The 115,343-nt window shown below is 45.6% G+C and carries 100 protein-coding genes, 6 tRNA genes, 2 rRNA genes and 1 riboswitch; of the genes, 41 read left to right on the top strand and 67 right to left on the bottom strand.

Features of this window, described 5'->3' with window-relative positions:
- Positions 1 to 175 precede the first annotated feature (175 nt).
- The 3 genes from rpmG to radC form a co-directional block, all read right to left on the bottom strand.
- Positions 176 to 343 (bottom strand): 50S ribosomal protein L33, encoded by a 168-nt coding sequence (gene rpmG, locus L4C44_RS16515; protein ID WP_002535344.1) that lies wholly within the window; start codon positions 341 to 343, stop codon positions 176 to 178.
- A 13-nt stretch (positions 344 to 356) separates the two neighbouring features.
- Entirely contained in the window at positions 357 to 593 is a 237-nt protein-coding gene (rpmB, locus tag L4C44_RS16510; protein ID WP_004728407.1) for a 50S ribosomal protein L28, read from the bottom strand.
- A 291-nt stretch (positions 594 to 884) separates the two neighbouring features.
- The gene (gene radC / locus L4C44_RS16505) at positions 885 to 1,559 is read right to left on the bottom strand and encodes a RadC family protein (RefSeq protein ID WP_029236389.1); all 675 of its coding nucleotides are present in this window, start codon (positions 1,557 to 1,559) and stop codon (positions 885 to 887) included.
- A gap of 223 nt (positions 1,560 to 1,782) precedes the next feature.
- On the opposite strand from radC, the gene coaBC reads away from it, so the two are divergent.
- The 3 genes from coaBC (at position 1,783) to lpxL (ending at position 4,758) form a co-directional block, all read left to right on the top strand.
- Positions 1,783 to 3,024 carry a bifunctional phosphopantothenoylcysteine decarboxylase/phosphopantothenate--cysteine ligase CoaBC gene (gene coaBC, locus L4C44_RS16500; RefSeq protein ID WP_428805380.1) on the top strand — a complete coding sequence of 414 codons (1,242 nt, stop codon included), beginning with the start codon at positions 1,783 to 1,785 and terminating at the stop codon, positions 3,022 to 3,024.
- A 139-nt stretch (positions 3,025 to 3,163) separates the two neighbouring features.
- Positions 3,164 to 3,754 carry a nucleoid occlusion factor SlmA gene (slmA, locus tag L4C44_RS16495; protein ID WP_017063086.1) on the top strand — a complete coding sequence of 197 codons (591 nt, stop codon included), beginning with the start codon at positions 3,164 to 3,166 and terminating at the stop codon, positions 3,752 to 3,754.
- 23 nt (positions 3,755 to 3,777) lie between these two features.
- Positions 3,778 to 4,758, top strand: coding sequence for an LpxL/LpxP family Kdo(2)-lipid IV(A) lauroyl/palmitoleoyl acyltransferase (gene lpxL / locus L4C44_RS16490; protein WP_146491992.1), 981 nt, complete (start codon positions 3,778 to 3,780; stop codon positions 4,756 to 4,758).
- 138 nt (positions 4,759 to 4,896) lie between these two features.
- On the opposite strand, the gene pyrE is transcribed toward lpxL, so the two are convergent.
- Both pyrE and rph read right to left on the bottom strand, forming a co-directional pair.
- On the bottom strand, positions 4,897 to 5,538 hold the full coding sequence (gene pyrE, locus L4C44_RS16485) for an orotate phosphoribosyltransferase (protein WP_371714013.1): 642 nt from the start codon (positions 5,536 to 5,538) through the stop codon (positions 4,897 to 4,899).
- Positions 5,539 to 5,769: 231 nt separating this feature from the next.
- Complete coding sequence (gene rph, locus L4C44_RS16480) at positions 5,770 to 6,486, bottom strand: ribonuclease PH (RefSeq protein WP_009847983.1); 717 nt, start codon at positions 6,484 to 6,486, stop codon at positions 5,770 to 5,772.
- Positions 6,487 to 6,700: 214 nt separating this feature from the next.
- Between rph and L4C44_RS16475 the strand changes: the two genes are divergently transcribed.
- Positions 6,701 to 7,567, top strand: a complete 867-nt coding sequence (locus tag L4C44_RS16475) for a YicC/YloC family endoribonuclease (RefSeq protein ID WP_428805379.1) — start codon at positions 6,701 to 6,703, stop codon at positions 7,565 to 7,567.
- 305 nt (positions 7,568 to 7,872) lie between these two features.
- Here L4C44_RS16475 and cspE read toward each other — a convergent pair whose 3' ends face one another.
- The 3 genes from cspE to L4C44_RS16460 all read right to left on the bottom strand — a co-directional run bounded on the left by cspE (position 7,873) and on the right by L4C44_RS16460 (position 10,350).
- Positions 7,873 to 8,085 carry a transcription antiterminator/RNA stability regulator CspE gene (gene cspE, locus L4C44_RS16470; protein ID WP_004735656.1) on the bottom strand — a complete coding sequence of 71 codons (213 nt, stop codon included), beginning with the start codon at positions 8,083 to 8,085 and terminating at the stop codon, positions 7,873 to 7,875.
- Between the two features lie 311 nt (positions 8,086 to 8,396).
- Complete coding sequence (locus L4C44_RS16465) at positions 8,397 to 8,822, bottom strand: phosphate-starvation-inducible protein PsiE (protein ID WP_017062464.1); 426 nt, start codon at positions 8,820 to 8,822, stop codon at positions 8,397 to 8,399.
- A 157-nt stretch (positions 8,823 to 8,979) separates the two neighbouring features.
- Positions 8,980 to 10,350 (bottom strand): NCS2 family permease, encoded by a 1,371-nt coding sequence (locus tag L4C44_RS16460; protein WP_048661315.1) that lies wholly within the window; start codon positions 10,348 to 10,350, stop codon positions 8,980 to 8,982.
- 58 nt (positions 10,351 to 10,408) lie between these two features.
- Positions 10,409 to 10,508: riboswitch (purine riboswitch) on the bottom strand.
- Positions 10,509 to 10,832: 324 nt separating this feature from the next.
- Between L4C44_RS16460 and gmk the strand changes: the two genes are divergently transcribed.
- The 4 genes from gmk to recG all read left to right on the top strand — a co-directional run bounded on the left by gmk (position 10,833) and on the right by recG (position 16,513).
- Positions 10,833 to 11,456 carry a guanylate kinase gene (gene gmk, locus L4C44_RS16455; protein ID WP_048661314.1) on the top strand — a complete coding sequence of 208 codons (624 nt, stop codon included), beginning with the start codon at positions 10,833 to 10,835 and terminating at the stop codon, positions 11,454 to 11,456.
- Between the two features lie 119 nt (positions 11,457 to 11,575).
- Complete coding sequence (rpoZ, locus tag L4C44_RS16450) at positions 11,576 to 11,848, top strand: DNA-directed RNA polymerase subunit omega (RefSeq protein WP_009848003.1); 273 nt, start codon at positions 11,576 to 11,578, stop codon at positions 11,846 to 11,848.
- A 39-nt stretch (positions 11,849 to 11,887) separates the two neighbouring features.
- Entirely contained in the window at positions 11,888 to 14,014 is a 2,127-nt protein-coding gene (spoT, locus tag L4C44_RS16445; protein WP_048607651.1) for a bifunctional GTP diphosphokinase/guanosine-3',5'-bis pyrophosphate 3'-pyrophosphohydrolase, read from the top strand.
- A gap of 420 nt (positions 14,015 to 14,434) precedes the next feature.
- Entirely contained in the window at positions 14,435 to 16,513 is a 2,079-nt protein-coding gene (recG, locus tag L4C44_RS16440; RefSeq protein WP_428805378.1) for an ATP-dependent DNA helicase RecG, read from the top strand.
- Between the two features lie 74 nt (positions 16,514 to 16,587).
- Here the strand turns inward: recG and envZ are convergent, their stop codons facing one another.
- Both envZ and ompR read right to left on the bottom strand, forming a co-directional pair.
- Entirely contained in the window at positions 16,588 to 17,883 is a 1,296-nt protein-coding gene (gene envZ / locus L4C44_RS16435) for a two-component system sensor histidine kinase EnvZ (RefSeq protein WP_048661311.1), read from the bottom strand.
- Positions 17,884 to 18,036: 153 nt separating this feature from the next.
- Entirely contained in the window at positions 18,037 to 18,756 is a 720-nt protein-coding gene (gene ompR, locus L4C44_RS16430; protein ID WP_008218409.1) for an osmolarity response regulator transcription factor OmpR, read from the bottom strand.
- A 178-nt stretch (positions 18,757 to 18,934) separates the two neighbouring features.
- On the opposite strand from ompR, the gene greB reads away from it, so the two are divergent.
- The gene (gene greB / locus L4C44_RS16425) at positions 18,935 to 19,417 is read left to right on the top strand and encodes a transcription elongation factor GreB (RefSeq protein WP_428805377.1); all 483 of its coding nucleotides are present in this window, start codon (positions 18,935 to 18,937) and stop codon (positions 19,415 to 19,417) included.
- Positions 19,418 to 20,080: 663 nt separating this feature from the next.
- Positions 20,081 to 22,411 (top strand): Tex family protein, encoded by a 2,331-nt coding sequence (locus tag L4C44_RS16420; RefSeq protein WP_428805376.1) that lies wholly within the window; start codon positions 20,081 to 20,083, stop codon positions 22,409 to 22,411.
- A 140-nt stretch (positions 22,412 to 22,551) separates the two neighbouring features.
- On the opposite strand, the gene L4C44_RS16415 is transcribed toward L4C44_RS16420, so the two are convergent.
- Entirely contained in the window at positions 22,552 to 23,025 is a 474-nt protein-coding gene (locus L4C44_RS16415; RefSeq protein ID WP_146491984.1) for an ATP-dependent Lon protease, read from the bottom strand.
- Between the two features lie 353 nt (positions 23,026 to 23,378).
- Positions 23,379 to 24,155 (bottom strand): pimeloyl-ACP methyl ester esterase BioH, encoded by a 777-nt coding sequence (gene bioH, locus L4C44_RS16410; protein WP_327785009.1) that lies wholly within the window; start codon positions 24,153 to 24,155, stop codon positions 23,379 to 23,381.
- Between the two features lie 93 nt (positions 24,156 to 24,248).
- Between bioH and L4C44_RS16405 the strand changes: the two genes are divergently transcribed.
- The 4 genes from L4C44_RS16405 to cysQ all read left to right on the top strand — a co-directional run bounded on the left by L4C44_RS16405 (position 24,249) and on the right by cysQ (position 27,386).
- Positions 24,249 to 24,962 carry a ComF family protein gene (locus L4C44_RS16405; protein WP_428805375.1) on the top strand — a complete coding sequence of 238 codons (714 nt, stop codon included), beginning with the start codon at positions 24,249 to 24,251 and terminating at the stop codon, positions 24,960 to 24,962.
- Positions 24,963 to 25,071: 109 nt separating this feature from the next.
- Positions 25,072 to 25,656, top strand: a complete 585-nt coding sequence (gene nfuA / locus L4C44_RS16400) for a Fe-S biogenesis protein NfuA (protein ID WP_146491982.1) — start codon at positions 25,072 to 25,074, stop codon at positions 25,654 to 25,656.
- 314 nt (positions 25,657 to 25,970) lie between these two features.
- Complete coding sequence (gene nudE, locus L4C44_RS16395; RefSeq protein ID WP_428805374.1) at positions 25,971 to 26,522, top strand: ADP compounds hydrolase NudE; 552 nt, start codon at positions 25,971 to 25,973, stop codon at positions 26,520 to 26,522.
- Between the two features lie 36 nt (positions 26,523 to 26,558).
- Positions 26,559 to 27,386, top strand: coding sequence for a 3'(2'),5'-bisphosphate nucleotidase CysQ (gene cysQ, locus L4C44_RS16390; RefSeq protein WP_048612454.1), 828 nt, complete (start codon positions 26,559 to 26,561; stop codon positions 27,384 to 27,386).
- A 103-nt stretch (positions 27,387 to 27,489) separates the two neighbouring features.
- Here cysQ and L4C44_RS16385 read toward each other — a convergent pair whose 3' ends face one another.
- From L4C44_RS16385 to gspC, 12 genes are all read right to left on the bottom strand, one after another.
- On the bottom strand, positions 27,490 to 28,269 hold the full coding sequence (locus tag L4C44_RS16385) for a type II secretion system protein N (protein ID WP_428805373.1): 780 nt from the start codon (positions 28,267 to 28,269) through the stop codon (positions 27,490 to 27,492).
- A gap of 1 nt (position 28,270) precedes the next feature.
- The gene (locus tag L4C44_RS16380; RefSeq protein ID WP_060983218.1) at positions 28,271 to 28,759 is read right to left on the bottom strand and encodes a type II secretion system protein M; all 489 of its coding nucleotides are present in this window, start codon (positions 28,757 to 28,759) and stop codon (positions 28,271 to 28,273) included.
- Positions 28,760 to 28,779: 20 nt separating this feature from the next.
- Complete coding sequence (gene gspL, locus L4C44_RS16375; protein ID WP_061019411.1) at positions 28,780 to 30,009, bottom strand: type II secretion system protein GspL; 1,230 nt, start codon at positions 30,007 to 30,009, stop codon at positions 28,780 to 28,782.
- Positions 29,978 to 31,027: a type II secretion system minor pseudopilin GspK gene (gene gspK / locus L4C44_RS16370; RefSeq protein WP_428805372.1), complete on the bottom strand. Its 1,050-nt coding sequence runs from the start codon at positions 31,025 to 31,027 to the stop codon at positions 29,978 to 29,980. Before gspK ends, gspL begins: the two co-directional genes overlap by 32 nt.
- Positions 31,011 to 31,742 carry a type II secretion system minor pseudopilin GspJ gene (gene gspJ / locus L4C44_RS16365; protein WP_146491978.1) on the bottom strand — a complete coding sequence of 244 codons (732 nt, stop codon included), beginning with the start codon at positions 31,740 to 31,742 and terminating at the stop codon, positions 31,011 to 31,013. Before gspJ ends, gspK begins: the two co-directional genes overlap by 17 nt.
- Positions 31,729 to 32,124, bottom strand: a complete 396-nt coding sequence (gspI, locus tag L4C44_RS16360; protein ID WP_146491977.1) for a type II secretion system minor pseudopilin GspI — start codon at positions 32,122 to 32,124, stop codon at positions 31,729 to 31,731. Before gspI ends, gspJ begins: the two co-directional genes overlap by 14 nt.
- Positions 32,111 to 32,704, bottom strand: a complete 594-nt coding sequence (gspH, locus tag L4C44_RS16355) for a type II secretion system minor pseudopilin GspH (RefSeq protein WP_210447243.1) — start codon at positions 32,702 to 32,704, stop codon at positions 32,111 to 32,113. Before gspH ends, gspI begins: the two co-directional genes overlap by 14 nt.
- Positions 32,705 to 32,786: 82 nt before the next feature.
- Positions 32,787 to 33,230, bottom strand: a complete 444-nt coding sequence (gspG, locus tag L4C44_RS16350; RefSeq protein WP_017062485.1) for a type II secretion system major pseudopilin GspG — start codon at positions 33,228 to 33,230, stop codon at positions 32,787 to 32,789.
- An 88-nt stretch (positions 33,231 to 33,318) separates the two neighbouring features.
- Positions 33,319 to 34,539 carry a type II secretion system inner membrane protein GspF gene (gspF, locus tag L4C44_RS16345; protein WP_050652109.1) on the bottom strand — a complete coding sequence of 407 codons (1,221 nt, stop codon included), beginning with the start codon at positions 34,537 to 34,539 and terminating at the stop codon, positions 33,319 to 33,321.
- Between the two features lies 1 nt (position 34,540).
- Complete coding sequence (gspE, locus tag L4C44_RS16340) at positions 34,541 to 36,043, bottom strand: type II secretion system ATPase GspE (protein ID WP_019826480.1); 1,503 nt, start codon at positions 36,041 to 36,043, stop codon at positions 34,541 to 34,543.
- On the bottom strand, positions 36,043 to 38,067 hold the full coding sequence (gspD, locus tag L4C44_RS16335) for a type II secretion system secretin GspD (protein ID WP_210447244.1): 2,025 nt from the start codon (positions 38,065 to 38,067) through the stop codon (positions 36,043 to 36,045). Before gspD ends, gspE begins: the two co-directional genes overlap by 1 nt.
- 41 nt (positions 38,068 to 38,108) lie before the next feature.
- Positions 38,109 to 39,032 carry a type II secretion system protein GspC gene (gene gspC / locus L4C44_RS16330; RefSeq protein WP_146491975.1) on the bottom strand — a complete coding sequence of 308 codons (924 nt, stop codon included), beginning with the start codon at positions 39,030 to 39,032 and terminating at the stop codon, positions 38,109 to 38,111.
- Between the two features lie 288 nt (positions 39,033 to 39,320).
- Between gspC and hslR the strand changes: the two genes are divergently transcribed.
- The 4 genes from hslR to L4C44_RS16310 all read left to right on the top strand — a co-directional run bounded on the left by hslR (position 39,321) and on the right by L4C44_RS16310 (position 44,707).
- Entirely contained in the window at positions 39,321 to 39,707 is a 387-nt protein-coding gene (gene hslR, locus L4C44_RS16325) for a ribosome-associated heat shock protein Hsp15 (RefSeq protein WP_146491974.1), read from the top strand.
- Between the two features lie 18 nt (positions 39,708 to 39,725).
- Entirely contained in the window at positions 39,726 to 40,619 is an 894-nt protein-coding gene (gene hslO / locus L4C44_RS16320; RefSeq protein WP_146491973.1) for an Hsp33 family molecular chaperone HslO, read from the top strand.
- 337 nt (positions 40,620 to 40,956) lie between these two features.
- Positions 40,957 to 42,582: a phosphoenolpyruvate carboxykinase (ATP) gene (gene pckA, locus L4C44_RS16315; protein ID WP_285953020.1), complete on the top strand. Its 1,626-nt coding sequence runs from the start codon at positions 40,957 to 40,959 to the stop codon at positions 42,580 to 42,582.
- A 154-nt stretch (positions 42,583 to 42,736) separates the two neighbouring features.
- A complete protein-coding gene (locus L4C44_RS16310; protein WP_428805371.1) occupies positions 42,737 to 44,707 on the top strand; it encodes an AsmA family protein in 1,971 nt (656 codons plus the stop codon).
- Positions 44,708 to 44,744: 37 nt separating this feature from the next.
- Here the strand turns inward: L4C44_RS16310 and L4C44_RS16305 are convergent, their stop codons facing one another.
- The 3 genes from L4C44_RS16305 to L4C44_RS16295 are packed head-to-tail and all read right to left on the bottom strand — an operon-like array spanning position 44,745 to position 47,044.
- Entirely contained in the window at positions 44,745 to 45,680 is a 936-nt protein-coding gene (locus tag L4C44_RS16305; RefSeq protein WP_146491970.1) for a bifunctional GNAT family N-acetyltransferase/hotdog fold thioesterase, read from the bottom strand.
- Positions 45,681 to 45,696: 16 nt separating this feature from the next.
- Positions 45,697 to 46,131 (bottom strand): D-aminoacyl-tRNA deacylase, encoded by a 435-nt coding sequence (gene dtd, locus L4C44_RS16300; RefSeq protein WP_004735590.1) that lies wholly within the window; start codon positions 46,129 to 46,131, stop codon positions 45,697 to 45,699.
- Positions 46,103 to 47,044, bottom strand: coding sequence for a virulence factor BrkB family protein (locus tag L4C44_RS16295; RefSeq protein WP_146491969.1), 942 nt, complete (start codon positions 47,042 to 47,044; stop codon positions 46,103 to 46,105). Before L4C44_RS16295 ends, dtd begins: the two co-directional genes overlap by 29 nt.
- A 42-nt stretch (positions 47,045 to 47,086) precedes the next feature.
- On the opposite strand from L4C44_RS16295, the gene L4C44_RS16290 reads away from it, so the two are divergent.
- Positions 47,087 to 47,728 (top strand): DUF2959 domain-containing protein, encoded by a 642-nt coding sequence (locus tag L4C44_RS16290; RefSeq protein WP_123285155.1) that lies wholly within the window; start codon positions 47,087 to 47,089, stop codon positions 47,726 to 47,728.
- A gap of 31 nt (positions 47,729 to 47,759) precedes the next feature.
- Complete coding sequence (locus tag L4C44_RS16285; RefSeq protein ID WP_146491968.1) at positions 47,760 to 48,290, top strand: AAA family ATPase; 531 nt, start codon at positions 47,760 to 47,762, stop codon at positions 48,288 to 48,290.
- Positions 48,291 to 48,470: 180 nt separating this feature from the next.
- Here the strand turns inward: L4C44_RS16285 and typA are convergent, their stop codons facing one another.
- Entirely contained in the window at positions 48,471 to 50,306 is a 1,836-nt protein-coding gene (typA, locus tag L4C44_RS16280) for a translational GTPase TypA (protein WP_017059220.1), read from the bottom strand.
- A gap of 562 nt (positions 50,307 to 50,868) precedes the next feature.
- Between typA and glnA the strand changes: the two genes are divergently transcribed.
- From glnA to gepA, 5 genes are all read left to right on the top strand, one after another.
- Positions 50,869 to 52,278 carry a glutamate--ammonia ligase gene (gene glnA, locus L4C44_RS16275; RefSeq protein ID WP_019826498.1) on the top strand — a complete coding sequence of 470 codons (1,410 nt, stop codon included), beginning with the start codon at positions 50,869 to 50,871 and terminating at the stop codon, positions 52,276 to 52,278.
- 405 nt (positions 52,279 to 52,683) lie between these two features.
- On the top strand, positions 52,684 to 53,253 hold the full coding sequence (locus L4C44_RS16270; protein ID WP_210447248.1) for a DUF4124 domain-containing protein: 570 nt from the start codon (positions 52,684 to 52,686) through the stop codon (positions 53,251 to 53,253).
- 168 nt (positions 53,254 to 53,421) lie between these two features.
- Positions 53,422 to 54,498: a nitrogen regulation protein NR(II) gene (gene glnL, locus L4C44_RS16265; protein WP_048661286.1), complete on the top strand. Its 1,077-nt coding sequence runs from the start codon at positions 53,422 to 53,424 to the stop codon at positions 54,496 to 54,498.
- Between the two features lie 122 nt (positions 54,499 to 54,620).
- A complete protein-coding gene (glnG, locus tag L4C44_RS16260) occupies positions 54,621 to 56,024 on the top strand; it encodes a nitrogen regulation protein NR(I) (RefSeq protein ID WP_048661285.1) in 1,404 nt (467 codons plus the stop codon).
- 107 nt (positions 56,025 to 56,131) lie between these two features.
- Positions 56,132 to 58,702, top strand: coding sequence for a phosphodiesterase GepA (gene gepA / locus L4C44_RS16255; RefSeq protein ID WP_428805370.1), 2,571 nt, complete (start codon positions 56,132 to 56,134; stop codon positions 58,700 to 58,702).
- An 83-nt stretch (positions 58,703 to 58,785) separates the two neighbouring features.
- Here gepA and hemN read toward each other — a convergent pair whose 3' ends face one another.
- From hemN to L4C44_RS16230, 5 genes are all read right to left on the bottom strand, one after another.
- On the bottom strand, positions 58,786 to 60,177 hold the full coding sequence (gene hemN, locus L4C44_RS16250; RefSeq protein WP_428805369.1) for an oxygen-independent coproporphyrinogen III oxidase: 1,392 nt from the start codon (positions 60,175 to 60,177) through the stop codon (positions 58,786 to 58,788).
- Between the two features lie 347 nt (positions 60,178 to 60,524).
- Positions 60,525 to 61,013, bottom strand: a complete 489-nt coding sequence (locus L4C44_RS16245) for a DUF2489 domain-containing protein (RefSeq protein ID WP_428805368.1) — start codon at positions 61,011 to 61,013, stop codon at positions 60,525 to 60,527.
- Positions 61,014 to 61,019: 6 nt separating this feature from the next.
- The gene (gene yihI, locus L4C44_RS16240) at positions 61,020 to 61,577 is read right to left on the bottom strand and encodes a Der GTPase-activating protein YihI (protein ID WP_176680687.1); all 558 of its coding nucleotides are present in this window, start codon (positions 61,575 to 61,577) and stop codon (positions 61,020 to 61,022) included.
- The gene (locus L4C44_RS16235; RefSeq protein ID WP_048612436.1) at positions 61,577 to 62,215 is read right to left on the bottom strand and encodes a class I SAM-dependent methyltransferase; all 639 of its coding nucleotides are present in this window, start codon (positions 62,213 to 62,215) and stop codon (positions 61,577 to 61,579) included. Before L4C44_RS16235 ends, yihI begins: the two co-directional genes overlap by 1 nt.
- A gap of 557 nt (positions 62,216 to 62,772) precedes the next feature.
- A complete protein-coding gene (locus tag L4C44_RS16230) occupies positions 62,773 to 63,390 on the bottom strand; it encodes a c-type cytochrome (protein WP_060983242.1) in 618 nt (205 codons plus the stop codon).
- Between the two features lie 148 nt (positions 63,391 to 63,538).
- Between L4C44_RS16230 and yihA the strand changes: the two genes are divergently transcribed.
- Entirely contained in the window at positions 63,539 to 64,198 is a 660-nt protein-coding gene (gene yihA, locus L4C44_RS16225) for a ribosome biogenesis GTP-binding protein YihA/YsxC (protein ID WP_017631972.1), read from the top strand.
- A 228-nt stretch (positions 64,199 to 64,426) separates the two neighbouring features.
- Positions 64,427 to 65,032, top strand: coding sequence for a GTP-binding protein (locus tag L4C44_RS16220; RefSeq protein ID WP_428805367.1), 606 nt, complete (start codon positions 64,427 to 64,429; stop codon positions 65,030 to 65,032).
- 265 nt (positions 65,033 to 65,297) lie between these two features.
- Here the strand turns inward: L4C44_RS16220 and spfP are convergent, their stop codons facing one another.
- The 4 genes from spfP to hemB form a co-directional block, all read right to left on the bottom strand.
- Complete coding sequence (gene spfP / locus L4C44_RS22805) at positions 65,298 to 65,345, bottom strand: small protein SpfP (RefSeq protein WP_438356636.1); 48 nt, start codon at positions 65,343 to 65,345, stop codon at positions 65,298 to 65,300.
- A gap of 193 nt (positions 65,346 to 65,538) precedes the next feature.
- Complete coding sequence (polA, locus tag L4C44_RS16215) at positions 65,539 to 68,352, bottom strand: DNA polymerase I (protein WP_428805366.1); 2,814 nt, start codon at positions 68,350 to 68,352, stop codon at positions 65,539 to 65,541.
- 679 nt (positions 68,353 to 69,031) lie between these two features.
- Positions 69,032 to 69,466, bottom strand: coding sequence for a GNAT family N-acetyltransferase (locus L4C44_RS16210; RefSeq protein ID WP_210447254.1), 435 nt, complete (start codon positions 69,464 to 69,466; stop codon positions 69,032 to 69,034).
- Positions 69,467 to 69,542: 76 nt separating this feature from the next.
- Positions 69,543 to 70,586: a porphobilinogen synthase gene (gene hemB, locus L4C44_RS16205; protein ID WP_428805365.1), complete on the bottom strand. Its 1,044-nt coding sequence runs from the start codon at positions 70,584 to 70,586 to the stop codon at positions 69,543 to 69,545.
- Positions 70,587 to 70,794: 208 nt separating this feature from the next.
- On the opposite strand from hemB, the gene L4C44_RS16200 reads away from it, so the two are divergent.
- Positions 70,795 to 71,556 (top strand): TatD family hydrolase, encoded by a 762-nt coding sequence (locus tag L4C44_RS16200; protein WP_428805364.1) that lies wholly within the window; start codon positions 70,795 to 70,797, stop codon positions 71,554 to 71,556.
- A 288-nt stretch (positions 71,557 to 71,844) separates the two neighbouring features.
- On the opposite strand, the gene tatC is transcribed toward L4C44_RS16200, so the two are convergent.
- The 7 genes from tatC to rmuC all read right to left on the bottom strand — a co-directional run bounded on the left by tatC (position 71,845) and on the right by rmuC (position 78,181).
- Positions 71,845 to 72,600, bottom strand: a complete 756-nt coding sequence (gene tatC, locus L4C44_RS16195) for a twin-arginine translocase subunit TatC (RefSeq protein WP_017060156.1) — start codon at positions 72,598 to 72,600, stop codon at positions 71,845 to 71,847.
- 148 nt (positions 72,601 to 72,748) lie between these two features.
- Entirely contained in the window at positions 72,749 to 73,156 is a 408-nt protein-coding gene (gene tatB / locus L4C44_RS16190; RefSeq protein ID WP_048612432.1) for a Sec-independent protein translocase protein TatB, read from the bottom strand.
- A 3-nt stretch (positions 73,157 to 73,159) separates the two neighbouring features.
- Positions 73,160 to 73,414, bottom strand: coding sequence for a Sec-independent protein translocase subunit TatA (tatA, locus tag L4C44_RS16185; RefSeq protein ID WP_017060154.1), 255 nt, complete (start codon positions 73,412 to 73,414; stop codon positions 73,160 to 73,162).
- 54 nt (positions 73,415 to 73,468) lie between these two features.
- Positions 73,469 to 75,103, bottom strand: coding sequence for a ubiquinone biosynthesis regulatory protein kinase UbiB (ubiB, locus tag L4C44_RS16180; protein ID WP_052880270.1), 1,635 nt, complete (start codon positions 75,101 to 75,103; stop codon positions 73,469 to 73,471).
- Complete coding sequence (locus L4C44_RS16175; RefSeq protein WP_428805363.1) at positions 75,100 to 75,705, bottom strand: ubiquinone biosynthesis accessory factor UbiJ; 606 nt, start codon at positions 75,703 to 75,705, stop codon at positions 75,100 to 75,102. The genes ubiB and L4C44_RS16175 overlap by 4 nt, the downstream gene beginning before the upstream one ends.
- Before the next feature lie 98 nt (positions 75,706 to 75,803).
- Positions 75,804 to 76,583 carry a bifunctional demethylmenaquinone methyltransferase/2-methoxy-6-polyprenyl-1,4-benzoquinol methylase UbiE gene (ubiE, locus tag L4C44_RS16170; RefSeq protein WP_026012235.1) on the bottom strand — a complete coding sequence of 260 codons (780 nt, stop codon included), beginning with the start codon at positions 76,581 to 76,583 and terminating at the stop codon, positions 75,804 to 75,806.
- A 65-nt stretch (positions 76,584 to 76,648) separates the two neighbouring features.
- On the bottom strand, positions 76,649 to 78,181 hold the full coding sequence (gene rmuC / locus L4C44_RS16165; RefSeq protein WP_146491957.1) for a DNA recombination protein RmuC: 1,533 nt from the start codon (positions 78,179 to 78,181) through the stop codon (positions 76,649 to 76,651).
- A 138-nt stretch (positions 78,182 to 78,319) separates the two neighbouring features.
- Between rmuC and L4C44_RS16160 the strand changes: the two genes are divergently transcribed.
- A complete protein-coding gene (locus L4C44_RS16160; RefSeq protein WP_048607574.1) occupies positions 78,320 to 79,213 on the top strand; it encodes a DMT family transporter in 894 nt (297 codons plus the stop codon).
- 128 nt (positions 79,214 to 79,341) lie between these two features.
- Here L4C44_RS16160 and L4C44_RS16155 read toward each other — a convergent pair whose 3' ends face one another.
- From L4C44_RS16155 to ftnA, 3 genes are all read right to left on the bottom strand, one after another.
- Positions 79,342 to 80,535, bottom strand: coding sequence for a BaiN/RdsA family NAD(P)/FAD-dependent oxidoreductase (locus L4C44_RS16155; RefSeq protein ID WP_372383694.1), 1,194 nt, complete (start codon positions 80,533 to 80,535; stop codon positions 79,342 to 79,344).
- A gap of 250 nt (positions 80,536 to 80,785) precedes the next feature.
- A complete protein-coding gene (uspB, locus tag L4C44_RS16150) occupies positions 80,786 to 81,109 on the bottom strand; it encodes a universal stress protein UspB (protein ID WP_428805362.1) in 324 nt (107 codons plus the stop codon).
- 68 nt (positions 81,110 to 81,177) lie between these two features.
- Complete coding sequence (gene ftnA, locus L4C44_RS16145) at positions 81,178 to 81,705, bottom strand: non-heme ferritin (protein ID WP_017066029.1); 528 nt, start codon at positions 81,703 to 81,705, stop codon at positions 81,178 to 81,180.
- Positions 81,706 to 81,894: 189 nt separating this feature from the next.
- Here ftnA and uspA point away from each other — a divergent pair, with 189 nt between their 5' ends.
- Both uspA and L4C44_RS16135 read left to right on the top strand, forming a co-directional pair.
- A complete protein-coding gene (gene uspA, locus L4C44_RS16140) occupies positions 81,895 to 82,329 on the top strand; it encodes a universal stress protein UspA (protein ID WP_017060149.1) in 435 nt (144 codons plus the stop codon).
- 52 nt (positions 82,330 to 82,381) lie between these two features.
- Positions 82,382 to 83,260, top strand: coding sequence for a carboxylate/amino acid/amine transporter (locus tag L4C44_RS16135; RefSeq protein WP_146491954.1), 879 nt, complete (start codon positions 82,382 to 82,384; stop codon positions 83,258 to 83,260).
- 112 nt (positions 83,261 to 83,372) lie between these two features.
- Here L4C44_RS16135 and L4C44_RS16130 read toward each other — a convergent pair whose 3' ends face one another.
- The 3 genes from L4C44_RS16130 to L4C44_RS16120 all read right to left on the bottom strand — a co-directional run bounded on the left by L4C44_RS16130 (position 83,373) and on the right by L4C44_RS16120 (position 88,119).
- Positions 83,373 to 83,963: a hypothetical protein gene (locus L4C44_RS16130; RefSeq protein ID WP_146491953.1), complete on the bottom strand. Its 591-nt coding sequence runs from the start codon at positions 83,961 to 83,963 to the stop codon at positions 83,373 to 83,375.
- Positions 83,964 to 84,104: 141 nt separating this feature from the next.
- The gene (locus tag L4C44_RS16125) at positions 84,105 to 84,884 is read right to left on the bottom strand and encodes a class I SAM-dependent methyltransferase (RefSeq protein ID WP_146491952.1); all 780 of its coding nucleotides are present in this window, start codon (positions 84,882 to 84,884) and stop codon (positions 84,105 to 84,107) included.
- Between the two features lie 112 nt (positions 84,885 to 84,996).
- Complete coding sequence (locus L4C44_RS16120) at positions 84,997 to 88,119, bottom strand: EAL domain-containing protein (protein WP_428805440.1); 3,123 nt, start codon at positions 88,117 to 88,119, stop codon at positions 84,997 to 84,999.
- Positions 88,120 to 88,244: 125 nt separating this feature from the next.
- On the opposite strand from L4C44_RS16120, the gene asnC reads away from it, so the two are divergent.
- Positions 88,245 to 88,709, top strand: coding sequence for a transcriptional regulator AsnC (asnC, locus tag L4C44_RS16115; protein ID WP_008218581.1), 465 nt, complete (start codon positions 88,245 to 88,247; stop codon positions 88,707 to 88,709).
- A gap of 68 nt (positions 88,710 to 88,777) precedes the next feature.
- Here asnC and prlC read toward each other — a convergent pair whose 3' ends face one another.
- Entirely contained in the window at positions 88,778 to 90,820 is a 2,043-nt protein-coding gene (gene prlC, locus L4C44_RS16110) for an oligopeptidase A (protein ID WP_265972270.1), read from the bottom strand.
- Positions 90,821 to 91,100: 280 nt separating this feature from the next.
- On the opposite strand from prlC, the gene L4C44_RS16105 reads away from it, so the two are divergent.
- From L4C44_RS16105 to L4C44_RS16095, 3 genes are all read left to right on the top strand, one after another.
- Positions 91,101 to 91,940, top strand: a complete 840-nt coding sequence (locus L4C44_RS16105; protein ID WP_428805361.1) for a 23S rRNA (adenine(2030)-N(6))-methyltransferase RlmJ — start codon at positions 91,101 to 91,103, stop codon at positions 91,938 to 91,940.
- Positions 91,941 to 92,127: 187 nt separating this feature from the next.
- A complete protein-coding gene (gorA, locus tag L4C44_RS16100; protein WP_239832433.1) occupies positions 92,128 to 93,483 on the top strand; it encodes a glutathione-disulfide reductase in 1,356 nt (451 codons plus the stop codon).
- A gap of 130 nt (positions 93,484 to 93,613) precedes the next feature.
- Entirely contained in the window at positions 93,614 to 93,865 is a 252-nt protein-coding gene (locus L4C44_RS16095) for a DUF6482 family protein (protein WP_065207383.1), read from the top strand.
- Between the two features lie 76 nt (positions 93,866 to 93,941).
- Here the strand turns inward: L4C44_RS16095 and L4C44_RS16090 are convergent, their stop codons facing one another.
- The 11 genes from L4C44_RS16090 to L4C44_RS16040 all read right to left on the bottom strand — a co-directional run bounded on the left by L4C44_RS16090 (position 93,942) and on the right by L4C44_RS16040 (position 103,701).
- On the bottom strand, positions 93,942 to 95,183 hold the full coding sequence (locus L4C44_RS16090; protein WP_146491950.1) for an NADH:ubiquinone reductase (Na(+)-transporting) subunit B: 1,242 nt from the start codon (positions 95,181 to 95,183) through the stop codon (positions 93,942 to 93,944).
- A gap of 198 nt (positions 95,184 to 95,381) precedes the next feature.
- The gene (locus tag L4C44_RS16085) at positions 95,382 to 96,350 is read right to left on the bottom strand and encodes an SPOR domain-containing protein (RefSeq protein WP_428805360.1); all 969 of its coding nucleotides are present in this window, start codon (positions 96,348 to 96,350) and stop codon (positions 95,382 to 95,384) included.
- A 187-nt stretch (positions 96,351 to 96,537) separates the two neighbouring features.
- A complete protein-coding gene (locus L4C44_RS16080) occupies positions 96,538 to 97,476 on the bottom strand; it encodes an ABC transporter permease (RefSeq protein ID WP_017060135.1) in 939 nt (312 codons plus the stop codon).
- A 2-nt stretch (positions 97,477 to 97,478) separates the two neighbouring features.
- Positions 97,479 to 98,456, bottom strand: coding sequence for an ABC transporter permease (locus tag L4C44_RS16075; RefSeq protein ID WP_210447262.1), 978 nt, complete (start codon positions 98,454 to 98,456; stop codon positions 97,479 to 97,481).
- A 178-nt stretch (positions 98,457 to 98,634) separates the two neighbouring features.
- Entirely contained in the window at positions 98,635 to 100,188 is a 1,554-nt protein-coding gene (locus L4C44_RS16070; RefSeq protein ID WP_065677336.1) for an ABC transporter substrate-binding protein, read from the bottom strand.
- A gap of 94 nt (positions 100,189 to 100,282) precedes the next feature.
- Positions 100,283 to 102,010 (bottom strand): dipeptide ABC transporter ATP-binding protein, encoded by a 1,728-nt coding sequence (locus L4C44_RS16065; RefSeq protein ID WP_019826573.1) that lies wholly within the window; start codon positions 102,008 to 102,010, stop codon positions 100,283 to 100,285.
- Positions 102,011 to 103,093: 1,083 nt separating this feature from the next.
- Positions 103,094 to 103,170 (bottom strand) — tRNA-Pro (locus tag L4C44_RS16060).
- 55 nt (positions 103,171 to 103,225) lie between these two features.
- Positions 103,226 to 103,301: transfer RNA gene (locus L4C44_RS16055), tRNA-His, on the bottom strand.
- Between the two features lie 44 nt (positions 103,302 to 103,345).
- Positions 103,346 to 103,422 (bottom strand) — tRNA-Pro (locus L4C44_RS16050).
- Positions 103,423 to 103,499: 77 nt separating this feature from the next.
- Positions 103,500 to 103,575, bottom strand: a tRNA-His gene (locus L4C44_RS16045).
- 49 nt (positions 103,576 to 103,624) lie between these two features.
- Positions 103,625 to 103,701: transfer RNA gene (locus tag L4C44_RS16040), tRNA-Arg, on the bottom strand.
- A gap of 298 nt (positions 103,702 to 103,999) precedes the next feature.
- Here L4C44_RS16040 and L4C44_RS16035 point away from each other — a divergent pair.
- A complete protein-coding gene (locus tag L4C44_RS16035; RefSeq protein ID WP_017069626.1) occupies positions 104,000 to 104,413 on the top strand; it encodes a c-type cytochrome in 414 nt (137 codons plus the stop codon).
- 81 nt (positions 104,414 to 104,494) lie between these two features.
- On the opposite strand, the gene rep is transcribed toward L4C44_RS16035, so the two are convergent.
- On the bottom strand, positions 104,495 to 106,513 hold the full coding sequence (rep, locus tag L4C44_RS16030) for a DNA helicase Rep (RefSeq protein ID WP_108020191.1): 2,019 nt from the start codon (positions 106,511 to 106,513) through the stop codon (positions 104,495 to 104,497).
- A 180-nt stretch (positions 106,514 to 106,693) separates the two neighbouring features.
- Between rep and L4C44_RS16025 the strand changes: the two genes are divergently transcribed.
- From L4C44_RS16025 to ubiK, 4 genes are all read left to right on the top strand, one after another.
- A complete protein-coding gene (locus L4C44_RS16025) occupies positions 106,694 to 107,275 on the top strand; it encodes a TetR/AcrR family transcriptional regulator (protein ID WP_010433399.1) in 582 nt (193 codons plus the stop codon).
- 18 nt (positions 107,276 to 107,293) lie between these two features.
- Positions 107,294 to 108,400, top strand: coding sequence for an efflux RND transporter periplasmic adaptor subunit (locus L4C44_RS16020; RefSeq protein WP_060983266.1), 1,107 nt, complete (start codon positions 107,294 to 107,296; stop codon positions 108,398 to 108,400).
- 11 nt (positions 108,401 to 108,411) lie between these two features.
- Positions 108,412 to 111,534, top strand: a complete 3,123-nt coding sequence (locus L4C44_RS16015; RefSeq protein WP_428805359.1) for a multidrug efflux RND transporter permease subunit — start codon at positions 108,412 to 108,414, stop codon at positions 111,532 to 111,534.
- Between the two features lie 119 nt (positions 111,535 to 111,653).
- Positions 111,654 to 111,905: a ubiquinone biosynthesis accessory factor UbiK gene (gene ubiK / locus L4C44_RS16010; protein ID WP_004735787.1), complete on the top strand. Its 252-nt coding sequence runs from the start codon at positions 111,654 to 111,656 to the stop codon at positions 111,903 to 111,905.
- Positions 111,906 to 112,179: 274 nt separating this feature from the next.
- Here ubiK and ilvC read toward each other — a convergent pair whose 3' ends face one another.
- The gene (ilvC, locus tag L4C44_RS16005; protein WP_054548023.1) at positions 112,180 to 113,664 is read right to left on the bottom strand and encodes a ketol-acid reductoisomerase; all 1,485 of its coding nucleotides are present in this window, start codon (positions 113,662 to 113,664) and stop codon (positions 112,180 to 112,182) included.
- A gap of 146 nt (positions 113,665 to 113,810) precedes the next feature.
- Here ilvC and ilvY point away from each other — a divergent pair, with 146 nt between their 5' ends.
- The gene (ilvY, locus tag L4C44_RS16000; RefSeq protein ID WP_372383709.1) at positions 113,811 to 114,701 is read left to right on the top strand and encodes an HTH-type transcriptional activator IlvY; all 891 of its coding nucleotides are present in this window, start codon (positions 113,811 to 113,813) and stop codon (positions 114,699 to 114,701) included.
- A 118-nt stretch (positions 114,702 to 114,819) separates the two neighbouring features.
- On the opposite strand, the gene L4C44_RS15995 is transcribed toward ilvY, so the two are convergent.
- From L4C44_RS15995 to L4C44_RS15985, 3 genes are all read right to left on the bottom strand, one after another.
- Positions 114,820 to 114,910, bottom strand: a tRNA-Ser gene (locus tag L4C44_RS15995).
- Between the two features lie 106 nt (positions 114,911 to 115,016).
- Positions 115,017 to 115,132 (bottom strand): 5S ribosomal RNA (gene rrf / locus L4C44_RS15990).
- Positions 115,133 to 115,242: 110 nt separating this feature from the next.
- Positions 115,243 to 115,343, bottom strand: a 23S ribosomal RNA gene (locus L4C44_RS15985); the annotation flags it as partial.

The following is a 115,343-nucleotide window of genomic DNA, read 5'->3' as shown; positions in this document are numbered from 1 at the left end:
TTCAGTATATCGTGAAAGTGGCAATACTTTCTATGTTGTGCGGTTTTCTATCTATAAGGCGCTATATTAAGCAAGAACAATTAAGTTACTCAAATTTTAGATATAAAAAAACCCAGCGATTAAACTGGGTTTTTCAATTCTTTCTTCTACTGAAGAAGAGCAAAAAAAGCATCAATTACTTGATTTTAGCTTCTTTGTACATAACGTGTTGGCGAACTACTGGATCAAACTTTTTGATCTCAAATTTGCCTGGCATGTTACGCTTGTTCTTATCAGTTGTGTAGAAGTGACCAGTACCTGCAGAAGATACTAGACGAATTTTCTCACGAATGCCTTTAGCCATTGCTTAATTCCTCTTAAACGTTTTCGCCACGTGCACGGATATCAACAAGAACAGCATCGATGCCTTTCTTATCAATGATACGCATGCCTTTAGCAGTTAGACGTAGTTTAACAAAACGTTTTTCGCTCTCTACCCAGAAACGATGAGTTTGTAGGTTCGGCAGAAAACGGCGCTTAGTAGCATTGCGTGCGTGTGAACGGTTGTTACCCGTTACTGGACGCTTACCAGTTACTTGGCATACTCGGGACATGAATGTCTTCTCCAATCGTTTCAGCTCGATATCAACCTTGGTGGCCGAACCTCTCTATCAATTAAAATAGAAGGTAAAAACCGTTATGGAAAATCCATACAAGGCTATCAAAGGTCGCGCATTATACTAACTTGACACGCATTGCTCAAGACCCGAACAGATCCTTTTTACGGATTTCGTGATCTTTTTTTGTGCAGCGCAGCTTGCTTGAGTAATCAGAGCTGATTTTAGGTCTAAAAATGTGGGCGGAATAATAGCAGATTTAACGCAACTAACAACCTAAAATGTGATTCAAATCCATCCACGTTCTGCAAAAGAGACAACTTCGCCATCTCCAACCACAAAATGGTCGAGTATTCGTATGTCCACCAGCGCCAGTGCATCGGTTAATCGACGTGTAATCCGCCTATCGGCTTGGCTTGGTTCTGCAACACCCGAAGGATGGTTGTGAGCCAAAATTAATGCCGCCGCATTGTGATGAAGTGACCGTTTAACCACTTCCCTCGGGTAAACCGATGCGGCATCGATGGTTCCTTCAAACATTACCTCGTCCTTTATTACCCTATTTTGGTTATCGAGGAACAATATATAGAAGGCTTCTCGCTGGCGATCGCGCAACATGCTCGAGAGATAAAGCTTAGTATGACTTGGGCTAGTAAGCGCATCTCCACGAGATAAAGTCTCTGCTAGATAACGCTGCGTCATCTCTAACACAGCTTGCAATTGAACATACTTGGCCTGCCCCATCCCTTTATGAGCACAAAACTCTTCCTGCGTTGCTGAAAAGAGATGGCGGAGCGAGCCAAAGTCTTTTATCAACTTGTCTGCGAGTTCCAAGACGTTCATTCCTTGTGTCCCTGTTCGCAGGAATATCGCGAGCAGTTCCGCATCACTCAAGGAATCAGGCCCTCTATTTAACAACTTTTCTCTCGGCATCGATTCGGCAGGTATTTTATCTATTGGCATATAAAGACAATCATTGGTCATGAACACAACCCATCACCTTAATGAGATCGTAATAAGAGATCCTTCGATAGAGGTCAAAGGAAACGAGACACTAACAAAATCGTGTAATTGATAAGTTTGATAACACCAACTTGATGAGCGTCAACTCTGTTCGAGTTCTGCTTCTAGGCACTTATCCTTTGTTCTGATATCGTAAGTCGCAGAGAAATTAAGGAACAGAATCATGCAAACATTGGTTAATCAACTGAGTAACGCTGACCAACAAGGCCTAGCTGGAAAAAAAATCCTACTTGGCATTAGTGGTGGTATCGCTGCGTATAAATGTGCCGAACTGACTCGACGCTTAATTGAACGTGGAGCACAAGTACAAGTCGTGATGACAAATGCAGCCAAGGAGTTCATTACTCCTCTCACCATGCAAGCCGTCTCTGGAAGGCCAGTGTCTGATAGTTTGCTTGATCCTGCTGCTGAGGCTTCCATGGGGCACATTGAGCTCGCAAAATGGGCTGATTTGGTATTACTAGCGCCAGCAACCGCTGATCTGATTGCTCGCATGACAGCTGGCATGGGTAACGACCTACTGACCACTTTGGTTCTAGCAACCGATGCGCCAGTTGCGGTATCTCCGGCAATGAACCAACAGATGTACAGCCACCCTGCCACTCAAGAGAACATCGCAACACTAAAACGTCGTGGTTGTGAGATTTGGGGACCGGCGGCTGGCGAACAAGCGTGTGGTGATGTGGGCATGGGCCGCATGCTAGAGCCTATGCAGCTTGTACACCGCTGTGAAGACTTCTTCCAACCCAAACCACTTGCAGGCCGCTCTGTACTTATTACTGCAGGCCCGACTCGAGAAGCGATCGACCCTGTGCGCTACATTACCAACCACAGCTCAGGAAAAATGGGCTATGCACTGGCCGAAGCAGCAGCTAAACAAGGCGCTGCGGTTACTTTAGTCAGTGGCCCAGTATCACTCGCGACACCGAATAATGTCACTCGCGTTGATGTTGATAGCGCTCAACAGATGCTAGATGCCGTTTCTTCACGCGCTGCTCAGCACGACATTTTCATCGGTTGTGCTGCAGTTGCAGACTATCGTCCTGAGACAGTTGCAGACCAGAAGCTTAAAAAAGTCGACGGTAAAGATGACATGAACATTCAAATGGTTAAGAACCCAGATATCGTCGCTTCTGTCGCTTCAATGACTGAAGGTCGTCCATTTACTGTTGGCTTCGCAGCAGAAACTCAAGATGTTGAGAAATACGCGCGCGGCAAACTAGAAAGAAAGAACCTCGACATGATTTGTGCCAACGACGTCTCAGTCGCAGGCCAAGGCTTCAATAGCAGCAGTAATGAATTGCACCTTTATTGGAAAGACGGTGATAAATCTCTGCCACTGGACAGCAAAGACACACTTGGTTTCCAGATCCTCGATCAGATCCAACAGCTTATTGATGCATAAACGCACAAATTTGCTCTGACAATCTGCTGACACCTCTCGATTCTGTTGACCTAGGGCTCACAAAACTAGGAAACAGAATTGATTGGTGTTTATAATCCTTCTTCACTCAATCCTCATCTTTAGGAAAGGAAGTAAATAGATGGCTGGTGCTCGAAAATCAAACCGTCGTGAAGAAATCCTACAAGCTCTCGCACAAATGTTGGAATCGACCGAAGGTGCTTCTCGTATCACAACGGTAAAGTTGGCCAAGCAAGTGGGTGTTTCTGAGGCTGCGTTATACCGCCACTTCCCAAGCAAAGCTCGCATGTTTGAAGGCCTAATCGAGTTCATTGAAGAAGCGTTGATGTCTCGAATCAACCGCATTCTGGATGAAGAGAAAGACACGCTAGAGCGCATACGCCTAGTGCTACAACTTATCTTAGTTTTCTCAGAACGTAACCCAGGCCTGACTCGAATTTTATCTGGTCATGCTCTAATGTTTGAAAATGAACGCCTGCGTGATCGCATCAACCAACTTTTCGAACGCATTGAGACGCAACTTCGCCAGATCCTGCGTGAAAGAAAGCTTCGTGAAGGGAAATCATTCCCGGTTGATGAGAAAATCTTAGCCGCTCAGCTGCTCGGTCAAGTTGAAGGCAGCTTGAATCGATTTGTTCGCTCAGACTTCAAATATCAACCGACAGAAAACTTCGATGCTTATTGGGCTCTGCTAAGCGCTCAGATTAAGTAGCAATCAAATTTTAAGTGATGGTTATGACGACGAAAACTTCTCCGACAAACAGCACTGCACAACACGTTATTACTAAGCCACCTTTTACTCTGGCGTTACTCCACCCTAAATACTGGGGGGTATGGTTCGGTTTTGGGTTATTGGCGCTTATCGTTAACGTTCTTCCTTACCGTCTCTTACTGCTATTAGGCCGATCGTTAGGCTCTTTGGGCGCTCGTTATGGTAAAAAACGTGTAGCGGTAGCAACACGTAACTTGGAACTCGCCTTCCCAGACAAGCCAGCAGATGAAGTCTCAGCAATGGTCAGCGAGAACTTCAAGAACACTGGTATGGCACTCATCGAAACCGGAATTACTTGGTTCTGGCCAACGTGGCGTTTCAAGCGAATCCTAGTAGATAAAGATACCCAAGCACTGCGTACGCATAAAGCCAACGGTAAAGGTGTTTTGTTGTGCTGTGTGCATGCCTTAAACCTAGAGATCACTGCGCGAGCAATGGCTGTTCTCGGTATTTCTGGCTTAGGGGTTTATCGCCCACACAACAACCCTGCTTATGAATTCATTCAGTACCGCGGTCGTACCCAAAACGGCAACCGCCTAATTCACCGTAAAGATGTGAAGCGCATGATCCGAATCCTGCGTCAGGGTGAGATCCTTTTCTACCTACCGGATCATGATTACGGTCGTAACAAATCTGTGTTTGTGCCTTTCTTCGCGGTAGAAGATGCATGCACCACTACAGGCACCAGCATTCTTGCGTACACCAGCCGATGTGCACTTGTTCCGGGGTCTGGTTTTAGAAATGCCGACGGCAAGTATGAAATCATGGCCGATGAGTCAATCGAAGATAACTACCCGCAGAAAGATGAGAAAGCCGCCGCTGCCTATATGAACCGCTATCTTGAGAAGATTATCTTAAGAGCACCAGAACAGTGGATGTGGTTACACAAGCGCTTCAAAACAATGGAAGATCCAGAAGTGGAACGCGGCATTCGTTACAAATAGAGCGCCTATCTTTAGATAAGAAAATAGTTCGCTTTAATAGAAAAGTAAAAGGCCCGAAAGAGTTATCTCTCTCGGGCCTTTTTGATTTTTCGATTCTAAACTTAGAGCGCTAAACCGTAAGGTTCGACGCTTCAGGGATTAGATTCCGTATTGAGCGCGGTACGCCTTTACTGCGTCTAGATGTGCTGCATCTGTGCCTTTCTCTTCAAGGAAAGTCACAAGGTCAGTCAGGCTAACGATTGAGATAATTGCACAACCGAAGTCACGCTCTACTTCTTGAATCGCAGACAACTCGCCTTTGCCCTTCTCTTGGCGGTCAATCGCAACCAGAACACCCGCTAAATCAGCGCCGTTTGCTTGGATGATTTCCATCGACTCACGAATCGCAGTACCAGCAGTGATCACGTCATCAACTAACATGATGCGACCTTCAAGTTCGCTACCCACTAGGTTGCCACCTTCACCGTGGTTTTTCGCTTCTTTACGGTTGAAACAGTAAGGCGTGTCCACATCGTGGTGATCTGCCAGTGCTACGGCTGTTGTCGTCGCGATTGGGATACCTTTGTATGCAGGGCCAAATAGTACGTCGAACTCAATACCTGAATCAGCCAATGCCGCTGCGTAGAAGCGACCTAAGCGTGCTAGGTCACGACCTGTATTAAACAATCCAGCATTGAAGAAGTAAGGGCTCTTACGGCCAGACTTTAAAGTAAATTCACCAAACTTAAGTACTTCTTTCTCTAGTGCAAATTCAATAAATTCACGTTGATATGCTTTCATGCTCATCCTCTAAATTAATTTACTTTCCAATTCCTAACTTCCGATCACTTCGAAAGCTAACGATGATGTATTTTCTAAATAGATAGCTCTACAACAAGGCAGCAAAGTTTTTCAGCCCTATGAGCATAGGGGACCTATGTGATTAGGGTGAAAAATTGCAGCTAACACAGGTGTAGAGTTATATATGACGAAAATAAAAAAATAGCCCCCAATGTGGGAGCTATTAAATGATTAGTCGGCCAACGCAGCTTTCTGCGCTTCGACGATATCGGCAATACCCTTATTCGCCAAGGCTAAAAGCTGCATCAGCTCTTCGTGGCTGAACGGTTCGCCTTCTGCGGTGCCTTGAATCTCAATCATCTTACCGTCTTCCGTCATTACAACGTTCATATCGGTATCTGCTGCTGAGTCTTCAACGTACTCAAGGTCACACAGTGCTTGTGCACCAACGATGCCCACTGAAACTGCCGCTACGTGGCCTTTCATTGGGTTCTTTTTCAGTTTACCGCTTGCTAGTAAGCTGTTGATAGCATCAGCCATTGCAACGCTTGCACCTGAGATAGAAGCAGTACGTGTACCGCCGTCTGCTTGGATAACATCACAATCGACAGTGATCATGATTTCACCCATTACTTTCAGGTCAACAACAGCACGTAGGCTACGCGCGATCAGACGTTGGATTTCCATCGTACGACCACCTTGCTTACCGCTCGCCGCTTCACGACGGTTACGAGTGTGCGTTGCACGTGGCAGCATGCCGTATTCAGCGGTTACCCAACCCTTACCTTGGCCTTTTAACCAACGCGGCACGTTTTCTTCTACCGTCGCATTACATAGAACTTTAGTGTTGCCGAACTCAACTAATACAGAACCTTCAGCATAAGCTGTGTAGTTACGAGTAATTTTAATTGGACGAATTTGATCTACAGCGCGGTCATTTGGACGCATTGGTATCTACCTTATTAACAGTCTGAAGTGATTTACTATCGAAAGAGTGCATCACCTAAGAAAGGGGTGAGACAGTTTTGATTGGGGCAAGATTATATAGCAGTTTATCATGCAAAGCTATCCATCATGAAAGGCGACAAGCTTCGGGAGCACACCATATCGTGATACTATGCGTGCGCGTTATTTTCAGAATGATAAAAGACAGGAAAATTCGATGATTTATAGTATGACCGCGTACGCACGCAAAGAAGTAAAAGGCGATTGGGGTACAGCAGTATGGGAAATCCGTAGTGTAAACCAGCGTTACCTAGAAACTTACTTCCGTATGCCTGAACAGTTCCGTGGTTTAGAACCAATCTTGCGTGAGCGTTTCCGTAAGCGTCTAGCTCGCGGCAAGGTTGAGTGTAACCTGCGCTTTGAATCAAACCCTGCTGCAAAGGGCGAACTAAGCATTAACGAAGGTTTGGCTCAGCAAGTAATTAATGCTGCTAACCAAGTAATGACCATGACTGGCGAAGACAGCCGTTTGAACCCATTCCAAGTCATGAACTGGCCTGGCGTGATGGAAACGCCAGAGCAAGACATGGATGCCATCAACAAAGATCTACTTGAAGCATTCAACGATGCAATTGCTGAGTTCATTGATGCTCGTGCTCGTGAAGGTGAGAATATGAAGGCGCTAATCGTACAGCGCTTAGATGCGATCACTGAAGAAGTCGTGAAAGTTCGTGCACGCATGCCTGAAATCCTAGAGTGGCAACGTGAGCGTCTTCTTACCAAATTTGAAGATGCGAAAATTGAACTTGAAGGTTCTCGCGTTGAGCAAGAGCTTATCCTACTGGCTCAGAAGTCAGACGTAGCAGAAGAGTTAGACCGCCTAGACTCTCACGTGAAAGAAGCGAATGTAGTACTGAAAAAAGGTGGCGCTTGTGGCCGTAAGCTTGACTTCATGATGCAAGAGTTCAACCGTGAGTCAAACACGCTAGCGTCTAAATCTATCAGTACAGACATCACAGCATCGGGCGTAGAGCTTAAAGTTCTTATCGAACAGATGCGTGAGCAGATTCAGAATATTGAATAACAGTTTGCCAGTAACACGCTGTGAATAAGCTATTAGCTGAATCAGTGTTGATTAGATCAAGATAAGCTCCTAGTTTTAGGGGCTTTTTTTATGGATGCAATAATGCCAATCAGGTTGAGCAGGTTGTTACGCAGGAGATTTGTTTGGAGCAAGAGATAGATACAGCTATAGATAAAACAGAGAAGCGGATGTAACAAAGGATTTTAGAATATTTTGAGGGGGATATTACAGGTGGAACTAGAGGGGAAAGATTTAAGGGAGAAAGTGACGCAAGTTGCTAATGCAACCTGCGCCGACTTAAAATCTTATAGAGCTACAACGTTTGCAGCTTGAAGACCTTTTTGGCCTTGCTCTACTTCGAAAGACACTTGTTGGCCTTCTTTAAGAGTCTTGAAACCTTCAGAAGCGATTGCACGGAAGTGTACGAATACGTCTGCGCCGCCGTTGTCTTGAGTTAGGAAACCGAAGCCTTTCTCTTCGTTAAACCATTTTACTACGCCGTTTGTTTTGTTAGACATGATGTGTCCCTTATATAAAAATAAAAAATTAATCGCCAAAAGTGCGATGCGCTGAAAGCTTGAATTATTTAATGTATCTATGAAGCTAAGGGAAACACTGAGAATAACAATGAAGCAATACTAAGGGTTTTACTTTACAACTGGATGTTTCATTTAATAACCCTGAAAACAGAGCGACGCCATTCTTGGTGATCTTAGCCTGCTTGTAAAGCGTTATTTGGATAAATTGATGTTTTTTTGTTCAACCAACCCAATTAAAAAACCCAACGATATCGCTGGGCTTCATTTATAAAACCTTAACCTTCAAAGTGTTACTCATCTGGCTGCTTGGTTCGAAGGTCTACATACGGCCAATAATGATGCCCAACACGAATCAAGAGTGTTGCAGCAGCTAAGATAAATGCCGCTAAAGATAACCAAACGATCAATACTGCATCGAGCTCTTTCATACCCAAAGTGATGTAACGAGCAATCGCCATCATCGCGATATAGATTGGGTATCGCACTGGGATCTTACCGTTCATCACAAACTGTTGAACCATCGCCAACACTTCTAAATAGATGAACATCAATAGAATGTCGGTCAGTTGTACACGGCGTTCAGCGAAGACATGCATGAACTCTTCGACCATCGCAAACAAGGTCGCGAGCGTGATCGCCACCAGCAATACCGCTTCCATAATGTGGAACACTTTTAAAAACGGCTTACTAAAAGATTTGGGTAAATGAGAAGGCATAGTCACTCTTCAAAAAATAATTAATCCAGTCTCTACAATAGCATGCATCAATATAAGTCGCGTACTCTAGAGAGACAACAGATACAAAAATGGCCCCACATTCACTGCGGAGCCATCAGCTTGCCTTTTACTTAGCGACCTTTAAGGCTAATTAGCCTTAAAGCAGAATCAGGTAAGTTAAGAACACCACACACAGTCCGTAGATCAGCGGGTGTACTTCTTTGCGCTTACCTGCCACAACCATTGTGAATGCGTAGCTGATGAAACCCATCGCCATACCGTTCGCTGGAGAGAAGCTTAGCACTGTAAACATAATGGTGAAGAAGGCTGCAATGCGTGACTCTTTCTTTTCCCAGTTGATCTGACCAAGGCGACCTACCATATAGATACCTACGACTACCATCGCTGGCGCAACCATGGCTGCTGAGAAGATAGAGAAGATTGGGTATAGGAAGAGCGAGATTAGGAACAAACCTGCTACCATCACTGCCGCTAAGCCCGTTTTCGCACCTTGAGAAGACGCAATACCTGACTCAGAGAAAGCCGTAATCGACGTTGTACCCAGAATAGAGCCAATCACAGTACCGCCTGCATCAGCCACTAGAGCCGACTTCGCGTTTGGCACCTTACCGTCTTTATCAATGATTCCTGCATCGCGGCCAACACCAACGATCGTGCTCAAGCCATCGAAGAAATCGACAATCAGGAAGATAAGCACGATGAATAATAGGTCGAACATTTTCTCAGGTGTGAAAGCCGAGAAATCAAAGATAGCACCGAAGCTGCCTGCCATGCTTGGCGGCATAGCTACTAACTGTTCTGGGATTGGCGCGTTTGATGTACCCATAAATACGTCAGCAAGAATAGTTAATGCAATTGCCGACACAAATGAAATGAATGTAGCGAGCTTGATATCACGAACCATACAGCCTAGTGCGATGAAGATACTTACATAAGCGATGATCACTTTTGGATCTGAGATATCACCTAGACCAACCAACACGAATGGGTTAGAAACGATAATGCCTGCATTCTTCAGACCTAAAAAAGCAATAAACAGTCCGAGCGATACGGTAATTGCCAGTTTCAAGTCTTCAGGGATCGACTCAATCATCGACTTACGAATATTGGTCAGTGAGAACGCAAGATAAAGTATGCCCGACAAGAAGATGCCGAATAGTGCTTCATTCCAAAGGACCGCGACTGAACCACTTAATAGCAAGCCTTTAAAGAAGCCGTTCATACTCATGCCCGGCGCAAGCATCACTGGATAGTTGCCCCAAATACCCATGATTAGGGTCGAAATAGCCGCAGCAAGTGCTGTTGCAGTAAACACGGCACCTTTATCCATTCCAGGAATACCACCCAAAATCGCTGGGTTGACCGCCAGAATGTAACTCATCGCCAAGAAAGTAATGAAACCCGCGTACAGCTCAGTGCCAATCGTGGTTTTTCTTTCAGTGATTTTAAACAACGAATCAAGTGAGCCAGAAGAGTTCTGGGCTTTTAGGGTGGAATCGGTACTCACAACAAAACCTATGCAATAAATTAAGAATTTGGTGATTCAAATGCTGTGAGAATAGAGAAGTCTCTACACTAAAAACTGTAGTCACCAAGATAGGCTCGGTAGTAGAAACATTTGATCCATTTCATCAAACATATACAGCATTTAATCGTTTGCGCGGATTGTAAGGATTGAGATTAAAACTTCAACAGATTTTGTCCAGATCACATAAAAAAGTGCAGATGGTGAGTGATTACATTTCTACAAAGATCCTCATGAAGATCATTCGCCAATAAATAACGATCAAGCCAGTTGTTCTCAATCATCTAAATATGCTACTCTTCGCCTCCATTTTTCTGACCTAATTTTCACCAGTTGCTTCTATTAGTTTTACTCGTTATCTCTTTATAGACGTAACCAACGGAACAACAATTAGAGTCAGTGCTATCTTTTATAGTGTAGGTCTATTGCCTTCACTCAATCCAACCAACAGTGGAAATATACAGATGGGCAAAGGTACTCTTTACATCGTATCTGCACCTAGTGGCGCAGGTAAGTCGAGCTTGATCTCAGCAATGCTAGAAACCAATCCAACCTACGCAATGAAGGTATCTGTTTCACACACCACTCGCGGTATGCGCCCTGGTGAAGAGAATGGTGTTCACTACCACTTTGTAGAAAAACATCACTTCGAAGATCTTATTGGTAAAGGTGAGTTCCTAGAGTACGCTGAAGTGTTCGGCAACTACTACGGCACTTCACGCGTTTGGATTGAAGAAAACCTAGACCGCGGTATCGATGTATTCCTAGATATCGACTGGCAAGGCGCTCGTCAGATCCGTGAACAAATGCCTCAAGCGAAGAGTGTATTCATTCTTCCACCATCAAATGGTGAGCTAGAGCGTCGTTTGAATGTTCGCGGTCAAGATAGCGACGAAGTTATTGCGAAACGCATGAGCGAAGCAAAATCAGAGATTTCTCACTATGCAGAATATGATTATGTGATCGTGAATGATGACTTTGATGCAGCCCTAATGGACTTCAGAGCCATCATTCGTGCGGAACGTTTAAAAGAAGATAAGCAAGCAGCGAAATACAGCGGCATGCTTACTGCTTTATTAGCGGAATAATCTAGATCCCCTAGATTTTCCATTGAGATAAGTATACGGTGATCTAGAAAGTCTCTAGTTAAACTTGTATACTTTCTCGTCATCAAAAATTTATTAGTTAATTACTATTTGGAGTCCTCATGGCACGCGTAACTGTTCAAGACGCTGTTGAAAAAGTTGGCAACCGTTTCGACCTAGTTCTTATTGCGGCTCGCCGCGCACGTCAAATGCAAACTGGCGGTAAAGATTCACTAGTGCCTGAAGAAAACGATAAGCCAACGGTTATCGCTCTTCGCGAAATCGAAGAAGGTCTTATCACTAAAGACGTACTAGATGCTCGTGAGCGTCAAGAGCAACAAGAGCAAGAAGCGGCTGAACTTGCAGCAGTAAGCAGCATCGCTCACACTCGTTAAAAGCGTCATTCGAACTAATTAACCTTCCGGGCCTTTAATTTGTATCTATTCGATAGCCTCAAAGACGTTGCCCAAGAATACCTAACAGAGCCTCAAATTGAGGCTCTGCGTCAATCTTATGTGGTAGCGAGAAACGCCCATGAAGGGCAAACCCGTTCAACGGGTGAACCATACATAATCCACCCTGTTGCTGTTTCAAGAATCCTGGCAGAAATGCGTCTGGATATCGAAACCCTGCAAGCAGCCCTACTCCACGATGTAATTGAAGATACTGAAGTTACAAAAGAGGAGCTAGAAGCTCAATTTGGCAATACTGTTGCTGAACTGGTTGATGGTGTATCTAAGCTGGATAAGCTTAAATTTCGTGATCGCAAAGAAGCGCAAGCAGAGAACTTCCGCAAGATGGTTCTCGCCATGGTGCAAGACATCCGCGTTATCTTGATCAAATTAGCTGACCGTACTCACAACATGCGTACACTTGGGGCTCTTCGTCCTGATAAAAAGCGTCGTATTGCTCGTGAAACCCTCGAGATTTATTCTCCGCTAGCTCACCGTCTTGGTATTCATAACATCAAGACCGAACTAGAAGAGCTGGGATTTGAAGCCCTTTATCCTAACCGTTATCGCGTACTTAAAAACGTAGTGAAAGCTGCGCGTGGTAACCGTAAGGAGATGATCCAACGTATCCATAGCGAAATTGAAGGCCGTCTCGAAGAAGTCGGTTTGCCTGCTCGCGTACTTGGTCGTGAAAAGAACCTGTTCTCCATCTATAACAAGATGAAAACTAAAGAGCAGCGCTTCCACACCATTATGGACATCTACGCTTTCCGCGTGGTGGTTGATACCCCAGATACTTGTTATCGCGCACTTGGTCAGGCTCACAGCCTGTACAAGCCTCGCCCTGGCCGCATGAAAGATTACATTGCGGTACCAAAAGCCAACGGCTACCAATCTCTGCATACGTCAATGATCGGCCCTCATGGGGTGCCAGTTGAGGTTCAGATCCGTACTGAAGATATGGATCAAATGGCAGACAAAGGTGTCGCGGCGCACTGGTCTTACAAAGGCAATGGTTCACGCAGCAGTAATGGCACAACCGCACAGGTTAAAGCACAACGTTGGATGCAGAGCTTACTTGAGCTGCAACAAAGCGCGGGTAACTCATTCGAGTTCATTGAAAACGTTAAGTCTGATCTGTTCCCAGATGAAATCTTTGTATTCACGCCGAAAGGTCGCATTGTCGAACTTCCTGCGGGCGCAACAGCGGTCGATTTTGCTTACGCGGTACATACCGATGTCGGCAACATGTGTGTAGGCGCTCGTGTAGACATGAACCCTTACCCACTAAGCAAGTCGCTGAAGAATGGCCAAACGATTGAGATCATCAGTGCTCCGGGCGCGCGTCCGAATGCAGCATGGCTCAACTACGTCGTGACATCGCGAGCTCGCACTAAGATCCGACAGGTTCTGAAAACCATGCGTCGTGAAGAGTCGATTACTTTAGGTCGTCGTCTACTGAATCACGCACTTGGCGAACACTCGATTGGCGATATCGGCCAAGAGAACGTTGAACATGTTTTGTCTGATCTGCGTCTCGATAACATTGAAGACTTACTAGCATCGATTGGTCTTGGTGAGCTGATGAGTATCGTGATTGCTCGTCGCCTACTGGGTGATGCTGACGAACTCACTGAAGTGGAAAACAACAGCGATACACCAAGGAAGAAACTTCCTATCCGTGGTGCTGAAGGTCTACTGCTGACGTTCGCCAACTGTTGTCACCCGATTCCAGATGATCACATCATTGCCCATGTATCTCCAGGTCGTGGCCTTGTGGTTCACCGTGAAACGTGTCCAAACGTTCGTGGTTACCAGAAAGAACCAGACAAATACATGGCGGTTGAATGGTCTGACGATTACGACCAAGAGTTCACAGCTGAGCTTCAGGTTGATCTGCAGAATCACCAAGGTGCACTGGCTGAGCTAACTAATGTTATCTCGAAAACAGGCTCAAACATTCACGGTATTTCAACCGAAGAACGTGATGGACGCTTGTACACAGTGACAATCTTGCTGACGACCAAAGATCGTGTTCACCTTGCGAGCATTATGAAGAAGCTACGTGTGATGCCACACGCGCTGAAAGTAAGACGTCGTAAGAACTGATTCAAAAGCAGATGAGAGATACGAGTCTCGAGATGCGAAGAGCACAAGCTTTTCACTACTCAACTCTCCGTATTTCGAGTCTGCTTTGATTTTTTCTACTACCCTATTCTTCTCATAGCCCGTACTCGCTCTTAATCTCTTCGAATCCCGTTTACTCGTATCACGTATCTGCTCTTATCTCTTCGTATCCCGTTTACCCGCATCCCGAATCTGCTCTTAATCTCTTCGTATCTCGATTACCCGTATCCCGAATCCGCTCTTAATCTTTTCGTACCCCTTTCACTTGCATCTCTTATCTGCCCTTTATCTCTTCTCATCTCGTTTACTCGCATCCCGCATCCCGCATCTAAGCTTTATCCTGTACAAAAATCCAGTAAAATGCTTGAATAGATCATCTCTCTTACGTTTATGAGCCTTGTTATGTCACAGCTTTTATCTGCTATCCCTCTCAACTCTTTATCTGGAGTCGGCGCTAAAGTCGCAGAGAAACTGGAGAAGGTTGGGCTTAATAACGTACAAGACCTGCTATTTCACCTCCCTTTACGCTATGAAGATAGAACACGCATCTATCCAATCGTAAAACTGCACGCTGGCCTTTGGGCTGCGGTGCAAGGCAAGGTGATGCATGTTGATACCATTTTCGGTAAACGTAAGATGCTCGCAGTAAAGATCAGTGATGGGAATGGCACCATTACCCTACGCTTTTTCAACTTCACTGCCGGAATGAAGAATAACTTTTCCGAAGGCAAACAAGTCCACGCCTACGGTGAAATCAAGCGCGGCAATATGGGGCTGGAGATCGTCCACCCTGACTACAAGTTCTTTGCCCCAAGGCAGCAGCCAGATGTTGAAGCTAACCTAACGCCGGTGTACCCAACCACTGAAGGGCTAAGACAAGTCACGCTGCGTAGCCTGACAGACCAAGCGTTAGAGCTTATCGACAAAGCAGCCGTCAATGAGTTGCTACCATCTGGTTTATACGATCACCAAATCACCCTAGCACAAGCGCTGCATACCATTCACAGACCACCTCCGGGCATTGACCTAGAACTGTTTGATGAAGGTAAACACCCTGCGCAACTGCGTCTGATTATGGAAGAGTTACTGGCTCAAAACCTGTCGATGCTGTCAGTTCGCAGCAAAGGGCAACAAGACAAAGCGATGCCATTTCCCCCAGCGAACACCTTGAAAGGTAAGTTATTGGCTCAGCTGCCATTTTCTCCAACCAATGCTCAAGCACGAGTGACTAAAGAGATTGAAGCTGACTTAGAAAAACCACATCCAATGATGCGTTTAGTACAAGGGGATGTAGGTTCAGGTAAAACCTTGGTTGCTGCACTGGCGGCGGTTCGCGCATTAGAACATGGTCAGCAAGTAGCACTGATGGCACCAACCGAGCTATTGGCTGAACAGCACGCGATCAATTTCGCCAATTGGTTTGAAGCTATGGGCATTCAAGTCGGTTGGTTGGCAGGCAAACTCAAAGGTAAAGCTCGTGAGACTGAGCTAGCGCGAATTGCCAGCGGCGAAGCGCAAATGGTGGTCGGTACTCATGCCCTATTCCAAGAACACGTCGAGTTCAAAAACCTTGGCTTAGTGATCATTGATGAGCAACACCGATTTGGTGTCCACCAGCGATTAGAGCTGCGTGAAAAGGGCGCTAAGCAAGGTTATTACCCTCACCAATTGGTGATGACGGCAACGCCAATCCCACGAACGCTCGCAATGACGGCCTATGCCGATCTCGAAACCTCAATTATTGATGAGCTGCCACCGGGGCGAACACCGATTCAAACCGTAGCGATTCCTGATACCAAACGTGATGACATTGTTGAGCGGGTGCGCAATGCGTGTCTCAATGAGGGCAAGCAAGCCTATTGGGTGTGTACGCTAATTGATGAGTCAGAAGTATTGGAAGCTCAAGCCGCTGCTGACACAGCAGAAGAACTACAACGAAAACTGCCTGACGTGAAAATTGGTTTAGTACACGGCCGAATGAAACCTGCCGAGAAGCAGGCAGTAATGCAGGAATTCAAAGAGAACAAACTGCACCTATTGGTTGCGACAACCGTGATTGAAGTAGGTGTGGATGTACCTAATTCGAGCTTAATGATCATCGAGAACCCAGAGCGCCTTGGTCTGGCGCAATTACACCAATTGCGCGGTCGTGTTGGCCGTGGTTCAGTCGCAAGCCACTGTGTGCTCCTGTATCACTCTCCACTATCAAAAACCGCTCAGAAGCGCTTAGGCGTACTGCGTGAAAGTAACGATGGCTTTGTGATTGCTCAGCGAGACTTAGAGATCCGCGGTCCAGGTGAACTGCTTGGCACGAAGCAGACAGGCTTAGCTGACTTCAAGATTGCCGACTTAGTGCGAGACCAACGTTTAATCCCTGAAGTACAGCGTATCGCCCGCCATATTCACGATAGCTTCCCAGACAATGCTAAGGCGATCATCAATCGCTGGTTAGGCGAGCGCGATGTCTATTCTAAGGCGTAATTAGCCATTATATTCCCGCTTAAAACGTAGAAAGGCTTCCTCAAGGAAGCCTTTTTAGTGCGTATAGTCCAAGCCTAAGGTTTCACAGGGAAACTGATCTGCGCTTTTAAGCCACCTTCACTGCGGTTATTGACCACTACCGCACCTTGATGCTGGCTAACAATACGTTTCACAATTGCCAAGCCCAAGCCCGTACCTTCGCTGCCACGAGCCGTGTCACCACGTGTGAAGGGTTCAAACAACTTACCGATCTGGTCTTGTGGAATACCCGGACCATTATCTTCTACCGTTACCCAAGCTAACTTGTTATCTGCCGTCATGCCGGTCGATACCTTGACCCAGCCATTACCATAGCGCAGCGCGTTCACCACCAAGTTACTCACTGCACGCTTCATTGCGATCGGGTTGCCCAACGCAGGTTTCATGGTTTCTGGAATATCGGTTTCAATCTGGACCTCATAGCCACCTTCAGAGCTAGAGACTTCTCGCGCAATATCATCGACAAACACCGCTTGGAATGAGTCTCTGTCAACAGGCTTTAGGTAATCCATGAACTGACTGATGATCTCGTTACACTCTTCGGTATCACTGATGATGCCTTCCGCTAAATAGCTGTCTTCTGGCGACATCATCTCGGTTGCTAAGCGAATACGCGTTAACGGAGTACGCAAATCATGACTGATTCCTGCCATCAACAAAGCGCGGTCTTCTTCCAATTCTTGTATTCCTTTCGACATTTGATTGAAAGCTCGTGTTACTGAGCGAATTTCTTGCGCACCTTGGACCGGCAATGGCGGTGGAATATCGCCGCGCCCGACACCTTGCGCGGCTTTCTCTAGCGCTATCAACGGCCGGTTTTGTAAGCGGATAAACAACCAACCACCTACGACAATCAACAACGCCATGATCAGACTGTTACGAAATAGTGGTGCAAAATCTTCTTCTTGCAACTCAGAAAGAGGAATACGAATCAGAGAGTTGGGCAGCTGCGCAATGTCCATCCACAACACATAGCTCTCTTTACCTAGAATCAACCGTACTTCGGTTTCAGAGCCTAGCTCTTTGGTCATCTCCTCGCTCATCAAGTCAATCGCAACCGCGTGGTAATACTCACCCGCCGCTTCACTGTTTTTCGCGTGAACGGTTACCCCGAGTTGTTCAAGTACACGCTGACGCAATGGCGCATCAATCTCGATATCACTGCCTTGGTCTAATACTAGGTTTAACTCATGCGCCAGAATCTTATTAAACTGCTGCAAACTCGGCATCAATGCATAGTTAAACACTGCGTAGTAAGAAAAGATTTGGCTAGCAACCAATAGCGTTAAGAAAAGCACTATCGACTGAGTAAAGGAGCTACGTATGCGCATAGGGTACCCAAGATGTAGAAAGATAAAGAAGATGTTATGTGACTATAACCCTAAACCATTGTGCTGAATACAAAACGGGCCATCGCATATTAATGAGATGACCCGTAAGATTCACAGAATCGGTAAAGCAGTTATAGAGCTTATAAAGCTGGACTACACAGCTTTGCCATCTGGAACGAACACATAACCCAAGCCCCACACCGTTTGGATGTAACGAGGTTTGCTTGGATCTTCTTCCACTAGACGACGCAGACGCGAAATCTGAACATCGATAGAACGTTCCATCGCTGAATACTCACGGCCACGAGCCATGTTCATCAGCTTATCGCGAGACATTGGCTCACGCGCATTGGTTACTAGTGACTTAAGTACTGCAAATTCGCCAGAAGTAAGCGGCATTGGCTCTTCACCACGGAACATTTCACGTGTACCTAGGTTTAGGCGGAATTCACCAAACTCAACCACAGACTCTTCTGTACTTGGCGCGCCTGGTGCTTCAATTACTTGGCGACGCAGTACCGCTTTAATGCGAGCAAGCAGTTCACGTGGGTTGAATGGTTTTGGTAGGTAATCATCGGCACCTACTTCCAAGCCCACAATGCGATCCACTTCATCACCCTTTGCAGTAAGCATCAGGATTGGTAGCGAGTTGTTTGCGTTTCGTAGACGACGACAAATAGATAGGCCATCTTCGCCCGGCAACATCAAATCCAATACCATCAAGTGAAAATTTTCACGGGTTAACAGGCGGTCCATTTGCTCACTGTTTGCCACGCTACGCACTTGAAAGCCTTGCTCTGACAGATAGCGTTCTAACAGTGCACGTAAACGAGCATCGTCATCGACCACTAAAATTTTGTAGTTTTCTTGCATGTAATGGTTCCACCTATTAAAGCTTAAACCTAAGGCTAAGCATTCTTGGTAAATTGTATATTGGTATAAGACATTAAAAATGTAACATTATTGGAGAAAAAGTCGCCTAAATAATTGTTAACGTATGTTGCCTTTCTATATATTCTATCTTAGATCATCATTTCATTAAGTCAGATTTATGAAAACCAAACTTATCACCCGAGAAGGTTATAACAAACTCAAAGCAGAACATGACCACTTATGGCACGAGAAGCGTCCAGAGATCACCAAAATAGTCACTTGGGCGGCAAGCCTAGGAGATCGTTCAGAAAACGCAGATTACACCTTCAATAAGCGTTTGCTTCGACAGATTGATCGCCGAGTACGTTTCTTAAGAAAGTTCCTACCTGATGTCACGATCGTTGATTACTCTCCACAACAAGAAGGTAAGGTATTTTTCGGTGCTTGGGTCGAAATTGAGAATGATGATGGGGAAATTAAGAAGTTTCGCATTGTTGGGCCTGAAGAGATCTACGGCGATGCTAAAGGCTATATCTCTATCGACTCACCCATGGCTAGAGCTCTGCTCAAGAAAGAAGTGGATGATGAGTTTACGGTAACCACACCGGAAGGTGATAAAGAGTGGTTCATTAACTCGATCAGCTACGCAGACAACGAATAGCCAAACTTAATAACACTTAGCGATGAGCTGAGTGTTCAAGCAAACCCAAACTCCAAATAAAAGAAAACCCCGCTAGGCTTTCGCCTGACGGGGTTAAGTCTCTATCGCAGCAATCCGGCTACTGTTTATCTCTTCGAGATAAGGTGCTCCCTGCATCTTTCCTTGATAGTGGCTAAATCCTTTAACCAATTTCCTTTTTGTTCATCGCCATCCTAGCGGTGTCCATTCTAGCCTGTCATCCTGACTGGCGAATCTCATCCAGAGATTGTTACTTCCTTGCTGACCACTCATCCTAAGTAATCAAATCTTCATCCTGAAGATACCTAGTCCATTAGGCTTTTTCCTGTTCCTGCCAACTCCCTGTCGACAAGTTAAATATTACGGTAATTGAGCGAGTTTCCTAGATAGTCCCAAAAAACATTTCAGGTGAGAAATATACCCGCAAACACTCAACATAATAAAATCAGCAACTTAAGTTAATATTAAGACGATTTCATCGGTTTAAAGTGACTTAGTCTCACATCACTTGTAAGAGATCTCGCACAAAGCGGGTATCACAAACGGAAATTCGACTTCTGACAGGATAATTACACAGTCAAAGCTAGAAAAAGCGTACGCTCACCCCCATGTATTTGTCATGATATTAAATAAGAGATTCATCGGATGAGCCAAGCTATCTGTCGACTGATCGCTGAAGAACTGAATGTCCGTTCTGAGCAAGTCACTGCCGCAGTAAACCTAATTGACGACGGTAATACCGTTCCCTTTATTGCCCGCTACCGTAAAGAAGTTACGGGTGGCTTAGACGATACCCAACTACGTAACCTTGATAGCCGCCTTTCTTACCTACGCGAGCTAGACGATCGTCGCCAAACGATTCTTAAGTCGATTCAAGACCAAGGTAAACTCACGCCAGAACTCGAGCGTGATATCACTCAGGCAGACAGCAAGACTCGCCTAGAAGATTTATACCTACCTTACAAACCAAAGCGCCGCACCAAAGGTCAGATCGCGATTGAAGCAGGCTTAGAGCCACTTGCCGATACGCTATGGAATGAACCACAGCACGATCCGGAAACGGAAGCTGCTAACTTCATTAGCAACGATAAAGGCATTGCCGATACAAAAGCTGCACTCGATGGCGCACGTGCGATCATCATGGAACGCATTGCGGAAGACGCAAACCTGCTTGAAAAGATTCGTCAACACCTAAACCGTAATGCAGAGCTTGGTGCTCGTGTTGTGGCTGGCAAAGAGAACGAAGGTGAGAAATTCAAAGACTACTTCGAGCACAACGAAGCGCTTAGCAAAGTACCGTCTCACCGTGCGCTTGCAATGCTGCGTGGCCGCAATGAAGGCTTCTTAACACTGGCGATGAACGCTGACCCGGATCAAGAAGAAGGTGTACGTGGTTCATACTGCGAGAACATCATCTCTGATCACTACGGTATTACCCTAAGCAGCGCACCTGCGGATGCATGGCGTAAGCAAGTGATCAGCTGGGCATGGCGCATCAAGGTTTCTATGCACATGGAAACCGAATTGATGGGCGCGATGAAAGAGCGTGCTGAGATCGAAGCGATTGAAGTGTTCGCCACCAACCTTAAAGATCTGCTAATGGCAGCACCAGCTGGTCCTCGTGCCACATTAGGCTTAGATCCAGGTTTACGTACCGGTTCAAAAATCGCCGTTGTGGATTCAACTGGTAAGGTTCTAGCGACAGAAACTATTTACCCTCACCCACCACAAAAGCAATACGACAAATCAGCACACGTTGTTGAACAGATGGTTCGTCAGTTCAACGTTGACCTGATTGCGATTGGTAACGGTACGGCTTCACGCGAAACCGATAGCTTTGTGGCTGATGTGATTAAGCGCGGCAACCTAAAAGCGCAAAAAATTATTGTTAGCGAAGCAGGTGCTTCAGTTTATTCAGCGTCTGAGCTAGCGGCGAAAGAGTTCCCGAACATGGACGTATCGATCCGTGGTGCAGTATCTATCGCTCGTCGTCTACAAGATCCATTGGCTGAGCTCGTGAAGATTGATCCTAAATCGATCGGGGTGGGCCAATACCAACATGACGTTAGCCAAACCATGCTTGCTAAACGTCTAGATGCGATTGTCGAAGACTGTGTAAACGCCGTAGGTGTTGATGTGAATACCGCGTCTGCCGCGCTACTTACTCGCGTAGCAGGCCTTTCTAGCACCATAGCTCAAAACATCGTGGATTTCCGTGATGAGAATGGTCGCTTCGAAGCTCGTACTACACTTAAGAAAGTCGCTCGCTTGGGGCCAAAAGCCTTTGAACAGTGTGCTGGTTTCCTACGTATTATGGATGGTAAGAACCCGTTAGATGCATCATCGGTTCACCCAGAAGCTTACCCAGTAGTGAAAACTATCGCTGAGAAAAACCACAAAGACATCAAATCTCTGGTGGGTAACACCGACTTCTTACGTGGTTTACACGCGGTTGATTACACCAATGAAAACTTTGGTGTACCAACGGTCACCGACATCATCAAGGAGCTGGATAAGCCGGGACGCGACCCTCGCCCTGAGTTCAAGACTGCAACCTTCGCAGATGGCGTAAACAGCGTTTCAGACCTAGAACCAGGCATGATTCTAGAAGGCGTGGTGTCGAACGTGGCCAACTTTGGTGCCTTCGTGGATATTGGTGTTCACCAAGATGGCCTAGTGCACATTTCAGCGCTCACCGATCGCTTTGTCTCTGACCCACGTGAAGTGGTTAAAGCGGGCGACATCGTGAAAGTGAAGGTGATGGAAGTGGATGTTCAGCGTAAACGTATTGCACTCAGCATGCGTATGAAGGACGAGCCGGGACAAGACAACCGTGCTCAACGTTCAAGTGCACCTCGCACGCAAAACCGCTCAAATCAAAATTCACAAGGTGGCCAACGCCGTCGTGAAGAGCCACAACAAAATGCCGCAATGGGTGGCGCATTCGCTGCTGCTTTTGCTAAAGCGAAAAAATAATCCGTTAGCGTATCTGAAAAACTGAATCGCCTAAAACAGAAAACCTGCATCCCTTAGGGTATGCAGGTTTTTATTATGTGTTCAAAAAAGACATCGAAGCTTGGTTGTATTCTGCGCGTTCTAATCACAACACGATCGTTTTACAAAACAACTAGCATCTCTGATGGAGCATGAGGCGCAACAGCATGACCATAATGATATTTTATGACCTTACGTCGTTTCTCCATCTGTCCCTCCTGAATCGCCGCATCTAAAACATGCTTTGGCAGGCGAAAACGCATGGTATAGCCCTTTCCTTGGTCAGCACTGTAAGTTCTCAGTGCCAACAAGCTGAACAGCCTATCAAAAGGATCTTGTGACTCTTCTTGGCTAATCGAATTGGCCTCTGACTCGTTCTCCATTTCATAACCAGGATGGTCTGAAGGATCCCAAGCCGACTGCTGCCTTCGCTTATCGTCCGACTTTACCTTTCGCTCTGCATTGGTTTTCGCCAACGCTACTGCGGGAGCAACAGGCTCTCGAACTCTATTATCACGCGCAACTTGCTCTGTTTGCACATTAACGGACGGGGCGATAAGTGGCACACTCACTGCAGTTGCAGGTGACACAATCATCGCGAACTCCTCAAGAATCGCCCATCGTTATTGCTATAACGCTGTTGTACTGTGAGTCAGCACAACAGGCATAGCCCAACTTACCGCAATCAGCTCAGGAGAGAGTTAGGTCTGAGTATCAAGCAACACGTTGGTGTTATACCAATCGTAGTAAATAACTGATCATCCTAGCTTGTTAAAATACTCGATAACGGCGTTAGATTTTTTGATTGTAGAATAACTACTTATCGAAACTACTTGTCAAAAAAAAGCTGCCTTGTTCTCAAGCCTTTTTCCTACGCTATTTTTGAACACTTACTTACTGTGATTGGTATTAGCTTATATATCGACCAAGCCGGATATAAATTTAGCGATTATTTTTGCGCGAAGCTAACCAGTTCACTGCAAAAGGCATCGGCTTCGGTCATAAACGGCGCATGTGAAGACTGAGTAAAGATATATTGCTCGGTATGAGGCAAGGCTGCGCCCAAGTCTTTCGCAACCTTGATTGGCACCAATCCATCTAATCGGCCATACAAGCGCAACATTGGTACTGAAATCTCAGGCAGTTGTTCACGCAGGTCGACATCCGACAGCATCTTTAGTCCTGCTAATAATGAATCAGGGTTCGGTAATGGGCGAGACAGCACCGCTTGCTTGAGCTGTTTTACATCTTGTCTTGCTGAAGGGCTACCCATAGCTTGCAATGCCATAAAGCGTTCGATGGTGGTTTGGAAATCTTCAACCAGTTGTTCGGTGAATGCGCTTAATACGTTTGGCTGAATGCCTCGCCATAACACGGGTTCTTTTGCAGCGGCGAATTTAGGAGAACTGGCAACAGTCACCAATTTGCTTACGTAATCTGAGTGATGCAACGCCATGTGCGTCGCGACCAAACCACCGAGTGACCAACCCACCCAAATCGCTTGCTTAGGCGCTTCGGCCAACAACTGCTGAGCAATCTCTTCAAGATCTTGAGCGTGGCAGTGTGCGCTGTGTCCATATCCTGGTAAATCGACAACATGCACTCGGAAATCAGCTTGTAATACATTAACGGTTTGTTGCCACACCGCACCGTTCATTCCCCAGCCGTGAACCAACACTAAATCAGGCCCTTGCCCAGAAACATGCCAATATAACCCGTCACTCATTCTCAATATTCCCTACTTTTTTCATCGGCGATTATCTGTGCTTTTCAGTATGGTGAGTAAAAGGAACACCTTAACCCAAAAGCATCACGAGCTATGTTATCTGATTGGCTACAAAAACACACACCACGTCTGGTCACACCTCAATGCCACCTGTGCAAGCTAGATAAGTCGCATAGCGATGCTCACCCTCGATGGTGTGATTCTTGTCTTAATCTCTTCGAGTCAGTTCCTCGCTGCCAACGATGTGGTTTAAAAACACTGCTCACAGTAGAGCAGTGCGGACAGTGTTTATCTCAACCTCCACCTTGGCATCGTCTCTATTGCGTTGGGGATTACACCTTTCCAACAGCACGTTACATTCAACAAATGAAGTACGCCGATAAGTTTTGGTTTACACGCGATCTGTCAAAGTTATTGGCTTCACGTATCGAGCACCCTGCTCCGCTGATCACCAGCGTACCGCTGCATTGGCGTCGATATATTCATCGTGGCTTTAATCAAAGTCAGCTGCTTGCTAATTACACAGCTCAAGAACTTGGCGTTAAAGATGAGGTGCTGTTCCGTCGAATTCGCTCAACCGCTTCTCAGCAAGGGCTGACTAAATCCGCACGCTTACTTAATCTAAAGAGCGCTTTTACGCTTCGAAAACAAGACTTTCAAGGAACTGTCCCTTCTCACGTCGCGATAATTGATGATGTTGTAACCACCGGCAGTACTGTGTATCAATTATGCCAATTACTACTTGAAGTGGACGTGAAAAGGATTGATATTTACTGCATCTGCCGCACTCCTGAGCCCTCTGGATAAAAGCTGTGAATCGCCACTTGTACAGCAATCCAACAAAAAAGGGCTGAATTACAAATCTGACAGGAGTAGAATGGCGCTAATAACCTACAAATCTACTCAGGTATTCGTCGTGTCAAATATTACTATTACAGAAACAGCTCAAACTCACTTTGCCAATCTGCTGTCACAGCAGCCTGAAGGTACAAACATTCGTGTGTTCGTGGTAAACCCAGGCACACAAAACGCTGAGTGTGGTGTTTCTTACTGCCCAACAGATGCTATCGAAGCGTCTGACACTAAGCTTTCTTTCGACGCTTTCTCAGCTTACGTTGATGAGCTAAGCCTACCGTTCCTAGATGAAGCTGAAATTGACTTCGTTACTGACAAAATGGGCTCTCAACTAACACTTAAAGCACCAAACGCTAAGATGCGTAAAGTATCAGACGATGCACCACTTCTAGAGCGCGTTGAATACGCAATCCAAACTCAAGTGAACCCACAGCTTGCTGGTCACGGCGGTCACGTTAGCTTGGTAGAAATCACTGAAGACGGTGCTGCTATCGTTGCATTCGGTGGCGGCTGTAACGGTTGTTCTATGGTTGATGTAACGCTAAAAGAAGGCATCGAGAAAGAACTTCTTCAACAATTCGAAGGTGAACTGACTGCGGTTCGTGATGCAACTGAACACGATCGTGGTGAGCACTCTTACTACTAAGCTCTTTTACGACTAAGCACTCATGCAGTCTTAGTCAGTAAAAAGTGAAAGATTCAATAAAAAGGTTGATGTGCAAGCATCAACCTTTTTTGTGTTTAAAACAGCAGAAGTCCTTCCGAATAATATATTTCCCTTTCAATACCAATAATGGCGGATGCGTTACCATTTAGAGTAAGGTATTCAAGTGATCGCAATCGGTTCCTGCTCTAATAATTCTAGGATATGAAAACTCGGATCTAGGAACTCAACGTCATTTCCCCTATATTAGAATGACTTTATAAGAAAGAATTCCAATGAGCTGAGGAGCGAGCGCAATGACAAAAAGGACCAAGCCAGAAATTTTGGCTCAGCAAACTATCGCTCAATCAAAACTATTCTCGATCGAGTCTCTCGATTTACGCTTTTCAAACGGTGAACAGCGCACTTACGAACGTATGAAACCTAGCGGCCGCAACGCAGTAATGATGGTTCCGATTACTGAACAAGGCGATATTCTGTTAGTGCGTGAATACGCAGCAGGCACAGAACGCTATGAACTTGGCTTTCCGAAAGGGCTTATCGATCCAGGAGAGCAGCCAAACGAAGCCGCCGTTCGCGAACTCAAGGAAGAAATTGGCTTCGGTGCCAATAAGCTTACTCCGCTGAAAGAAGTGATCCTTGCGCCCTCTTACTTCTCTAGCAAAATGACGCTATTTATCGCAGAAGACCTCTACCCAGAGAAGCTAGAAGGTGATGAGCCTGAGCCACTAGACGTTGTGCGCTGGCCACTGGCTCAAGCCGAAGAACTGTTAACACATCTCGATTTCTGTGAGGCTCGCAGTATTACCGCCCTACTATTAACCCTTCGTGTCTTAACCAATAATTAGAACATTCAGGATCACTCGAAGAGTAAGAGAATATTTATGCCAATAACAAAAGATTTGTCTCACCTCCTACCCTCTGTCATTGAGATTGCTCGCTCTGCAGGACAACTGATTTTAGAGATCTACGAGAAAAAAGATTACGAAGAGTTCACTAAGAGTGATGACACACCAGTCACCAGTGCCGACCTTGCGGCACACAAGCTGATCTCGAAAAAGCTCAGTGAGCTCACGCCTGACATTCCAGTGCTGTCTGAAGAAGCCGCAGACATCAGCCTAGAGCAACGCTCTCAGTGGGATCGCTACTGGTTAGTTGACCCACTGGACGGTACGCAAGAGTTCATTGCACGAAGTGGTGATTTCGCGACAATTATCGCCCTAATTGAACATAACAAGCCAGTAATGGGCGTAGTATATGCACCCGTTTCCGGTGTGAGCTATTACGCTTACAGTGGCAAAGGGGCTTGGAAGATCCCAGACCTTAATGACAGCGTTAAGATTAAAACGCATCGTCACGAGCTGCCAAACCAGTCAATCGCAATGGCGATCAGCCGTCGCCAAGACATCAATCGCATCACTAGCCGTATGAGCTCAGCATGGAATTATGATTTAGTTCCTCTAGGCTCAGCAGCGCTTAAGGCATGTTTAGTAGCAGAGGGTGCTGTGGATTGTTATCTGCGCCTTGGACCAACCGGAGAGTGGGATACCGCCGCAACGCAGTGCATTGTTGAAGAAGCTGGCGGTCGCATCTTAAGTACTCAACTAGAACCGCTTTCGTACAATGAAAGAGAGACGCTTGAGAACCCGAACTTCATTGTGCTTGGTGATGCTGACTTACCGTGGGCAGAGATCTTACAAGGTAAAGACTAGGCGAGCTTGCTCGCTGTCACTCTCGACGATTCAAACAAAACGGGCACCTCAATGAGGTGCCCGTTTTTTATATCTCGTAATTTAGTCGCCCTTAGCTGTTTAGCTAAAAACGACCTTGATAAGTAAACTGGTACTTACCTTGGCTATCAGGGTTACCCAGCCACTTAAGCTGGCTCTGCATCGCTGGTGGGAATTCCGCACCCGGCTTAAACCATGCCGCCGAGGTGTAGCTTTGATTTGGCGTTACGCTCGCTGAGAACTCACTGTCCACCTGTTCGCTCTTCTGAGTGCCTTTCGCTGCAATGGTGTTGTCTTCACAGGTAATATCCGCAATCACAGGGCCGAGGTCTAATGAACCCACTGGCGAGTCGACAGCTGCACCAGACCAAGCAAGCGTACCTTCGCCAGATTGGCACCAAGGCTGAACATGAACCGCATGTTTGATCGTCAGTTCAACTTGTCCTGCAATAGAAACAGGTACTGGGATAGCCGGTGCATATTTCATCACGTTTCTTGCTGGCATGGATGCGACTAAATTTTCCGCGTAAGCACCGCTCATGCTATATCCAACACGACCTTTACCGGATAAGTTCATATCGCTGTTACGACCAAAACGAACCGCCAGTTCTGCTTTGGCTTGAAATAGCTTAGAAAACTGGAAGTCCCACTGCACTGAACCGTAATTGATGCGCTGCCACACGACATTGTTGGCGCTGCCTTGCCAAACGGTGCCCTCAACGCCTTCGATACTCAAACCACGCACAACCGGTGCTTGCTTGAAAGCAAAAGAAGCCGGCAAGTGCAGCAACAGGCTGACAGAGAAAAAGACGATAAAGATGCCACTGAAGAGCAGGCCATACTTCAAAGATAAACCGCGTTTCACATTAACCTCGTTTAAACTGTAGTCGGTTGACTTCAATAACCCCGGGGTTATCAGAGCGATCAATATCCATAAACTCAACCTCCACACCCTGTTTTTCTTTCAGGTATGTTAGCCAGTCAACGAACTTATTAAAAGGCACAGGTTTTACCCACACTTGCAACATTTCGCCACGTGGTTGCACGCGTATTAGCTCGATATTAAAGCGACGCATAGAAGCGGGTACAGATTGATTCAGAGGCTGGCTCGCACTGATGCCACCACTGCCTCGCAACTCAACCACTTCATTGGCTTTATTGGTTACCCAAGCTAGAAGTTGCTTCTCACTTTGAATACGGCTCTGCGCAAGTTCAGCTCGCTGACTGAGTGGCTGGATTAACCCCCAATAAACAACACCGACCACCAATAGAATTGAGCAACCAATCACTAATCGTTGCTCTCTCTGACTTATTGAAGTCCACCACGCTTGGAGTGGCTCAATCATATTTCTCATCACTGATCTCCTTACGCAGGTTATTGATGGGGTTTAAGAGTAAAGCTGCCAAATACGGCATCACCATTACGGTTTAATGGACCCTGTTCAACGGTAAACTTCTCTTCGAGCTTCACTCTCGCGGTCTCAAAATGTTGGAAGTCAGAACTTTTCGCCTGTAGTCGAACCTCAGAGCGATTGCCATCGTAGCGAATGCTTTCGACTTCAATCGACTTCACCTGCCCTAACGTTTCTGGCAGCAAAGCTAACCAACCGAGTAAGGAATCACCATCGCCTGAGCCGCCATATTTCTTAGCTTCATCGTTCATCTGACGCTTAAGATAGCTGACTGTTGGGATACGTTGTTTACCTGGCAGCACTGCTCTAAAGATACGTTCACTCTCCATGCGGTAAGCTTGTGCTTGAGCTTCGTATTGTTGAACCTTCAACACTTGTTGAGTCACAATCACAGCCACCAGCAAACAAGCAGCAATCGCTACTTTCTGCCATACGCGCCAATATTTACTGAATGAAGATTTGGTTTTAAAAGTGCCAGTCAGTAAGTTTACGCCGCTTGTAATCGCTTGCTGGCTCAGTAAAGACATCACCAATTCCGCAGGCTTTGCCTGCCAATTCGCGCCGCTTTGCTGTTGAACGTCTTCGCTCGGCATTGCTGTGTAGCTGAAGATAGTCGTCGCTTGCTCTTCGTCATCAGCAACCACCCAATCACTTTGCAAAAACATCGGTAACCATGCTTCGCTGATCGATACCGCTTGATAGTTGCCTTGGCGCAGTAGCCAATGCTGGTCGATCTGCAATGCACTGATGCCAGGTTCTTCAAAAGGCACGGCCAGTGTATCTGGCAACACCTTACGGAAGATAATATTGGCTTCACGAAACAGGTCTAAAGCTTGCTTTAACCATTCGCGGTCGACACCACACACGGTAGCGTGCGTTGAGTCTTTATCTAAAATCGTCAGGTGTAAGTCTTCGATATCTTGTGCGACTTCGTCTTCTAATAAAAACGGCAGCATAGAATCGAACTGGCGAGCAGCACCTTTCGGGATCTCAACACGCTTAATTAGGCATTCATTTCCCGGCAATAAAGCGATACAGCTGCGCTTTTCAGCGTAAGGCGTTAACTCATCCAGCTGTTCCCAGCTAGACAACTCGCCACTTGCTATCACTTCTTGTTGGCTTGTCGACCAAACTAACCACTGCACAGGGCTTTGTGGTTCGCTACTCAGTCGAACGGTCAGAAACTCGCTCACTGATTCCTCCAAAACGACGGCGTACTACCGTCACTGTTTCTCGATTACTACTATAGAAAAGCGTCCGTATACGTACACGTGACTGCTCAACTAATACCTCTGCATCTAGCTCAAAATAGGCGCTATCTACAGTTAAATACGCTTTCGCTTTTTTGCTAACTTCGGCACTCACGCCAACAATGGCAGGTTCAGCCATAAAAGCATCCACCGTATCCCAGCCATCAAATGGGCGTTTGTCTATTAGCTGTTTAGCATCTGACTCACTTAAGCCAGATGCAAACATCGCCTCCAATAAAGGTGCCTGCTTTTCCGTGAGTGTATTCACGTTCAAGCGAAAATCGTCGCTAGGCAGAGCGCAAACAAACGGGCGAACCTTATTCATGACTTCACCCGTGACCTGATAAACCGCTCTTAGCTCAGATTCATCCGCCATTAAGCCATTCGCCGCCAAATAAGATGGCTTCATCGCTTCATAGGTGCTGTCTTCTACCCCCGCTGAAGAGGTGGTTCGGGTATCTGCGTCAACAAATTCCCACGTTGAGTTTGCGATAACCTCAGCCTGATAAGGCTCAACGTCTTGATTTTCTAATAAGGTTTGCCAAACCGTGATCAAATAAGGTGTCTGGTTACTTGAAGTGCTCGCCACCCCAGCTAACGAATTAAGATTAAAGCAAGCCTGAGCATCAACGATGCGTCCTTTAACTTGACCGTAATCCAATGGGTATACTTGCTCTTCTAGCGCCCATGGTTGACTTAGATTCACGGTATCACTGTCTTTGTAGCTTTGCCTAATACCGTCTTGCACCAGCGCTTCTACACCAATGCTGTACCAGTAAGCCTGTTGGTAATTCAGTTGATTACCAACGCGCTTGAATTGCGTAAACAGACGTTCCGACATACTGCCAGCGATAGTTGCCATGATCGCCAGTAGCATCAGGATAATGATCAGCGCGACACCACGCTGCTTGCGACCCATAGTAGACCTTGTCCGTGCAAGCTTGTTAGTTCGATGAGTCATTATTCCCCTCATTACTACCTGAAGAGTCACTGTTTGAAGAATCATCGGCCTGATCTAGCGTGCCACCGGGAGTGAGATAAACACGTTCTATCTCACCATAATCTTTCAAGGTTAGCTTTAATCTTACCGCTTTCGGTAGCGATTTGTCGGTTTGCCACTCTTTACCCCAGCGGCTTCCGTCATAAAACTCGAATTCCAAGCTTTCAACATCATCAAGCAAAGGCGTAATCACACCTTCTTGGCCTGCAGGGGTATCGGGGTAACGCCACCACACACGCTCAAGTGTTTCTTCTTTAATGCGATAACCCACTTTGGTGACTTCTCCGCGAGGAAACTGCTGCTGTGGGTTATGCCAACCAAGGCGAGTGAACATGATGCCAACGCTGTCGGAATCCAGTAAATACTCTTTAATTAATATCAGCTTAGATGATGTTTCTTCACCGTTGGTACGAAATTGTCGCACCGCCATCTGGCGAAAATCATTATCTAAAATGACCAAGCTACGTTGCAGTTGATTTAAACGAGCGCTGCGCTCGATTGAAAGCTCGTTGCTGCGCTGAACCTGATTGACTACCTGATAAGCCGCCATGCTTAACGTGGCAAAGATAGCGATAGAGACCAAAACCTCAATTAAGGTAAAGCCTCTCCCGTTCGAAGATAGACCTTGTGTACGAGACACACGCTTATTGGCGGACATGCTCTTACTTGACCACATAACTGCGCACCGTGACCACTGGAGAAGCTTGTTTACTGGTTGCCACACTCACATCAAACGCCTTTAATAAGTCATCGCTAGTATCGATTGGCGTAACCTTCCAGAACCACTCTCTTCCAGCCAGCTCTTGTGTACCCTGTACTTTTTTTAGCTTCTCAGGGTGCAACATCACCAAGGCCATTTGATTATCAACGACCATAGCAGCAAAGGTTTTTTCTTCTAGATAACTGAGGGTATTGATGTGCTGGGTGACAGCACGAATCACACTGATCGCCGCGGTCGCAAAGATAGCGAGCGCAACCAAGACCTCAAGCAGCGTCATTCCTCGAGAACCAAGGGTCATGCCACGATAACGAGAAGGAGAACGGTTATTCCTCTTCATCTTCTTCTCCAGGCTCTAGTAATCGAATGACACCATTGTCCAACACTCGAATACGCCAACCATCTTGTATGGTGTCACCCGTATTAGGATAAAACGATAGTACAAACGGTGTCATTTCAGCACTCGACAAGATGTAGATCTGTGGTGGTTTCGGCTTCTTATCCTCTTCAAGATCCGCAAACATATCTTCATCAAACAAGCTTCCTGGATTGAACAACCGATCATCATCTTCCCATGCACCACCACCTAGAGTCAGTGACAATGCGAGCTCTTCCGGTAGTTCAGTTAAAGAGGGAATTTTTTCAAATTCGACTTCTTGCCAGCCTTCAGACTTAAGCGCCATCAGTACATAGGTCGATTTCTTTTCATCAACACGAACGCCAAAATCCAAACCACTCAAAATCGCCTCTTCATTGAGTAATTGAACTCGCTGATAAAAGCTTTGTGCATATTTTTTGGCGACATCTTTACTATTGGTAGGAATGGTCGCGATCACCGCGACCGCCGTTACTGACAGTAATACCAACACCAAAAGAATCTCAATCAAGGTGAAACCTGGCTGTGTTTGCTTAGTTTTCACCTTGTAGACTCCATCTGTTTACGTCCTACCATCAATAACGAATCAAGCGACAATAACGTATCAACCAACAACAAGCCGAAGCTTATTGAAAGTCTTGCATGTTCCAGTTGCCGATATCCGCAGCAATACCTTCACCACCTTCTTGGCCATCAGCACCAAGAGTGAAAATATCGATAGTGCCGTTATCACCAGGGCTTAGGTATTGGTACTCATTACCCCATGGGTCGTTAGGCAGACGCTTGATGTAGCCACCGTCGCGGTAGTTGCGAGGCTCAGGGCTGCTTGGCTTAGAAACCAATGCATCAAGACCTTGATCCGTTGTTGGGTAAACGCTGTTATCCAGTTTGTACATATCGAGCGCGTTCTCTAGCGCCACGATATCAGTGATGGCTTTTTGTTGGTCAGCCTTCTCTTTGTTACCCAATAGGTTAGGTACAACAAAGCTCGCCAATACGCCAAGGATAACCACAACAACCATCACTTCTAATAGGGTAAAGCCTGATTGTTTCTTCATTCTATTTTTCATTATTTTCTCCAAATTACAGACAGCGAGTTGAAGGTAATAATGTCCTTCTTCTCGATAATCCAAAAACTAACGTCTTATGAGCAATCAGTTAGCCGCTCATTAAATTATTCATTTCAAGCATCGGCATTAGGGTCGCCATCACAATGAACAGCACTAAACCTGCCATCAAAGCGATAAGTGCTGGTGTGAAAATACCTAGCGCGATATTCACGGTCGATTCAAAGCTTTGGTCTTGGTTGTCCGCCGCTCTTGTCAGCATTTGTTCTAACTGACCACTCTGCTCACCACTGGCGATCATATGCAGCATCATTGGAGGGAAGAGTTTAGTTTGATCGAGCGCTTTACGCAGGCTTGCCCCTTCTCTCACGCTATCTGACGCTTGTAAGACTTGTTGTTTCACATGGTGATTCGACATTACATCTACCGCCACTTTCATCCCTTCAAGGATAGGAATCGCACTCGAAGTACAGATAGAGAGTGTTCGTGCAAAACGAGAGGTATTAATCCCTTTTGCGATCTTGCCAATCAGCGGAATGCTTAATAGCTTGCGATCCCAACTCATGCGAACGCCCGGCTTTTTCAGCGCGGTCTTAATCAACACAATCACACCAATGCTCAACAACAGTAATTGGATGCCCCAATTCTGGATAAATTCACTCGATGCCAATAAAAATTGTGTCGATTGAGGAAGCTCTTGACCCATTTGGATAATAGGCTCGACAATCTTAGGTACCACAGTTGCCAGCAGGAACGAAACAATCGTCACCGCAAACACCACCAGCACAACTGGGTAGATCATCGCTTGCAGCAACTTAGAGCGCATCTTCTGACGGTTTTCTGCGTAATCAGCCAGTCGCTCCAATACTGCATCTAAGTGACCCGATTTCTCACCAGCTGCGACCATAGCTCTAAACAGTTCATCAAAGATGTGCGGGTAATCAGCCAAGCTATCCGCTAGCGAATAACCTTCCGTTACCTTCGAGCGAACCGACAGTAGCATGGTTCGAATGCGTGGCTTTTCAGACTGCTCAGCGACGGCCTTCAAACACTCCTCTAACGGCATGCCTGATTGCACCAAGGTAGAAATTTGGCGAGTAATCAAAGCAAGGTCTGGTGTGCTGATACCACGCTTAAAGCTGGTTGATGGCTGAGCACCTTTCGATGTTTTCGCTTTAGCTTCGGTCATCTCAACCGGCATCAAGCCTTGTTCTTTTAAGCGTTGGCGAGCCTGACGAGCGTTATCCGCTTCAATCGAGCCCTTTTTGCTCTTACCTTTGGCATCCAGTGCTTTGTATTCAAATGCCGCCATATTAGACTTCCTTGGTCACGCGCATCACTTCTTCTAGGGACGTTACCCCTTTAAGAACTTTGCTCAAGCCATCATCTCTAATACTTGGTGTTGTGCCACGAATTGCTTTCTCAATTGCCTGTTCACCAGCTTCACTGTGAATCAGCTCTTGCACCGAATCGTCAATCATCAATAGCTCATGAATACCGGTACGGCCTCGATAGCCTTTGTGACTGCAGCTTTCACATCCTTTTGCATGGTAAAGCGTCAGACTCTCTTTCTTCTTCAGTCCAAACAGCTTTTTCTGCTCTTTATCAGCTTCATAAGGTTCTTTACAGTCGTTACACAGAGTACGAACCAAGCGCTGAGCCAGAACACCCAGCAGCGAAGAAGAGATCAAGAAGGGTTCGATGCCCATATCACGTAGACGTGTAATCGCACCGATTGCAGTATTGGTGTGAAGGGTCGACATTACTAAGTGACCGGTCAAAGAGGCTTGAACAGCGATCTCCGCGGTCTCCAAGTCACGTATCTCACCAATCATTACGACATCGGGATCTTGACGAAGAATGGCACGTAAGCCACGAGCAAAGGTCATATCAACCTTAGGGTTCACCTGTGTTTGACCAATGCCATCGATATCAAATTCAATAGGATCTTCAACCGTGAGAATATTTCGCTCGTTGCTGTTGAGCTCTTGTAGGCCAGCGTACAAGGTCGTTGATTTACCAGAACCCGTAGGACCTGTAACCAAGATAATGCCGTGTGGGCGTTGGATCAGTTTTCGGAAGTTCTCGTGGTTCTCTGCCGTCATGCCTAAACTATGCAGGTCTAGACGAGTCGCGTTCTTGTCCAACAGACGCATTACCACACGCTCACCATGTGAAGAAGGCATGGTTGATACACGAACGTCGACCGCTCGGCCACCAATACGCAGAGAGATGCGGCCATCTTGTGGCACGCGTTTTTCCGCAATATCCAACTTCGCCATAACCTTTACACGCGAAACCAATAATGGAGCCAGTTTACGGCTCGGCGCTAACACATCACGTAACACACCATCAATACGGAAACGGATAGACAGCGACTTCTCAAAGGTTTCGATATGAATATCCGAAGCGCCTTCTTTGATTGCCTCACCCAGCATCGCATTGATCAACTTGATGATTGGTGCGTCATCTTCTGATTCAAGCAGATCTTCATCTTGAGGCAGCTCTTCTGCTAGCGAGAAGAAGTCGTCGTTGTCGGCACCAATATCTTCCATCAATTGGCGCGCTTCTGAAGAATCACGTTGGTACGCATCAGTCAGCTTTTTATCAAACTCATCGGCGCTGATCGCTTGTGGCGTGAAACCATTTTTCACAACACGGCTTACTTCAATGATCGCCGCCGATTTTAGAGGCTCTACATAATAGAGTACCGGCGGACGCTCTGGGTGCTGATATTCCAACACCATCTTGTAGCGATTCGCAAAGCTAAACGGCAAGCGCTGATAAGTACGTGCCGCCCCTACCAATTCAGCCATTATTCTGTTTCCATTTGATCGATGAAGGCTTGGATTTCAGCCGGGTGATTCATATCGGCACCAAATTTAGGCAATACCGGGATATTATCGTCAGCCATCAGTTTCAAACCTTGCTCTGCCTTGTACAGCTGCTCAGCTCGAATGAAGTTGTATTTACGCTGAGTGATACCATCTGCTGTCATGCCATCACGGATGATGGTTGGCTTAATGAATACCATTAGATTCTTTTTCTCAACCTGAGTACTGGTTGATTTGAACAGGTGCCCAAGAACAGGAATATCACCTAGGAATGGCACTTTAGACTCACTCTCTAACGCACGTTCATCAATCAAACCACCAAGCACCAACATTTGGCCATCTTGAACAATCACAGACGTATTTAGCTGTCGTTTAGCAAAACGTACATCTACCGCGCCGTTCGCGCCCAATACGTTCGACACTTCTTGTTCAATATTCAGCTGAACTGAGTCACCTTCGTTGATCTGTGGCACCACTTTAAGCTTGATACCCACTTCTTTACGTTCAACCGTTTGGAATGGATTATCGTTACTTGAACCCGCCGTCGAGCCAGTTAAAACCGGAACTTCTTCACCAACGATGAACGACGCTTCGCCGTTGTCCATCACGGTAATACTTGGAGAAGATAGGATGTTTGAATTGGAGTCGGTTGCTACCGCACTGATCAAGGCAGTCCAGTCACCCATTACCACGCTCATGGCTGCGCCATTAACACCTGAAAGTGCAGAGGCTAATGTTGAATAATCACCTTCTTCAGTGGTGGTTTCGTTTCGTAGGAATTTTCCGTCAGAGTCATAAACAGCGGTGGTTGTAGTAGAATCTTTAGCTTCTTCTAAACCCACCATTACGCCACCGATCGATGCACCAGTGTTGCTGTACTGGATCATTGCACCCGTTTCTAGGTTACCCCATTGCACACCAAGGTTAACGCCATCGCCTTCTGCCATTTCAACAATCAAAGCTTCAATCAATACTTGAGCACGACGAATATCCAGTTGTGCGATCACGTCTTGCAGCGCATTCATAATGTCTGGCTGTGCAGTAATAACCAAAGAGTTGGTATCACTGTGGGCGGAAATCATTACTTGGTTGCGTTGCGATGAGCTGCCTTTGGTTGATGACTGCTTCTCTGATTGTAGGTTGTCCGACACGCCTTTCAGCACATCAACCAGATCTTCTGCTTTTGCGTATTTGAGGTAGATAACTTGGTTGTTGCCCTTGGTTGCCATTTCGACATCAAGCTGCTCGATAAGCTTTCTTAATCGGCTACGAACCTTAGGGTCACCTGAAATAAGGATCGCATTGGTACGCTCATCAGCAACCAATTTAGGTTGTAGGAACGCAGGTGTATTTTTAGCATCTGTGGTTTTACTTAACGCATCAACGATACGTACCATTTCTGCCGCGGAAGCATTCTTTAGCTCAACGACTTCAATCTCTTTATCACCCGCTTGGTCAACGCGCTTGATGATTTCAGCTAAACGGTTTACTACCGCCGCTCGGCCTGTAATAAGGATGATGTTGGCTGGGTCGTAATGCACAACGTTACCCGCGCCTGCATTGTCGTTCAATTGACGAAGCAGAGGAGAAAGTTCACGAACCGAGACATTACGAACCGTCACTACGCGTGTCACTACGCTATCACCAGTGATCGAATCACGGTCACCAACAACAGGGATTGCCGAGGTTTTCGAATCTTTAGCTTTGATGATCTTAAGAACACCCGAGTCCATTTCAACAACTGCGTAGCCATACACCTCTAGTACGTTTAAGAAGAAGCTGTAATATTGCTCTTCATTCAATACGTCGTAGCTGCGTACATCGATTTTTCCGCGCACCGAGGGATCAACGATGATCGTCTTCTCTAGGTTACGACCAACAATATTAATAAACTCTTGGATATCAGTGCCCTTAAAGCTGGCACTAAAATCACTCGCGATGGCTGCGGGTGTGCAGATCAAGCTTCCTGCCAATAACCATGCACTTTTCTTAAACCAATGCTTCACGTACTTCTCCTACACTTTCGTCCTTCGTTAGACGCAAAGTTTTAAAATTCAATAAACACTTCATGTTGTTGACCATCTCTCTCGACGACGAGATTTAACTCTGTCAGCTCTGAGATAGAACGAAATATGTTGCCCATAGCGGCTGGGTCTGTCAGGTCTTGTCCATTTAACTGAGTAGCAATATCTCCGTTTTGGAGCCCTACTGAGTTAAAAAGTTCTGAATCTTTGCCAGGGCTCACACGATAACCAATAACGCTATCGTCGCGCTTCACCTGAGACAATCGAACATATTGGAAGATTTGTTGCGGATCTTTCATTATCTTCGCTTTAATTTCATCAAGCTTCTCTTCTGCAGAAGCCGGGTTATTACCACGAACCGAAGAAGAACTACGAGGTGCTGCAGGCGCTGAGACAGCTAAACGCTTGTACTCAATACCTTCAAGCATCAAGGTTTCGTCTCGCCCTGAGTTATCAATGATTACGCGGTCGACTAATACGGCTTTAAGCTTAGCTCGGGTGCCTTCAATCTCTTCATTAATCCCATAAGTCGCTTGTGTACCGCGATTGGCAATCACCGCTAAGCTTAATTTTGGATTTGAACTCGCTACCGCACCAACCAAAACCAAGTTCAGTCGCGTCTTTGGTGCATCTTGGATAACTTGCTGTTCAACTACAGCGGGCGTGGTTGGGTTATAAGCACCAAACATGTTGCTCTGCTGCAAAGAAGAGATATCAAGGGTCGATTGAGGAGTAGAAGACGATGAAGCTGTTGCTTTCCAAGGCACGACTGTGTGCTCAGCAGGCTCAATAAACCATGCAAGCTGTCCTAAAATCCATGCGGAAGCTGCAATCAATACACAGCACGTCGCTAGACTTAGTTTCTGCTGGATTACAAATCCGTTCTCTAACAAGCGGCTCAACACAGGAGAACTTCCTACGCGATTCTTGAGCTCTAAAAAGTTCACTTTCCTTGCCCCTTTTCATGACGGCAAACGCTGTAAATTATTAAACTTTCAGCTTTTTTATTCATTCGTTCGATACCGAGCTTATTTAAGCATAAGATCCTGAACTATATCATAGCAAATCTATAAATCGGCATTACATGGCTATTTTGTATTATGACTTGAAAAAAATGCTAACCGCCTCCACATAAAACCTCTATCTAATGTGATAAGCATCATCAAAAACATGTTGCGCACTGTTCACTACAGTTAAACCGCATTCATTTCTCACTTAATAAGGCACAGCCCTACATGAAAACTTCTAATGAAGCTGTCAGACTCGATAAATGGTTGTGGGCAGCACGCTTTTACAAAACTCGGTCTATTGCTCGTAACATGGTCGATGGTGGCAAAGTCCACTATAATGGTCAGCGCAGCAAGCCAAGTAAAATTGTCGAACTTGGGGCTGTGATTACACTGCGCCAAGGTAATGAAGAAAAGACGGTTACGATCGAGAAAATCTCAGCCCATCGTGGCGGAGCTCCGATCGCTCAAACCCTCTATGAAGAAACCACCGAGAGCTTGGCAAAAAGAGAAGAGTTTGCGACACAACGTAAACTAAATGCTCATAACCCAGCTCCAGAGCGTCGCCCTGATAAGAAGCAACGTCGTGACATCATCAAGTTCAAGCATCAATAAGCTAGAAGGAATAGCCAAATGGCAGACCCAATGTCTACAAGTAATGTTTTAAATCGCTACCTATTTGAAGACCTATCAGTACGTGGTGAATTGGTACAAATGGATGAAGCGTACCAACAGATTATTTCTAGCAAGGAATACCCAGCGCCAGTACAAAAACTACTGGGTGAGCTACTGGTATCAACAACGCTATTAACTGCGACCCTAAAGTTTGAAGGATCTATCACTATGCAATTGCAAGGTGACGGTCCAGTATCTCTAGCAGTTATCAATGGCGATCACGATCAAAAGATCCGTGGTGTTGCTCGCTTTGAAGGCGATATCGCAGACGACGCAGGTCTACACGACCTAATGGGCAAAGGCCACCTAGTGATCACCATCGATCCTAAGAAAGGTGAGCGTTACCAAGGCATCGTTGGCCTTGAAGGTGATACGCTTGCCCAAGTACTTGAAGGCTACTTCGCTAATTCGGAACAACTTAAGACTCGTCTATGGCTGCGCACTGGCGAACATGAAGGCAAAGCACACGCTGCAGGTATGTTGCTACAAGTGATGCCAGACGGCACTGGTTCGCCAGATGACTTCGAGCACCTAGAGCAACTAACAGACACCGTTAAAAACGAAGAGCTATTTTCTCTAGAAGCGAACGAATTGCTTTACCGCCTGTACAACCAAGAAAAAGTACAACTGTTCACACCACAACCAGTTCAGTTCTTCTGTGGGTGCTCTCGCGAAAGAAGTGGCGCTGCTATCATTACCGTTGCTCAAGAAGAGATCTACGACATCCTAAGCACCGAAGGAAGCGTTGGTCTTCACTGCGATTACTGTGGCACAAACTACTCGTTCGACAAGAACGATGTTGATGCTCTGTACGCAGAAGCAGCAGATAAAGGCAGCAATACGGTTCATTAATTTACGGCGTACCAAAAACACGTAATTTACCCCAAAAAGGTCAGCGCTAAGCTGGCCTTTTTTGTGATCAAAATAGCGCAAACTCCGTAACATCTCGTAATAAAATCACCGCTTAATTTTAATCAATTAATAATGTTCTCGCCCCTAGCGCAAAGGTTTGCGTACAGGATAGACTAGTTAGGCCAATATGTGACGAGACACTTAAAACCTCATGGTTAATATGGATATTTTTTGAGCTGTATCCCTGTTTCCCCCGAGTCTCGTTGCTAGCATGGTGAGCAGATAACAATAAAAAATTAATACAAAATCCCTACAAAATATCCTACAAGGAGCACCTATGACCGTTATGGAACATACTAAGGCTGCACAAATTGATCTAACTAAGCACGGACTGACTGGCGTTACTGAAGTTCTTCGTAATCCTAGCTACGAGCAGTTATTCGTTGAAGAAACACTGCCAGGTTTGGAAGGCTACGAAAAAGGCGTAGTAACGGAACTAGGCTCGGTTGCAGTTGACACTGGTATCTTTACTGGCCGCTCACCAAAAGATAAGTACATTGTTAAAGATGACACGACCCGCGATACCATGTGGTGGTCAGATCAAGGCAAAAATGATAACAAACCGATTACAACTGAAGTATGGAGTGAGCTGAAAGAGCTTGTGACAACTCAGCTATCTGGCAAGCGTCTGTTTGTCATTGACGGTTATTGTGGTGCTAACCCAGATACGCGCTTAAGTGTACGTATTATCACAGAAGTAGCGTGGCAAGCGCACTTCGTTAAGAACATGTTCATTCGTCCAACTGACGAAGAGCTAGCGACGTTCGAACCTGATTTCGTGGTCATGAACGGTGCTAAAACAACGAACCCTAACTGGGAAAAGCAAGGTCTAAACTCTGAAAACTTTGTTGCTTTCAACCTCACAGAGCGTGTTCAAATCATCGGTGGTACTTGGTACGGCGGTGAGATGAAGAAAGGTATGTTCGCAATGATGAACTACCTACTTCCTCTGCAAGGTATCGCTTCAATGCACTGTAGCGCAAACGTCGGCGAGAAAGGCGACGTAGCGGTATTCTTCGGTCTATCAGGTACAGGTAAAACAACTCTATCAACGGATCCTAAACGTCAGCTAATCGGTGATGATGAGCACGGTTGGGACGACGACGGTATCTTCAACTTCGAAGGTGGTTGTTACGCGAAGACCATCCGTCTATCTAAAGAAGCAGAACCAGAAATCTACAATGCAATCCGTCGTGATGCACTGCTAGAAAACGTAACGGTTCGTGGCGATGGCTCTATCGATTTTGATGACGGTTCAAAAACTGAGAACACTCGTGTTTCTTACCCGATTCACCACATCGACAACATCGTTAAGCCAGTATCAAAAGCAGGTCACGCTCAAAAAGTTATCTTCCTGACTGCTGATGCATTTGGTGTACTACCTCCGGTTTCTAAACTGACTCCAGAGCAAACCAAGTACCACTTCCTATCTGGCTTCACTGCGAAACTAGCAGGTACTGAGCGCGGTATTACTGAACCAACACCAACCTTCTCTGCGGCATTTGGTGCGGCATTCCTAACCCTTCACCCAACTCAGTACGCTGAAGTACTTGTGAAGCGTATGGAAGCGGCTGGCGCTGAAGCTTACCTAGTGAACACAGGTTGGAACGGTACTGGTAAACGTATCTCTATCCAAGATACTCGCGGCATCATCGACGCTATCCTAGATGGCTCAATCGATAAGGCTGAGACTAAGGTTATCCCTATGTTTAACCTAGAAGTGCCTCTAGCACTGCACGATGTTGACCCAGCGATCCTTGACCCACGCGATACGTACACTGACCCTCTACAATGGGAAAGCAAAGCGAAAGATCTAGCAGAGCGCTTCATCAACAACTTTGATAAGTACACGGACAACGCTGAAGGTAAGTCACTGGTTGCGGCAGGCCCACAACTGGACTAATCCAATCATCTGCTCGGGCTTAGCCAAAAGCAAACGCCCAATTTAAAATGATATTTTTGTAGCAAGCCCCTCTTTTGAGGGGCTTTTTTGTTGCTGCTTGACCCTTTTTGTTCCACTCTATTTTGAGACTATTGAAATTTAAGGCTTTCAAGGAATGAAAAAGGTATTGATGGTGTTCGGCATTGTGTTGGCTATCGCCGTTGCAACTATCGCAGCGTTGCTATTAAGCCTGCAGACCCAATACCGTGCGGATGTTGCTAACTTTTTTATCAAACATACGATTGAACAACCTGTGTTCATTGAAGATGTGGGTTATCAGGCGCCTTATCACATCACCTTAATGGGCATAACCCAAAGCCAACCCGAAAAACAGACACCTCTATATATCGACAAGATCGATCTTTGGTTCAGCCCAGACTCTCTCCTTGAAGCCAAACTGGTTTTAGACTCTGTGTTGATCAGCGGACTACAGTTAGAAGCCGACGATCTAACAACACTCACATCAGTGTTTACCCAACCAAACCTCAAGCTGCGTCAGCTGGCGATCAATAATCTAGATTTCTCGACCCCAGACTTTAATGCGCGAGGCATCGACCTTCAGATCTCCGCACCAAAATGGAAAGACGACAACTCACTGCTACCTTATGGAAAGACCCAACTCTCTGCCTCACAACTGTATTGGCAAGGTGAAGCATTCGATAATCTGTTGATTGACCTAGATCTCAAGCCGAGTGACAGCACCCTTTATGGTGCTTCATTTGATTGGCGTGGCGCCAAAATCTCCGGACAAGCTGAACAATATCAACATGATTGGTCGTTGGTGAATGTGACAATAGATAGTTTGCGATTAAACCAAAAACAAGCTCAAAGTCTACTGAATAAAGAGTGGAATGTGGCAGGTGTTCAGATCAACCACATCAACAGCTTAGATATTCTGCGTAGCGACGTAGAGTGGAAAGATGGTCACCTCGCAGCCTTTGATGCCTCTTTAGAAAATATCCAACTGCCCTTTGAACTGTGGAAGCAGCAGAAAGCCATTTTCTCTCTGCAAGCAGAAGGAGTGACCATTGATGATGACATGTTCATCGAGCCAAATATCAAGCTAAGCCTAGAGCCAAACCAGATTCTAATCGAAGATTTCTATACTCAATTCCTGCAGGGCACTGTACAACTCAATGGCGAAGTCACCCCTAGCAGCATTGAATTAGAGCAGCTCGACCTGCAAGGCATAAAATGGGTCACTGAAAACCAAGATAACCCTCTAGCCGCCGCTCGCCTATTACCTTGGCTCACACAGGTCCAGAACGTCGAGATTAGCCGACTTAACATAGAACGCAGTCAACTCATCCAACTCGCACAAAAGCCTTACTGGCAGGCCTCAGGGTTACATGTCGAAGGGCATAAGGTTCAATTTCTGCAAGATAGAAAACTGGGCTTATGGCAAGGCAAATTGATGGCGAGCGCAAACGATGCCAGTTACCAAAACATTGTTAGCGCACAGCCGGTGGTTGAGATGAATAGCGAACAAGGGAAATGGACGCTGACACGTCTGTTTGCGCCACTTAGGAATGGCTATATTGAAGCCAATGCAACACTCGATTTTAACCAAATCAGCAAGCCATGGAGCTTAGATATCTCTGCCGATGGGTTACCGATAGCACCCATGCTGCAACAACTTGAATTACCGCTCGATGCAACAGGTTATGGTGAGTTCGAACTTCAAGCCGCTGGCTTATACGGCGATTCACTGATGCTCGGCTATTCAACCACAGGACAACTCAAAGGCAGCGTTCGCCAAGGTGTGATGACCTTTAACGACAAGCTTTCTGAAACATCGACTGATAACGTGTTTGAAATCCCAGAGCTCAATGCGAATTTTGACCGTGGACGCTTCACTCTCGAACCGATGCACATTATTGGTGCATCGGCAGCAGAGCAAGGCGAACAAAGGATTCAAACGCTCAATGGTGAGGTGTCTGGAGAGCTCGACTTGCTTAAAGCCGAGCAACACACCCTATCGATTACCCTATCGGACACATGCCATCAAATCTCAGGGAAGCTCACCCAAGCTGAGTATTCTGAGATTAACGACTGCCAACAAAAAAGCGCCACTCCTCAGGAGTAGCGCTTTCAGTCAATCTTTACAGTATTACCGGTGTTAGCTATTCGCTCCCATTTGAATCTGTCGAGAGTATCTTTTTATAGTCGGGGATCAACATGTAGGTTCCGGTAAACTCTACCGCTTCCACATCACCACTGTTAATAGTCACATGAATGATGATACGTGCCTTTCTGCCCGACGCGAGGCGGTCTAAATCACCGCTGATCCCATCCAATGAGGTAGAGGCCACTGGGTTTTGCTCAACCGGGTGACGATAACGAATATTACTGTCTGCCAGCACGATATCACCTGTCAGGCCACGCTCTTTCATCAGTAACCAAGTCATCCCCCAACCGGTTAAGGTCGCTAAGGTAAAGGCGGAGCCTGCAAACATGGTGTTATGAGGGTTCAAGTTAGGATTCAGCTGAGCACTACACTCAAACTGGTAACCCGTGTATTGGTTAATCTTGATGCCCATCTTGTCACTGATCGGGATCTGATGTTCCCAGCGCTGCTGCAGCTCATTACACCACTCAGGCTTACGCAGAACATCTGCCATTGGGTCAAGGTGCTTAACCATCTGTTGGTGACGTACAGGGCCACGTTGGTCATTAATCTCACCGCGACGTTCAAATTCATTCTTCTCATAGAATGAGATCGCATCTTCACGTGCATTACACACCAAGCGCTTAGCGCCCTCTTGGCGAGCCAATGACTCAAGTGCGACTAGAATCAATGAGCCCATACCTTTGCTTCGGCGAGAGTTCTTCACCGCCATGTAGCGGATCTGGCCTTCTAGATCTGGGGTGATATACAAGCGACCAATCGCCATCGGGCGACCACGACCATCAACAATCATGCGATGGTGACTCATTGGGTCGTATTCATCGCGCTCTGAACCTACCGGCATTCGCCAAGGTTCACGGAGCATCTGCCAACGAAAATGGTAATACTTGTTTAGCTGATTTTCGGTGGTCGGTGTTATGAGTTTAAACATGCTTATTCCTTTAAGCCTAAACCTGCAGCCAGAATGTCACTGGGCCATCATTAACCAAAGACACTTTCATGTCGGCTGCGAATCGGCCACGTTCCGTTGGCAACACTGATTCACATTGGTCTGAGAAATAGTTGTAGAGACGCTCAGCATCTTCTGGGTGAGCACCACGAGAAAACCCTGCTCGTGTCCCTTTTTTGGTATCGGCTGGCAGAGTGAATTGAGACACCACTAATACCTTACCTTCTACCTGCTTCACGTTGAGGTTCATTTTATCGTCTTCATCTCCAAAGACACGATAAGTGGTTACTCGTTCCATCAAACGTTTGGCTTTGGCTTCATCATCACCTTTTTCTACGCCTAACAGAACCAATAAGCCTTGCTCAATCTCACCAACTACTTCGCCATCAACACGGACGGCAGCTTCACTTACTCTCTGGATCAGTGCTATCACTGTTGTTTCCTTGCTCTGTGATTTTGTCTTTATCCGACGAGTGTACCATTTCTTTCGGGTCACTCCACTGTTCCTGCTCACCCAATGCGGCCGTCACCTCAGCACCAACCAGCACGATCAACCAGCACAAATAAACCCAGACAAATAGAATTGGAATTGCCGCCAATGCACCATAAATCAACTGGTAAGAAGGGAATTGAGTAATGTAGGCCGCGAAGCCTTTCTTGCTTAATTCAAACAGCAGAGCCGCCACTAGAGAACCTGCAGCTGCATGAGAAAAGTGTATCTTTTTGTTGGGAACCAGCAGATACAGACCGAAAAACGCAAAGAAAGAGAGAATCAAAGGAAGTTTGCGAATTACGGTATTAAAAGCACCAGACACCACCTCATTTTGCAGCAAGCTCAATGAGGTCACGTAAGACGTTGCAGCAATACTCGCTCCCACTAGAATTGGTCCAAGCGTGAGCACCATCCAGTACATAGAGAAAGACAGCACCGCACGACGCTTTTCCGTTACTCGCCAGATGTAGTTTAAGTTCTTATCAATATTCGAAATCAGCATCAGCGCTGCAATGAATAAGAACACACTACCTACCGCCGTCATCTTTCCGGTATTGGCAACGAACTCCAACAACGCGCCGTGTACTGCATCCCCAGATGCAGGAACAAAGTTGGTAATAACGAAGTTTTGAATCACGATACCAACATCAGCAAAGATGGAGAATGACGACAAGATAGAGAGCAATACCGTCAGCATAGGAACGATCGAGAGCAAAGTAATGTACGCCAAGTAGCCCGCATTCACATTCACTCTATCGTGCGTCATTCGCGCCAAAAGATAGCGAGAAAACTGAATACTGAGTGTGGCGACCTTTTTTATCTTCAACTTGTAACTCCCTGGTAACTCGTTCATAGTCCTAATTAATATTCCTTTATTTAACTATAGGAAACTAGGATGCCTTATTTAATAGTTATAGTCCTCTCTATTTTTACTCTTACTGGATGCCAATCCGCTTATTACTCTGCAATGGAACAGGTGGGCTACCACAAACGTGACATCATGGTCGATAGAGTAGAAGACGCTAAAGAGTCGCAGCAGGATGCTCAGGAAGAGTTTACCAGCGCACTTGAAGCACTCAGCAGCCTGACTAACTTCAGTGGTGGCGACCTTGAAGACATGTACAACCAGATCAACGATAAATACCAAGACAGTGAGAAAGCCGCACAAAATGTCAGTGATCGTATTGCTGCGATCGAAGATGTGTCAGATGCGCTGTTTGAAGAGTGGCAGAGTGAATTAGATCTCTACACCAGTGATTCACTGCGCCGCTCGAGTGAGCAAAAGTTGCGTGAAACCAAATCGTCTTACCAAACGATGCTGTCAGCAATGAAGCGCGCCGAGAAGAAAATGGATCCCGTGCTCAATACCCTTCGCGATAACACGCTTTACTTGAAGCACAACCTCAATGCGAGTGCTGTGGGTTCACTGCAGGGTGAATTTATGAGCTTAGAAAAAGACATCGCCTACGCGATCAAACAGATGAATGCTGCAATAGCAGAATCGGATAAGTTCCTAGCTCAACTGAACCAGAAATAACGCCCGTAGACACAAATAAAGATAAGCCCGTATGAACCCAATCATTATTACTGGCGGCCCTGGCGCCGGAAAGACCACACTAATTAATGCCTTGGGAGATGCGGGTTACCCAACCTTCGCTGAGTCCTCTCGCCAGTTAATCGAACAGCAGAGCCAACTTGAGACCGGTATCTTACCTTGGTTAAACCTTCCGGGCTTTGCTCGCCTATGTTTAACCGTCATGAGCGAACAAAAAGACCAAGCCAATCAACGTCCGATTGCGTTTCTCGATCGCGCTATTCCCGACATCTGCGGTTACTTGTCCCAGGCCAACCTTGAGGTTACTGAGAACTACCGAGAAGCGAGCCAAGGCTATCACCCACAAGTCTTGTTCTGTCGCCCTGAAGCTTCCATCTATGTGCAAGATGAAGTGCGCCCTTACCCATTTGAAGAAGCATTAGAGATTCACCACACGCTGGTCAAAGTCTATCGAGAGCTAGGTTATAAGGTAGTTGAAGTGCCCTTTATGTCGGTCGCTGAGCGAGTTCAGTTCGTTGAAAGTCACCTAGGAATCAAAAGCTAGATTCCAGATATTTCGCTCCTCAATTCTGGAAGGACGATTCGCTAAGTAGATATCGAACACACTCTTCGTATCCCGCATCTCGTTTACTCGTATCTTAGCTAACTAAAAAACAAAAGCCCTGAGCAGCTTGGCTACTCAGGGCTTTCTTATTTACTTAGCTAGAAGCTAGTCAGCTGGCAATTAAGCCTTAGCTGGACGTGCTGCACGCTTACGTTCGTTTTCAGTAAGAAGTTTCTTACGGATACGAATGCTTACAGGCGTTACTTCTACTAGTTCGTCTTCGTCGATGAACTCAAGAGCTTGCTCTAGAGTGTGACGGATAGGTGGCGAAAGAACCTGTGCTTCATCAGTACCTGATGCACGAACGTTCGTTAGCTGCTTACCTTTCAGACAGTTTACTGTTAGGTCGTTTGAACGGTTATGAATACCGATGATTTGACCTTCGTATACTTCATCTGCGTGCTCAGCAAATAGACGACCACGTTCTTGTAGGTTGAATAGTGCGTAAGTCAGTGCTTTACCAGTCGCGTTCGAGATTAGAACACCGTTGTTACGTTGACCGATTACGCCGCCTTTGTGAGGACCGTAGTGATCAAATGAGTGGTAAAGAAGACCAGAACCAGACGTTAGAGTTAGGAACTCAGTTTGGAAACCGATAAGACCACGAGAAGGCATCATGAAGTCCATGCGAACACGGCCTTTGCCATCTGGAGACATATCAGTTAGCTCACCTTTACGTAGACCGATGTTTTCCATGATGCCACCTTGGTGCTCTTCAAGCACGTCGATAGTCACAGTTTCAAACGGTTCAGTTAGGTTGCCATCTTCGTCTTTCTTGATGATAACTTCTGGACGAGATACAGCTAGCTCGAAGCCTTCACGACGCATGTTTTCGATCAGGATAGATAGGTGAAGTTCACCACGACCAGAAACACGGAAACGATCTGGGTTATCAGTTTCTTCAACACGTAGTGCAACGTTGTGTACTAGTTCTTTTTCTAGACGCTCAAGGATGTTACGTGAAGTAACGAACTTACCTTCTTTACCCGCGAACGGAGAAGTGTTTACTTGGAACGTCATTGTTACTGTTGGTTCATCAACAGAAAGCGGAGTCATTGCTTCAACATTATTTACGTCACAGATAGTGTCTGAAATTTTCAGCTCACCAAGACCAGTGATTGCAATGATGTCGCCAGCGTTAGCTTGCTCAACTTCGTGACGATCAAGACCTAGGTAACCAAGAACTGTACCTACTTTACCGTTACGTTTTTTGCCTTCTGCATTTACGATAGTTACTTGTTGGTTTGGCTTAACAGAACCACGAGTAACACGAGCAACACCGATAACACCTACGTAAGAGCTGTAATCAAGTTGCGAAATTTGCATTTGTAGTGGGCCGTCAAGGTCAACTGCAGGCGCGTCTACTGTATCAACAACAGCTTGGAACAATGGTTCCATGTTCTCGCCAGTTTCGCCTTCAGTCATTGTTGCCCAACCGTTTAGAGCTGAAGCGTAAACAACTGTGAAGTCTAGTTGCTCATCAGTAGCACCTAGGTTGTCGAAAAGGTCGAATACTTGATCCATAACCCAATCAGGACGAGCGCCTGGGCGGTCAATCTTGTTGATTACAACGATTGGCTTAAGACCGTGTGCGAATGCTTTTTGCGTTACGAAACGAGTTTGAGGCATTGGGCCATCAACTGCGTCAACGATAAGCAGAACAGAGTCAACCATAGACATGATACGCTCAACTTCACCACCGAAGTCCGCGTGTCCCGGAGTATCTACGATGTTGATGCGGTAATCATTCCAGTTGATTGCTGTGTTCTTAGCAAGAATGGTAATGCCACGCTCTTTTTCGATGTCATTCGAATCCATGACACGCTCTTCAGCTTCACCACGAGACTCAAGAGTGCCTGACTGTTGTAGCAGTTTATCAACCAAAGTCGTTTTACCGTGGTCAACGTGCGCGATGATCGCGATATTTCTTAACTTATCAATCTGTGGAGTAGACATGGATTCTCGATTCACTCATAAAAGTAGCCGTCACTTATCTCAAAAGTTTGGATAATAACCGCTAGCTTGATTTAAAAAACGGTCAATAATATACCAGATTCTAGACAAAAACCCAGAAATATGTGATCTGAACCAAGGCTTTTTTCTTTATTAGCGATTCATATCCGCTTAACTTTGATTCAGTACAGTGTTGAGCAGCCAAATTCGTAGGACTCTAAAAAAGCATCACCGGCGAGTGGCGAGCCAAATCTCCCGCAAAATAACAAAAGTGGATTGACAACTTAGGCAATTCATTGCTGAATGGTGCTCGCTTATGTCTCATATTGGTGCACAGACAAATCATTGCACCAACAAGGTGCAGCCAAAGATCATTTTGGTGCAAAAACCAGATTAGGCAAAATTGAAAAACAAGTAAATCATTGAAATTAATGGAATAATTTTTTTGGCACGTTTTTGGCTATAGATAAATCAGCATCGATTAATGCACTTATAGACATTAATCAATGCTAGTTTCAACCGAATCGAGCTAATACCGAATTAATAACACTGGAGGTTATCCAAGATGTCAGTAGAAAATGTACTATCCCTGATCCAAGAGAACGAAGTTAAATTTATCGACTTACGTTTTACTGATACAAAAGGTAAAGAGCAGCATATCTCTATTCCTTCTCACCAAGTTGATGCAGACTTCTTCGAAGAAGGCAAAATGTTTGACGGCTCTTCAGTAGCTGGTTGGAAAGGCATTAACGAATCTGACATGGTAATGATGCCGGACGCAGCATCTGCTGTACTGGACCCATTCACAGAAGACGCAACGCTAAACATCCGTTGTGACATCCTTGAGCCTGCAACAATGCAAGGCTACGACCGTGACCCACGCTCTATCGCTAAACGTTCTGAAGAGTACCTACGTTCTACAGGTATCGCAGACACAGTTCTAGTTGGTCCAGAGCCAGAATTCTTCCTATTTGACGACGTTAAGTTCTCAAACGACATGTCTGGTTCTTTCTTCAAGATTGATGACGTAGAAGCAGCTTGGAACACAGGTTCTGACATCGAAGGCGGTAACAAAGGTCACCGTCCTGGCGTTAAAGGCGGTTACTTCCCAGTAGCTCCTGTAGATTCATCTCAAGACATCCGTTCAGCAATGTGTCTAGTAATGGAAGAGATGGGCCTAGTAGTTGAAGCTCACCACCACGAAGTAGCAACTGCGGGTCAAAACGAAATCGCAACTCGCTTCAACACGCTAACAGCGAAAGCTGATGAAACTCAAATCTACAAGTACGTTGTACACAACGTTGCTCACGCATTTGGTAAAACAGCGACATTCATGCCTAAGCCACTAGTTGGTGACAACGGTTCTGGTATGCACGTTCACCAATCTCTAGCAAAAGACGGCGTTAACCTGTTTGCTGGTGATAAGTACGGCGGCCTATCTGAAATGGCGCTTTACTACATCGGTGGTGTAATCAAGCACGCTCGTGCAATCAACGCGTTTGCTAACCCATCAACTAACTCGTACAAGCGTCTTGTACCTGGTTTCGAAGCACCTGTAATGCTTGCTTACTCAGCACGTAACCGCTCTGCTTCTATCCGTATCCCAGTAGTACCAAGCCCTAAAGCACGTCGTATCGAGCTACGTTTTGGTGACCCAGCAGCGAACCCATACCTATGCTACTCAGCAATGCTTATGGCTGGCCTTGACGGTATCAAGAACAAGATTCACCCAGGCGAAGCTATGGATAAAGATCTATACGACCTTCCTGCAGAAGAAGCAGCTGAAATCCCAACAGTTGCAGAATCTCTACAAGAAGCTCTAGCAGCGCTTAGCGAAGACCGTGAGTTCTTAACAGCTGGCGGCGTATTCTCTGACGATTTCATCGATTCTTACATCACTCTGAAATCTGACGACGTACAACGCGTGAACATGGCTACACACCCACTTGAGTTTGAACTGTACTACTCAGTTTAATCTCCTGTAGAGATAAGCCATTTCTTACTGCAATCTTGTAAGAATCGCTGACTAAATATTAGGCTCGCCTCGCAGGCGGGCCTTTTTTATATTCTCTCGACGCTCCCCTCCTCGTACCATACTAGATACCAATCGTAGCAAATAACTACTCAGCCTAGCTTGTTAAAACACTCGATAACATCGTTAGGTTTTTTGATTGTAGAATAACTACTTATCGAAAAAACCTGCCTCGTTTTCAAGCCTTTTTCCTGCGCTATTTCTGAGCATTAACTTACTGTGATTGGTATTTAACAAAAGCCCTCAGAGGCTGTCACGCTAAATACAATAAAATCAAAACCAATAAAATCAATAATAAAACCAACGCCAAACGTGAAATCACCTAGTGGTGACAAAGAGGCTAAAGATATGAAAAATATACTGTTACTGATCGGGTTAACAGTCGCGCTCTCGTGCTCTGCTCAAACGGTGTATACCTGGGTGGATGAGGATGGCGTGCTCCACTTTAGTGATAACCCTAGCGCTCAAGATGCCGAGGCTCTTCGCCTGCCAGATGTGCAAGCTTCAGCACCCGCCCCTAAATTTGAGGCCTCAACTCCGGTAGACACCGCTGCTTTACCTACAACTAAAACGGCAACGCCAGCTAAAAATCAGGCAAAAACAGAAACCACAAAACGTGAGGTTCCCACTCAATTAGCCCTCACCATGCTGACTCCAGTTCATGATCAAACCATTCATAGCAACCGCGGCTTAATCCCGATTCAGATAGATCTCAACCGAAAACTTGGTATCGGGGAGCAATTACAATTGATACTCGATGGCCGTCGTTATGGCGCCCCACAGACTCAACCTATTTGGGAATTAAAAGGTATCGATCGAGGTACTCACACCATTGCAATTCAAGCACATAGAAGCGGCAAGCTTATTGCATCTACTAGTCCAGTCACCGTGTATTTACATCGAGCGACGCTCAAGTAGGCCAATGTGTGAAAAGAGACTGAATTACCTCTACTTTTCACCAAATCGAAGCAGCTTTCAGCGACTCTAATGAATTATCTTTAGCTTCTGGTTGATATGCGCCATACTTGAACTTAGCTACGCACCAATTTGGTGCAGTGAAAAAAGCACCAATTCAAGGACGAAATAGTGAATCGATCAGCCAAAAGCGACAGCATAGATACACATCACCTTTCCAGCGCCATTCTCGACAATATGGTGACTTCGACATTGATGCTCGATGAGCAACTGTATGTCCGCTACGCCAATCCGGCGGCTGAACAACTCTTTTCACAGAGCGCGCGACGCATCGTTGATCATCCACTGAGCCAACTTATCCAACACGCCTCGCTCGACTTAGCACTTCTAACTCAACCTCTACAAAGCGGCCAGAGCATTACCGACAGTGACGTGACCTTCGTCGTTGATAACCGCCCGCTGATGCTTGAGGTGACGGTTAGCCCAATCTCTTGGCAACGTGAAACGCTGTTATTGGTTGAGATGCGCAAGATTGACCAACAAAGAAGACTCAGCCAAGAGCTTAACCAACACGCACAACAACAAGCGGCTAAGCTGCTGGTGCGTGGGTTAGCACATGAGATCAAGAACCCATTGGGTGGTTTAAGAGGTGCTGCGCAACTACTTGGAAAGATGCTCCCTGATCAGTCTCTGAATGAGTACACCCAGATCATTATTGAGCAAGCCGACCGCTTGCGCGCTTTAGTCGATCGCCTGCTTGGCCCGCAAAAGCCAGGAACCAAATCAGAAGAGAACCTTCACCAGATACTCGAAAAAGTAAGGCAACTGGTTGAGCTCGAATCAGGTTCGACGCTCGCTATCGAGCGAGATTACGATCCAAGCCTACCTGCGATTTTGATGGATTCTGCGCAAGTTGAACAAGCCATGCTCAATATCGTGAGCAATGCGGCGCAGATTCTAAAGACTCAGGAATCAGGGAAAATCACCATTCGCACCAGAACGGTGCATCAAGCAAACATTCATGGGCAGCGACACAAACTCGCTGCTCGAATTGAGATCAGCGATAACGGCCCAGGCATCCCCGACGAATTAAAAGACACGCTTTTTTACCCAATGGTCAGCGGTCGAGAGGGTGGCACAGGCTTAGGGTTATCGATATCTCAAAACCTGATCGATCAACACAATGGGAAAATTGATGTTGAAAGCTGGCCGGGCAGCACCACATTCACGATTTACCTGCCGATTTAGGTTACAAGAACCTCGCTATTGGACTTCGAGATCAAAGGCTTAACTCGGTAACACAAAAATTAAAGACATCATAAAAACAACAATGATTATCACAATAGATTTGGCTGCAAAGGAATTGAATTATGAGTAAGGGATACGTTTGGGTCGTCGATGACGACAGCTCTATCCGCTGGGTAGTAGAAAAAACACTTTCATCTGCGGATATAAAGTGTGAAACATTCGCTGATGCTGAGAGCGTATTACTTGCGCTTGAGCGCGAGACACCTGACGTATTGGTATCGGATATTCGCATGCCCGGCATTGATGGGATTGAGCTGCTGCATCAGGTTCATCAACGCTCCCCTGACCTACCCGTGATCATCATGACCGCGCACTCAGACCTTGATGCTGCGGTAAATGCTTATCAAAAAGGCGCCTTTGAATATCTACCAAAGCCGTTCGATATTGATGAAACACTGACTCTAGTGGAGCGAGCGATCGCGCACAGCCAAGAACAGAAACGTGAGCAAGCCAGTGAAGTAGCCGAAGATACCAACGCGCCTGAAATCATCGGTGAAGCGCCGGCAATGCAAGAGGTTTTCCGTGCTATTGGCCGTTTGTCTCGATCATCTATTTCAGTACTCATCAATGGCGAATCAGGTACTGGTAAGGAGTTAGTCGCCCACGCTCTGCATCGTCACAGCCCAAGAGCCAAGAAACCCTTCATTGCCTTGAACATGGCAGCAATCCCCAAAGATCTGATCGAGTCTGAACTGTTTGGCCACGAGAAAGGCGCCTTTACCGGTGCTAACAGCGTTCGCCAAGGGCGCTTCGAACAGGCCAACGGAGGCACACTGTTTCTTGATGAGATCGGCGACATGCCACTCGATATTCAGACTCGCCTGCTACGAGTACTTTCCGATGGTCAATTTTATCGTGTGGGTGGGCACTCAGCAGTTAAGGTTGACGTTCGTATCGTTGCCGCAACCCACCAAGATCTTGAACGGTTGGTGCATGAAGGCGACTTCCGTGAAGACCTTTTCCACCGACTCAACGTTATCCGAATCCATATCCCGGCACTTCGCGAACGTAAACAAGACATTGAAAAGCTGACTCATCACTTCCTAGCATCAGCCGCCGAAGAGCTCGGTGTTGAAGTGAAAACACTGCATCCTGAGACCATTTTAAAGCTCAATCAGCTGAATTGGCCGGGTAACGTGCGTCAGCTTGAGAACATTTGTCGCTGGCTCACCGTGATGGCGAGTGGCAGCGAAATTCTCCCTTCAGACCTTCCCCCAGAGCTGCTAGAAGAAAAAGTAGTGACAACCTCTGGAACTGGAGATAACTGGCAACAACTGCTCGCTAATTGGGCAAAGTGTGCGCTTGATTCAGGAGAAAAAGAACTGCTGACTTATGCGCTACCAGAGTTTGAACGTATACTACTTGAGGCTGCACTCAACCATACTAATGGTCACAAACAAGATGCAGCCAAGGTTTTAGGTTGGGGAAGAAACACCCTAACTCGCAAGCTTAAAGAGCTGTACTGACCTAATATGACTCTCGATGCAGCTACTTTTTAACCAAAAAAGTGTCGCTTGGTCTGAATAGTGTCGGTACAATTACAGTACACTATTCACCAAAGTTGTAGCTAAAGATGTCTTTGAAAACACAAATTACCTTGAGAACCGCAGTGGTTCTGCCATTCGTGATGATTTTTCTATTCACTATGGGCGTAATGGTTTTTACTCAAAAGCAAAGCTACAAAGAGATGGTGAGTGATGTTAGTGCACGCCAGCTAACATCACTTACTGACCACGTTCACCAAAGCCTGTCTAATTTTTTAGAAAAGCCATTTCATGCGAACCTCTCACTCAGCCATAACATCGGCTACCACCATCTTTATCAAGCGGGCAACCTTAGTAAGGTCCAAGACTATATTTTTTATACGTTTTCAGACCATTACACTGCTGTACCTCAACTCGATGTGATCGGCTTTGGTTCTGAAGATGGTAACTACGTCGGTTTCCGCAAAGAAGCCAACAAAGGCTACACCTTGATGACGCAAGACGAACGCACTAATGATCAGTTGGTCATTTACCGTGGCAGCAAGATTAGTGAAGACATTCGATCGGTGATTTCAGGTTACGATCCAAGAACCCGTCCTTGGTACACACCCGTTGCGACACAGAAAAAACCGTTATGGTCACCAATTTATGCCAATGCTGACGAACGCCAAGAAATCACCTTATCTGCTCTCTCCCCTATCTATGATGATAATGAATTCAAAGCCGTCGTCGTCAGCGATATCAAAATCAATACCTTCAATGCGTTTCTCAGAAAGCTCAAAGATAGAACAGATGCCTCTGTTTATATCATCGATAAGCAGCAGCGCTTGGTCGCACACTCAGGCGGAGGCAGTGTCGTTTCATGGGGAACAGGAAAAACCAATAAAGGCCAACGCTTACTGGCAACAGAGAGTGCTACCCCCGTCATACGTGAAAGCGCCAGTTACGTAGACCAATTCCACCTAATCGATAATTTGGGCGAGCAGCGCTTTAGCTTCCGCCTAGACAACGAACGCTACTTCAACCAAATCACCCCTTACGAAGATGAACACGGCCTCACGTGGTTTATTGGGGTGTCGATCCCTGAAAGCAATCTGCTCGGTGAGTTGCCAGAAAACCAAAGAAACAGTTGGTTGCTCGGGCTAGCACTGAGTTGCATTGGGGTCATTGCAGGGTTAATTGCTTTTAATCGCGTAATCCAACCTATTACCTCGACAGCAGATGCGGCAAAGCGTCTTGCTAAGGGCGATTGGGACACGAGCATGCCAAAGACGGGGCATATCTATGAAACCAGTATGCTGGTGGACTCATTCAATGAAATGGCTAGTAACTTAAAGGCCTCGTTTCACGCATTACAGTCTCAGCTTACCTATGACTCACTTACCAAACTTTACAGCCGTGAAGGCTTTATTGATGCTGCCAAGAAACACCCTGACAACGAAAAAGGCACGCTGTATTTGATTGGTATTGATCGCTTCCGAGACATTAATGACAGCCTAGGTCATTACAATGGTGACCAACTGCTTATCATTGCTGCCGCTCGTTTAAGGGGCACACTGCCATCCGAATACCTACTAGCTCGTACTGGTGGTGATGAGTTTGCCATCTACGCGCCAAACGTTACGCGAAGCGATGATGTTCAGCTACTGACTAATCGCTTACTTCAAACCTTCGCTTCCCCATTTTCAATGGAATCGGAAAGCGTGGTGATTAAGGTATCGATGGGGATAGTGAATGTCTCGAACCTCCACGATATTACACTACTGCTACGCAGTAGCAGCATTGCTCTGAGCAACGCGAAACAAGACAAAACCAGTGTTAGTATTTACAGCCCAGAGATGGGTAAAGCATCAAGGCATCGGACCAAGATGCTAGCGCGGATGAACCGAGCGATTGAGCTTCAACAATTCGAACCGTTTTATCAGCCTATTATTGATCTGGAGTCCGGCTCAACCATAGGGGCGGAAGCTTTAGCTCGCTGGATAACCGATGAAGGGGTGATCTCACCACTCGAATTTATTCCTCTCGCGGAAGAGAGCGGGCTCATTTACGATATCGGAAAACAGATTCTGCATAAGTCCTGCCGAGATACAGCAATCGCGATTGAGTCAGGAAAGTGGAGCAAAGACTTCTCGATTCACGTCAATCTATCGGTCGATCAACTAAGCGAAAGTAGCTTTGTCGAACTAGTTAAAGGCACGCTACGTGACACCAAGCTTCCAGCAGGCAACCTGACACTAGAGATCACGGAGTCACGCATCGTCGACAATGACCCGACCATCATTGACAATATGCTAACGCTAAAAGCACTCGGTATCTCAATTGCGATTGATGACTTCGGCACTGGCTACTCATCCCTAGCCTATCTGCAGAAACTGCCATTTGACTGCTTAAAGATCGATCGCAGCTTTGTCAGCAAGCTAGAAAAAGAGAATCTAGACAGCTCCATCGTCGCGGCCATCGTTAACATCACTAAGGGTTTCAAAGTAAGCTTGGTGGCAGAAGGCGTTGAAACACAGCAACAGGCTGAACTCCTCAAGCAGCTGCAGTGCCCACTTGCTCAAGGATTCTTATACAGCCGTCCAGTTCCGTTTGACCAATGGCCTACCGACCTCAGCAACACCAAGGTCAAACAAAATACCAAACAGAGCCTCACCTAAGTCACGCAGAAATCGAATGAGTCAGATACAAAAATGCCAGCATGATGCTGGCATTTTTTATTGTTCTATTCTCTATCGCACTGTTAGATAACGCGAGAGAATTGCTGCTGGCGAGCCTTGGCACGTAGATATTTATCAAAACACATACAGATGTTACGGATCAGCAAACGGCCACGCAGAGTAACGCGGATTTCTTCATCATCGACTTCAACCAAATCGTCGTTGATGAAGGTTTGTAGAAGCTCTAAATCTTCTTTGAAGTAGCGACTAAAGTTAACCGAGAACTCAGATTCAATCATGGTCTTATCAAGCTTAAAGTTACAGATAAGCTGCTTGATCACCTCACGACGTAGAAGGTCGTCACTGTCTAGTGCCACGCCTTTCCAAAGTGCATGGCGCAGGTCATTCACCTGAGCGTAGTACTTCTTCAGCTCTTTTTGGTTTTGTGCATAAGCATCGCCCACCATAGAGATAGCAGAAACACCGAAGCCAATTAGGTCAGCTTCACCTTGGGTAGTGTAGCCTTGGAAGTTACGATGCAGAATGCCTTCACGCTGAGCAACCGCTAGCTCATCTTCAGGTAGAGCAAAGTGGTCCATACCGATGAACTGGTAACCCGCTCCCGTTAGCGTCTCGATGGTATCTTGTAAGATAGCCATTTTCTCTTTCGCTTCCGGTAGGTCTTCGTCTTTAATCTTACGCTGCGCAGCAAACAGCTGAGGCATGTGTGCGTAGTTAAATACCGATAGACGACCCGGTTTCATCTCCAGCACTTGCTTCAATGTTTCAGCGAACAAAGCTTGAGTCTGCTTTGGTAGGCCGTAAATCAAATCAAGGTTAGTTGAGCGGAAGCCTAGCTCTTTCGCTCGTTGAACCATCGCAATGATGAACTCTTCATCTTGCTCACGGTTAACCAGCTTCTGTACTTCTTTATTGAAGTCTTGCACACCAATACTCAGACGATTAAAGCCCTCGTTACGTAGGTGATCGAGAACATCCAGCTCAATCTCACGCGGGTCAACTTCAATACTGATCTCAGCGTCAGCGGTGAAGTTAAATTCCTCACGCAGAATCATCATCAAGCGAGTGATTTGTGTTTTGGTCAAAAACGTTGGCGTACCACCACCGAAGTGCAATTGAGTCACTTCACGACCATTCAATAAAGAGGCGCGTTGGCGGATTTCATGTTCAATAACATCAAGGTACTCATCCGCTTTATGCGAGTGACGAGTAATGACTTTATTACAACCACAGTAGTAACAAAGCTTGTGACAGAATGGAATATGCACGTAAAGAGAGAGTGGACGCTCAGGATATTGAGTACACGCCATGTCGTAATCAGCGACGGTAAACGCTTCATGAAACTCCAACGCAGTTGGGTATGAGGTGTAACGAGGTCCCGAATAGTTGTACTTGTTTAAGATCTCTTGATCCCAAACGATTTGCTGATTCGTTGTTACTGGCTTGCTCGACATAGCGGTATTTCCAATTTAGATCCGCGAGAACCTAAGGTCTCTCAAATCATTTTACATACATTAAAATATAGACGGGTTATTTTGCCACACGACCAGTAAGGCCGTTCTAAGACAAAATCAATTTTTCAGACAAAAACTCAGAACTGCTAGCTTGATCACTAACAAAGCGTCGGGATTAACGAGACGCAAAAGGTAAGAAGGCTCATTTAACACTATCTGTTAAAGACAAATCGCACTAAAGACAATGAGTCTTAAAAGCTGTATGTCTCAAAAGCAGCGCATCTTAAAAACTGCGCGTCTTGAAAACTAAATGTTAAACAAGCCTCTATATTAAATAGTCTTAGCGACTAGATCATCTGAATGTTGATTTGGTTGTTGAGAGGCTTAACCTTCTCCTGCAACCTTTTCAAATCTTCGATAACCGCATCGTTCAAGCGAGTCTCTGCCTTGTGGCGTGTGAGATTCTGCTGCATGCGTTCTTTCTTGGTCAGTTCCTGTCTTTCCTCTCCGCGCGCCATATCTTTAACGATGTGGTACAGCTCAGAAAGAGCAGGATATTCAGAATCTAAATCGACACGCTCATCACCCTGAACGTTATCCATAATGATACACACTCGGATACTGATCTCAGGTAAATCACACTGCCCTTGAATGCCCGCTAAGCACAAAGTATTTACGTTGTCGTAAATCGTCGCGTTACGTTTTTCAATGGCTAGTGATTGATGCTGCTTTTGCAACTCCGTCTGCTTCTTCACTTGAAGTAGAAGGTAACCTGCGTAAGAGCCCAAGCCGAGAATGATAATTCCACCAGCAATTGCTAATAAGGTTACGTTCATTGGCTATTAACCTTTAAAGCTGTCTAAGTCGAAGTCTTCGAATTGAGATAACAAGTCTTCGTCAGAGCTTGCTTTCTTCTTAGATGCAACTGGTGCTTCTTCGAAGATCTCTTCTTCGTCTTCTTCTGGCTCTAACAGACCTAAGCGGCCCATTAGGTGTTCGATGCGATCAAGTTTCTCGTCAACGAACTTCTGTAGACCTGCACCTAGGTTTTCACCATTTTCGAGGCGATCTAGCAGCGTGTTCAGTTGAGCATCGTTCTCAAGCATCTCTAACTCTTGCTCGTTAGATAGCTTACGCTCTTGTTTCGTTGGCTTCTTCGCTGGTTCAATAATCAGCGGGATTTTTTTCTTGCTGCCTAAACGAGGGTCGCGAGCTTGTGCAGCTTTACGCTGTTTAGCTTCGCTACCATCTGAGTGACGGCTGCCAGATTTTAGGCCTTTACGCTTTTTAACACGCTTACGTTCACGACCTTCAACATCAGATTCGCTACGGTTACGCGTAACCATAGGTTCCGGAGCGCCAAGAGCTCCCGGCTTTCTTGATTTTTTACTACGAGCCATTACTGCACTTTCCTCAGTAAAATTACATCATTTCCAAAAAATTCTAGTTCGAGCTTATCCCGCTCTGCCAAAAACTGGAATGTTTGACGACTAAAGAAGACGACATGTGTCGGGTCATTCTTGTAGTGCCAACCAGCAAACGCATCTACGTCTATTACTAGTTTAGTCATAAGACCAATCCAGCCCTTGGGTTTAACTAAATTCAACCATTGCTGCCACACTTTGTCTGGGTGATAAAGATGCTCTATCACCTCGGTAGCAGTCATAAAGTCATACGTTTTTTCCAACACAGAGGTATCTGGGTGGTAATAGATATCGTACAACTCCATGGTGTGTCCGGCTTCTTCTAACATAATAGATAGCGTAGGGCCTGGGCCACAACCAAAATCTAACCCTTGTGAGTTAGATGAAATTTTGTCTGTTAGTGGATCCGCAATGCGAGATAAAAAGCGGCGATAGCCTGCATCACTAGGATCGTTCTCATGGAGATCATAGTGTGCTTTTTCTTCTTTTGCTTCTAACCTTTGTTCAGGTTTAACAAATACCAGTTCACATTGCTGACACTGCAGATAGGCTCTGCGTTTGTCTTCAAAATAGTGATTCACGCCTTGGTGATGGCATAAGGGACAAGTATACATAGCACATCCTTAAACAGGGATGCGAAACATACCAGAAACTGAGTTTATAGTGGAGTGGTATTGGGTGTTTTTTCATCAAATCAATAAAAAAAGCGATAGGAAAACCTATCGCTCTCTAAATCTGCCTATATCGGCCAAAATTTGCATACTCAACTTGGTACACAAATCTCCATTTGTTATTGGTGCTTTCCATGCCAAATTTGTTTGTTGTTCATCGTCCTGATGAGTTTTGGCTATCCTTTTCTAACACCTTGTTGCTGGGCTGTCCTAGCCTGATCCATTTCTGTCTATACCGTTAGACTAGATGATCATCCATATCTAAGTCAGCTCCTAGCTGATGGCCGTTACTTTACCCGGTTACAAAAAGACTACAAGAGTGCGACTTCACACTTTTGTACACAAATCGATCACACATTGATAAATCAGACACAAGTGTATAATTCATTAATAAAACCAATACAAAAGAAAACGCCCCGATCATTACTGACCGGGGCGTCTCTTCAATCTCGCTCGAGCGTACATTCCTTGACTCTGGCTAAGAGCAAGAAACCGACAAATTAGTGTAAACCACCAACGTACTTCGATAAGGTATCAATTTCTGCGTCTGTTAACTTTTTAGCTACATCACGCATCATCGCATTCATGTCGTTATTACGGCTACCATCGCGAAATTTCTCAAGTTGAGCCTTGATGTAATCTGCGTGTTGGCCTGAAATCTTAGGGAAACCAGAAAGTTCGGTACCATTACCACGAGGGCCGTGACAAGCAATACATGCCGTTACGCCGCGTTCTGCGTTACCCGCTGTGTAAAGAACCTTACCTTCATCTACTACATTTTCAGGAGTAGAGTTACTAGAGATAGGTAGCGATGCGTAGTATGCCGCTAGGTCAGCCATATCTTCTTCAGATAAAGGCATCGCCATTGCACCCATTACAGGTTCATAACGACCTTGCTTACCACCACTCGTCATACCTAGCTTAAGCTCTTTTAACTGCTTATCTAGGTACTTCTCGTGTTGACCAGCCAGCTTAGGGTACTGAGTGATCAGACTGTTGCCGTCAGCACCGTGGCAGGCAACACATGTTTGTGATTTGGCTTTACCAGCTTCAATACTACCTTGAGCCCATACTGAGCAGCTGGCTAAAAGACTCAAAATTAGCGCTAATTTCTTCATGACATTCCATTATAATTATCAAGCTTCCAGTACCACTCTATGTTGCCACTCATGGTACAATAGGCGACCTTATGCCGAGCACGGTTATTTTACACAAATTCACAAAAAAGTAATCAATCGACTACACAAAGTCGAGATGGAGTTAACAGTGAGCGTAAAAATTCATTATCAAAACACGCATTTCATTACCAGTGCACCTGATATTCGTCATTTACCAGAAGACGAAGGGATCGAAATTGCGTTTGCAGGACGCTCCAATGCTGGTAAATCTAGCGCGCTAAATCGCGTTACAAACCAAAAAAGCTTGGCGAAAACCAGTAAAACACCCGGTCGAACTCAGCTAATTAACCTATTTAAGGTAACGGACGGTTGTCATATCGTCGATTTACCTGGATATGGCTTTGCTCAAGTACCACTTGAGATGAAGAAAAAATGGCAGAAGTCGCTAGGTGAATACCTACAACGACGTGAAAGCTTGAAAGGTTTAGTGGTATTGATGGATATCCGTCACCCAATGAAAGACCTTGACCAACAAATGATCTACTGGGCTATCGATAGCCGTATCCCAGTACAAGTTTTGTTAACAAAAGCAGACAAACTGAAAAGTGGCGCGCGTAAAGCACAGCTACTGAAAATTCGTAACGATGCGAAATCTTTCGGTGGTGATGTGGCGGTTGATGTCTTCTCTTCAATGAAGGGCATCGGCGTAGACCAGCTGCGTGCCAAGATGGATGAGTGGTTCGCACCAGCGCTTGCAGACCAACTGATCGATGAGTTAGCAGACGAAGAACACAACGATTCAGAGTAGTCTCTATATAGAGCTTTATCTATAATTAGAGGCTAGAGCACTGACAACCAGTGATTTAGCCTTATCAATACCCTGCCTTTTATAGGTGGGGTATTTTTTTACCCGAAAATGAGTCAGTTAAACCTAGATCTTGAGAGTTAAAGACAAGATTAATCAGTTAGAAGCGAGAGAAGTGAACCATACTAAAAGACAACCTTTAACAAACTGAACAGTGAGAAAGGAATACTCATGTGGAAAAAACCCTTGACGACCATCGCACTTATATTGATCTCATTTTCTGGTGCAACGTCTGAATCGGAACAGCCCAAAACCGAGGCCGCTCTAGTCAATGTTGATATGACCTTAGATCTCGATGGCATGGAGAAGTACGCTCAAGAGGCAAGTGAATCTCTCGAGGTGATATCACAATCGTTGCAAGCCATCGTCAACAACCCCAACCTCAGCGATGACCAGCAGCAAGCATTGAATCAAACTGTTGAGAGCATTAATAAGCTTGCCAGTTCAACCAAAACATCCCTCAACCAACTACCGCAAGCCTTAGACAATTCTCGAATCGCCTTTAAGAAAACCAGTCAATTACTGCTAGATGACATCCAAACTAAAATCATTATTGCGCTGGCGGCGGTGATCGCGGTCATTGTTATCGCGTTAACGGCTATCTATCTACTGATCCTTAAGCCCATGCAGCAAACATTAGTGAAAGCGACCCATAACATCTCTTCCATGGCGCACTCAATACAGATCACAGCCGAAGCACTGAAATTCAGTACCGAAAAACAACAAGAAATCATGGATTACATTGAGCATTCACCCACTCAATGCACTGATAAATAAGACGTAAGTGGTCAATGAATTATGAGCAATTTGTAAAATAAAAGTTATTTCCAAGAATAAAACAATCCACCTAGAGACGGATTTAAATTACCAATTGCTGATCAAATTCCAGATTTAAGACAAATCAAGTGATAGAGAGAAAGTTTCGACAAGAAGAGAGAAGGTACTAAAAAGAAGCCGATTAACGCGGGAATTATAGGTTGGAAATATTTTTCTTTCGCACAAGAAAAAACGCCCCAGTCAAATACTGACTGGGGCGGCTGAATCAGCCTAATCCAATAACGTGAAACAAAAGGTCTGAAAGATAGAACATCTTACCTCTGTACCCTACGAGATTTAATGTACAACAATTGCTCAGAAATGAAAACAATTTTTGTAGTTTTTTTTCATGAATGTTTTATTAAAACATCCAAATACTTCTTACGACTCAACTTTATTTGAGACAAAAAAAAGCCAGTGTTTGTGCACTGGCTCATACTAATTTGCTCAATAAGGTCAAAAACTGATTAGTGGGCTTGATCCCAGTTGTCACCGTGGCCAGCTTCCGCAACTAGCGGAACTTCTAGCTCTGCAGCTGATTCCATCAATTGTTGTACTTTACTTTCAATTTCGGCTAAAGATGACTCTTCTACTTCAAATACCAATTCATCGTGTACTTGCATCAATAACTTAACTCGACCATCGCCTTCCGCTTGGATCCATTCATCAACCAATAGCATAGCTTTCTTGATGATGTCTGCCGCTGTACCTTGCATTGGCGCGTTGATCGCCGCACGCTCAGCAGCTTTACGACGCATGCCATTACGAGATTGAATTTCAGGAAGGTGCAAACGACGACCGTAGATAGTTTCAACGAAGCCCTGCTCTGAAGCAGCACTGCGTGTGTCTTCCATGTACTGCATTACACCAGGGTAGCGCTCGAAGTAAGTATCCATGTAGTGCTGTGCTTCGCCACGAGGAATCCCTAGCTGCTTAGCCAAACCAAAGGCACTCATACCGTAGATAAGACCGAAGTTAACGGCCTTAGCACGACGACGTTGTTCCGTCGTTACATCCTCAATATTAACGCCGATGATCTCAGCCGCAGTTGCTGCGTGAATATCTTTGCCTTGTTGGAACGCTTCCAGAAGCGCTTTATCACCCGATAAGTGAGCCATGATACGCAATTCAATTTGAGAGTAATCGACCGCTAGAATCTTCCAACCATGTTGTGCAACGAATGCTTGGCGGATACGACGACCTTCTTCATTACGAATTGGGATGTTCTGTAAGTTTGGATCCGTCGAAGACAAACGACCCGTTGCTGTCACCGCTTGGTGATAAGACGTATGAACACGGCCCGTTTCAGCATTGATCATCTTCGGCAGCTTATCTGTGTAGGTAGACTTCAGTTTCGCAAGGCCACGATACTCAATGATCAGCTTCGGTAATGGGTAATCAAGCGCCAGTTCTTGCAGCACTTCTTCGTTGGTTGAAGGTGCACCTGATGGCGTTTTCTTGATAACAGGCAGACCCATTTTCTCAAACAGAATCGCTTGCAACTGTTTTGGAGAGTTCATGTTGAACTCTTGCTCTGCAATCTCGTAGGCTTTCTGTTCTAGCTCATCCAAACGAACCGCAATCTCTTGCGATTGAGCGCCTAACAACATGTCATCGATGAATACGCCAGTGCGTTCAATGCGAGACATCACTGGGATCAGTGGTACTTCAATCTCTTCATAAATCGCTTTTAGCTTTTCATCTTGCTCGATGTTTTCCATTAAACGGTTATGAAGACGTAGTGTCACATCTGCATCTTCTGCAGCGTATGGAGACGCCTCACCCAGCTCAATCTGGTTGAAAGTAAGCTGCTTCTTACCTTTACCTGCGATCTGCTCAAACGAGATGCAGCTGTGTTGTAGGAAACGTAGCGCTAGGCTATCCATATCATGCTTGCCGCCAACACTATTGAAAACGTAAGACGCCAACATAGTGTCGTGTTTGATGCCTTTCATCTCGATACCGTAGCGCGCTAGCACACTCATATCGTATTTCAGGTTCTGACCTACTTTCGCTTGTGCGTCATCTTCAAGAATAGGCTTAAGCTGTTCAAGTACCCAGTCACGATCCAGCTGCTGAGGTGCATCTAGGTAATCATGGGCAACCGGTACGTAAGCGGCAACGCCTTCTTCGGTTGCGAATGATAGACCAACAAGGTTAGCGACCATGTAATCTAGGCTGTCTGTTTCAGTATCAAAGGCAAACACCTCTGACGCTTTCAGTTTCTCTAGCCACGCATTAAAAGAGGCTTCATCTAAGATGGTTTCGTAGTTGCTGCGATCAATCGTCACGGCAGACGTATTCATCTCTACAGTAGACGTTGTTGCAGAAGCGCTGCTGCGTACTGATCCAGCTCCCGCTGCGGCAGATTTATCATCCGCTTCAACCACACCACTGCCGCCTTCAAGTAGCTCGTTTAGCCAAGATTTGAAGACCAGTTGACCGTATAGCTTAATCAGCTCATCCGTGTTTGGTTGTGCTTTTACAAGCGACTCAGGCGTCTCTTCTAGCTCGACGTCGAGTTTGATTGTTGCAAGCTCGTAAGACATCTCAGCGTTGTCTTTATTATCAATCAGCTTCTTAGCCATCGTTTTTGAACCACGGAAGCCAAGAGCGGCAATATCATCAAGGTTTTGATACAGCTTTTCGATGCTACCAATACCTTGTAGAAGGGCTGTTGCTGTTTTATCACCGACACCCGGAACACCAGGAATGTTATCGACTTTATCGCCCATCAGCGCCAGGTAATCGATAATAAGCTCTGGCGGGATACCAAACTTCTCAATCACGCCTTCACGATCCATTACCACGTTGGTCATGGTGTTGATCAGAGTAACGTTGTCATCGACAAGCTGCGCCATATCTTTATCGCCAGTACTAATGAGCACAGGCATACCCATCGCAGAAGCTTGAGAAGCAAGCGTACCGATCACATCATCCGCTTCAACGCCGGGAATAGAGATAAGTGGCAAACCCATTGCACGAATCACATTGTGCAAAGGCTCAATCTGGCAACGAAGATCATCAGGCATAGGTGGACGATTTGCCTTGTACTCTGGGTACATGTCATCACGGAACGTCTTTCCTTTCGCATCAAAAATTACCGCAATACGATCAGAAGCAAATTGACGCATCATGCTGCGCAGCATGTTAACTACACCATAAACAGCGTTAGTTGGGATATCACCATTGCTCATTGTGCCAGGGTAAGCATGGAACGCGCGATATAGGTAAGAAGAGCCATCGATCAGAATCAATGGATTATCAGGAATACGAGCCATAATGTTTGTGTATCCAGTAAGTACAGAAATTATCTGTTAAGAATGCCACGTCTGTTGGTTGGATTCCACGTTGTCGATCTGTATCCGTTCACTCGGTTGTGTTCGTTATAATCGATTTGTTGTTATTTTTTGTTCTTAGACGCAAGCGTTCTGTGGATAACTCTGTTTATATTATTTATCCACCCTGTTGAGAACTAAGGTAAACAACTCAAAAAACACCAATAAGCAATTGAAAATAAAGAATAATTTTACAGATCGAACATATGATCAACGATCTTTTCTCGATCTTGCGTTGTGGAAAAGAATGCTGGTGGCGTTTTATTCATAAAAATACGTGCCACTGAATATGCATATTGTTGAAATGGTAGGTATAAAAAAAGCGACACCCGAAGATGTCGCCTAGCAAAAACCGGTAAAGCTATTCAAATTGAATATCACAGCTTTACCTAAAAGCTATAAATTACACTGGAAGCAATGTGAGCAATGTCGTGTCAAAAAGAACTTAGTACAAGTTCGCGAGAATTCTGTTGGGTAACCAAGTAGATACTTGAGTACTTAACATCCTTGTGAACATTTCCTCATTCCCTAAGACGAAGTTAATAATAATGATTCTCATTTAATAGTCAACAATTAAGTGAGAATAAATCTCATTTAATTTATAGACTGTTAACGCCAGTGCTCAAATTTGCTTCAAAAAATGGATTCTATGGTCATTAATGTCTTCTTTTTCTTCAAATTTTTCGATTAAGTAACCGTTTCTTAATAACAGGCGCAACATTGCAGGGAACTGGTTACGGGACTTAACCTTTAACTGCCTATAGCCCTGCTCTTGCACCCACTGCTCTTGAACATCTAATTGAGCCTGTGCAACGCCTTTGTTTCTCGCGAGCGGCGATACGCCACCAAACCAGCTGTAAAAAGTATGCTGATCCAATTCATAGCCGATCTTAAAACCGAGCAACACGCCAGATTCTTCAGCCACTAAGATAAGGTTCTTTTTCCCTGTCAGTCGCTCTGAAAGGGAAGCGATACTTTCTTTTTTAGCGAACTCAGAGATCTGATCGACAACAGACACCACCTCTTCTAACGAGCCTTCACGTACAACAACTGACATCTTATCCATCCTTATAAACGAAAGGGCTGGCACAATGGCCAACCCTTAACTGATCACTTAAGTGAACTCTACACGATTACTTTTCTCTTAAGTGCTCTGCAGCTTGTGCATTGTCTTCTGCAAGCCACTCAGCAACATCTTTAGCAAAGTAAGTAAGAATGCCGTCGGCACCAGCTCGCTTAAAGCACAGCAATGATTCCATTACGGTTTCACGCTCTTTAAGCCAACCGTTTTGAATCGCCGCTTTGTGCATCGCATACTCACCAGACACTTGGTATGCAAATGTCGGCGCTTGAAGTTCATGCTTCACACGGCGCACGATGTCTAGATAAGGCATACCAGGCTTAACCATCACCATGTCGGCACCTTCATTAAGATCCATCGCGACTTCGTGAATCGCTTCATCGCTATTTGCAGGATCCATCTGGTAGTTCTTCTTGTTACCACCTTTCAGATTCGAAGCACTGCCGACTGCGTCGCGGAATGGGCCGTAATAGCACGATGCGTATTTCGCAGAGTACGCCATAATCTGAGTATGAATATAACCCGCTTCTTCTAACGCTTCACGGATCTTACCAATACGACCATCCATCATGTCCGATGGTGCAACCACGTCAGCACCCGCTTCAGCGTGTGATAGTGCTTGTTTGATCAAGACTTCAGTCGTCTCATCATTCATCACGTAACCATCTTCATCGATGATGCCATCTTGGCCATGTGTGGTGAATGGGTCTAACGCGACATCAGTAATAACGCCCATGTTTGGCACATGCTCTTTTAGTAAACGTACAGCGCGCTGCACCAAACCTTCTGAGTTATGAGCTTCAGCTGCGCATAAACTTTTAGCATCTTGGTTCACGACTGGGAATAGAGCAATCGCAGGAACACCCAGTTTTGACAGGTAATCTGCTTCCTCAAGCATGTAGTCGATAGACAAGCGTTCTACACCTGGCATTGACTCGACAGGCTCGCGACGGTCTTTACCCATCAGGATAAACATTGGGTAGATTAGATCATCCACAGACAATTGATTTTCTGCCATTAGGCGACGGCTAAAGTCGTGCTTACGCATACGGCGCATACGGCGACCTGGGAATTGACCTTGAATTGAAACAGACACTAGATTCTCCTTGCCTAGTCTAAGCACCGAAATACTTAGATATGAAAAGTGCTAAATACAGGCAAAAGCATATCACTGATGGCTCAGGACGCTAGCAGTAAAATATAAAACCCACTCAAAAACAGGGAGAAATGGCAAAAAATGACCTTCTCCTCACACTGCCGTATACTCATGACAACTCAGTAAAGACCGCTTTCAGGACAAAACAATGATCGACACTCATGCTCATATTTACGCGAGCGAATTTGATGAAGACCGCGAGCAAGTTGTAGAGCGCGCACTGGCTCAAGGGATTGATACCATTCTATTGCCGAACATCGATTTAGAATCTATCGAACCAATGCTAGCGACGGAAGCTCAGTTTCCTGATGTGTGCCGTTCAATGATGGGCTTACACCCTTGTTATGTGGATGCGAATATCGAGCAAACCCTCAAAACCATTCGAGCTTGGTTTGATAAGCATGATTTTATCGCTGTGGGTGAGATTGGCATCGACTTGTACTGGGATAAAACTTTCAAGGTTGAACAAGAGATGGCGTTTGTGACTCAACTGCAATGGGCCAAAGAGCTCGCTCTACCTGTGGTGATCCACACTCGTGATTCTATTGAAGAGACACTTGCCCTACTTCGTAAAGAACAAGATGGCAGCTTACGTGGCGTATTCCACTGTTTTGGCAGCAGCTTAAAAGAGGCTCAAGCGATCAACGCGCTCGGCTTTCACCTCGGATTAGGTGGTGTTTCGACCTTTAAGAATTCAGGAATGGATAAGGTGATCCCACATCTGGATATGAATTACGTCATCCTAGAAACAGATTGCCCCTACTTGGCACCTACACCAAATCGCGGCAAACGCAATGAACCGGCCTACACAGAATTGGTGGCAAAACGCATCGCCGAATTACGCGGAATTACTCTTAAAGAAGTCGAAAACATAACCACTATCAATGCTAAATCATTGTTTAATTTATAACAAATCTATTAATAAGTAATTATTACGGATTTTTCCTGAATTTATTTGAGAAAGCTAAGTGACATGTATAGTATCAACCACCTGCATATGGAGGTAGTTGATTATGTGTGACCATTCACAGCACTTACAACGTCAACATCGAACTCTATGGCATAAAATTTGGGGCATCAAAGAGCTCTATATATGTCAGAACTGTGGCTATCAGTTAAAGATTCGATAAACAGACATAATAAAAAAGCGGCCCTAGGCCGCTTTTTTATTATGTAATTTTTACTGAAGCATTCCAAATCAAGATTCAGCTTCTTCCTCTTCATCCGCATCTGGCTTACGCGTATAAAAACGTGCGAAGAACAGACCAATCTCAAACAAAATACACATTGGAATCGCCAACAGTGTTTGCGAGATCATATCTGGTGGTGTCAGCATCATACCGATGATGAAAGCACCCACAACAATGTAAGGACGCTTTTCAGACAAAGATTGAGGCGTTGTTGCCCCCGTCCAACACAACAAGATAATCGCAACTGGCACTTCAAAGGCAATACCAAAAGCAAAGAACAGCGCGAGTACAAAATCAAGATAGCTTGAGATGTCGGTTGCAAACTCTACTCCCCCTAATGATATGGCCGTAAAAAAGCCAAATACCAACGGGAATACAATAAAGTAAGCGAACGCCACACCACAGTAAAACAGCAATGAACTTGAAGCCAATAGCGGCATGATCAAGCGTTTTTCATGCTTGTATAAACCCGGAGCAACAAAAGCCCACACCTGATACAAAATAAATGGAACCGCGAGAAATATAGACGCGATCAAGGTTAATTTCAGTGGTGTGAAAAATGGCGATGCAACATCGGTTGCGATCATCGTCGCCCCTTCCGGTAGACGATCTACCAAAGGTGCTGATACGAATTCATAAATATCATTAGCAAAATAAATTAGCCCGACAAATATCACTAGCACCGCGACAATCGCACGTAGTAGACGATTACGTAGTTCTAGAAGGTGGCTAATTAAAGGCTGTGTCTGCTCAGTCGAAGACATGTCAAACCTCTTAAACAGGAAGATCGAAAAGGAGCCGCGCACCTATCTATCCAGTTGAATTGGTATCCACTTGAATAGGTATCGACTTGAATAGCTATCGACTTAAACATCTAGCGACTCAAGTATCCGGCGACTCCTCCTTGCGAGACTATTCGGCTTTCTTATCTGACGGTGCTGAAGCTTCGCTGTTGACCTGAATGGTTTCAGATTCCACAGTTTCCGTGACACTAGGTTTAGTCTCACTTGGCTTATCAGACTCAGGCTTAGCATACGGACGTTGAACCTCAGCAGCGGCCTGCTTGAGTTCATCGACTGACGCTTTAAGGTCTGGAGATAAATCTTCCATTCCCATTTTTTCCGCCTTGCGTAGGTTTTCTTGCAGCTCTTGCACCTTAAGCTCATGAGAAAGTTCATCTTTCACACTGTTTGCCATGCTTTTCGCTTGTCCAACAAACTTGGAAATACTGCGAATCGCCACGGGCAAACGCTCAGGCCCTAAAACCACTAACCCAACGACAGATATTAATACCAGTTCCCAAAAACCGATATCAAACACGATTTACGCCTGCTCTTTGTCTTTCTTTGTTTCAGCAGTTGTTTCAGCGTGAGCTTCTGTCTTCTGCTGTTCAATATTCTTTGGTTCGAAGTCTGCATCTTTCTTATCTGCAGGCTTGTCTTCATCGCTCATCGCTTTTTTGAAGCCTTTAACCGCTGAACCTAAGTCACCACCCATACCGCGCAGTTTCTTTGTTCCGAATAGCAAAATTACAATTACAGCAATGATTAGAAGTTGCCAAATACTGATACCACCCATTGTCATTGTCCTCGGGTCTGTCTACACATAAAAAATATTAAGAGAGTCTACTGTCTAACGACGGTAAGCTCGCCAACTAAGCAACCAAAATGTGACACCTGCGATGCCACAGCCCATAGATAGCTGCTCATAAGGGCTTGAAACTAATATTGCGGAGCATACGACTAAAGTGGCTCCAACGCCAAACAAAAACTTTCCAGTTGCTTGCTGACGCTTACTATCTCGGTAACCTTGATAAAGCTGATCCATTCTGTGGTTCATCGCTTTACCTTGGCGCAAGCTGTCATAAAGTAGCTCTGGCAGCTCTGGCAGTTTTTCTGCCCAGAATGGCGCGCGCTCTTTTACTGCGTTGATCACAGCTTGCGGCCCCACCTGATTCATCATCCAGGTTTCAAGGAAAGGTTTGGCAGTTGCCCACAAATCAAGTTGCGGATACAACTGGCGACCTAGGCCTTCCACATACAACAAGGTCTTCTGTAGAAGTACCAACTGAGGCTGAACCTCCATGTTGAAACGTCTTGCTGTATTAAATAAGTTTAGCAACACATGGCCAAATGAGATCTCGCCAAGTGGTTTTGCAAAAATTGGCTCACACACCATACGAATCGCGAACTCAAAATCATTGACGTTGGTGTCGTGTGGAACCCACCCCGAATCAACGTGCAGCTCTGCAACCTTACGGTAATCTCGATTAAAGAAAGCCAACAGATTCTCTGCTAAATAGCGCTTATCTTCGCTGTTGAGCGTGCCGACAATGCCACAATCCAAACCAATCCACTGAGGGTTATCTGGATTCTCTGGGTTAACGAATACGTTGCCCGGGTGCATGTCTGCATGGAAAAAGCTGTCTCGGAATACTTGGGTGAAGAATACCGTCACACCACGTTCCGCGAGCAATTTCATGTTGGTGCCGTTGGCTTCTAGCGTCTCAATATCGGATACTTGAATCCCATAGATTCGCTCTGACACCATCAGGGTTTCACTGCTTAAATCAGGGATAACCTCAGGGACATACAACTCTTCACTGCCTTCAAAATTACGTCGCAGTTGAATCGCATTAGCCGCCTCTCGGCGCAGGTCTAGTTCATCAAGTAATGTTTTCTCGTACTCATGAACGACTTCAACTGGTTTCAAACGACGTGCTTCAGGAAGCGACTTAGCGACTATACGCGCCATTCGGTGCATCAGTTTTAGATCTGCGTCAATCACCGGGCGAATATCAGGTCGAATGACCTTCAGAACAATCTCTCGACCGCTCTCTTTAAGCTTGGCAGTATGCACCTGAGCGATGGAAGCAGAAGCAAGCGGCTCGATATCAAAGTCGGTAAACCAGTTATCTAAACTGCCACCGAGCGCCTTTTCCATATCTTGCTTAGCCAGTTGACCATCAAACGGCGCAACTTGGTCCTGCAACAACGCCAACTGATCGGCTATATGAGGAGGGAACAAATCACGACGTGTCGACATCATCTGTCCAAACTTGATCCACACAGGGCCAAGTTCTTGCAGCGCAAGACGCAAGCGATGACCCAACTCTTTATCTTGATGCTTGTTCTTAAGCCAAAACAGTGACTTTCGCGCCAGCAAAGGAGCTTTAGTCAGTTGGTGTTCCGGCATCAACTCATCAAGGCCGTATTCCAACTGTACCTTGATAATATGATAAAGACGTTTCAGTTCTGTTGGGGTCATGCTTTCTCCAACAGAGCGTTCAACTTAGCTTCAAGACGAGCAGCAGAGCTTTTTACGTCATCAACTTGGTCGCAAAAGTACGCGACTTCTAACGGTGCAGGTGCGATCTTCCACTCTTCTGTCAGAACTTGAGCAACATGGTTTTGATGCTTAGTCGCTTGCTTAGCCACAAGGTCGCCGACATTCTTAACGCCTTGTACCAAGGTATGCGCTACGACATCACCCGTCACACGAGACAACCACTCTTCCAAGTCTGGCTTGCAGTCTGTCATCAGTTGAGCGAATTTCTGAGCCAGTTGAATATCACCTTCTAAGATCAGCTTATCTTGCTTGATCAGTTTGGTGATGTTCGATTGCTCACGCAGTTCAGGTAACACCGATAGGTTCAAAGATAGGTAGCAATCAGGCTGCCCTTCGTATTCTGACAACACATCAATCTGTTGGCTGAAAACGAAAGTGAGTGTTTTATTCAACTCTTTCAAATTGACTTGAATGATCTGCCCCTTTAAACGAGACAAACGACGAACCAGTGCTGGATCATCGTTCACGAAAGTATTTAAAGAGGTTTCAATAACCGCGGTTACCAATGGATCAAATGGCATGACTGTCCTTACCTTTGAAAACGGATAAGCCTTAACCTATCCGTTCTATCTTTATTCTTATTATTTAGCACGCTCAGCGAGCCTGCTACCGAGCTCGACTAGAACTTGTAACCGCGGTGCAGCGCAACAATGCCGCCCGTTAGGTTGAAGTATTTAGTATTCTCGAAACCCGCTTCCTGCATCATACCTTCCAAGGTTTCTTGGTTAGGGTGCATGCGGATAGATTCTGCAAGGTAACGATAGCTGTCTGCATCATTAGCAATCAGCTCACCCATTTTTGGCAATAGGTGGAAAGAGTATGCATCGTAAACCTTTGATAGCGGCTCAAGTACCGGCTTAGAAAACTCAAGAACCAACAAACGACCACCCGGCTTAAGCACGCGGTACATTGAACGCAGCGCTTGGTCTTTATCGGTTACGTTACGCAGACAGAAGCTGATAGTAATGCAATCGAAGTAGTTGTCTGGGAAAGGCAGCTCTTCAGCGTTTGCTTGCACGTAATGTACGTTGCCCACAATACCGCTATCACGCAGCTTATCACGGCCAACATTCAGCATTGAGTTGTTGATATCAGCAAGAACCACGTGGCCTTTTTCACCAACGATACGCGAGAACTTCGCAGTCAGGTCGCCAGTACCACCACCAAGATCAAGGATACGTTGACCCGGGCGAACGCCACTGCAATCAATCGTGAATCGCTTCCACAAGCGGTGAACACCACCCGACATTAAGTCATTCATGATGTCGTATTTAGCGGCTACAGAGTGAAATACCTCTGCTACTTTCGCGACTTTTTCGTCTTTTGCGACTGTTTCGAAACCAAAGTGTGTGGTTTCTGACTCTACTGCTGAATTTGTCTGCACGCTTGTGTCCATAATGCTGTTATCTACCATGGTAAGTTTTCATCGACAGCGCTCTTTGTATTTAGAGGCGCTGCGGCCGATTAGTTTACTTTATCCTCAGCAGGTTGTCTTTCTACTAAGGAGGCATTTTCTGAAAAAGCCTCATTTTGCGCCATTTCAGCCAAACCAATCGAAATCGGTTTCTTCACTTCAACCCCCAATTGCTTGAAGCTTTCAGCCTGACGAATCACATTGCCCCGCCCTGTGACTAGCTTATTCATCGCCCCTTGATAACTTTGGTTGGCTCTATCAAGTGAGCTGCCAAGGCCTTCCATATCATCAACAAACAGGCGTAACTTGTCATAAAGCTTGCTCGCACGTTCCGCGATAACTTGCGCGTTCTGGTTTTGTCTGTCGTTGCGCCATAAGTTATCAATGGTCCGCAGTGCCACCAGCAGAGTAGTTGGGCTGACCAAGATAATGTTTTGCTCCATCGCATCTTTAACCAAGCTAGGATCCGCCTGAATCGCCACTTGGAATGCTGGCTCAACCGGGATAAACATCAACACATAATCCAGACTCTGTATGCCTTTGAGCTGATGATAATCTTTCTGGCTCAAGCCTTTAATGTGCGCTCGCAGTGACACCAAGTGATCACGCAGTGCGGCATCGCGTTGTTGGTCGGTTTCGGCATTGAAATAGCGCTCAAACGCCACCAACGCCATTTTCGAATCGACCACCACTTGCTTATCTTGTGGCAGATGAACGATCACATCCGGCTGGTAACGCTTGCCTGCATCGTTTTGCAAATTCACTTGCGTTTGGTATTCGTGGCCTTCGCGAAGCCCTGATTCAGCAAGCACGCGAGCCAGTACCACTTCGCCCCAGTTACCCTGCTGTTTGTTATCGCCCTTTAGCGCTTGAGTCAGGTTAACCGCTTCACGCGTCATACTCTCATTCAAACGTTGTAGGTTCTTAAGCTCGTGCACTAAGGTATGACGCTCTTTGGCTTCTTGGCTGAAGCTATCGTTCACTTGTTTCTTAAAGCCTTCCAACTGCTCTCTCAATGGAGACAACAAACCTTCTAAGCTCTGCTTATTCTGCTGATCGACCTTGGCAGTTTTACTCTCAAACAATTGGTTCGCTAACAACTCAAACTGCTGCTTAAGTCGAGATTCAGCTTGTTCTAGCAACTGCAGCTTTTCGCTATTGGCGAGGTTTTCTTGATCGTGCCTTGCCTCTTGCTCACGAAGTTCAGCTTCCAATTCAGACTTGTGATCCTTAAGCACATTGATCTCATCAGCGTACTGCTGGCGCTCTTGCTTTACCGCCTCAAAGTAGCGCAGCTTTTCCATCGCAGCCATCACCTTACCGTGCGCCTGTTTGAGCTCGAATGCCGCTTTGTCTCGGTCATCATCTAACTCATTGAGTTCTTGTTGCGCCTCTGCGAGTGATGATTTGAGCTGAGATTGCTGAGATTCATGCAACAAACGATCGGACTCTAGCTGCTGTTCGAGCAATCGCTGCTGAAAAGAGAGCTTCTGTTTAATCCACCAACCCACGACGCCACCGCTGACGAGCGCGCCAGAAATTGCAGCAATAAGCGTTGCCTGATGTTCGATAATCCATTGCATGATAATGATTTAGCCTAATTGGAAATAACTCATTAAATGGTATTTTGATACTGGATAAATGTCCAGTTTGCCGTATTAAAATTCGGCAGATAGACTAGGCGCTCCGTATTCTGTCCCATCAAATTAGAATGAGTTACCATGAACGAACGTCGTGCCTTAGGCTTTGGCCTTTCCGCAGTATTGCTGTGGTCAACGGTCGCTACTGCTTTTAAGCTGACCCTTGCTGAGTTTTCACCTATTCAAATGCTGACTATCGCTAGCATTGTGTCGTCGATTGCGCTGATCGCAGTCTGCGCCTTTCAAGGCAAGCTTTCTCAGCTGAGTACAACGTTCCTTTCAAACCCTTGGTATTACCTGCTGCTTGGCTTGGTTAACCCATTGGCCTATTACCTGATCCTATTCAAAGCCTACGACCTGCTGCCCGCTTCTCAAGCTCAAGCTATCAACTACAGCTGGGCTATCACGCTAACCTTAATGGCGGCGGTTTTTCTGGGGCAAAAGATTCGTAAGCAAGATTGGATCGCCTGTACTTTCAGCTATGCGGGTGTGGTAGTTATTGCGACCAAAGGCGATGTGTTAGGCATGCAGTTCGACAGCCCACTCGGTGTGGCACTGGCGCTGCTTTCTACTCTACTTTGGGCGGGATATTGGATTCTCAACACCAAAAACAAGGCTGACCCAGTGGTTGGCGTGCTGCTTGGTTTCTTAGTGGCATTACCCTTCGCGATCGGTTTAACCCTTTACGAAGGCGAAAGCTTTAGCCAAATTACGGCGAAGGGTTGGATGGCGGTGACTTACGTTGGTCTGTTCGAGATGGGGATTACCTTTGTATTGTGGTTATCAGCACTCAAGCTAACCAACAATACAGCACGTATCAGCAACCTGATTTTTGCCTCGCCATTTATCTCACTGATGCTACTTTCAACCATCATTGGTGAAGAGATTCACCCAGCGACACTGTTTGGTTTGGTACTGATCATTGCTGGCTTGGTGATTCAACAGATCAAGTTTTCTAAAAACAAAGCTGCGTAAATAAGAGCCAAAAGACTCGATTGATCGCGAAAACCATCAATTTAGTTACCTTTAACGCTAAACTAGATACAAAAATGGCGAGCCGTATGACTCGCCATTTTTATGTAATTTAAAATCTATGGGAAAACTTAAACCCACTGGCCCGCAGCAAAACCTGAGCTCCAACACCATTGGAAGTTATAGCCTCCAAGCCAACCTGTTACGTCCATTACTTCACCGATGAAGTAGAGGCCGGAGACGCTCTTACACTCCATGGTTTTTGAAGATAAGTGATTGGTGTCCACACCGCCTAGAGTCACTTCGGCCGTTCGATAACCTTCAGTGCCGTTTGGCGCAATTTTCCAGTTCTCTAGGTGCTCAACAATACCACTAAGCTGCTTTTCATTGAACTGCTTAAGCGGTTTGTCTTCCAGCTCTTTACGGTCAATCAACACTTCCACAAAACGCTTCGGCAGTGCTTTCGCCAAAGTATTTTTCAAACTCTGATTTGGGTGCTTCTCGCGAGAATTGGCCAGCAACTCAGCCACATCCACTTCAGGTACTAGATTAATCGAAACCGATTGACCCGCTTTCCAGAACGAAGAAATTTGCAGTACTGAAGGACCAGATAAGCCGCGGTGAGTAAACAGCAACGCTTCTTTGAACAAGGTTCCATCTTGCGCCGTGATCTCAGCAGGAATTGCGATACCAGAAAGCTCTGCGAAATCTTCTTTGTCTTCTTTATGCAGCGTGAATGGTACTAGCCCCGCCGTAGTCGGCATTACAGACAAACCAAATTGCTCAGCAATCTTATAGCCAAATGGCGTTGCGCCCAGCTTAGGCATCGACAAACCACCAGTCGCTACCACCAATGAGTCACATTCAACTTGGTCGGTATTGAGGTGCATCTGGAAGCCAGCGTCTGTTTTTTCGATGGAGTGAACATCACAACGGTAGCGTTGTTCGACTTTCGCTTGCTTACACTCGTCAAGCAACATGCTCACAATGTCTTTTGCGGTGTGGTCATTCACACAGAACAATTGGCCGTGATCGCGCTCTTCGAACTCAATACCGTACTTGCTCACCATCGAGATGAAATCCCAGTTGGTGTATTGAGATAAGGCTGATTTCACGAAGTGAGAGTTGTTACACAGGAAGTTGTTTGCTGAAACATCGTAGTTAGTGAAGTTACAACGGCCGCCACCTGAGATTAAAATTTTTCTGCCTGGCTTTTTCGCATGATCAACCACCAGCACTCGTCGGCCACGTTTACCAGCTTCCGCAGCACACATTAAGCCTGCGGCGCCCGCACCAATTACGATTACATCAAATTTTTCACTCATGTGGTTCTGCTTTTCTTCACTTTTGCAGCCCGAGTACGCCCTGTTCTCGAAATGCCATCAATAAAAAAGGATGTGCATAAACAGCACATCCTTACTAATTGCTCGCTATTTTAGCGGCAATTTTAAACTTTGCAATTGGTGTTCAATTGTACAATTTGTAGACAGCAGCAAAACCACTATTTGGCTTAGCGAACCAACAACCGTAGTTTTACACCAAAAACTAAGTTCTACTTCACATGTGCTAAATGACTTAGACGATGAAAGAAGCCAGCAACGTTACACCCAGCAGGGCGAAAGAGAGTATGAATAACTTTCTCACACGATCGCACTTCGCAGTAAACACTTCATCGTGATGATGGTGATACTCTTTGCTTTTGATGTAGCTAAACAAGCGAACCTGTTTGGTCATATTGCCATGGGTTGTGAAAAAACCGCCTCCGTCTACTTGTTGATAAAGCAGAGGATGCGCTTCTCGCATAATATAAATGAGCGTTCTTAGCGCAGTAAAATAACGCGCCCAGTTCACGCAAGTCACAACCATTAGTGCAAATAGAATAGTGTCGCCGCTGATCATCCTTTCCTCCCTACATCTTCATAAGAAAACTCAAAAGAAAAAGATAATCAGTGTCTTTCTCGTACTACCTAAACGGCAGGAGCTTCCATAATTGAAGATGAACCATCTTTTGCCAATTGCGCTAGGTCTTTATCAATAAAGAACAGTGCTTTACCGTCTTCACCAACAAGTTCTAGCTTATCCAATACACCTTTAAACAACTTCTCTTCTTCGTGTTGCTCTGCAACGTACCATTGCAGGAAGTTAAAGGTTGAGTAGTCTTGTGTGCTGAAAGCAACGTGAGCCAGTTTGTTGATCTTTTCAGTAATCATCTGCTCATGTTCATAAGTTTCACGGAACACTGCGCCAAGGCTTTCGAATTCGTGTTTTGGTGCTTCAATCGCACCCAGAATTGGCATTGCACCTGTTTCGCTTACGTAAGTGAAAAGACGCTGCATATGTTCCATTTCTTCTACTGCATGAACACGCAGAAACTCTGCTGCACCTTCAAATCCTTTGTCTTCACACCAAGCACTCATTTGTAAGTATAGATTGGATGAGAAAAATTCTAGGTTAATTTGATCATTCAGTTGCTCAACCATAGTTTTTGACAGCATTTAAGACTCCTAATTACATCCTCAATTTTCTCTACTATATCACTATTTAATGAATATCTCGCAGGCCATTAGTTAACCAATATTTTGAGCTGTCATTACGCAAGACAGTGGATATGAGATCACTTCAGCAAAAAAAGCCATCGCATAGTGCTAATCTTTAAACAGACAATGAATAAAGGAGGTAGCGATATGAGTTACAAACATATTTTGGTCGCAGTCGATTTATCAGAAGACAGCAAATTAATTGTGGATAAAGCGGTAGCATTGGCAAAGCCATTGGAAGCCAAAGTCTCTTTTATCCATATCGATATTAACTACGCAGAGCTCTACACTGGCCTGATTGATATCAACATGGCCGAAACCCAGCACAACGCGATGGAAGCGTCTCGTATTCAGCTGCAAAATTTTGCGGAGCACGCTCAATACCCGATCACCCATACCCTCGTTGGCAGTGGTGATTTAAGTCATGAACTGTGTGACACCATCAACGAGTTCAATGTTGACCTCGTGGTTTGTGGTCACCATCAAGACTTTTGGAGTAAGCTGCTTTCTTCAACACGACAACTGATCAACGCGTCTCCGGTTGATATGCTGGTCGTGCCTCTAAGAGATTCAGAAGACTAATGATTTAAGGTTAGGTAACATACAGCTCATATCTTATTAACGAAGTTTTACTATGAGCTATTTAGCTGGTGTTACCCTCCTATGGGCCTTCTCCTTTAGCCTGATCGGCGTTTACCTTGCGGGTCAGGTTGACTCTTGGTTCTCTGTTTTAATGCGTGTTGCCCTTGCTGGCGTCGTATTTCTTCCTTTTCTAAAGTTTCGCGGCATATCGCGTAAGCTGATCGCTAAATTGATGGCGATTGGTGGTATCCAGCTTGGCCTAATGTACTGCTTCTACTATCAGTCTTTCTTACTGCTGTCCGTTCCTGAAGTCCTTTTATTTACGGTTTTCACACCAATTTACGTCACGCTGATTTATGACTTTCTTAAAGGGCAATTCTCTCCGTGGTACTTAGTGACAGCTGCAATTGCGGTATTGGGCGCGGTATTCATTAAATTCGCAGGCATCAACGAAAACTTTTTAGTTGGCTTCCTTGTCGTACAAGGCGCGAACCTCTGTTTTGCTATCGGTCAGGTGGGCTACAAAGTGGTGATGGAGAAAGAATCGACCGAGTTACCTCAGCGAACAGTATTTGGTTACTTCTACCTAGGGGCGTTATGCGTCGCATCGGTTGCTTTCATGCTGCTGGGCAACCCTGAAAAACTACCAACCACAACACTTCAATGGGGAATCCTGATCTACCTTGGCTTGATTGCCTCTGGATTGGGTTACTTTATGTGGAATAAAGGCGCGTGCATGGTGAATGCTGGTGCGCTAGCGGTGATGAACAATGCATTAGTGCCTGCGGGCCTTGTGGTGAATATCCTGATTTGGAACAGAGATGTCGATTTAGTTCGATTGTCTATTGGTGGCGCTGTTATCTTATTCTCTCTATTCGTCAATGAGACGTGGGTGAAGAAACGCGTTGCAAGATCCGCAAGCAACGCCTAACTGCTTTCAATGAGCTGCATGAGTTAGCTCGGATAACCCCAAAAAGCAAAAGAGCGACCTTAGGTCGCTCTTTTTAAATCATCGCGGTAGCAACAAACCATTCAAATCAACTTCAGTGGATGTGATTGTGGCTCACTACCTGAGTCTTGGTTTCAGTGAAGGCAACGTCATCAAGTTGTAGGTTGATGCGTTCAAGATCACTTTCCAGTTTCTGACTTTTCTTAAACAGCTTTTGCTGCTTCTTAATCATCTTCACTAACTTTTTGTTGTATTTCTCTTGTTTCTTTGCCGCTTTCTTCGCACGCTTGAGTTCTGCTTTCTCATCACCACTCGCCTTCGCCATCAGTTTTTTCAGCTTGGCTTTTTTCTGTACTGCTTCTTTTTTTGCAAGATGAGGGGCAATATCAGCAGCGGCTGGATCGAATATTTGCACGCTACGCTCAATTGACTCGTTGATTTCCGCGAGCGATAGCTCAGGTACAGGTAATGTTTCCGCTAACAGGCCGCATGCTGCCTTCTCTTCTACAGGCTTGTTCTGACAACCAAGAGGTGGAATTGCTGTTGGTTTGCATAGATTAGCTTGATCCGCCGAAGAACGAGCACAAGAACGACACACAAACTTAGGTTCAGTAACCAAGCTGTGGATCTCGCCCAAGTGTTCAGTGATATCTCGACGGTTTAACTTACAAAAGCGTTTAGCCATGCTACAACTCCAGCTAAGAATAATAATGATTCTTAGTTAGATATACATCCGTAACGCGACTATCGCAAGTGTTAAATGGCATTTTATCGTATTTATGACGGGAAATTTTCTTAGCGTGTCTCTAAGTTATTGATGCTTTATCTAAGTCATTGATGCTTTCACATACACATCAAAACGATTCTTTTTGGTTTCGATCGCCATGCTCGGCTTTTGCTCGTGTAACCAAGCCGCATAATCGGGTCTTTTAACCACAACTCGCTTCGATGCCAACTTCATCGCCGGTTCAAATAGACCATCAGCATCCAGATCCGCACCCACTAAAGATTGGAATACGCGCATCTCTTTTTTGACCAAAGCTGATTTCTTTTTGTTCTCAGGGTGTGGGTACATTGGATCGAGGTACACCACATCAGGCTGTTCAAAATTAGGATCGTTACTAAGCTTATCCAACGCATCATGGCTCGAAGCGTGAATCAACGTCATACGTTCGCTTACCCAACAACCAATATCAGGGTCTTGCTGTGCACGCTGTAATCCATCATCAAGCAGCGCTGCCACAACAGGATGACGCTCGACCATTTGCACCTTACAACCTAGAGAAGCCAATACAAATGCATCACGCCCTAAGCCAGCCGTACCATCAAGAATGGTTGGCGTAGCCCCTTTATTCAAACCTGCCGCCTTAGCGATTGCCTGACCTTTACCGCCACCAAATTTACGTCGATGACCAACCGCACCGCCAACTAAATCAACGAAGATAGCACCTAACTTGGGTTCGTCTACTTTGCGTAGCTCAAGTCGTTCGCTAGTCAGCACCAAAGCAAATTCGCTGCTTTCATCGTGAGATAAATTCCAACGGGTCGCTAAGTCATTCAGATGATCGATTTGTGTAGCATCTTCGCAAATCAGTTGTAGTTGCAAGGTCGTCTCCAACAGACAGTAGTATTCAAAACAAAAGAGGCAACCAGTTTACCTGATCGCCTCAACAATACATATTAGCGGTGCAAAGTAATCCCAGCTAAAGTCGGCTTACCTAAACCAATGGCTCTCTCTCGCGTTCTTGTCTTAACTCTTCAACGAGCTCCGCCAGTGGCTTAGGTCGTCCTATGATGTAGCCCTGCGCGTAGTTCACACCAAGCTCGATCAGCTTGTCGATGATCTGGGTATTTTCAACGAACTCAGCCACGGTGTGCTTGCCCATCTGCTTAGCAAGATCATTAATCGAACGAACCATCACATGATCCATCTCGTTGACATCAATATCACGTACAAATAGGCCATCGATCTTTACAATATCGACGGGCAGTTTTTTCAGATAACCAAATGACGATAGCCCTGAGCCGAAATCATCCAATGCAATCATGCAGCCAAGCTCTTTGATCCGAGTGAAGAATTTGATCGCCTGCTTCATGTTACTCATAGCCGCTGTTTCGGTGATCTCCAAACAAATCTTATGACACGGTATAGATGAATCTCTTAAGCTCTCTATCAAGAACTCTACAAATTCACGATTACCCATCGAGTGGCCGGAAAGGTTGATTGAACACATCCCCAGTTCTTCAATTATCTCTGGACGTTGCTCCAACCAACTCAAGGTTTGACTAACGACTTGTCGGTCAATCAAATGCGCGATGTTATAACGCTCTGAGGCTGGCATGAAGATCCCCGGGGAGATGTATTCCCCTTTGATGTTCTTGATGCGTACCAAGATCTCAAAGTGCATTTTATCGCTGTCTTCATCTAAACCAAGAATACGCTGCGCAAACAGTTCTAAGCGATCGTTAGCCAAGGCTTCATGCACTAGGTTGACGCACTCCATCTCAAGATGACGACGACGCAGGTCTTCATCATCTTGATGGTAAAGGTTGTAACGGTTACGGCCTTCTTCTTTAGCGGCATGACAAGCCGCATCCGCCTGGGCATGCACCATCTGCGGTGAAGCGGCAGTATGGTCAATCAATCGAATGCCAATAGAACAGGTCAGGTTGAGACGAATATCATCCCACAGGAATGGATTGTCGCTCATCATCGAGATAATACTGCGACATACATTAACCGCATCGCGCTCAGTGCAGTCTTTGATTAATACCGCAAACTCATCACCACCCATTCGTGCCAACACAGCATTATATGGCAGTACCTCTTCCAATAACTGCGCACTAAACAAGATCGCGGCATCGCCCGCTTCATGCCCTGCGGTATCGTTCAGTACTTTCAGTTGGTCTAGGTCTAAGAACAGCATTGCGTGGGTTCGCATGTGGCTCTCAACTTCTTTGAGTGCCTTCTGTAGCTCTTGCTCAAAGTGGTTACGGTTGAAGGTGTCAGTCAGCAGGTCATAGCGAGCTTGATACTCTAGCTTTTCAGAAAGCTCGTGCGTCTCGGTGATGTCTTCACCCACAATCAACAGCTGATCAGACTCGACCAACGGGCGGATATTTTCACGAATCCAGATCTTGCTACCGTCGGCATGGCGATATTCGATATCACGACGCCACACACCACGAATTTTATGCTGTGGTTGCAACAAGATATGGCGAGGAATCATCGCATTCTCATCAACATAGAACTCTCTAGGACGATGCCCTAATAGCTGATCTAGTGGATAACCCAAAAGCTCCTCGGCAAATTGGTTCACTTGTTGAATGCGATTATTGCCATCGAGCGTAATCATCATCACAGGCTGTTTGTCGTAATACAGCTTCAAGTTCGCTTCACGTTGGAACAGTTTATTCTCAGCAAGTTTACGCGAAGTCACGTCGCGCGCCTCAAATAGGAACTGAATGTCTTCCTCTTCACTGCCAGGCATCGGCTTCAATGAAATATCCAACACCATCGCACCGCGATCCCGACACCACACCTCGGCTTCAAATCGTAAGGCTGGGTGCTCATTTTTTGCGATGAAATATTCGGTTAGCACTTCTCGTGCGGAATCTTCCCAGTGTTGATGTTGTTGAAGCGGCGTTCCCAATTTATAGCCTTGATTATAAAGCAGCTCATGTAGCTTGCTGTTACTCGACAACAACACACCGCCCTTATCAATAATGCCCATGAACTGCAGGCTTTGGTCGAATATCGATTCCAGTAGCAGCTGGCTTTGTCGGCTGGCACGTTCACTTTTTTTAAGGCGATTAAGGTAATACACCAAGGTCGCGATGACACACGACATAACCAAAAACAGCAAACCTATGGTGCGAATTTCATCGCGGTAGCGTACTAAAAATGACTTAGGCTTGTTGAGGAAGGTCACCGAGGCTTCATTCTCTGCACCCAGATCCCAACGTGAGATTTGTTGGTAATCGAGTTTGATTTCTGGCGCGCCAGCAACCACTTGGGGCAGCGGTTTATCCGGATTGGCGAGCACATTCAGTAGCACTCGCCCAGTGTCTCGACCTTGCGTTTCACCACTTTGAATCACACCACCAATCGCACCAAAACCTAGCCCTAGATCGTGCACCATATACAGTGGCATTTGGGTCTTGATATTCAGTTGTCGCCAATCTTCATCGCTACTCACTCTACCTTGTGCATCGCGGTAATAGGCCCAAAATAGCAAGCTCTTACCTAGATCAGCACGTTGAGAAAAATCCATTAACTCTTGGTAGGAATCCGGCACATAGTGCTCAACGAGATCAGAAAAATCCGGATGGGTTTTGATGAAAAGATCGATTTGAGAACGAATCGCCTCCCCCGTGACCGAGTAATCGGTAACAATGTAGATCTTCTTTACGGTCGATTGAAGACGTTTAACCAGCTCGATATTGCCCACTAAGTCGATATCTTCAGTGATGCCCGTTGCGTTCAAACCTTCGATCATTTCAGGCGAGAAATTATTGATGCCACCAAAGATGACAGGTGTGCCCTTGAGATCGGGCGCAAGGCGCTTCATTAGGTTGAGCGCATTATTGTCACTAACGACAATTGCTGCAAATTCTTCATGCTGTAGCTTGGTGTGATAAAGCTGATACACACGCTCTAGGTATTCTTGGTTTTGGGTACGTTTACTATCGAGATAAACGACACGGTAAGACAACCCGTCGCGATCGAGTTCTTCGGACAAGCCTTTATGGAAATCATCCGTCCAGAAAAAACCTTGATGGTAGGAGTGGATCACCAATACATCTTTTGTCTGCGCCGAAGCAAATACGCTCCAACACATCGCAATAAATAACACCCAAAATCGCACTGAATTCACCCTAACATCATTGTTGCTGCTAATATTATCACCCTTGGCTATGATATGTACTCTAGCCGATATATTTTCATTAAATCTAAGGGTTACGCATGTCCACAACTACCGCTCGTCTCGATGACCTAGACCGTGCCATTCTGAAAACCTTAATGGAAGATGCTCGTACACCTTACGCAGAGATGGCAAAGCAGTTTGACGTAAGCCCTGCGACTATTCACGTCCGTATCGAGAAAATGAGATCGGCCGACATTATTGAGCGTACCGAGGTTGTGGTAAATACGAAAAAGCTAGGTTACGACGTATGTTGCTTTATCGGCATCAACCTGAATGCAGCCAAAGATTACCACTCGGCAATCGCCAAGCTGAATGCCCTAGATGAAGTGGTTGAAGCCTACTACACCACTGGTGCCTACAATATTTTCGTTAAGCTGATGTGTAAGTCGATTGAAGAGCTGCAGTTTGTGTTGATCGATAAGCTGCAGGCGATTGATGAAGTGCAGTCGACAGAGACACTGATTTCATTGCAGAACCCTATCAACCGCAACGTGAATCCATAATTGTTTGATAAATCGATACAAAAAGAGCCTCACAAGGAGGCTCTTTTTACATTCTGATCAGCTCAATATTAAGCGCTGATACCCGCATGACGCAGCATCGCATCGATTTGTGGCTCGCGACCTCGGAAGCGTTTGAACAGCTCCATTGGCTCTTCACTACCACCCATTTCAAGGATGTTGTTCAGGAAGCGATTACCGGTTTCAGTGTTGAAGATACCCTCTTCTTCAAATGCTGAGAACGCATCGGCTGAAAGCACTTCTGCCCATAGGTAGCTATAGTAACCCGCACTGTAACCACCCGCAAAGATGTGACCAAAGCTGTGTGAGAAACGGTTCCAATCAAGGCTTGGCAGTACCGATACCTTAGATTTCACGTCTGCTAGCGTTTCTAGTACGCGCGCACCCACTTCTGGGTCGTACTCTGTGTGCAACGTAAAGTCGAACAAGCCAAGCTCTAGTTGGCGCAGGATAAACATCGCCGATTGGAAGTTCTTCGCCGCTAGCATCTTCTCTAGCATCTCTTTTGGTAAGGCTTCACCCGTTTCGAAATGACCCGAGATGAACGACAGCGCTTCTTCTTCCCAGCACCAGTTTTCTAGGAACTGACTTGGTAGCTCAACCGCATCCCAAGGCACACCGTTGATACCTGCCACAGCACCCGCTTCAACTTGCGTTAGCATGTGATGGATACCGTGGCCAAACTCATGGAACAAAGTCACGACTTCATCATGAGTAAACAGTGCTGGCTTATCACCAACTGGCTTGTTGAAGTTACACGTTAGGTAAGCGACAGGTGTTTGTAGTTCACCAGATTCAGTAATACGACGACCACGACAGTCATCCATCCAAGCGCCGCCACGTTTGTGCTCACGTGCGTATAAATCTAGGTAGAAGCTACCGCGCAGTGCACCTGTTGCATCAAAGATATCAAAGAAGCGCACAGACTCATGCCATGTGTCGACGCCTTCACGCTCTGTTACCGACATACCAAACACACGGTTAAGTACCTCAAACAGACCTGAAACCACGTTCGATTCAGGGAAGTATGGGCGAAGCTCTTCATCAGAGATCTCGAATAGGTTCTGCTTCTGTTTTTCGCTGTAGTAAGCGATGTCCCATAGGTTTAGCTCAGAAACACCAAACTCTTTCTCAGCAAACTGACGCAGCTCTTCAACTTCGCGTTCACCTTGTGGTTTTGCTTTTACTGCTAGGTCGTTCAGGAAGCCAAGAACCTGATCTGGCGTTTCTGCCATCTTGGTCGACAGTGATTTCTCGCTGTAAGTGCTAAAACCCAGCATGCGAGCGATCTCGTGACGCAGTTTAAGTTGCTCGGTGATGATCTCTGTGTTGTCCCATTTACCAGCATTTGGTCCACGGTCCGAAGCGCGTGTTACGTACGCTTCGTACAGCTCTTTACGTAGCTCTTGATTATCACAGTAGGTCATCACCGGTAGGTATGATGGGATATCCAGAGTCAGTAGGTAACCTTCTTGCTCTTTAGACTCCGCTGCCGCTTGAGCTGCCGCCAGTGCTGATTCAGGCATGCCCGCTAATTCAGCGACGTCTGTGATCTGCTTGCTCCAACCCATGGTTGCATCAAGCACGTTGTTTGAGAATTGAGAGCCTAGCTCAGACTGGCGCTTGCTGATCTCACCGTAACGGTGCTGTTCGTCAGCTGGCAAGCCAATGCCTGACAGCTCGAAATCACGCAGTGCATCGGTAATGGTTTTTTGTTGCGCTCGGTTTAATGCCGAGAATGCTTCGCTCGCCTTGATCGCTTTGTACGCTTCAAACAAGCCTTTGTGTTGACCAACCCAAGTACCGTATTCAGACAATACTGGTAGGCAGCTCTCATACGCTTCACGCAGTTCGTCGCTGTTCACAACAGAGTTCATGTGGCTTACTGGTGACCAAATACGGCCTAAACGATCATCCACTTCTTCAATCGGAGCAACTAGGTTGTCCCAGCTTGGTGAAGTATTACCTTCAAGTACTTGTTCTATCTTGTTGCGACACGCTTCAATCACTTGCTCAACCGCTGGCTTAACGTGCTCAGGTTTGATTTGTGAAAACGGAGGTAAGTCCGTGAAGGTTAATAGCGGATTAGACATATAAACATTCCTTTGGCTTTAGAGACTTTCGTCTTTTTTGTAATGAGGTCGTCTTACAGTCATCAGGCTCAGGTTCGCCCTAAAAAAATCACCTGCGAATAGTTATTAAATAGTGCCCAATAAGGCAAATTTCAATAGTAGAACCAATAACTAACCACATATTGCGAACGACTGTTCCTGAATTGTTCGAGAATTTATGGTCCATTGAGGGTTATAATGGTCTGATTAACCCCACCTACACTAACCACACTCTAAATCGAGAGTGTTACGAGAGTTTAATTTGTTAAGTTATCGCCACAGCTTTCACGCAGGTAACCATGCCGACGTAGTAAAGCATATCGTACAGAGCCTTATTCTTAATTCTTTGAAACAGAAGGATAAGCCTTTTGTTTATCATGACACTCACTCTGGTGTAGGTCGTTACGACTTAACGCATGAATGGTCTGAAAAAACCGGTGAATACAAGCAAGGTATTGCACGCGTGTGGGAGCAAAAAGACCTTCCTGAAGACATTCAAAGCTACCTTGAGTCTATCTCAACGCTAAACAATGGCGACAAGCTGCGCTACTACCCGGGTTCACCACGTGTTGCACGTGCCCATCTGCGCGAACAAGACCGCATGGTACTGACCGAGCTTCACCCAGCCGATCACCCGCTGCTTGAGCAAGAGTTCCACCGCGATCGTCAGGTATCTATCTACAAAGAAGATGGCTTTAAGCGTCTAAAAGCAAGCCTGCCGCCAAAAGAGCGCCGCGGCTTAGTGCTGATCGACCCACCGTACGAGCTTGCAAAAGAGTACCGTGATGTCGTGACAGCCATTGCTCAAAGCCATAAGCGCTGGGCGACCGGTATCTACGCTATTTGGTACCCAGTGGTAAATCGTTGTGACATCGAAGATATGATCGAAGGTCTTGAAGGCTTAGGCATCAACAAGATTCTACAAATCGAACTTGGCGTATCACCAGACACCAACGAGCGCGGCATGACAGCATCAGGCATGATTGTTATCAACCCGCCTTGGAAGCTAGAAAGCCAAATGAACGAGATTCTTCCATTCTTGAAGGAAGCAATTGCACCGGCAACCGGTCACTTCAAAGTAGAGTGGATCGTACCCGAGTAATCTCGAATCCACATCATAGACTGAAGAATCTTCAACAGACTGTGATGTGGACGAATAAATTTTAAACAGGGAGATTGAGTTCAACCGATCTGCCCTCAATATAATAATTAGACAATTTAAGAATCTATAGGACGTAGGTATCCAGTGCTCTCACTGTGACTACAACCTTCAATAAATGGAGAAAGTAATGGCGACTCATTTTGATTACATCTGTATCGGTGGCGGTTCAGGCGGCATCGCATCAGCTAACCGCGCAGCAATGCACGGTGCAAAAGTTGCACTTATCGAAGCTCAAGACCTTGGTGGTACTTGTGTAAACGTTGGTTGTGTTCCTAAAAAGGTAATGTGGCACGGCGCTCAAGTCGCTGAAGCAATCAACCTATACTCTGAAGATTACGGCTTCGACGTTGACGTAAAAGGCTTCAACTGGAGTAAGCTAGTTGAAAACCGCCAGGCATATATTGGTCGTATCCACCAATCTTACGATCGCGTTCTTGGTAACAACAAAGTAAACGTAATCAAAGGTTTTGCTAAGTTCGTTGACGAGAAAACTGTTGAAGTTAACGGTGAACATTACACAGCTGATCACATCCTAATCGCAGTAGGTGGTCGTCCAACCATTCCAAATATTCCAGGCGCAGAGTACGGCATCGATTCAAATGGTTTCTTTGAGCTAATGGAGCAACCTAAGCGTGTTGCTGTAATCGGCGCGGGCTACATCGCGGTTGAGATCGCAGGCGTACTAAGTGCACTTGGCACAGAAACACACCTGTTTTGCCGTAAAGAATCTCCACTACGTAGCTTCGATCCAATGATCATCGAAACGCTAGTAGAAGTAATGGAAGCAGAAGGTCCAACACTGCATACACACTCTGTTCCAAAAGAAGTGGTGAAAGAAGCGGACGGCACGCTGACTCTACATCTAGAGAACGGCAACACTCAAAACGTTGACCACCTAATCTGGGCTATCGGTCGCCACCCAGCGACTGACGCTATCAACCTAGCATCGACTGGCGTTGAGACGAACGATCGTGGCTACATCAAGGTAGACGAGTTCCAAGCAACTAACGTTCCTGGCATCTACTGTGTTGGTGACATCATGGAAGGCGGTATCGAGCTAACACCTGTAGCAGTTAAAGCAGGTCGCCAGCTTTCTGAGCGTCTATTCAACGGTCAAACTAACGCGAAAATGGACTACAACCTAGTACCTACTGTTGTATTCAGCCACCCACCTATCGGCACTATTGGTCTAACGACTCAAGAAGCCGAAGAGAAGTACGGCAAAGACAACATTAAGGTTTACACATCTGGCTTCACTGCGATGTACACAGCAGTAACCAAGCACCGTCAACCTTGTAAGATGAAGCTAGTATGTGCTGGCGAAGAAGAGACCGTAGTCGGCCTACACGGCATCGGCTTCACTGTTGACGAGATGATTCAAGGCTTCGGCGTTGCAATGAAGATGGGCGCAACCAAAGCAGACTTCGATTCTGTTGTGGCAATCCACCCTACAGGCTCAGAAGAGTTTGTTACCATGAGATAATCAACGTCTTAGTTGATCACTCTTTAGAAGCAGGCCTCGTGCCTGCTTTTTTTATATCCGCTCTGAACCTTAGTTACCGATTCGACGTAACACAAATATCCACCTACCTAGAACAGCAATGGAGTTTGTGATGAATCTACTAATTGAATCCTTTGAAGGCGGGATCTACTTGGCTTACCAAATCATTGGCGAGCAAAAACAGTTAATCAAAGACGACCACCAGCACCCAATGAAGTTTTTGAGTGTTAACCAAGCGCGCGACCACTTTAGTGACCAAGGCGTAGCGTCGGCCACGCTTATTCATAACAGTGCCTACGACGAGATGTGTGGTGAGCATTGTGGTAACACCCAACCATTCGAGATTGATTTGAAGTGGAGTTAAATCAACTTCAAAGCAATCGCGATAAAAATTGAAAGGCTTGCACATCTGCAAGCCTTTTTCGTTGGGGTTTTATTTCTTATCGTGCTGTACGTTTTTGTCTGCGTTTGATGTTTTGCTCTTTCACAATAAAGTCGAACAATGGAGCAAACAGGTTAGCAAACAAGATAGCGAGCATGATGCCTTCTGGATAAGCAGGGTTGAGCACTCGGATGCCGACCGTCATTACACCAATCAAGATCCCGTAAGCCCACTTACTCTGGTTGGTAAAAGCGGCAGAAACTGGGTCGGTCGCCATGAAGAAGGTACCAAAGGCAACACCGCCCAACACAAAGTGCCAGTAGAAAGGCATCGAGAACATCGAGTTGGTATCAGAGCCAATCCAGTTCATCAAACTTGAAGTCACCACAAGGCCAATAATCACACCGGCGACAATGCGCCAAGAGGCAATTTTCATGACAATCAGAATCAGCCCCGTCAACATGATAAGCAATGAAGAAACCTCACCCATCGAGCCGGGTATATTGCCGATAAACGCGTCCATCCACGTTATTGTCTCGCCAGTCATATTGTTAATCAGAGAGGTACTGCCCCCCTCATACCATTGACTCAGTGGAGTCGCTCCTGAATAACCGTCAGCGGCAACCCATACTAAGCCACCCGACATGTTGGCTGGATACGCGAAATAGAGAAACGCGCGGCCTGCGAGTGCAGGGTTGAGGAAGTTTCGTCCTGTACCACCGAACAGCTCTTTGGCGACAACGATACCAAAGGTGATACCTAGCGCTGCTTGCCATAACGGAATGGTTGGTGGAAGAATCAGTGCAAACAGCACCGAGCTAACAAAGAAGCCTTCATTAACTTCGTGCTTGCGAACGACAGCAAACAGTACCTCCCAGAAGCCACCTACCACAAACACCGTGGCATAAACGGGTAGGAAATAGAGTGCACCAAGCAACACCTGACTTACCCAACCACTTGCCATCAGTGACTGTGCATCACCAAATGCCCACGACAAGCGCCAACTGCTGTCGATGATGGAGGCAAGCTCAGCGCCAGAATAGGTAGCTGTCAACCCCATCACGGCTTGATGACCTACGTTGTACATACCCCAGAACATTGCAGGAAAAGTTGCCAGCCACACCAGAATCATGATTCGTTTGAGATCGATGCTATCTCGAACATGGGTCAAGCCTTGGTTTACGTTACCAGGCGTATAAAATATCGTCGCGAAAGCCTCGTATACAGGATAAAGCTTTTCGTACTTCCCTCCGGCTTCAAAGCGTGGAGCCACGTCTTCTAATCGTTTTTTTAAACTCATAATCTCAATCACCTTATTGCTTGAGTTATGGTTTTCTACGCATCAACCGTGCTATTTGAACAATTTTTAGCTATTTTTAATCAAATTCGTCTTGAAGAACGAGTATCTGAAAGTCGAACCGATGTTGAAAAAGAAGAATGTATAAACAACAAAGCCCCAGCAATGGCTGAGGCTTATTTGGTATAACAACGGTCGTCGTTACTTAACGCACATCACATTGAGCAATGAAGAGCCTTTCAATTGGTTAACGTTACCGTTGGTAAACAGGCCTTTCTTATCTGCGCCCCAATAAGGGAGGTGCATTGGCCAATTCTGTTTTTCCATAACCTTTGAGCTCAAGATGCTTTGCCATTGCTTTTCACTCATCAGCTTCATGTTGACCTGATTACACACTAATTCAGCGCTATCGTAATCTAGGCGGCTCCAAGGCTTACCTTGTTCCATGTAGAACTGTTGTTGATGGTCTAGAAGGTAAGGAATCGCATATTGGTTACCCGCAACGTCTGCTGTCACGCGAATCTCGATTTCTAGATCACCATCTGAGCGCGCATTACCGCTTGGTAGCGTCTGAATAGCAGCAGCACTCGTTACCGCGGCCGCTTGCTTAACGGCCACAGGTTTTGCTGTTGGTTTTGGTTTTGGTTTTGGTTTTCCAGGAGCCTTAGGCTTAACCATTTTTGGCTCTGCCGGTTTTGCAACAATAGGCTGTGACGAGGTCTGAGACTTATCAACCATACGAATGAAGGCTTCACTGTATCCAGACACTTTACGGACCTGAGCTAGGTCTTTTCTTGCATCGGAGAAGGTAGAATAAGGGCCAATTAAACAACGATAGTCTCCGCCTTCCGGCTTCATCCATACATTGGTCGAGATCTTCTCATATAGGGGCTTTGCTCGGTTCAGTGACAAAGGCTTATTCAGCAAGCCACATTGAACCCAAAACAGCTCGTTATCTGAATGACGTTTAGGCGCCTTGCTCCCCCAAACACCCTTACCGATCGGACATGATTGCTCTAGCTGTGGTAATTGGTTGGTGCTTGCCTGAGTTGCATCACATAGAACCGACTCTGCATTCACTTGGCTCGATACCAAAAGAGATGCAGCGATAAGCCCCATACGATAATTTCTCGTCACAGCACGACATACAGCATTCATTGTCAATTTCATAACCACCACTTAAACCCTTACGGGCTAATTATTACCGAATCTATGTCGATAAAACATGAATTCCATTTTAAGTATTATTGACACTATCAATGATACTAAGTTCCAGATCCATTAAGCAAAAAAAGAGCCGTAATTGCTTACGGCTCTTAGTTTAGTGACTTTTTTTACTAAAAATCAAACCGAGCTATCACCCTTTATAAATTTTCGGGTTAAACACGTCGCGTAACCAGTCGCCTAATAGGTTAATAACTAGAACCAATGTTACCAAAAGCACTCCTGGGAATGCTGTGATCCACCATGCTCCTGAGAAAATGTAGTTAAAACCAGTACTGATCAGGGCGCCGAGTGACGGTTGGTCTACCGGAAGACCCAAACCTAGGAAAGAAAGTGCCGCTTCTGACATGATGGCATTTGCCACCTGTACCGTAGAGATAACCAAAATCGGTGATAAACAGTTAGGCAGAATATGACGGAACATGATACGAGGCGCTCTAAAGCCCATCACACGTGCCGCTTCTACGTACTCTTTCTTCTTTTCTGCCAATACCGATGCACGAATAGTACGAGCATACTGCGGCCATTCAGCAATACCAATAATCACCACCAGCATAACAACGGCATATTGCGCGTAGAAGTCACTACCGAAACTCGCCTTAAAGATGGCCGAGACAATGATCGCAACCATCATGGTTGAGAACGAAAGCTGAACATCGGCAAAACGCATCAGGAAGCTATCAATACGACCACCGAAGTAACCCGCAGACAGACCAATAATAATACCAAGAGTCAGCTGAAGACCTACCGCGAGGAAACCAATCGTCAGTGACAGACGCGAGCCGTAAAGCATCGTAGATAAGATGTCACGACCTTGCTCATCAGTACCCAGTAGGAAACGTTCTTCTCCGTCTTCCATCCAAGATGGTGGCAACTCAGAATCCATGATGTCGATAGACGTCACGTCATACGGGTCTGTTGGCGCTAAGATCGGTGCCGCTAATGCCATCACTAGGAAGGCTGCAAAGATCGCAAAGCTGACCATTGCCACTTTATCGCGTAAGAAGTAGTACAGAATGTCTGACTGCTTAAATCGCTCCCAGCGAGATGGAGCTGTTGTTGTTTGTTCCATGATTATGCTCCTTTCCCTGTAATGTTCACTGTTGGGTTAATGATGCCGTACAGCAGGTCAACAATGGTGTTCGTTACTACGAAGATCAGACCAACGAAGATAACGTATGCGGTAATCAGTGGAGTATCCACTCGGTTAATCGCTTCAAGGAATAGAAAGCCGGTACCCGGCCACTGGAATACAGTTTCCGTAAGAATGGTGTAAGCCACCATTGTACCAATTTGAACACCACCAACCGTTAGTACAGGTAGCATTGTGTTCTTCAGAGCGTGTTGGTAGTAAATCTTGTTCAGCGCTAGGCCTTTTGCTTTACCAAACTTGATGTATTCAGAACTAAGAACCTCGAGCATTTCAGAGCGTACTAGACGAATGAACAGAGGCAGCATGATAGATGCTAGAGCAATACTCGGCAGCACTAAGTGCGCAAGGCCATCTAGCGTTAGGAAGCCAGATTCCCAGCCGAACCAGTTTGCGGTATCACCACGTCCGAATGACGGTAGCCAACCTAACTCAATCGAGAACACATACATCAGCATGATTGCGGTTAAGAAAACAGGTACCGAGATGCCGACACTACTGCCCGCCATCACCAATTTAGTGAAGAAACTTTTTGGGTGTATTGCAGAATAAACGCCGAGTGGGATCGACAGACAAACAATGATCAGAGAAGCGCCAAACACAAGTTCAAGCGTCGCGACCAATTTATCTAAGATTACGTCCACAGCAGGGCGTTTAAAGAAATATGAAGTACCAAGATCACCTTGTAGAGCTGCGCCCACAAAGCGAGTGTATTTTGTAATGAAGGGATCATTTAAGCCGAGTTCATCACGCAGCGCTTGACGCTCCGATTCTGAAACAGATTGACCAACTAACTCACGCAACGGGTCGCCCAGGTTATCCTGAATGGCAAACGCCACCAAACTGATCACAAACATCACTATCAGTGCCTGAAACAGGCGCTTGACCAGAAACGTAACCATTCCTTGCCCCTTATCTATCCATGACTATCTAATCGAAATCCACGACTAGATAACAAAATTCAGTCTTAAAAAAGGTATTTAGCCAGACTGAAGGAAGACCAAATACCGAAACTTAAATCTATTTATTAATAATTTGAGAGCCTGAAAAGCTTCAGGCTCTCGATTCTAGCAAGCTAGATTATTTTACAACTAGGTCGCCGAAGTAAGGCATAACCATTGGGTTTACTACGTCTGCTGCACCTACGTTAGACTTCGCGCCCCACGCTTCACTTTGCCAGTGTAGCGGTACGAATGCTGCGTCGTTGTAAAGTGTTGCTTCAACGCCTTTTAGCATTTCAGAACGCTTAACTGGGTCAGTTTCAGTGTTAGAAGCTTCTACGATCGCATCCATTTCTGGGTTTGAGTAACCAGAACAGTTGTATTGACCACGACCAGTCTCTTCGTTACGAGTCATAGTTAGGAACTCGTTGAAGTTAGCTGAATCTTCTGTATCTGAGTGCCAGCCGATCATCATCATGTCTGCTGAACATAGGTCAAACTCAGGCCAGTACTGTGCTTTAGGCATAGTCTTAAGATCAACTTTAATACCAATCTTAGATAGCATTGCTGCAGACGCTTGCGCTACTTTCGCATCGTTCACGTAACGGTTGTTCGGTGCCATCATAGTTAGCGTAAAGCCATCTTCGTAGCCCGCTTCTTTCATCAGCTCTTTCGCTTTTTTCAGATCGTAACGAGGAACTAGGTCTTCGTTGTGACCCGCGTAGCCTGTTGGGCTTTGCTGACCAGCTGCTGTCGCGAAACCTTTCATGATTTTCTTAACAATACCTTCATTGTTAATAGCATGAACGATTGCTTGACGAACGCGCACGTCTTTCAGTGCTTCGTTGCTGTTTTGGTTCATTTGGAACGTAATGATACGAGTACCAGGTAGCGTTACTAGATCGATGTTCTTAGCGTTTTTAACACGCTTGTGATCGTTTGGTGCTACTGGGTGAATCATATCAACGTCGCCAGAAAGAAGTGCAGCAACACGTGTTGCATCTTCTTTGATTGGCACAAGTGTTAGCTTGTCTACGTTGCCTTCAGTTTCTGTGTCCCAGTAATCGTTGAAGCGCTCAAACGTTACTTTAACGCCTTGCTCACGTTGCGTTACGATGAATGGACCAGTACCTGAAACGTTAGTCGAAGCGAACGAGTTACCGTGCTTAACTAGCTCAGACTTGTCTTTACCTTCTGCTGTTTGGCCAGAGTAGAACTTGCTGTCCATTGGGAAGATGTAAGTTGCTGTTTGTAGTACTAGTGGGTAAGCCGCTTTAGAAACAAGCTCAACTGTGTAGTCATCCACTTTTACCATTTTTTCGTATGGCGTGAAGATAGACTTAAAGTCTGGAGAAGCTTGTAGACGTTCAAAAGTCCACACAACATCATCAGCAGTCAGTTCGTTACCAGAGTGGAATTTCACACCTTTACGTAGGTTAAAGCGGAAAGTCGTTTCATCAACACGCTCCCAGCTAGATGCTAGGCGGCCTTCAAAATCCATCTCTTTTGTGAAACGTACTAGAGGGTCAAACACCATGTGAGACATTTGCAGTGTGCCACCAGACAGCTGCTCGTGCGGGTCAAGTGATACAGGGTCAGCTGCGTAGCCAACGGTAATATCTGCTGCTGCTGCACTAAAGCTTAGGCCAGCTGCCATTAAAGCTACTGCTAATTTGCTTTTCATGGTTTTCATTGCATAACTCCTTCATGCGGGAATCCAGATCCCTAGTTGTTGTATTTGCGTCTGTTTATTGTTTTTAGCAAGCCAAACTCCAGCCTGCTGATTTTTATACCGCGGCTTGTGCCACTGCTTTTTCTTCTCTTAAACCTGTAAATTCAGGCATTAAAGAAATTAGGTGTTTGCTGTATTCATGCTGAGGCGATTGGAATAGCTGCTCGGTTGGCGCGACTTCCAATAGTTCTCCCATTTGCATCACACCAACACGATCACACATTTGGCGAATAACCGGTAAATCGTGACTGATGAACAGCATGGTTAGGTTTAGCTCGTCTTGTAAGTCTTTTAATAGGTTAAGGATCTGAGCCTGTACCGACACATCCAGTGCCGAGGTAGGTTCATCACAAATCAAAAGACGAGGGCGAGTTGCCAAAGCGCGAGCGATAGAAATACGCTGACGTTGGCCACCTGAGAATTCGTGTGGGTACTTAACCCCGGCCATTACGCCTAAACCAACGTGCTCTAGCAGGTCGTTCACGATCTGACGAGTTTCATTCTCGTTGCGCGTAAGTTTATGGAATCGGATAGGCTCAGCAATGATGTCGAATATCTTCATTCGAGGGTTCATTGATGTGTAAGGGTTTTGGAAAACCATCTGCATTTGACGACGCATAGGGCGACGTTCTTTTTCAGATTTCAGACCAGTAAGGTCAACGCCTTCAAACGTTACCTTGCCTGAATTCGGTGCATACAAGCCAGCAATCACACGAGCAATAGTTGATTTACCTGAGCCTGATTCACCTACTAAGCCAAACGTCTCACCTTCATGCACTTCAAAGCTCACGTTGTTTGATGCTTGAACGTACTCACGACGACTCTCAAAGAAAGAATCTTTGGTAGTAAAGCGTAAGTGCACGTTTTCAACATTCAACAATGGGCCAGTGTAATCACGGTGATCTTGGCTTTGACCTAACCAGTGATTTTTCACATCTAGAGGTTCCATCTCGTGCGCTTCTTCGATGTAGCTCACAAGAGGGAAACGATCGAGTTTACGGTCTGAACGTGGAACCGCTGAGATAAGACTGTGTGTGTATGGGTGTTCAGGAGTACCAAGGACTTTCGCCGTCGGGCCAAACTCAACCAAATCACCACGATACATCACGGCTACACGATCAGTAACATTAGATACCACACCCATGTCGTGTGTGACCAACATACAACCTACGTTCTTCTTAATACATAAGTCGCGAATCAAACCCAAGATCTGGTCTTGGATAGAAACATCCAGTGCAGTTGTTGGTTCATCTGCGATGATTAGGTCAGGTTCACCAGCCAATGCGATCGCGATAACCACACGCTGACGCATACCGCCAGAGAATTGGTGTGGGTACTGCTTTAAACGGTTTTCTGGTTGTGGGATACCCACTTGGTTCATCAAGTCTAATGAGCGCTGGTAGGCTTCTTGATCCGAAACCTTCATGTTGGCATGAATCGTCTCTTTTAACTGCTGTTCTACTGTGAATAGAGGGTTAAGAGAAGTCATTGGGTCTTGGAAGATAAAACCAATCTTTGAGCCGCGAACAGAACGCATCTGTTCAGGAGATAAACCAGAGACTTTTTCGCCGTCCAGAAATACCTCGCCGCTAGCAATGCGGCCAGGAGGGCTCAGCAAATCGATCACAGCATTACCTACTGTTGATTTACCTGCACCAGACTCGCCTACAACACCAACAATCTCACCACGTTCAATGTTGAACGAAAGTGATTTAACTGCGGCGTGAACTCCATGACGAGATGGGTATTCGATACGAAGATTTTTTACTTCTAAAAGTGACATTACCAGACCTCTACTGCTTTGGCAGCTTTCTGCCCTGTCTGCAAAATTGAATCCATTCTTACCAGAATATTGTTCTGATATTTTATACGGTTGACAATTTGGCAAATAATTCACAGAAAAGCAACAAAAATAGGATAAAAAGTCGACATTAAACGCTTAGCAAGCAAAAGTGCCACATAACTATTCACTCAAAGAGCATATAGTAAGAAAAATCAACATTATATTATCGGTAAGAAATACTCACAAACTCCTTACCACCACTTACTTGTAGAGTTTAAACTGTGCTTCAAAGCAGATCTCACTACCAGTCACCGAAAACAAATAATTATTCCAAAAAACAATTAACACTATAGAAACAAACGCTAATTTTGTTAATTTAAACAAATAAAACAACTAGATAAACGAAAATTAACCATACATATAACCATTTAAATTATTTTGATAAATACAAACCAGAGAAATGAAAGGCTTAACAAATCAGAGGCGTTTTTGAACGAGCAAATGCGCAGAAAGCTGTCAAATTCAGGCCTTAGTGAGCAGGTTTAGGGTCAGGTTTCACTTTTCATAAAAGTCTTTAGACCAAGCCCATTAGTATGTCGAATTATTGAACTAACTATTTATATAAAATTAGATATAAAACTGCATGTTTGATAAAGAAAGTAGCTCTGTATCAGCACCATAATCAAGAAAAATGGTAGGAATCTGTCTTACATATAAAGGGGGAGGTTTACGGAAGCAACAGCAGGTAAGATCCCAATATTCAAAGTAGAGAGTTACTGAAACAACAGATGTAAAAAACCAGTTTTTCGACTAAGGCTTCTTAAGAGTCGATGAAGAGGGGTTTGGCGCGGCAGGGCTCCCTGCAGACTGGCGATCTACCGGGCTGGCGCACCAGCCCGCGACCCTCTTGGCACCAAATTATCTAAATTCCAGACGTAAAAAAGCCCCGTCATTTCTGACGGAGCTTCTTAAGTGATCAGTGAAGAGACATTCTTTGAACATCAGGCGAACCCCACTTGGGTTCCAATCTAGCGATCTACAGATGAAAAAAAAGCTCATCATTTCTGATGAGCTTTCTTAAGGTGGTCGGTGAAGAGGGATTCGAACCCCCGACCCTCTGGTCCCAAACCAGATGCGCTACCAAGCTGCGCTATTCACCGAGACGTTTCGCTTGATTTCTCAAACTGGAAACTTCAAAGAAGCTACCAAAATTAATGGGGTGGCTAACGAGATTCGAACTCGCGACCACCGGAATCACAATCCAGGGCTCTACCAACTGAGCTATAGCCACCACTAATTTTTTATATAACCGCTTAAAAGCGATTATTGAAATAGTGGTCGGTGAAGAGGGATTCGAACCCCCGACCCTCTGGTCCCAAACCAGATGCGCTACCAAGCTGCGCTATTCACCGACTAGTTTTGTATCGACTCTTGGGAAGAATGAATCAACACTGGAAGCCGAAGCTACCGATATTTTGTAAAGAAAGAATGGGGTGGCTAACGAGATTCGAACTCGCGACCACCGGAATCACAATCCAGGGCTCTACCAACTGAGCTATAGCCACCATAATTTCTTTTCTGCCAATTTCTCGCTTACCGAAGTAAGTGACCGGATGGCGCGCCTGAAAGGATTCGAACCTTCGGCCTTTGGCTCCGGAGGCCAACGCTCTATCCAGCTGAGCTACAGGCGCATGCCCTGTCGGCGGAGTGGAATAATACGTATATCACCCAATGCCGTCTAGTACTTTTTTAACTTTTTTTTCTGTTTGGTCTCTTTTTCGACAGTTAATATGTGATAAACCCCTTATTTGAGTACTACAACCTGCCACAGCTTATAAGTTGTTGTTTATTGCAACAACTTATCGGGATATAATCACCCATTATTTACATTGGTTTAACAGTTGCTCTTTGCTGGTTAAAGCCAAAACACCCTTCCAACACTATAAATTGGTAAGCATGTACTTACCTTGGGAATGTAAAGTGAGTTTAATGGATATGTCTCGTCGAATTTTAAGCGTTGTCATCGCAGTTTTAACCTTTTCAACTGGCGCAATGGCTGCAGGCCTTAGCGAAGCGGAGCAAGATGCAATTGCTGAACGCATCAAACCAGTTGGCCAAGTTTACCTAGTCGGCAGCGAGCCAGTAGCCGCAGAACCAACAGGCCCTCGTGATGGCGCAGCAGTTTACGGTACCTTTTGTATCGCTTGTCACGCATCTGGCGTAAGTGGCGCACCTAAAACAGGTGATGCTGGTGACTGGGGTCCTCGTATTGCTCAAGGTCGCGACATCCTAGCTGACCACGCAATCAACGGTTTCAATGCGATGCCTGCGAAAGGTTCATGTATGGACTGTTCAGACGACGAAATCAAAGATGCTATCGAGCACATGATTGCCGGTCTGTAATTAAAAATGCCAAATTCAAAAAAGGTGACCTCATGGTCACCTTTTTTATTGTCTTCTATATGGTGTTAATTAAGTAGAGAATTATTTCTTATTGAACATCGCACGAATGTTAGCAATGTGCGCCTGCCCTTTCTCCATTCGCTCTTCAGCGGACTGTGGCTTCTTCACGCTTTCCCACTCCACATCATCATGTGGCAGTTCATCTAAGAAGCGGCTTTGTGTTGGCTTAATCAACTCGCCATACTGACGACGTTCACGACACTTAGTAAAGGTCAGCTCTTTCTGAGCTCGAGTAATCCCTACATACATCAGACGACGCTCTTCTTCTACGTTACCTTCATCGACACTGGTTTGGTGCGGCAAGATACCCTCTTCAGCACCCATCAGAAATACATACGGAAACTCTAGGCCTTTCGATGCGTGCAATGTCATTAATTGAACTTGATCTGCATCGTCATCATCTTCACCTCGTTCCATCATGTCGCGCAGCGTTAAACGTTGAACCACCTCGCGTAGGGTTTTCTCTTCTTTGTCGTAGTTGTCACCCTCAAGATCGGCCACAATCCAACTATAAAGATCAGAAACGTTCTTCATTCGCATTTCAGCAGCTTTCGGGCTCGCAGAGGTTTCGTATAACCAATCTTCATAGTTAATATCACGAACCAAAGAACGAACAGCCTCAACCGTATTACCACGTTCAGCATTATCCGAGATACGAACAATCCAATCACCGAATCGGCGCAGGTTTTCTAAACCACGCCCCGTCAGCGTTTGCTCTAAGCCCATTTCAAAGCTTGCTTCAAACAAGCTTTTACCACGCATGTTGGCGTAGCTGCCTAATTTCTCAAGCGTCACCGGACCAATCTCACGACGCGGTGTGTTTACAATACGTAGGAAGGCGTTGTCATCATCTGGGTTCACCAACACACGCAGGTAAGCCATGATGTCTTTAATTTCTGCTCTGGCGAAGAAAGAGGTGCCGCCAGAGATCTTGTAAGGCACGCGGTTCTGCATCAGCGCTTTTTCAATCAAGCGCGATTGATGGTTACCACGGTAAAGCACTGCGTAATCTTTATATTCAGTACGGTTCAAAAACTTATGAGCGATGATCTCACCGGTAATACGCTCGGCCTCATGCTCTTCATTCTTAGCATTCAGTACCTTGAGCTTTTCACCGTCTGGGATCTCTGAGAACAGTGACTTTTCATAAACGTGTGGGTTGTTGGCGATCAAGATGTTCGCCGCACGTAAGATTCGACTGGTTGAACGATAGTTTTGCTCTAGTTTGATCAAGCGTAGGTTCGGGTAGTCCTCACCAAGCAGCACCAAGTTTTGCGGTTTTGCACCACGCCATGAATAGATAGATTGGTCGTCATCACCTACCACCGTCAAGCGGCCGCGCTCTCCAACAAGCAAGCGAACCAGTTCATATTGGCTGGTGTTGGTATCTTGGTATTCATCCACCAATAAGTAGCGAATACGCGACTGCCAACGCTCGCGTACTTCTTGATTGGTTTTGAGCAGTAATACCGGCATCGCAATCAAATCATCAAAGTCGAGTGCGTTATAGGCCTTCATCTGTTTTTGGTACATCTCAAAACAGAATGCAAAAAGCTGTTCTTGTTCGCCTTGAGCTCGAGCTTTCGCCTGATCTGGCGTCAGCATGTCATTCTTCCAATTCGAAATCGCACTCATCAATGCACGCAATAAATCCTTATCGCCATCAATTTGTCTTTCAGTTAACTCTTTTAACAGAGCTAACTGGTCTTGATCATCAAATAGAGAAAAACCCGCTTTCAAACCCAGTGCTTTATATTCACGACGAATGATAGTTAAACCCATGGTGTGAAACGTTGAAACGATCAGACCTTTCGACTCACCTTTACCAAGAGTTTGTCCAACACGCTCTTTCATCTCACGTGCCGCTTTATTGGTAAAGGTTACCGCAGCAATATTACGCGCCTTATAGCCACACTCTTGAACCAAGTAAGCGATCTTATTCGTGATAACACGTGTTTTACCGGATCCAGCGCCCGCTAATACTAAGCAGGGGCCCGAAACATATTTCACGGCTTCATCTTGTCTTGGGTTCAGTTTCATTTGGTTCTCAATTTGGTCTAGAGGAGCGAATTAAATTGCGCGCCTATAATAATGCTGCAACACCTCGAATGCTACGTTCTCTTATACAAGATTTTTACGCTGCATGTGTAAAACTTTGTTGCACATGTGTGTGGTTCTTAGGCTATAATGAATGAACGTTCATTCACTGGTGATGGAATAATGACAACTCATGCACCTCAGGATAAACGCCAACAAATACTTTCTGCCGCTGAAAAGCTCATTGCCGAGGTCGGCTTTCAAGGCCTTTCAATGCAAAAATTAGCCAAAGAGGCGGGGGTTGCTGCAGGCACTATCTACCGCTACTTCGATGATAAAGACCACTTGATAGATGATGTTCGAGTGCTCGTGACTCAAAGAGTAGCTGATGCTGTTCAAGAAGGGGTTAATGATTCGGATCCAATAAAGCAACGCTATAGAACCATGTGGCTCAACATATGGAACTTAGCAGGAACGAACTTAGCCGCGATCAAAAATCGGGTTCAGTATGACTCACTACCCATAACAAATAGCCTAAACTTCAGGGAACTAGAACGTAAAATGTTTGCCCAAGTTGAGCTGCTATTTAATGAGGGTAAAGAGCAAGGATTGTTTAAACCACTTGATAATGAAGTACTAAGTGGCTTGAGCTTAGCAGCTAGTGTATCTCTAGCGCGAAAGCATTCTTTAGGATTTTACCAACTCGACGAGGCTGCACTAGAAGCTGCAATTGAAGCCAGTTGGGACGCAATAATTAAACACTAGATCGGAGTTTTGACCATAATGAAAAAGTGGACTTTCTTCATGTTACTCATCGCTGTACTACTTTTCGGCAGCGTTATTGGGTTCAACATGTTCAAACAACAAAAAATTGCTGAGTATATGGCCAACCGCCCTGAACCAGAGTTTCCAGTAACAGTGACTGAAGTTCAGCCGATCGACTGGGTTCCAGTGATTGAAGCTATCGGCTTCATCGAACCTAACCAAGGTGTGACACTAGCTAATGAAACTAGCGGTGTTATTGACCAAATCTCTTTTGGTTCAGGAACTGACGTTAAAAATGACCAACTTCTTGTTCGTCTTGATTCTGGCGTAGAAAAAGCCAACTTAAAGAGTTCTGAAGCTCGCCTGCCTGCGGCAAAAGCAAAATACAAACGCTACCAAGGCCTGTTTAAGAAAGGCTCTATTTCAAAAGAAGCATACGATGAAGCAGAGGCAAACTACTACTCTCTATCTGCTGACATTGAAAGCTTAAAAGCATCGATCGAGCGCCGTGAAATTCGTGCACCATTCGACGGTACTGTTGGTATTCGTAACGTATACCTAGGTCAATACCTGCAATCGGGTACAGATATCGTTCGTTTAGAAGATACCAGTGTAATGCGCCTTCGCTTCACGGTTTCTCAAACCGACATCTCTCGTATCAATGTAGGCCAAGCTGTCGACATCTTTGTTGATGCTTACCCAGAAACACCGTTTGAAGGCTCTATTAGTGCAATTGAACCCGCTGTTAGCATCCAAAGTGGTCTTATCCAAGTTCAAGCAGATATTCCAAACAATGATGGCAAACTTCGTAGCGGCATGTTCGCTCGCGCTAACATCATTCTGCCTAAACTAGAGAATCAAGTAACTCTGCCTCAAACAGCGATTACTTTCACTCTATACGGTGACAATGTTTACATCCTGACTGAAGAAGACGGCGTTCAGCGTGTTGCTCAACACGTCGTGAAAGTTGGTGAACGCACAGCAGATATCGCGCACATCCTTGAAGGCGTTAAAGCTGGCGATACGGTTGTAACTTCTGGCCAAGTACGTCTAAGTAACGGCGCCAAAGTTAAGGTTGTTGAAAGTGATGCAATCACTCCACCATCTGAAACACCTAAGCTGTAACTGGAGGCACAATGCGCTTTACTGATGTTTTTATTAAACGTCCAGTTCTAGCGGTATCCATCAGCTTTTTGATTGCGCTGCTTGGCTTACAAGCAATCTTCAAAATGCAGGTGCGTGAATACCCTGAAATGACGAATACCGTTGTAACCGTAACCACGAGTTACTACGGTGCAAGTGCCGATCTTATCCAAGGCTTTATCACCCAACCCCTCGAACAGGCTGTGGCGCAAGCGGATAACATCGACTATATGACTTCCTCTTCTGTACTCGGTAGCTCGACGATTACGGTGAACATGAAGTTGAACACCGACCCGAATGCAGCGCTGTCTGACATACTGGCCAAGACAAACTCGGTGCGTTCTCAGCTTCCAAAAGAAGCGGAAGATCCAACCGTAACCATGTCGACTGGTTCAACAACAGCTGTACTCTACATTGGTTTTACTAGTGATGAGTTGGTGTCGAGCCAAATTACCGATTATCTAGAGCGTGTAATTAACCCGCAGCTATTTACGGTAAATGGTGTATCGAAAGTTGACCTATACGGTGGCATGAAATACGCACTACGCGTATGGCTAGACCCGTCAAAAATGGCTGCAGTTAACCTAACTGCTAGTGATGTAATGACGGTATTGAATGCCAACAACTACCAATCGGCTACAGGTCAAGCAACCGGCGAGTTTGTTCTTTATAACGGCAGTGCCGACACGCAAGTATCGAACACTGAAGAATTAGAGAACTTAGTCGTTAGAAGTGGTGAAGGTGAGATTATTCGTCTGTCTGACATCGCTAAGGTTTCTCTAGAGAAAAGCCACGACGTTTACCGTGCAAGTGCAAACGGTCAGGAAGCGGTTGTTGCTGCGATCAATGCGGCACCAAGTGCCAACCCAATCAACATCGCTGCAGATGTACTTGAGCTTCTTCCTCAACTAGAGAAGAACCTACCAAGCAACATCTCTATGAACGTAATGTACGATTCAACTATTGCTATTAACGAGTCAATTCAAGAGGTTATCAAGACAATCCTTGAAGCTGCATTAATCGTATTGATCGTAATCACCTTGTTCTTAGGTTCATTCCGAGCGGTACTGATTCCTATCGTTACTATCCCACTGTCTTTGATTGGTGTGGCAATGGTAATGCAGGCAATGGGTTTCTCTTGGAACCTGATGACACTCCTGGCAATGGTACTCGCCATCGGCTTAGTGGTAGATGATGCGATCGTAGTACTAGAGAACGTCGACCGGCATATCAAGCTCGGGGAGTCCCCTTTCCGAGCAGCAATTATCGGTACCCGTGAAATTGCGATCCCTGTTATTGCAATGACATTAACGCTAGGTGCGGTATACGCTCCAATCGCGATGATGGGTGGTATCACAGGCTCGCTATTTAAAGAGTTTGCGTTAACCCTAGCTGGTTCAGTTTTTGTTTCGGGTATCGTGGCACTAACGCTATCTCCAATGATGTGTTCAAAAATGCTAAAAGCTCACGCTGAGCCGAGCAAGTTTGAGCAGAAAGTTCACAGCGTGCTGGATGGCATGACTAACCGTTACGAGCGTATGCTTGGTGCGGTAATGCAACATCGTCCAGTATTTATTGGTTTTGCTATCATCGTATTTGCAAGTTTGCCGTTGTTGTTCAAGTTCATCCCTAGTGAGTTAGCACCTTCAGAAGATAAAGGTGTAATCATGTTGATGGGTACAGCACCGTCGAATGCGAACTTAGACTTCATGCAAAACACCATGAACGACGTAAACAAGATTCTGTCTGATCAGCCAGAAGTAGCTTACGCGCAAGTATTTACAGGTGTGCCTAATGCAAACCAAGCTTTTGGTATCGCATCTATGGTTCCATGGAGTGAGCGTGAAGCAAGCCAGTCTGAAGTAGCAAACCGCGTTGGTAATTTGGTGAAAGACGTTCCAGGAATGGCGGTAACTGCATTCCAAATGCCAGAACTACCAGGTGCCGGTTCAGGTCTTCCAATTCAGTTTGTTATTACAACGCCAAACAGTTTTGAAAGCTTGTTCCAAATCACCACAGACATTCTGGCCGATGTCTCTTCAAATCCACTGTTCGTGTATTCAGATCTCGACCTGAACTACGACTCAGCAACCATGAAGATCAACATTGACAAGGATAAAGCGGGCGCATACGGCGTGACCATGCAAGATATCGGTATCACACTCGGTACCATGATGTCAGATGGCTACGTAAACCGTATCGACTTGAATGGCCGTTCTTACGAGGTTATTCCTCAAGTTGAACGTAAATTCCGTTTGAACCCAGAGTCAATGAACAACTACTACGTACGTGCCGCTGATGGTAACGCCGTTCCTTTAGGCAGTTTGATTACGATTGATGTTGTGGCAGAACCTCGTTCTCTTCCTCACTTCAACCAATTGAACTCGGCTACGATTGGTGCGGTACCGGCTCCAGGCGCTGCAATGGGTGATGCAATTGCGTGGTTTGAAGACACAGCTGCCAATAAGCTTCCAAGTGGCTATAACCATGACTACATGGGTGAAGCACGCCAATACGTAACAGAAGGTAGCGCACTTTACGCGACCTTTGGTTTAGCGTTGGCTATCATCTTCTTGGTATTGGCGATTCAGTTTGAATCTCTAAAAGATCCACTGGTTATCATGGTATCTGTACCACTGGCGATTTGTGGTGCCCTAATAGCTCTAGCTTGGGGCGCGGCAACGATGAACATCTACTCGCAAGTTGGTTTGATCACCTTGGTCGGCCTGATTACCAAACACGGTATCTTGATCTGTGAGGTAGCAAAAGAAGAACAGCTACACAATCACAAGACTCGTATTGAAGCGGTAATGGAAGCAGCGAAGGTTCGTCTTCGTCCAATCCTGATGACAACGGCTGCGATGATAGCGGGTCTAATCCCACTGATGTACGCAAGTGGTGCGGGTGCAGCTCAGCGTTTCAGTATTGGTATCGTAATCGTTGCAGGTCTAGCGATTGGTACTATCTTCACTTTGTTTGTACTGCCTGTGATTTACAGCTACTTGGCTGAAAAACACAAACCTCTACCTGTATTTGTTGAAGACAAAGACCTAGAAAAGCTAGCTCGCGTCGACGAAGCAAAAGCAGCGCACAGAGAATTAGCTGATAATAAGTAATCACTAAGTCGTAATAACAATAAAAAGGCTACTTCGGTGGCCTTTTTTTGTACGCCATAGGCGACATCTCAAGTGTGATTAAATAGAATAGTGATAAATATTCAGGAGTTTTAATTGATATGTTTGATCCAAAAAAACTAGAGCAGATTGCTAAGCAGATCCACGATTCTATGCCTCAACCAGTAAAAGAGCTTGGTTCAGACGTAGATCAAAAAGTTCGTCAGGTTATCCAAGGCCAACTGAACAAGCTAGACGTTGTAAGCCGTGAAGAATTTGATGTTCAAACACAAGTACTACTGCGCACTCGCCAAAAGCTGACTGAAATGGAACAAAAGCTAACGGACTTAGAAGCAAAGATTGCCGACAAGTAAGCGTAAAGCAAGAAAACTGAAAGGGTTGGTGTGAAAGCACCAACCCTTTTGTATTTCTGAAGATCAATCAAGAACTAAAAGTCGACGAAGACTGATCAAACAATGTTCATTTGATTGATTTTTAAGACTTTGTTACTAAAAGCAAAAAGGCTTGGTCAACGGCGACCAAGCCTTTTTATTAGATGTTGTGTTGCTTATTTATAACTCCAACCTGTAAGGAGTTAGTGATACTGCTTCGCTTTTTCTGCAAATTTATCAGTATCTAAGCGACTAATTAACCGCCTACAGCGATACGCTTCATGTCGCTCATGTAGCTACGTAGCTCTTCACCAATGTACTCTACAGGGTGGTTACGGATAGCTTCGTTTACTTCAATTAGCTTCGCGTTATCTACTTGGTTAGATGTTTCACCTAGACCGCGACCGATTACGTCAGTTGCAACTGAAGGCATGAACTGCTCGCGTAGTAGTGGTGTTGCTACGTTTGCGAATAGGTAGTTACCATACTCAGCTGTATCAGAGATTACAACGTTCATTTCGTAAAGACGCTTACGAGCAACTGTGTTTGCGATTAGTGGAAGCTCATGTAGAGACTCGTAGTAAGCAGACTCATCGATGATGCCAGATGCTGTCATAGCTTCGAATGCTAGCTCAACACCAGCACGAACCATAGCAACCATTAGGATACCGTTATCGAAGTACTCTTGCTCTGAGATTTCTACGTCAGAAGTTGGGTAGTTTTCGAATGCAGTTTCACCTGTCTCTTCACGCCAGCCTAGTAGGTTCACGTCATCGTTCGCCCAGTCAGCCATCATAGTGCTAGAGAAGTGGCCAGAGATGATGTCATCCATGTGCTTGTTGTAAAGCGGACGCATTAGATCTTTTAGCTCTTCAGAAAGCTCAAACGCTTTAACTTTAGCTGGGTTAGATAGACGGTCCATCATATGAGTTACGCCACCGAACTTAAGTGCTTCAGTGATCGTTTCCCAACCATATTGTAGAAGTTTACCTGCATAACCTGGTTCAATACCGTCAGCAATCATCTTCTCGTAAGATACGATAGAACCCGCTTGAAGCATGCCACAAAGAATAGTTTGCTCACCCATAAGGTCAGATTTAACTTCAGCTACGAAAGAAGACTCTAGGCAACCTGCACGGTGACCGCCAGTACCAGCAGCCCAAGCTTTAGCGATATCCCAACCTTCGCCTTTAGGGTCATTTTCTGGGTGAACAGCGATCAGTGTTGGTACACCGAAGCCACGCTTGTACTCTTCACGTACTTCAGAACCAGGACACTTAGGCGCAACCATAACAACCGTAAGGTCAGAACGTAATTGCATGCCTTCTTCAACAACGTTAAAGCCGTGAGAGTAACCAAGAGCAGCGCCTTGCTTCATTAGAGGCATTACTGTTTCAACAACGTTTGTATGTTGCTTGTCTGGAGTAAGGTTGATAACTAGATCTGCTTGAGGGATTAGCGTTTCGTAGCTACCCACAACAAAGCCGTTTTCATCAGCGTTTTTGAATGATTGACGCTTTTCATCAATTGCCGCTTGGCGTAGAGCGTAAGATACGTCTAGGCCAGAATCACGCATGTTCAGACCTTGGTTTAGGCCTTGAGCACCACAACCAACAATTACGATTTTCTTACCTTCAAGATATTCAGCTTCTGTCGTGAATTCTTCACGATCCATGAAGCGGCAACGACCTAATTGGTCTAGTTGTTCACGAAGGTTTAATGTATTGAAATAGTTAGCCATTCTAGGGCACTCCTTTAAAAATAAGTCCGTAAGGTCGATATTTCTCTATCGAATGACTTCATACTAAAACAGACACTCCGTTGCTGAAAGTGATATATTCACAATTAGTTATTGCAATAAATGCAACATGGAAACGATCGCAGAACATGAACATAAAATCTCTACAATTATTTATACATTTATGTGACAGCAAGAGTTTCAGTAAAACCGCTGCTGCTATGCATGTCAGCCCTTCAGCGCTGAGCCGTCAGATACAAAAGCTTGAAGAGGAAACAGGACAAGAGCTGCTTATCAGAGACAACCGCAGTGTTGATCTGACCCCAGCAGGTAAACATCTATTACCTGTGGCATTGAACATCGTTGGCGAATGGCAACAATATAACCTTCATCTGAAGGGCGGAGAACAAGAGCTTAAAGGTGAAATACGTATATTTTGTTCTGTGACAGCTAGCTACAGTCACCTACCTGAACTCATAACCGAATTTAGGGCTATTCATCCGTATATTGAATTTAAGCTCTCTACTGGCGATCCGGCTCAATCCATCGACAAGATCTTAAATGATGAGGCGGATATCGCGATCTCTGCAAAGCCAGACATCCTTCCTTCAAGGCTAGAATTCGAGACCATCAGCGATATACCACTTTCCGTTATCATCCCATCAGGTGTGAGTAGCTTTAGCCAACAACTACAATCTGATAAACCAAACTGGAATGAAGTACCTTTTATCATCCCAGAAGCAGGAACGGCCCGAGAGCGTGCAAACGCATGGTTCAAAAAGATGAAGATAAAACCCAATATTTACGCTCAGGTTTCAGGGCATGAGGCAATCGTGAGCATGGTTGCCCTTGGTTGTGGGGTTGGTATCGCGCCAGATGTGGTCATTAACAACAGTCCAGTAAGAGATAAAGTAGACCGTTTAAAGATAGAACCCATCAAACCGTTTGAATTGGGTGTATGTTGTAAGCGAGCACAATTAGATAACCCTCTAATTCGAGCGTTCTGGCAAGTTGCAGAAGGGAAATATTTAACAGACTAATAGTCGTTATTTTCAATACAAAAGAGGGAAGAGCACGTCAGTGCTCTTCCCTCTTTTCATTTATGTATATCTCAGATAAGAAAAAAGCCCGCTGATTTCTCAGCGGGCTTTCTAATGGTGGTGGAGGGATAGGGATTTGAACCCTAGAACCGCTATTAACGGTTGCCGGTTTTCAAGACCGGTGCTTTCGACCACTCAGCCATCCCTCCAACAAATTGTCATCAACAGATTAGTACACTGTAGATGTTGTTACATGTATGTACAGGTAACGATACCTTTTTGTCTTCACTTTTAAAAAAGTGAAAATAAATTAAAGCCTGGCGATGTCCTACTCTCACATGGGGAAGCCCCACACTACCATCGGCGCTATTGTGTTTCACTTCTGAGTTCGGCATGGAATCAGGTGGGTCCACAATGCTATGGTCGCCAAGCAAATTTTAAAATTCGGAAAGCTGCTTCTCTATTTAATAGAGCTATAAAAGTTTCTCTTCAAACTCATTCAAGGTCTGTCTTTGAGTCCACAAAACCCCTTGGGTGTTGTATGGTTAAGCCTCACGGGCAATTAGTACAGGTTAGCTCAATGCCTCGCAGCACTTACACACCCTGCCTATCAACGTCGTAGTCTACGACAACCCTTTAGGA

It is taken from the genome of Vibrio satsumensis, from assembly GCF_050337435.1.
Lineage (GTDB): Bacteria > Pseudomonadota > Gammaproteobacteria > Enterobacterales > Vibrionaceae > Vibrio > Vibrio satsumensis.
The sequence above is the reverse complement of the archived record's forward strand: the minus strand, read 5'-3'. Positions and strand labels throughout refer to the sequence as shown.

Bases quoted from the DNA above. Each gene is read 5' to 3' on its own strand.
- lpxL (WP_146491992.1), top strand. From the start codon at position 3,778: ATGACGACGAAAACTTCTCCGACAAACAGCACTGCACAACACGTTATT.
- radC (WP_029236389.1), bottom strand. From the start codon at position 1,559: ATGCCAATAGATAAAATACCTGCCGAATCGATGCCGAGAGAAAAGTTG.
- cspE (WP_004735656.1), bottom strand. From the start codon at position 8,085: ATGTCTAACAAAACAAACGGCGTAGTAAAATGGTTTAACGAAGAGAAA.
- L4C44_RS16035 (WP_017069626.1), top strand. From the start codon at position 104,000: ATGGATATGTCTCGTCGAATTTTAAGCGTTGTCATCGCAGTTTTAACC.
- nudE (WP_428805374.1), top strand. From the start codon at position 25,971: ATGACAAAAAGGACCAAGCCAGAAATTTTGGCTCAGCAAACTATCGCT.
- L4C44_RS16405 (WP_428805375.1), top strand. From the start codon at position 24,249: ATGTTATCTGATTGGCTACAAAAACACACACCACGTCTGGTCACACCT.
- glnG (WP_048661285.1), top strand. From the start codon at position 54,621: ATGAGTAAGGGATACGTTTGGGTCGTCGATGACGACAGCTCTATCCGC.
- L4C44_RS16220 (WP_428805367.1), top strand. From the start codon at position 64,427: ATGTGGAAAAAACCCTTGACGACCATCGCACTTATATTGATCTCATTT.
- uspA (WP_017060149.1), top strand. From the start codon at position 81,895: ATGAGTTACAAACATATTTTGGTCGCAGTCGATTTATCAGAAGACAGC.
- tatC (WP_017060156.1), bottom strand. From the start codon at position 72,600: ATGTCTTCGACTGAGCAGACACAGCCTTTAATTAGCCACCTTCTAGAA.
- L4C44_RS16475 (WP_428805379.1), top strand. From the start codon at position 6,701: ATGATTTATAGTATGACCGCGTACGCACGCAAAGAAGTAAAAGGCGAT.
- gspK (WP_428805372.1), bottom strand. From the start codon at position 31,027: ATGACTCATCGAACTAACAAGCTTGCACGGACAAGGTCTACTATGGGT.
- yihI (WP_176680687.1), bottom strand. From the start codon at position 61,577: ATGGCTCGTAGTAAAAAATCAAGAAAGCCGGGAGCTCTTGGCGCTCCG.
- hslR (WP_146491974.1), top strand. From the start codon at position 39,321: ATGAAAACTTCTAATGAAGCTGTCAGACTCGATAAATGGTTGTGGGCA.
- L4C44_RS16210 (WP_210447254.1), bottom strand. From the start codon at position 69,466: ATGTCAGTTGTTGTACGTGAAGGCTCGTTAGAAGAGGTGGTGTCTGTT.
- ubiB (WP_052880270.1), bottom strand. From the start codon at position 75,103: ATGACCCCAACAGAACTGAAACGTCTTTATCATATTATCAAGGTACAG.
- L4C44_RS16235 (WP_048612436.1), bottom strand. From the start codon at position 62,215: ATGTATACTTGTCCCTTATGCCATCACCAAGGCGTGAATCACTATTTT.
- rpmG (WP_002535344.1), bottom strand. From the start codon at position 343: ATGGCTAAAGGCATTCGTGAGAAAATTCGTCTAGTATCTTCTGCAGGT.
- L4C44_RS16380 (WP_060983218.1), bottom strand. From the start codon at position 28,759: ATGAGAAATATGATTGAGCCACTCCAAGCGTGGTGGACTTCAATAAGT.
- L4C44_RS16015 (WP_428805359.1), top strand. From the start codon at position 108,412: ATGCGCTTTACTGATGTTTTTATTAAACGTCCAGTTCTAGCGGTATCC.
- L4C44_RS16295 (WP_146491969.1), bottom strand. From the start codon at position 47,044: ATGAACGAGTTACCAGGGAGTTACAAGTTGAAGATAAAAAAGGTCGCC.
- L4C44_RS16305 (WP_146491970.1), bottom strand. From the start codon at position 45,680: ATGTTTAAACTCATAACACCGACCACCGAAAATCAGCTAAACAAGTAT.
- L4C44_RS16285 (WP_146491968.1), top strand. From the start codon at position 47,760: ATGAACCCAATCATTATTACTGGCGGCCCTGGCGCCGGAAAGACCACA.
- gepA (WP_428805370.1), top strand. From the start codon at position 56,132: ATGTCTTTGAAAACACAAATTACCTTGAGAACCGCAGTGGTTCTGCCA.
- L4C44_RS16120 (WP_428805440.1), bottom strand. From the start codon at position 88,119: ATGTGTTGGAGCGTATTTGCTTCGGCGCAGACAAAAGATGTATTGGTG.
- L4C44_RS16245 (WP_428805368.1), bottom strand. From the start codon at position 61,013: ATGAACGTAACCTTATTAGCAATTGCTGGTGGAATTATCATTCTCGGC.
- L4C44_RS16085 (WP_428805360.1), bottom strand. From the start codon at position 96,350: ATGAAATTGACAATGAATGCTGTATGTCGTGCTGTGACGAGAAATTAT.
- L4C44_RS16020 (WP_060983266.1), top strand. From the start codon at position 107,294: ATGAAAAAGTGGACTTTCTTCATGTTACTCATCGCTGTACTACTTTTC.
- L4C44_RS16200 (WP_428805364.1), top strand. From the start codon at position 70,795: ATGATCGACACTCATGCTCATATTTACGCGAGCGAATTTGATGAAGAC.
- gmk (WP_048661314.1), top strand. From the start codon at position 10,833: ATGGGCAAAGGTACTCTTTACATCGTATCTGCACCTAGTGGCGCAGGT.
- L4C44_RS16415 (WP_146491984.1), bottom strand. From the start codon at position 23,025: ATGATTGTGTCACCTGCAACTGCAGTGAGTGTGCCACTTATCGCCCCG.
- L4C44_RS16065 (WP_019826573.1), bottom strand. From the start codon at position 102,010: ATGTCACTTTTAGAAGTAAAAAATCTTCGTATCGAATACCCATCTCGT.
- rpoZ (WP_009848003.1), top strand. From the start codon at position 11,576: ATGGCACGCGTAACTGTTCAAGACGCTGTTGAAAAAGTTGGCAACCGT.
- ompR (WP_008218409.1), bottom strand. From the start codon at position 18,756: ATGCAAGAAAACTACAAAATTTTAGTGGTCGATGACGATGCTCGTTTA.
- prlC (WP_265972270.1), bottom strand. From the start codon at position 90,820: ATGTCTAATCCGCTATTAACCTTCACGGACTTACCTCCGTTTTCACAA.
- asnC (WP_008218581.1), top strand. From the start codon at position 88,245: ATGTCCACAACTACCGCTCGTCTCGATGACCTAGACCGTGCCATTCTG.
- coaBC (WP_428805380.1), top strand. From the start codon at position 1,783: ATGCAAACATTGGTTAATCAACTGAGTAACGCTGACCAACAAGGCCTA.
- gspE (WP_019826480.1), bottom strand. From the start codon at position 36,043: ATGGCTGAATTGGTAGGGGCGGCACGTACTTATCAGCGCTTGCCGTTT.
- L4C44_RS16290 (WP_123285155.1), top strand. From the start codon at position 47,087: ATGCCTTATTTAATAGTTATAGTCCTCTCTATTTTTACTCTTACTGGA.
- gspG (WP_017062485.1), bottom strand. From the start codon at position 33,230: ATGAAAAATAGAATGAAGAAACAATCAGGCTTTACCCTATTAGAAGTG.
- rph (WP_009847983.1), bottom strand. From the start codon at position 6,486: ATGCGTCCAAATGACCGCGCTGTAGATCAAATTCGTCCAATTAAAATT.
- tatA (WP_017060154.1), bottom strand. From the start codon at position 73,414: ATGGGTGGTATCAGTATTTGGCAACTTCTAATCATTGCTGTAATTGTA.
- pyrE (WP_371714013.1), bottom strand. From the start codon at position 5,538: ATGAAAGCATATCAACGTGAATTTATTGAATTTGCACTAGAGAAAGAA.
- L4C44_RS16420 (WP_428805376.1), top strand. From the start codon at position 20,081: ATGAGCCAAGCTATCTGTCGACTGATCGCTGAAGAACTGAATGTCCGT.
- L4C44_RS16025 (WP_010433399.1), top strand. From the start codon at position 106,694: ATGACAACTCATGCACCTCAGGATAAACGCCAACAAATACTTTCTGCC.
- L4C44_RS16230 (WP_060983242.1), bottom strand. From the start codon at position 63,390: ATGAAGAAATTAGCGCTAATTTTGAGTCTTTTAGCCAGCTGCTCAGTA.
- L4C44_RS16155 (WP_372383694.1), bottom strand. From the start codon at position 80,535: ATGAGTGAAAAATTTGATGTAATCGTAATTGGTGCGGGCGCCGCAGGC.
- L4C44_RS16095 (WP_065207383.1), top strand. From the start codon at position 93,614: ATGAATCTACTAATTGAATCCTTTGAAGGCGGGATCTACTTGGCTTAC.
- ilvC (WP_054548023.1), bottom strand. From the start codon at position 113,664: ATGGCTAACTATTTCAATACATTAAACCTTCGTGAACAACTAGACCAA.
- greB (WP_428805377.1), top strand. From the start codon at position 18,935: ATGAAAACCAAACTTATCACCCGAGAAGGTTATAACAAACTCAAAGCA.
- rpmB (WP_004728407.1), bottom strand. From the start codon at position 593: ATGTCCCGAGTATGCCAAGTAACTGGTAAGCGTCCAGTAACGGGTAAC.
- rmuC (WP_146491957.1), bottom strand. From the start codon at position 78,181: ATGCAATGGATTATCGAACATCAGGCAACGCTTATTGCTGCAATTTCT.
- gorA (WP_239832433.1), top strand. From the start codon at position 92,128: ATGGCGACTCATTTTGATTACATCTGTATCGGTGGCGGTTCAGGCGGC.
- ftnA (WP_017066029.1), bottom strand. From the start codon at position 81,705: ATGCTGTCAAAAACTATGGTTGAGCAACTGAATGATCAAATTAACCTA.
- slmA (WP_017063086.1), top strand. From the start codon at position 3,164: ATGGCTGGTGCTCGAAAATCAAACCGTCGTGAAGAAATCCTACAAGCT.
- L4C44_RS16465 (WP_017062464.1), bottom strand. From the start codon at position 8,822: ATGCCTTCTCATTTACCCAAATCTTTTAGTAAGCCGTTTTTAAAAGTG.
- cysQ (WP_048612454.1), top strand. From the start codon at position 26,559: ATGCCAATAACAAAAGATTTGTCTCACCTCCTACCCTCTGTCATTGAG.
- L4C44_RS16080 (WP_017060135.1), bottom strand. From the start codon at position 97,476: ATGGAACAAACAACAACAGCTCCATCTCGCTGGGAGCGATTTAAGCAG.
- hslO (WP_146491973.1), top strand. From the start codon at position 39,726: ATGGCAGACCCAATGTCTACAAGTAATGTTTTAAATCGCTACCTATTT.
- L4C44_RS16310 (WP_428805371.1), top strand. From the start codon at position 42,737: ATGAAAAAGGTATTGATGGTGTTCGGCATTGTGTTGGCTATCGCCGTT.
- L4C44_RS16270 (WP_210447248.1), top strand. From the start codon at position 52,684: ATGAAAAATATACTGTTACTGATCGGGTTAACAGTCGCGCTCTCGTGC.
- hemN (WP_428805369.1), bottom strand. From the start codon at position 60,177: ATGTCGAGCAAGCCAGTAACAACGAATCAGCAAATCGTTTGGGATCAA.
- rep (WP_108020191.1), bottom strand. From the start codon at position 106,513: ATGAAACTGAACCCAAGACAAGATGAAGCCGTGAAATATGTTTCGGGC.
- L4C44_RS16135 (WP_146491954.1), top strand. From the start codon at position 82,382: ATGAGCTATTTAGCTGGTGTTACCCTCCTATGGGCCTTCTCCTTTAGC.
- gspI (WP_146491977.1), bottom strand. From the start codon at position 32,124: ATGAAGAGGAATAACCGTTCTCCTTCTCGTTATCGTGGCATGACCCTT.
- ilvY (WP_372383709.1), top strand. From the start codon at position 113,811: ATGAACATAAAATCTCTACAATTATTTATACATTTATGTGACAGCAAG.
- L4C44_RS16070 (WP_065677336.1), bottom strand. From the start codon at position 100,188: ATGAAAACCATGAAAAGCAAATTAGCAGTAGCTTTAATGGCAGCTGGC.
- L4C44_RS16090 (WP_146491950.1), bottom strand. From the start codon at position 95,183: ATGAGTTTAAAAAAACGATTAGAAGACGTGGCTCCACGCTTTGAAGCC.
- bioH (WP_327785009.1), bottom strand. From the start codon at position 24,155: ATGAGTGACGGGTTATATTGGCATGTTTCTGGGCAAGGGCCTGATTTA.
- uspB (WP_428805362.1), bottom strand. From the start codon at position 81,109: ATGATCAGCGGCGACACTATTCTATTTGCACTAATGGTTGTGACTTGC.
- L4C44_RS16160 (WP_048607574.1), top strand. From the start codon at position 78,320: ATGAACGAACGTCGTGCCTTAGGCTTTGGCCTTTCCGCAGTATTGCTG.
- L4C44_RS16175 (WP_428805363.1), bottom strand. From the start codon at position 75,705: ATGCCATTTGATCCATTGGTAACCGCGGTTATTGAAACCTCTTTAAAT.
- polA (WP_428805366.1), bottom strand. From the start codon at position 68,352: ATGGCTCGTATTCCTGATAATCCATTGATTCTGATCGATGGCTCTTCT.
- L4C44_RS16130 (WP_146491953.1), bottom strand. From the start codon at position 83,963: ATGGCTAAACGCTTTTGTAAGTTAAACCGTCGAGATATCACTGAACAC.
- gspF (WP_050652109.1), bottom strand. From the start codon at position 34,539: ATGGCGGCATTTGAATACAAAGCACTGGATGCCAAAGGTAAGAGCAAA.
- envZ (WP_048661311.1), bottom strand. From the start codon at position 17,883: ATGCGCATACGTAGCTCCTTTACTCAGTCGATAGTGCTTTTCTTAACG.
- pckA (WP_285953020.1), top strand. From the start codon at position 40,957: ATGACCGTTATGGAACATACTAAGGCTGCACAAATTGATCTAACTAAG.
- glnA (WP_019826498.1), top strand. From the start codon at position 50,869: ATGTCAGTAGAAAATGTACTATCCCTGATCCAAGAGAACGAAGTTAAA.
- ubiK (WP_004735787.1), top strand. From the start codon at position 111,654: ATGTTTGATCCAAAAAAACTAGAGCAGATTGCTAAGCAGATCCACGAT.
- L4C44_RS16075 (WP_210447262.1), bottom strand. From the start codon at position 98,456: ATGGTTACGTTTCTGGTCAAGCGCCTGTTTCAGGCACTGATAGTGATG.
- recG (WP_428805378.1), top strand. From the start codon at position 14,435: ATGTCACAGCTTTTATCTGCTATCCCTCTCAACTCTTTATCTGGAGTC.
- typA (WP_017059220.1), bottom strand. From the start codon at position 50,306: ATGTCTACTCCACAGATTGATAAGTTAAGAAATATCGCGATCATCGCG.
- gspJ (WP_146491978.1), bottom strand. From the start codon at position 31,742: ATGTGGTCAAGTAAGAGCATGTCCGCCAATAAGCGTGTGTCTCGTACA.